98 protein-coding genes, 1 tRNA gene and 6 pseudogenes (1 of these 105 cut by a window edge) are annotated in these 114,177 nt (G+C 70.9%); 61 read left to right on the top strand and 44 right to left on the bottom strand.

The features are described from left to right. Positions 1-485 carry the final stretch of a transposase gene (locus ACIPXC_RS12140; protein ID WP_401616066.1) on the top strand. It extends 1,822 nt beyond the left edge of the window, so only the last 485 of its 2,307 coding nucleotides appear in the window; the start codon falls outside the window, past its left edge; it ends in the stop codon at positions 483-485. After that, positions 482-1,612: an ATP-binding protein gene (locus tag ACIPXC_RS12135; protein WP_401616064.1), complete on the top strand. Its 1,131-nt coding sequence runs from the start codon at positions 482-484 to the stop codon at positions 1,610-1,612. The genes ACIPXC_RS12140 and ACIPXC_RS12135 overlap by 4 nt, the downstream gene beginning before the upstream one ends. A gap of 220 nt (positions 1,613-1,832) precedes the next feature. Here the strand turns inward: ACIPXC_RS12135 and ACIPXC_RS12130 are convergent, their stop codons facing one another. Both ACIPXC_RS12130 and ACIPXC_RS12125 read right to left on the bottom strand, forming a co-directional pair. Next, positions 1,833-3,737, bottom strand: a complete 1,905-nt coding sequence (locus tag ACIPXC_RS12130) for a UvrD-helicase domain-containing protein (RefSeq protein ID WP_401616062.1) — start codon at positions 3,735-3,737, stop codon at positions 1,833-1,835. Beyond that, positions 3,734-5,614 carry an ATP-dependent nuclease gene (locus ACIPXC_RS12125; RefSeq protein ID WP_401616061.1) on the bottom strand — a complete coding sequence of 627 codons (1,881 nt, stop codon included), beginning with the start codon at positions 5,612-5,614 and terminating at the stop codon, positions 3,734-3,736. The genes ACIPXC_RS12130 and ACIPXC_RS12125 overlap by 4 nt, the downstream gene beginning before the upstream one ends. Before the next feature lie 796 nt (positions 5,615-6,410). On the opposite strand from ACIPXC_RS12125, the gene ACIPXC_RS12120 reads away from it, so the two are divergent. Continuing rightward, on the top strand, positions 6,411-9,188 hold the full coding sequence (locus ACIPXC_RS12120) for a protein kinase (protein WP_401616059.1): 2,778 nt from the start codon (positions 6,411-6,413) through the stop codon (positions 9,186-9,188). 167 nt (positions 9,189-9,355) lie between these two features. Here ACIPXC_RS12120 and ACIPXC_RS12115 read toward each other — a convergent pair whose 3' ends face one another. Next, positions 9,356-10,702, bottom strand: coding sequence for a hypothetical protein (locus ACIPXC_RS12115; protein ID WP_401616057.1), 1,347 nt, complete (start codon positions 10,700-10,702; stop codon positions 9,356-9,358). 490 nt (positions 10,703-11,192) lie between these two features. Between ACIPXC_RS12115 and ACIPXC_RS12110 the strand changes: the two genes are divergently transcribed. From ACIPXC_RS12110 to ACIPXC_RS12075, 8 genes are all read left to right on the top strand, one after another. After that, positions 11,193-12,038 carry a hypothetical protein gene (locus ACIPXC_RS12110; RefSeq protein ID WP_401616055.1) on the top strand — a complete coding sequence of 282 codons (846 nt, stop codon included), beginning with the start codon at positions 11,193-11,195 and terminating at the stop codon, positions 12,036-12,038. A 49-nt stretch (positions 12,039-12,087) separates the two neighbouring features. Next, positions 12,088-13,227: a hypothetical protein gene (locus ACIPXC_RS12105; protein ID WP_401616054.1), complete on the top strand. Its 1,140-nt coding sequence runs from the start codon at positions 12,088-12,090 to the stop codon at positions 13,225-13,227. Continuing rightward, positions 13,224-14,732 (top strand): hypothetical protein, encoded by a 1,509-nt coding sequence (locus tag ACIPXC_RS12100; protein ID WP_401616052.1) that lies wholly within the window; start codon positions 13,224-13,226, stop codon positions 14,730-14,732. The genes ACIPXC_RS12105 and ACIPXC_RS12100 overlap by 4 nt, the downstream gene beginning before the upstream one ends. Next, positions 14,722-16,083 carry an AAA domain-containing protein gene (locus tag ACIPXC_RS12095; RefSeq protein ID WP_401616051.1) on the top strand — a complete coding sequence of 454 codons (1,362 nt, stop codon included), beginning with the start codon at positions 14,722-14,724 and terminating at the stop codon, positions 16,081-16,083. Before ACIPXC_RS12100 ends, ACIPXC_RS12095 begins: the two co-directional genes overlap by 11 nt. A gap of 200 nt (positions 16,084-16,283) precedes the next feature. Beyond that, entirely contained in the window at positions 16,284-17,819 is a 1,536-nt protein-coding gene (locus ACIPXC_RS12090; RefSeq protein ID WP_401616049.1) for a DUF2397 family protein, read from the top strand. Then, positions 17,816-19,111: a DUF2398 family protein gene (locus ACIPXC_RS12085; RefSeq protein ID WP_401616047.1), complete on the top strand. Its 1,296-nt coding sequence runs from the start codon at positions 17,816-17,818 to the stop codon at positions 19,109-19,111. Before ACIPXC_RS12090 ends, ACIPXC_RS12085 begins: the two co-directional genes overlap by 4 nt. Next, on the top strand, positions 19,108-24,117 hold the full coding sequence (locus ACIPXC_RS12080) for an SbcC/MukB-like Walker B domain-containing protein (protein WP_401616046.1): 5,010 nt from the start codon (positions 19,108-19,110) through the stop codon (positions 24,115-24,117). The genes ACIPXC_RS12085 and ACIPXC_RS12080 overlap by 4 nt, the downstream gene beginning before the upstream one ends. After that, complete coding sequence (locus tag ACIPXC_RS12075; protein ID WP_401616044.1) at positions 24,117-25,349, top strand: TIGR02679 domain-containing protein; 1,233 nt, start codon at positions 24,117-24,119, stop codon at positions 25,347-25,349. The genes ACIPXC_RS12080 and ACIPXC_RS12075 overlap by 1 nt, the downstream gene beginning before the upstream one ends. 188 nt (positions 25,350-25,537) lie before the next feature. Here ACIPXC_RS12075 and ACIPXC_RS12070 read toward each other — a convergent pair whose 3' ends face one another. The 3 genes from ACIPXC_RS12070 to ACIPXC_RS12060 are packed head-to-tail and all read right to left on the bottom strand — an operon-like array spanning position 25,538 to position 27,877. Further along, positions 25,538-26,110 (bottom strand): transcriptional regulator, encoded by a 573-nt coding sequence (locus tag ACIPXC_RS12070; RefSeq protein ID WP_401616042.1) that lies wholly within the window; start codon positions 26,108-26,110, stop codon positions 25,538-25,540. Continuing rightward, on the bottom strand, positions 26,110-27,615 hold the full coding sequence (locus tag ACIPXC_RS12065; protein WP_401616040.1) for a helix-turn-helix domain-containing protein: 1,506 nt from the start codon (positions 27,613-27,615) through the stop codon (positions 26,110-26,112). The genes ACIPXC_RS12070 and ACIPXC_RS12065 overlap by 1 nt, the downstream gene beginning before the upstream one ends. Positions 27,616-27,628: 13 nt before the next feature. Beyond that, positions 27,629-27,877 (bottom strand): hypothetical protein, encoded by a 249-nt coding sequence (locus tag ACIPXC_RS12060; protein WP_401616038.1) that lies wholly within the window; start codon positions 27,875-27,877, stop codon positions 27,629-27,631. A gap of 158 nt (positions 27,878-28,035) precedes the next feature. On the opposite strand from ACIPXC_RS12060, the gene ACIPXC_RS12055 reads away from it, so the two are divergent. The 4 genes from ACIPXC_RS12055 (at position 28,036) to ACIPXC_RS12040 (ending at position 32,902) form a co-directional block, all read left to right on the top strand. Then, positions 28,036-28,575 (top strand): hypothetical protein, encoded by a 540-nt coding sequence (locus tag ACIPXC_RS12055; protein ID WP_401616036.1) that lies wholly within the window; start codon positions 28,036-28,038, stop codon positions 28,573-28,575. Between the two features lie 314 nt (positions 28,576-28,889). Beyond that, a complete protein-coding gene (locus ACIPXC_RS12050; protein ID WP_401616035.1) occupies positions 28,890-29,492 on the top strand; it encodes a hypothetical protein in 603 nt (200 codons plus the stop codon). Further along, complete coding sequence (locus ACIPXC_RS12045; protein ID WP_401616033.1) at positions 29,489-31,768, top strand: integrase; 2,280 nt, start codon at positions 29,489-29,491, stop codon at positions 31,766-31,768. The genes ACIPXC_RS12050 and ACIPXC_RS12045 overlap by 4 nt, the downstream gene beginning before the upstream one ends. Before the next feature lie 12 nt (positions 31,769-31,780). Beyond that, a complete protein-coding gene (locus tag ACIPXC_RS12040; protein ID WP_401616031.1) occupies positions 31,781-32,902 on the top strand; it encodes a hypothetical protein in 1,122 nt (373 codons plus the stop codon). A 105-nt stretch (positions 32,903-33,007) separates the two neighbouring features. Here ACIPXC_RS12040 and ACIPXC_RS12035 read toward each other — a convergent pair whose 3' ends face one another. Beyond that, complete coding sequence (locus tag ACIPXC_RS12035; protein ID WP_401616175.1) at positions 33,008-33,535, bottom strand: TatD family hydrolase; 528 nt, start codon at positions 33,533-33,535, stop codon at positions 33,008-33,010. A gap of 156 nt (positions 33,536-33,691) precedes the next feature. Here ACIPXC_RS12035 and ACIPXC_RS12030 point away from each other — a divergent pair, with 156 nt between their 5' ends. Next, positions 33,692-34,195, top strand: coding sequence for a hypothetical protein (locus tag ACIPXC_RS12030; protein WP_401616173.1), 504 nt, complete (start codon positions 33,692-33,694; stop codon positions 34,193-34,195). Here ACIPXC_RS12030 and ACIPXC_RS12025 read toward each other — a convergent pair. From ACIPXC_RS12025 to ACIPXC_RS12005, 5 genes are all read right to left on the bottom strand, one after another. Further along, positions 34,143-34,937, bottom strand: a complete 795-nt coding sequence (locus ACIPXC_RS12025; protein ID WP_401616171.1) for an IS5 family transposase — start codon at positions 34,935-34,937, stop codon at positions 34,143-34,145. The genes ACIPXC_RS12030 and ACIPXC_RS12025 overlap by 53 nt on opposite strands. A 168-nt stretch (positions 34,938-35,105) precedes the next feature. Beyond that, the gene (locus tag ACIPXC_RS12020) at positions 35,106-36,161 is read right to left on the bottom strand and encodes a hypothetical protein (RefSeq protein ID WP_401616030.1); all 1,056 of its coding nucleotides are present in this window, start codon (positions 36,159-36,161) and stop codon (positions 35,106-35,108) included. A 952-nt stretch (positions 36,162-37,113) separates the two neighbouring features. Continuing rightward, positions 37,114-38,154 carry a 3-oxoacyl-ACP synthase III family protein gene (locus ACIPXC_RS12015; RefSeq protein WP_401616028.1) on the bottom strand — a complete coding sequence of 347 codons (1,041 nt, stop codon included), beginning with the start codon at positions 38,152-38,154 and terminating at the stop codon, positions 37,114-37,116. Positions 38,155-38,211: 57 nt separating this feature from the next. After that, on the bottom strand, positions 38,212-38,880 hold the full coding sequence (locus tag ACIPXC_RS12010; RefSeq protein WP_401616026.1) for an HAD family hydrolase: 669 nt from the start codon (positions 38,878-38,880) through the stop codon (positions 38,212-38,214). Positions 38,881-38,925: 45 nt separating this feature from the next. After that, entirely contained in the window at positions 38,926-40,014 is a 1,089-nt protein-coding gene (locus ACIPXC_RS12005) for a ScbA/BarX family gamma-butyrolactone biosynthesis protein (protein ID WP_401616024.1), read from the bottom strand. Positions 40,015-40,287: 273 nt separating this feature from the next. Here ACIPXC_RS12005 and ACIPXC_RS12000 point away from each other — a divergent pair, with 273 nt between their 5' ends. From ACIPXC_RS12000 to ACIPXC_RS11975, 6 genes are all read left to right on the top strand, one after another. Beyond that, positions 40,288-40,908, top strand: coding sequence for a hypothetical protein (locus ACIPXC_RS12000; protein WP_401616022.1), 621 nt, complete (start codon positions 40,288-40,290; stop codon positions 40,906-40,908). A gap of 16 nt (positions 40,909-40,924) precedes the next feature. Next, positions 40,925-42,175 carry an MFS transporter gene (locus ACIPXC_RS11995; RefSeq protein WP_401616020.1) on the top strand — a complete coding sequence of 417 codons (1,251 nt, stop codon included), beginning with the start codon at positions 40,925-40,927 and terminating at the stop codon, positions 42,173-42,175. Then, the gene (locus tag ACIPXC_RS11990) at positions 42,172-43,038 is read left to right on the top strand and encodes a hypothetical protein (RefSeq protein ID WP_401616018.1); all 867 of its coding nucleotides are present in this window, start codon (positions 42,172-42,174) and stop codon (positions 43,036-43,038) included. The genes ACIPXC_RS11995 and ACIPXC_RS11990 overlap by 4 nt, the downstream gene beginning before the upstream one ends. Positions 43,039-43,064: 26 nt before the next feature. Beyond that, positions 43,065-44,042 (top strand): DMT family transporter, encoded by a 978-nt coding sequence (locus tag ACIPXC_RS11985; RefSeq protein ID WP_401616016.1) that lies wholly within the window; start codon positions 43,065-43,067, stop codon positions 44,040-44,042. Between the two features lie 12 nt (positions 44,043-44,054). Beyond that, on the top strand, positions 44,055-44,627 hold the full coding sequence (locus ACIPXC_RS11980; RefSeq protein ID WP_401616014.1) for a DoxX family membrane protein: 573 nt from the start codon (positions 44,055-44,057) through the stop codon (positions 44,625-44,627). A gap of 142 nt (positions 44,628-44,769) precedes the next feature. Then, on the top strand, positions 44,770-45,315 hold the full coding sequence (locus ACIPXC_RS11975; RefSeq protein WP_401616012.1) for a carboxymuconolactone decarboxylase family protein: 546 nt from the start codon (positions 44,770-44,772) through the stop codon (positions 45,313-45,315). Positions 45,316-45,382: 67 nt separating this feature from the next. Here the strand turns inward: ACIPXC_RS11975 and ACIPXC_RS11970 are convergent, their stop codons facing one another. Beyond that, entirely contained in the window at positions 45,383-45,640 is a 258-nt protein-coding gene (locus ACIPXC_RS11970) for a superoxide dismutase (protein WP_401616011.1), read from the bottom strand. A 451-nt stretch (positions 45,641-46,091) separates the two neighbouring features. On the opposite strand from ACIPXC_RS11970, the gene ACIPXC_RS11965 reads away from it, so the two are divergent. Together ACIPXC_RS11965 and ACIPXC_RS11960 are read left to right on the top strand one after the other, a co-directional pair. Beyond that, positions 46,092-47,291, top strand: coding sequence for an IS701 family transposase (locus ACIPXC_RS11965; protein WP_401616009.1), 1,200 nt, complete (start codon positions 46,092-46,094; stop codon positions 47,289-47,291). A gap of 387 nt (positions 47,292-47,678) precedes the next feature. Then, the gene (locus ACIPXC_RS11960; protein WP_401616007.1) at positions 47,679-49,193 is read left to right on the top strand and encodes a vanadium-dependent haloperoxidase; all 1,515 of its coding nucleotides are present in this window, start codon (positions 47,679-47,681) and stop codon (positions 49,191-49,193) included. A gap of 219 nt (positions 49,194-49,412) precedes the next feature. Here ACIPXC_RS11960 and ACIPXC_RS11955 read toward each other — a convergent pair whose 3' ends face one another. Continuing rightward, a complete protein-coding gene (locus ACIPXC_RS11955; protein WP_401616006.1) occupies positions 49,413-49,871 on the bottom strand; it encodes a MarR family winged helix-turn-helix transcriptional regulator in 459 nt (152 codons plus the stop codon). A gap of 453 nt (positions 49,872-50,324) precedes the next feature. Next, the gene (locus tag ACIPXC_RS11950; protein ID WP_401616005.1) at positions 50,325-51,308 is read right to left on the bottom strand and encodes an aldo/keto reductase; all 984 of its coding nucleotides are present in this window, start codon (positions 51,306-51,308) and stop codon (positions 50,325-50,327) included. 457 nt (positions 51,309-51,765) lie between these two features. Here ACIPXC_RS11950 and ACIPXC_RS11945 point away from each other — a divergent pair, with 457 nt between their 5' ends. Beyond that, positions 51,766-52,971: a hypothetical protein gene (locus tag ACIPXC_RS11945; RefSeq protein ID WP_401616003.1), complete on the top strand. Its 1,206-nt coding sequence runs from the start codon at positions 51,766-51,768 to the stop codon at positions 52,969-52,971. A 291-nt stretch (positions 52,972-53,262) separates the two neighbouring features. Here ACIPXC_RS11945 and ACIPXC_RS11940 read toward each other — a convergent pair whose 3' ends face one another. After that, positions 53,263-53,838 (bottom strand): hypothetical protein, encoded by a 576-nt coding sequence (locus tag ACIPXC_RS11940; RefSeq protein ID WP_401616001.1) that lies wholly within the window; start codon positions 53,836-53,838, stop codon positions 53,263-53,265. Between the two features lie 264 nt (positions 53,839-54,102). Between ACIPXC_RS11940 and ACIPXC_RS11935 the strand changes: the two genes are divergently transcribed. Further along, positions 54,103-54,642, top strand: a complete 540-nt coding sequence (locus tag ACIPXC_RS11935; RefSeq protein ID WP_401615999.1) for a hypothetical protein — start codon at positions 54,103-54,105, stop codon at positions 54,640-54,642. A gap of 287 nt (positions 54,643-54,929) precedes the next feature. Here the strand turns inward: ACIPXC_RS11935 and tpg are convergent. Both tpg and ACIPXC_RS11925 read right to left on the bottom strand, forming a co-directional pair. Continuing rightward, positions 54,930-55,250 (bottom strand): annotated as a pseudogene (tpg, locus tag ACIPXC_RS11930) (telomere-protecting terminal protein Tpg); the annotation flags it as partial. Positions 55,251-55,534: 284 nt separating this feature from the next. Next, positions 55,535-56,353, bottom strand: a complete 819-nt coding sequence (locus ACIPXC_RS11925; protein WP_401615997.1) for an alpha/beta fold hydrolase — start codon at positions 56,351-56,353, stop codon at positions 55,535-55,537. A gap of 109 nt (positions 56,354-56,462) precedes the next feature. Between ACIPXC_RS11925 and ACIPXC_RS11920 the strand changes: the two genes are divergently transcribed. Then, positions 56,463-57,002 (top strand): PadR family transcriptional regulator, encoded by a 540-nt coding sequence (locus ACIPXC_RS11920; RefSeq protein ID WP_401615995.1) that lies wholly within the window; start codon positions 56,463-56,465, stop codon positions 57,000-57,002. A gap of 68 nt (positions 57,003-57,070) precedes the next feature. Then, the gene (locus ACIPXC_RS11915) at positions 57,071-57,277 is read left to right on the top strand and encodes a hypothetical protein (RefSeq protein WP_401615994.1); all 207 of its coding nucleotides are present in this window, start codon (positions 57,071-57,073) and stop codon (positions 57,275-57,277) included. Between the two features lie 155 nt (positions 57,278-57,432). On the opposite strand, the gene ACIPXC_RS11910 is transcribed toward ACIPXC_RS11915, so the two are convergent. Next, the gene (locus ACIPXC_RS11910; RefSeq protein ID WP_401615992.1) at positions 57,433-57,624 is read right to left on the bottom strand and encodes a hypothetical protein; all 192 of its coding nucleotides are present in this window, start codon (positions 57,622-57,624) and stop codon (positions 57,433-57,435) included. Positions 57,625-57,953: 329 nt separating this feature from the next. On the opposite strand from ACIPXC_RS11910, the gene pip reads away from it, so the two are divergent. Then, the gene (pip, locus tag ACIPXC_RS11905; RefSeq protein ID WP_401615990.1) at positions 57,954-58,916 is read left to right on the top strand and encodes a prolyl aminopeptidase; all 963 of its coding nucleotides are present in this window, start codon (positions 57,954-57,956) and stop codon (positions 58,914-58,916) included. A gap of 261 nt (positions 58,917-59,177) precedes the next feature. Here the strand turns inward: pip and ACIPXC_RS11900 are convergent, their stop codons facing one another. Beyond that, positions 59,178-60,266 (bottom strand): lytic polysaccharide monooxygenase auxiliary activity family 9 protein, encoded by a 1,089-nt coding sequence (locus ACIPXC_RS11900; protein WP_401615988.1) that lies wholly within the window; start codon positions 60,264-60,266, stop codon positions 59,178-59,180. Positions 60,267-61,116: 850 nt separating this feature from the next. On the opposite strand from ACIPXC_RS11900, the gene ACIPXC_RS11895 reads away from it, so the two are divergent. The 3 genes from ACIPXC_RS11895 (at position 61,117) to ACIPXC_RS11885 (ending at position 63,749) form a co-directional block, all read left to right on the top strand. Then, positions 61,117-61,524, top strand: a complete 408-nt coding sequence (locus tag ACIPXC_RS11895; RefSeq protein ID WP_401615986.1) for a hypothetical protein — start codon at positions 61,117-61,119, stop codon at positions 61,522-61,524. Positions 61,525-62,073: 549 nt separating this feature from the next. Continuing rightward, a complete protein-coding gene (locus tag ACIPXC_RS11890) occupies positions 62,074-62,559 on the top strand; it encodes a cation:proton antiporter regulatory subunit (RefSeq protein ID WP_401615984.1) in 486 nt (161 codons plus the stop codon). After that, positions 62,556-63,749, top strand: coding sequence for a cation:proton antiporter (locus tag ACIPXC_RS11885; RefSeq protein WP_401615982.1), 1,194 nt, complete (start codon positions 62,556-62,558; stop codon positions 63,747-63,749). Before ACIPXC_RS11890 ends, ACIPXC_RS11885 begins: the two co-directional genes overlap by 4 nt. 55 nt (positions 63,750-63,804) lie before the next feature. On the opposite strand, the gene ACIPXC_RS11880 is transcribed toward ACIPXC_RS11885, so the two are convergent. The 3 genes from ACIPXC_RS11880 to ACIPXC_RS11870 all read right to left on the bottom strand — a co-directional run bounded on the left by ACIPXC_RS11880 (position 63,805) and on the right by ACIPXC_RS11870 (position 67,995). Further along, positions 63,805-64,692 carry a universal stress protein gene (locus ACIPXC_RS11880; protein WP_401615980.1) on the bottom strand — a complete coding sequence of 296 codons (888 nt, stop codon included), beginning with the start codon at positions 64,690-64,692 and terminating at the stop codon, positions 63,805-63,807. A gap of 238 nt (positions 64,693-64,930) precedes the next feature. Continuing rightward, positions 64,931-66,016, bottom strand: coding sequence for a DNA/RNA non-specific endonuclease (locus tag ACIPXC_RS11875; RefSeq protein ID WP_401615978.1), 1,086 nt, complete (start codon positions 66,014-66,016; stop codon positions 64,931-64,933). 746 nt (positions 66,017-66,762) lie between these two features. After that, the gene (locus ACIPXC_RS11870; RefSeq protein WP_401615976.1) at positions 66,763-67,995 is read right to left on the bottom strand and encodes an RICIN domain-containing protein; all 1,233 of its coding nucleotides are present in this window, start codon (positions 67,993-67,995) and stop codon (positions 66,763-66,765) included. 719 nt (positions 67,996-68,714) lie between these two features. On the opposite strand from ACIPXC_RS11870, the gene ACIPXC_RS11865 reads away from it, so the two are divergent. From ACIPXC_RS11865 to ACIPXC_RS11850, 4 genes are all read left to right on the top strand, one after another. Then, positions 68,715-69,590 carry a hypothetical protein gene (locus ACIPXC_RS11865; protein WP_401615975.1) on the top strand — a complete coding sequence of 292 codons (876 nt, stop codon included), beginning with the start codon at positions 68,715-68,717 and terminating at the stop codon, positions 69,588-69,590. A gap of 693 nt (positions 69,591-70,283) precedes the next feature. After that, complete coding sequence (locus ACIPXC_RS11860) at positions 70,284-70,730, top strand: hypothetical protein (protein ID WP_401615973.1); 447 nt, start codon at positions 70,284-70,286, stop codon at positions 70,728-70,730. Between the two features lie 73 nt (positions 70,731-70,803). Next, entirely contained in the window at positions 70,804-71,268 is a 465-nt protein-coding gene (locus ACIPXC_RS11855; RefSeq protein ID WP_401615971.1) for a peptidase M23, read from the top strand. Positions 71,269-71,526: 258 nt separating this feature from the next. After that, positions 71,527-71,910 (top strand): hypothetical protein, encoded by a 384-nt coding sequence (locus tag ACIPXC_RS11850; protein ID WP_401615969.1) that lies wholly within the window; start codon positions 71,527-71,529, stop codon positions 71,908-71,910. Between the two features lie 68 nt (positions 71,911-71,978). On the opposite strand, the pseudogene ACIPXC_RS11845 reads toward ACIPXC_RS11850, so the two are convergent. Further along, positions 71,979-72,065: pseudogene (locus ACIPXC_RS11845) on the bottom strand (glyoxalase); the annotation flags it as partial. A gap of 48 nt (positions 72,066-72,113) precedes the next feature. Between ACIPXC_RS11845 and ACIPXC_RS11840 the strand changes: the two are divergent. From ACIPXC_RS11840 to ACIPXC_RS11825, 4 genes are all read left to right on the top strand, one after another. Then, complete coding sequence (locus ACIPXC_RS11840) at positions 72,114-72,698, top strand: IS607 family transposase (RefSeq protein WP_401616169.1); 585 nt, start codon at positions 72,114-72,116, stop codon at positions 72,696-72,698. Continuing rightward, positions 72,695-72,877: a helix-turn-helix domain-containing protein gene (locus tag ACIPXC_RS11835; protein WP_401615967.1), complete on the top strand. Its 183-nt coding sequence runs from the start codon at positions 72,695-72,697 to the stop codon at positions 72,875-72,877. The genes ACIPXC_RS11840 and ACIPXC_RS11835 overlap by 4 nt, the downstream gene beginning before the upstream one ends. Before the next feature lie 215 nt (positions 72,878-73,092). Next, entirely contained in the window at positions 73,093-73,467 is a 375-nt protein-coding gene (locus tag ACIPXC_RS11830) for a hypothetical protein (protein ID WP_401615965.1), read from the top strand. Next, the gene (locus tag ACIPXC_RS11825; protein WP_401615963.1) at positions 73,467-74,570 is read left to right on the top strand and encodes a GNAT family N-acetyltransferase; all 1,104 of its coding nucleotides are present in this window, start codon (positions 73,467-73,469) and stop codon (positions 74,568-74,570) included. Before ACIPXC_RS11830 ends, ACIPXC_RS11825 begins: the two co-directional genes overlap by 1 nt. Before the next feature lie 323 nt (positions 74,571-74,893). Here the strand turns inward: ACIPXC_RS11825 and ACIPXC_RS11820 are convergent, their stop codons facing one another. Then, a complete protein-coding gene (locus tag ACIPXC_RS11820) occupies positions 74,894-75,043 on the bottom strand; it encodes a hypothetical protein (protein WP_401615962.1) in 150 nt (49 codons plus the stop codon). Between the two features lie 109 nt (positions 75,044-75,152). Next, positions 75,153-75,911, bottom strand: coding sequence for a hypothetical protein (locus ACIPXC_RS11815; protein ID WP_401615960.1), 759 nt, complete (start codon positions 75,909-75,911; stop codon positions 75,153-75,155). A 1,144-nt stretch (positions 75,912-77,055) separates the two neighbouring features. Here ACIPXC_RS11815 and ACIPXC_RS11810 point away from each other — a divergent pair. The 5 genes from ACIPXC_RS11810 (at position 77,056) to ACIPXC_RS11790 (ending at position 83,069) form a co-directional block, all read left to right on the top strand. After that, the gene (locus tag ACIPXC_RS11810; protein WP_401615958.1) at positions 77,056-77,232 is read left to right on the top strand and encodes a hypothetical protein; all 177 of its coding nucleotides are present in this window, start codon (positions 77,056-77,058) and stop codon (positions 77,230-77,232) included. Beyond that, the gene (locus ACIPXC_RS11805; RefSeq protein ID WP_401615956.1) at positions 77,225-78,121 is read left to right on the top strand and encodes a hypothetical protein; all 897 of its coding nucleotides are present in this window, start codon (positions 77,225-77,227) and stop codon (positions 78,119-78,121) included. Before ACIPXC_RS11810 ends, ACIPXC_RS11805 begins: the two co-directional genes overlap by 8 nt. A 558-nt stretch (positions 78,122-78,679) precedes the next feature. Continuing rightward, positions 78,680-78,949 (top strand): hypothetical protein, encoded by a 270-nt coding sequence (locus tag ACIPXC_RS11800; protein ID WP_401615955.1) that lies wholly within the window; start codon positions 78,680-78,682, stop codon positions 78,947-78,949. A gap of 398 nt (positions 78,950-79,347) precedes the next feature. Beyond that, positions 79,348-81,000, top strand: coding sequence for a PKD domain-containing protein (locus tag ACIPXC_RS11795; RefSeq protein ID WP_401615953.1), 1,653 nt, complete (start codon positions 79,348-79,350; stop codon positions 80,998-81,000). A gap of 443 nt (positions 81,001-81,443) precedes the next feature. Beyond that, the gene (locus ACIPXC_RS11790) at positions 81,444-83,069 is read left to right on the top strand and encodes a sigma-70 family RNA polymerase sigma factor (protein WP_401615951.1); all 1,626 of its coding nucleotides are present in this window, start codon (positions 81,444-81,446) and stop codon (positions 83,067-83,069) included. A gap of 20 nt (positions 83,070-83,089) precedes the next feature. On the opposite strand, the gene ACIPXC_RS11785 is transcribed toward ACIPXC_RS11790, so the two are convergent. Next, a complete protein-coding gene (locus ACIPXC_RS11785) occupies positions 83,090-83,989 on the bottom strand; it encodes a hypothetical protein (RefSeq protein WP_401615949.1) in 900 nt (299 codons plus the stop codon). Beyond that, entirely contained in the window at positions 83,986-84,999 is a 1,014-nt protein-coding gene (locus ACIPXC_RS11780; protein ID WP_401615947.1) for an SPFH domain-containing protein, read from the bottom strand. The genes ACIPXC_RS11785 and ACIPXC_RS11780 overlap by 4 nt, the downstream gene beginning before the upstream one ends. 418 nt (positions 85,000-85,417) lie before the next feature. On the opposite strand from ACIPXC_RS11780, the gene ACIPXC_RS11775 reads away from it, so the two are divergent. Continuing rightward, positions 85,418-86,755 (top strand): fibronectin type III domain-containing protein, encoded by a 1,338-nt coding sequence (locus ACIPXC_RS11775; protein ID WP_401615945.1) that lies wholly within the window; start codon positions 85,418-85,420, stop codon positions 86,753-86,755. Between the two features lie 129 nt (positions 86,756-86,884). Beyond that, positions 86,885-87,631 (top strand): lytic polysaccharide monooxygenase, encoded by a 747-nt coding sequence (locus tag ACIPXC_RS11770; RefSeq protein WP_401615943.1) that lies wholly within the window; start codon positions 86,885-86,887, stop codon positions 87,629-87,631. An 83-nt stretch (positions 87,632-87,714) separates the two neighbouring features. Here the strand turns inward: ACIPXC_RS11770 and ligA are convergent, their stop codons facing one another. After that, positions 87,715-89,793 (bottom strand): NAD-dependent DNA ligase LigA, encoded by a 2,079-nt coding sequence (gene ligA, locus ACIPXC_RS11765; protein WP_401615941.1) that lies wholly within the window; start codon positions 89,791-89,793, stop codon positions 87,715-87,717. A gap of 212 nt (positions 89,794-90,005) precedes the next feature. On the opposite strand from ligA, the gene ACIPXC_RS11760 reads away from it, so the two are divergent. Continuing rightward, positions 90,006-90,347: a HopJ type III effector protein gene (locus ACIPXC_RS11760; RefSeq protein WP_401615940.1), complete on the top strand. Its 342-nt coding sequence runs from the start codon at positions 90,006-90,008 to the stop codon at positions 90,345-90,347. Between the two features lie 228 nt (positions 90,348-90,575). Here ACIPXC_RS11760 and ACIPXC_RS11755 read toward each other — a convergent pair. The 5 genes and pseudogenes from ACIPXC_RS11755 to ACIPXC_RS11735 form a co-directional block, all read right to left on the bottom strand. Then, positions 90,576-91,035: pseudogene (locus ACIPXC_RS11755) on the bottom strand (VOC family protein). A gap of 124 nt (positions 91,036-91,159) precedes the next feature. Further along, complete coding sequence (locus ACIPXC_RS11750) at positions 91,160-91,555, bottom strand: nuclear transport factor 2 family protein (protein ID WP_401615938.1); 396 nt, start codon at positions 91,553-91,555, stop codon at positions 91,160-91,162. Between the two features lie 418 nt (positions 91,556-91,973). Then, entirely contained in the window at positions 91,974-93,287 is a 1,314-nt protein-coding gene (locus tag ACIPXC_RS11745) for a hypothetical protein (protein WP_401615937.1), read from the bottom strand. Positions 93,288-93,349: 62 nt separating this feature from the next. After that, positions 93,350-93,904 carry a hypothetical protein gene (locus ACIPXC_RS11740; protein ID WP_401615935.1) on the bottom strand — a complete coding sequence of 185 codons (555 nt, stop codon included), beginning with the start codon at positions 93,902-93,904 and terminating at the stop codon, positions 93,350-93,352. A gap of 226 nt (positions 93,905-94,130) precedes the next feature. After that, the gene (locus ACIPXC_RS11735; protein WP_401615933.1) at positions 94,131-94,430 is read right to left on the bottom strand and encodes an antibiotic biosynthesis monooxygenase; all 300 of its coding nucleotides are present in this window, start codon (positions 94,428-94,430) and stop codon (positions 94,131-94,133) included. Positions 94,431-94,574: 144 nt separating this feature from the next. On the opposite strand from ACIPXC_RS11735, the gene ACIPXC_RS11730 reads away from it, so the two are divergent. The 4 genes and pseudogenes from ACIPXC_RS11730 to ACIPXC_RS11715 all read left to right on the top strand — a co-directional run bounded on the left by ACIPXC_RS11730 (position 94,575) and on the right by ACIPXC_RS11715 (position 96,866). Continuing rightward, the gene (locus tag ACIPXC_RS11730) at positions 94,575-95,159 is read left to right on the top strand and encodes an IS607 family transposase (protein WP_401616167.1); all 585 of its coding nucleotides are present in this window, start codon (positions 94,575-94,577) and stop codon (positions 95,157-95,159) included. Then, positions 95,156-95,365, top strand: coding sequence for a helix-turn-helix domain-containing protein (locus ACIPXC_RS11725; RefSeq protein WP_401615931.1), 210 nt, complete (start codon positions 95,156-95,158; stop codon positions 95,363-95,365). The genes ACIPXC_RS11730 and ACIPXC_RS11725 overlap by 4 nt, the downstream gene beginning before the upstream one ends. Before the next feature lie 15 nt (positions 95,366-95,380). Beyond that, positions 95,381-96,613: pseudogene (gene tnpB / locus ACIPXC_RS11720) on the top strand (IS607 family element RNA-guided endonuclease TnpB); the annotation flags it as partial. A gap of 91 nt (positions 96,614-96,704) precedes the next feature. After that, entirely contained in the window at positions 96,705-96,866 is a 162-nt protein-coding gene (locus tag ACIPXC_RS11715; RefSeq protein WP_401615929.1) for a hypothetical protein, read from the top strand. A 60-nt stretch (positions 96,867-96,926) separates the two neighbouring features. Here ACIPXC_RS11715 and ACIPXC_RS11710 read toward each other — a convergent pair whose 3' ends face one another. Beyond that, positions 96,927-97,310, bottom strand: coding sequence for a hypothetical protein (locus ACIPXC_RS11710; RefSeq protein WP_401615927.1), 384 nt, complete (start codon positions 97,308-97,310; stop codon positions 96,927-96,929). A 72-nt stretch (positions 97,311-97,382) separates the two neighbouring features. Further along, a complete protein-coding gene (locus tag ACIPXC_RS11705) occupies positions 97,383-98,264 on the bottom strand; it encodes a C40 family peptidase (RefSeq protein ID WP_401615926.1) in 882 nt (293 codons plus the stop codon). A gap of 363 nt (positions 98,265-98,627) precedes the next feature. Here ACIPXC_RS11705 and ACIPXC_RS11700 point away from each other — a divergent pair, with 363 nt between their 5' ends. From ACIPXC_RS11700 to ACIPXC_RS11680, 5 genes are all read left to right on the top strand, one after another. Then, positions 98,628-99,338, top strand: a complete 711-nt coding sequence (locus ACIPXC_RS11700; RefSeq protein WP_401615924.1) for a rhomboid-like protein — start codon at positions 98,628-98,630, stop codon at positions 99,336-99,338. Between the two features lie 788 nt (positions 99,339-100,126). After that, a complete protein-coding gene (locus tag ACIPXC_RS11695; RefSeq protein ID WP_401615922.1) occupies positions 100,127-100,801 on the top strand; it encodes a deoxynucleoside kinase in 675 nt (224 codons plus the stop codon). A gap of 177 nt (positions 100,802-100,978) precedes the next feature. Next, on the top strand, positions 100,979-101,281 hold the full coding sequence (locus tag ACIPXC_RS11690) for a hypothetical protein (RefSeq protein WP_401615920.1): 303 nt from the start codon (positions 100,979-100,981) through the stop codon (positions 101,279-101,281). Between the two features lie 234 nt (positions 101,282-101,515). After that, the gene (locus tag ACIPXC_RS11685; RefSeq protein ID WP_401615919.1) at positions 101,516-101,722 is read left to right on the top strand and encodes a hypothetical protein; all 207 of its coding nucleotides are present in this window, start codon (positions 101,516-101,518) and stop codon (positions 101,720-101,722) included. 150 nt (positions 101,723-101,872) lie between these two features. Beyond that, on the top strand, positions 101,873-102,613 hold the full coding sequence (locus ACIPXC_RS11680) for a DUF998 domain-containing protein (RefSeq protein ID WP_401615917.1): 741 nt from the start codon (positions 101,873-101,875) through the stop codon (positions 102,611-102,613). 188 nt (positions 102,614-102,801) lie between these two features. Here the strand turns inward: ACIPXC_RS11680 and ACIPXC_RS11675 are convergent, their stop codons facing one another. Together ACIPXC_RS11675 and ACIPXC_RS11670 are read right to left on the bottom strand one after the other, a co-directional pair. Next, complete coding sequence (locus tag ACIPXC_RS11675) at positions 102,802-103,917, bottom strand: hypothetical protein (protein ID WP_401615915.1); 1,116 nt, start codon at positions 103,915-103,917, stop codon at positions 102,802-102,804. A gap of 786 nt (positions 103,918-104,703) precedes the next feature. Then, positions 104,704-105,147: a transglycosylase SLT domain-containing protein gene (locus tag ACIPXC_RS11670; protein WP_386527871.1), complete on the bottom strand. Its 444-nt coding sequence runs from the start codon at positions 105,145-105,147 to the stop codon at positions 104,704-104,706. 542 nt (positions 105,148-105,689) lie between these two features. Here ACIPXC_RS11670 and puuE point away from each other — a divergent pair. Together puuE and ACIPXC_RS11660 are read left to right on the top strand one after the other, a co-directional pair. After that, entirely contained in the window at positions 105,690-106,598 is a 909-nt protein-coding gene (gene puuE, locus ACIPXC_RS11665) for an allantoinase PuuE (RefSeq protein ID WP_401615913.1), read from the top strand. Positions 106,599-106,633: 35 nt separating this feature from the next. Next, positions 106,634-106,708 (top strand) — tRNA-Trp (locus ACIPXC_RS11660). A gap of 504 nt (positions 106,709-107,212) precedes the next feature. Here the strand turns inward: ACIPXC_RS11660 and ACIPXC_RS11655 are convergent. Together ACIPXC_RS11655 and ACIPXC_RS11650 are read right to left on the bottom strand one after the other, a co-directional pair. Further along, positions 107,213-107,806, bottom strand: coding sequence for a hypothetical protein (locus ACIPXC_RS11655; RefSeq protein ID WP_401615911.1), 594 nt, complete (start codon positions 107,804-107,806; stop codon positions 107,213-107,215). A 249-nt stretch (positions 107,807-108,055) separates the two neighbouring features. Beyond that, positions 108,056-108,406, bottom strand: a pseudogene (locus tag ACIPXC_RS11650) (DUF2071 domain-containing protein); the annotation flags it as partial. 703 nt (positions 108,407-109,109) lie between these two features. Here ACIPXC_RS11650 and ACIPXC_RS11645 point away from each other — a divergent pair. Next, positions 109,110-110,819: an alpha/beta fold hydrolase gene (locus ACIPXC_RS11645; RefSeq protein WP_401615909.1), complete on the top strand. Its 1,710-nt coding sequence runs from the start codon at positions 109,110-109,112 to the stop codon at positions 110,817-110,819. Between the two features lie 98 nt (positions 110,820-110,917). Here the strand turns inward: ACIPXC_RS11645 and ACIPXC_RS11640 are convergent, their stop codons facing one another. Together ACIPXC_RS11640 and tnpA are read right to left on the bottom strand one after the other, a co-directional pair. Continuing rightward, positions 110,918-111,172, bottom strand: a complete 255-nt coding sequence (locus ACIPXC_RS11640) for a zinc ribbon domain-containing protein (protein WP_401616165.1) — start codon at positions 111,170-111,172, stop codon at positions 110,918-110,920. Between the two features lie 144 nt (positions 111,173-111,316). Continuing rightward, positions 111,317-111,734, bottom strand: a pseudogene (tnpA, locus tag ACIPXC_RS11635) (IS200/IS605 family transposase). A gap of 26 nt (positions 111,735-111,760) precedes the next feature. Here tnpA and ACIPXC_RS11630 point away from each other — a divergent pair. Next, complete coding sequence (locus tag ACIPXC_RS11630) at positions 111,761-112,978, top strand: RNA-guided endonuclease InsQ/TnpB family protein (protein WP_401615907.1); 1,218 nt, start codon at positions 111,761-111,763, stop codon at positions 112,976-112,978. Here ACIPXC_RS11630 and ACIPXC_RS11625 read toward each other — a convergent pair. Beyond that, entirely contained in the window at positions 112,912-113,475 is a 564-nt protein-coding gene (locus ACIPXC_RS11625) for a hypothetical protein (RefSeq protein WP_401615905.1), read from the bottom strand. The genes ACIPXC_RS11630 and ACIPXC_RS11625 overlap by 67 nt on opposite strands. A gap of 204 nt (positions 113,476-113,679) precedes the next feature. After that, complete coding sequence (locus tag ACIPXC_RS11620) at positions 113,680-113,955, bottom strand: hypothetical protein (protein WP_401615903.1); 276 nt, start codon at positions 113,953-113,955, stop codon at positions 113,680-113,682. Between the last annotated feature and the right edge of the window lie 222 nt (positions 113,956-114,177).

Genomic DNA, 114,177 nt, shown 5'->3' with positions numbered 1-114,177 from the left:
AGTGGATCAAGGCGCACTTCGTCCACCAGCGGCTGCTCACCGACACCCACTGGACGGTTGATCACTGGGAGGAGGCCACCGCCGTGGTCCTGGCCGACGGCGGCCGCAAGGAGCACCAGGCCGCGATCGCCCTCGCCGTGAAGGAACGGCGCCGCCGCACCCGCACCGCTCCCCCGCGCCACACCCGTACCGGGCCGTGGATCCCGTTCCAGGGCCCCGAGCTGGACGTCGAGGAGCCTGCGGCCAACCCGTACGCCGGCATCGGCGAGATCGACCTGGACTCCATCACTCCCTACGAATCCCTGCCGATCCCGGCGCGACCGACCGCCCAGCCGGCCGACGCCGCCTCCCTGCCGTCTGACAGGGACGGGCTGGCTTCCCTGTTCGGGGACACCGCGCCTGACGACAACGTCGACGAAGCCCCGGACCCCGCATGCGGCCTGGGCCTGCCCGAAAGCACCGAAAGCGTTGAAGGAGAGATGTGAAGGCGACCACGGCGCTCCAGAAGCAGCAGGAGGAACGGGCCCTGCAGCGGGCGCAGCTGGCGCCGATGCGCCCGGAATGGATCTACCGCCGGCAGGGGTGGAACAGCTTCACGCGCGAAGACATCGCTCAGCCCGCCCTGGCCGAGCATCCCCCGCTGCCGACGGAGGACGCGCGCCTCAGCGACCCCCGCCTGGCCTACCACGCCCACCTGAAGCTGGTGTCCCACCAGGGCTACGACGAGGTCTTGCTGGCATCGTTCCGGGCCGTGATGGTCAACAGTGAGCGGCGGGAGGGGATCCTGGACCGGGTGATCGACGGAATGAGCGGCACGGGCAAGTCCCTGCTGCTGCGCGCCATCGGCCGCACAGTCCAGCGCGACATCGAAGACCGCACCAAAGGTGCCCTGGGCGCGCAGACTCCAGTCGTCCACATCCTGGCGCCGGCCGACACCGACAGCAAGGTCAACTGGGTGTGGGAGATCGCCTGCTTCCTCGGCCTCAACCCAGAGCCCCTCAACGAGAACGACCTCCTGCGCATGCGCAGCTATCCCGACCTGACACCGTCGGTCAACTACGTCCTGGAAAACGCCCTCACCCGTCTGCTGCTCGTCGACGACATACAGCGCGTCCAGCCCCACCAGCTCGCCCCGGTCCTGCACTACTTCGACTACCTGCGCAACCGGCTCGGCATCACCACGATCTTCTGCGGCACCGGCGCCAGCGACATCGTCCAAGAGGCCCGCGCGATCGCCGACCGCCACCAGGTCACCGTGCAGAGGCACCTCACACGCCGCGCAACTCACAGCCCCGGCCAGCAGGACACCTCACCGAAGGACCCGGCGCACTCCGTCCTGCCCATCACCTGGCTCGACCCGATCCCGTTCAACGCCCAGGACAAAGAAACATGGCTGCAAGTGTTGGCCGGTTATGAGAAGCACCTCAGCCTGCACAACCTGACCAAGCACGCCCTGACCGAGCACCACGAGTACCTCCACAACCGCACCGGCGGATACTTCCTCGCCCTGTCCCAGTTGATCTGCCAGGCAGCCACCCTCGCAATCCTGACCGGAAGCGAGAACATCACCCGCACCGAGCTCGACGCCATCCACATCGGCCGCGGGCACTGACGCACGTAGCCCTCGCAGTGCATGAGTGTTGCGTGCCGGGGCGAAGTTGGTTGGTGGGGCCGGGAACTGTTAGCCCCTGAGCGCCCTGGAGCTTCACCAAGCCGGCCTACCGCGCCTCCCCTCCCAGTCAGCGGCCGCGAAGTTGCTTGTCTCCTGCACAGTCAGCCCGGGCCGTGCAGGACTTCGGCGCCTGAGCCGAGATCCGGGACTGATTGTGGGGTCAGTGCTTGGTGAGGTCCCGGATGTCCCAGCCTGCGTGCGTCATCGCTTCCGCGTACTGCTTGCTACGGTCGCGGTGGGCGGCGAATACCAGCAGGTGGGTGGGGCGCGTGGCCCCGACGAAGACGAGCTGCACAGCGGCCTGGACGGTCTTCAGCTCACGCTGGGGGTCGCTCTTCTCAGCGACCATGCGGAGCGCCTCGGCGACGTCGAACTTCCTGCCGCTCTTCTCCAGACACTCCAGAACCAAGGTCGCCGCATGAGTCTCGCCCTTCGCGCTCTGGATTGTCCCGGGTACGGCCCGCACCGCTGGAAACCCGGCGGGCACCGTGGGGACGTCAGCCGCAGACATGGCAGTCTGGGCTGCAGGGGTGAACTCCAGGCCGACGGTCTTCAGCGGACGGTCGGCCAGCAGGCTCATCTGGACGTTCAGCTGCTCGGTGATCATGCTCCAGCTCGCCTCGCCGAACGTGGTTCCGTGGACCAGGAGTTCGCGCAGCAGAATCCGTATCCTGCCTCCGGGGGTCGTCGCAGACCGCTCCAGGCGTCCGAGTGCCGGCAGCGGTTCGCCGGTCAGTGGTGTGAAGGACGCGCGCAGGGCGTTCCACAACTCGGTGGTCGCTTCGTGGCTGTTCTGGCCTGATCTCCACTGGGTCCCTGCCGTGCGGACCGCGTCGATCAGCGCGCGGTGGGCTGTCGGACGGCCGGGTGCGGTGTAGCCGGGAACGTAGCAGGAGATCGACTGTGGGTATGCCTTGGATGTACCTGGGGCCTGTCGTGCGCCCAGTACGCGCGGCGGCCGTCTGAGGAGGACGTCTTCGGGGATGGTCGCGGCGGCCATGCGTTCGAAGGTCGGCACGACGTCGGCCGCCGTGGCCTCGTCATACAGCAGTACCGCGACCTGGCCGTCGGGGCCGGCTCCGTGGACTTGTTGGGGGCGCCGGACGGCCAGACGGCTGGCCACCGCTGCGATCTGCGGTCCGAAGCGGCGGCTGACGGGAAGTTCCGGGGCACCAGTCAGCGGGAACGCCGCGACGGCTCCGTCGGCTGCGCCGGCGTCGCTGTAGATGCCCTGGTTGGTGTCGCCTACCCGCTGCACCACGGTTGCCGAGGCGGCGAAAACGAGGTCCAGCAGTTCGTGCTGGATGGCGCTGGTGTCCTGCATCTCGTCGAGGAGAACGAAGGGGAAGCGCGCGGAGACGGCCGGGGCGATGCCGGGGTGCTCGGTGAGGTACTGCTGGGCGATGGCGTACATGTCCTGATAGCGGAAGACTCCTCGGCGGGCCAGAGTCCACTTGAGGCTGGTTAGTTGTTTGCCGCTTGCCGATTCGGCACTGAAGCGAGGTTCCCTGGCCGCGCCGGTGACCACGAGTGCGCCGTTCTTGTAGGCGAACGTCGCCCCGGTGACGACGCTGGTGCCGTCGCGCTGGCGTTCCACAAAGCTGCGGAGGGTGGAGTAGTCAGGGCGCTGCAGAAGCCGGATCGCTGCGGTCTCGAAGGCGGCGTCGTCGACGGACCGGACTTCGACACCCTTGGCCCGCACGGCCGGCAGGGCGAGGAAGGTGTGCACGAAGGACTGGATGGTGCCGATGAAGTGCGGGTACCGCAGCAGGTTCCGCCCCGCGGCGACGGATGTCACCCTGTCGGCGATCTCGTTCTTGGCCGTGTTGGTGTAGGACAGCACGCATATCCCGCTCGTCCTGGAGGTCCAGGCGTCCGCCATGAGCGCGAGCTTGAGCCCGATCAAGGTGGTCTTGCCCGATCCCGGGGCGGCCTGGAGGTCCTGTGTGGTCTCGCTCTGCAGGAAGTCCCACTGCTCGGTGCCGAGCGGGTCGAGCCCGAGGAGTTTCACCATGGCCTCCACCTTGTGCGTGGCGAAGCCATCAGACAGGTAGGTGTTGGTCATGGAGCCACCTCGCCACACAGGTGCTTGAAGGCGTTCAGCAGATAAGGCGGAACGTCGCCCCGCGTTACCGGGGTGGAGAGGAGGAGCTGGGCGGCGAACTGCGCAGTGATCGACTTGCTGGCGTTGTTGAGCTTGAGCGGTCTGTAGATCGTCAGAGCAGCCTGCTCAAGAGGGACCCTCTGGCGCAGCCAGCGGTCGACGACTTTGTCAGCTCGTTCGATGATTTGCTTCGTCTTGGCGGCGTCCGGCCAGGACCGTTCCGCCACGGACGCGAGCTTGACGGCGCGGTGCATCAGCCTTGCCATGGTCCACGAGGTGGCAGCAAGGTCGTACTCCAGCGTCCACCAGTTAGACACGAACGTCTTGACCGGCCCGCTGTCGTCGATAGCGAGGTTCGCGACGTGCGCGGCAATCTCTTCGTCCTTCATCTCGGCCCAGCACTTCAGGCTGCCGCGCATCTTCTCCGAAGTGCCGGCGGGCACAAGGTCGCGGTCGCGGATGCAGGCGATGGGGACGGGGATCTGCTCGCCGGAGCGCTGGAAGACGCGGCTGTACCTGAAGAGGCCGACGTGCCCGACGTTGACCACGCTGATGCCGTGCTCGTGGAACGGCATGCCCAGGGCTGCGGCGAGGGCGGGCAAGAAGATCGCCTCGGCATCACCCTCGACCATCGCCAAACCTCGGGCGAAGAACATGTTGGCCTTGGTGACGTCCAGAAACCGGGTCAGGAATGCGTAGTCCTCGTCTGTCAGGTGCGTGATACCGCGCCGCAGCGGGAAGGTGCGGCCTCGGGCGACGAGGGTCAGACACTCGACCTGCGTCGACGACGCGAGGTTGGGGCTGTGCGTGGTGAGGATGACTTGGACCGGGGCTGTTCCGCCATCCTGAGGCACCTGGGCCTTGTCGCGGATCAGGTCCATGATCCGGGCCTGGAGCTGGGGGTGAAGGTGCGCCTCGGGCTCCTCGATCAGCAGCAGGGGCGCCAGTTCACTCTTGCCGAGCAGGAGGAGCTCTGCAGCCATGAACAGAGCGTTGTTGTAGCCCAGCCCGCGGCGCGTCCACTCATCGGACTCAGCGAAGAGGTTCAGTTCGAGCCGTTCCAGCGCTCTAGCCAGCGTCGCATCGGTGGCAACGCTGATCTTGGCGCGCAGGACGTCCTCGCCGATGGCGAACCGTTGCAGGTATGCCGAGTTGATGTCCTGACTCACGGCGGAGACGGCACCGTTGCCTCGAATGTCGTGCTCGGCGCGGCGCAAGATGCCCACCAGCGTGGCCGGAGGGGTCTCTCCCTCCGGGTCGTAGTCATCGATGCCCTGGTCCTTCATAGCCGGGTAGCCGGCAAGGATCTGGGACAGCCGTGACCCTCGGCCCGAGCGCAGTTCCGCCTCCGCATCGCGAAGGGGACGCAGGTAGGTGGCACGCAGGAGTTCGCGTGCGGCACCATCCAGGGTGGGGCCGTTGCCGTCTGCTCCGGTCCGGGTGGTGACCGAGACCCGGTTTCGAACCGAATCCATTCGCTGGGCCCTGAACGTCACGAAGAGCCAGGCAGCGCCGTCGCTGTCATGGGTGAGCAGTTCCAGGAACACCGCCTGCTCGTCAGTCGACAGGGCAGTGAACCCACATACGATGGTGAAGGTTTCCGCTCTCCCGTCCTTCCCAAGGTGGAAGTCGTCCTGCGAGACCCGGTAGTAGTCCGTCGCCGCGGTCTGCAGGCACAGCCGGATAGCGTCGATGATCGCTGTCTTCCCGCTGTCGTTCTCGCCGACGAGCACGTTCGTCCCCGCCGTGAACGACAGGTCCAGCGACGTATCCCTCTCGCCTTCACTCTGAGCCGCAACTCCGAAGACCCTGAAGTTCTCGACCTGAAGGCGCGCCAAGTACACAGATCCCCCCGTCGACAAGCTGCGGCGCCCCTCTCCAGGAAGGAGTCCCCGGGCTGCGCAGCACATGATCGATATTTCCGGAATCCTAGGCTCTGCGAGGCTGCCGTTCAGGAGAATCCGGCAGATTGCCAGAGCGGCATCCGGGGCGCCCCGACGACCGCATGGCCGTGCACTTACACATCGCGGCGATCGACGCGCCCCGCGCATGCAGCAGAGCTGCCACTCCCCCGCCGGACCACACCCTCAACGAGCGATCCAAGTGCCACCGCGAGACGAGTCACCCTGCCACGAACCAGGCCGTGCCAAGAGGCCGGACACTCGCCATAGCCTTCGGCACCGTGGCCGGCCTCAAGATCCTTCAACACTCGCTGGGCTGCCGCGTTGACCGACTCGAAGCCGTGCATCAGGGACGGGCTCAGGCAGCGTGCAGCTAGTCAGACCTCGCCAATGGCACACAACAGGCTGAAGCACCCCCCTACTGCGCCTCTGACCTACACAAACGGAAGGCAGCCCTATTGGATTCCCTCGATGCTTAGAACTCGTAACACGATCTTGTTGAACAGTCCTGGTCGGCCGTGACGGTGTGACGATTCGGCCGTTCGGGACGGTGTGACTACCCGACCGTGGATCGTGGGCGACGACTTGTGGGCTCTGATCGAGCCGCTTCTGCCGCCCTGGCCCGAGCGGTCGCCTGGGCCACCGCCGGTGCCGGACCGTCTGTGCCTGCGACACAATCGTGTCCAGTCGGCGCTGGTTTGTCGCAGCCGGGCCGAGAGCGGGAGGGCATAGCGTGGACGAGGTACAGGAGCTGCTGGCCGAGTACGGTCAGCTGGCCAAAGACGATACGGACTCCTCCCTGGGGCGCGCACGGCGGCTCGCTGAGCTTGTCGCAGGGGTGCTGCGGCACACCCTGCCCCCTGCAGCCGTGCAGGTGATGAATATCGGCGGGGATCCACAGGTGTCGTTCGACTTTGAGGGCCGGGACTACCTCATCAGCCTCGCTGTGGGGGACATGATGGGCCTGACATCGTACCCCTACCCCCTGAGGGATGCTGGCCTGAGCCCGGCGGACGTGCGATGGGCACTTCTGCACTGGACCCGTAAGCCGGTCAACGAGGATCTCGTCCACGACGTACGGAAGTACGGAGTGATGCTCGATCGCACACACCTGGACGCCGCGTTCGCTGGCCTACTGCCACTGGCCGACCTCATCCGTGACCTCTTCCGTCGACAGCGCGCCTACCTGCCGCTCGCCGAGCTGGTCGCCCCACCCATGCCGCAGGACCTGCCGCTGGTGATGACCGCAACCGATCGGCTGACCTCTGCAACGGAGGTACCGACGCAGACGTGGACCAGTGCAGACTCGGAGACTCTTCTCGTCGGTGAGGCAACGCAGGTGCAGCCGACGGGTATGGCCTGGCGCGCTGCAAACTCGCTGCTTGTCACGTACGAAGACGGTCTGGTGGACCTCGATCCGACAAGTGGCCGGACTCGGTGGTTCGCGGAAGTACCCGGCTGCCACGGCGCCGCGATTCTCGGGCCCGCTGGGGAGGTGCTGGTCATGGCCGGCCCAGCAGTGATCCGTTGGCATGAGGGCTCGCTGACGGCCATTGCAGGAGGCTTCGAGGCGGGCGCACAGATGCTGGCCGGGCCTGACGGCGAACCGTGGGTGCTCTCGGGTCCCGGAGTCACCTACGGGACCGGAGGAGGGACCTTGGGGTTGACCCGGGTCGGTGAGGCGGTCGGCGATCAGCTGCGGTACCCCCTCTCGTTTGAGGCGGCCGTGCGCTCGGCCGCCTGGTTGAGCGGGCGCCGGTTCTTCCTGGCCGCCAGCGGGCACAGTGCCGTCGCCGACCTGAGCCGCACCGTGGGTCTCGGTCGGCAGGAAGACTGGATCCGTACCGCCGGTCACTACCCGGGGCACCTGCTCGTCTCGGATTCGGACACGGTGCTGAGTGCCTCGCCCGACGGCTCGGGAAACAGGATCACCCTGCACCGCACCACGGTGGGCGACGGAGCAAGTGAGCCGATCGTCGAGTACCGGCTCGATCGCGTCCTCGGCCTGACGCAGTCCCCGGAATCCGGACCGGCCTACCTCCTGGCATCGCTTCCGGACAACGACCACACACTCTTGCGGCCGGTCCTTACCCGCATCACTGGGCACCGCCCGGCCCTCGCACTCGGCGAAGCCATCGCTGGCGCCGGACCGGAGTCCATCGGCTACCACCTGGTAAGCGAGTCGGCCCAGGGCGTGAAGAGCGACTACCGCATGGACCGGCTGCCGATGGCCAGCGCGGGCCAGGCGGACGTCTTCCGCGCCGAACACAAGACTTCGGGAACGGAGGTGGCCTACAAGCGCCGGCGCCGGAAGGACTCCGGGGCCCGGCGCCGGATGGTGCGGGAAGTGACCATTGCCCAACTCCTGGGGGGCCACCCCCACGTGATGCCCGTGCTCGACTTCAGCCCCGCCTACGACTGGTTCGTCATGCCGATGGCGCAGGCGACCGTCGAGGACAAGCGCGCCGAGCTGCAGGCTGATGAGGCACTACGAGAACTCGTGGACGCCGTGGCCTCCGCGCTCACCGATGCACACCGACATGGTTGGGTCCATCGGGACATCAAACCGTCCAACCTCCTGCTCCTCGATAACCGTTGGACCGTGGCTGACTGGGGCATCGCGCGACGCCCGCGCGGTGAAACGAGTGTCGACAAGTCATTGACGAACGCATCGATCGGCTCGGAAGGCTGGGCCGCTCCGGAGCTGTCCACCGATCCGCACGACGGTGCCTGCGCGGCGAGCGACATCTACAGCCTCGGACAGGTCATCGGGTGGATCCTTACCGGGACGTGGCCCCAGCCGAACGTCCCGTTGCTGCCTCCGCGGGGACCGTGGCGCAGGGTGGTGCGCCAGGCTACCTATGCGGATCGGTCCGCCCGCCCCCAGGACATGGAGGCCTTCGTCGCTCTGGTCGAGAGGGAGACCAGTCCGCAGACCGAGCTGCCCATCACGCGGGCACAGCGCCTGCTTCAGGCCGCTGCGGACGGGAGTGAGGACGCCGCCGGACAGCTGATCGGCCTCGCTGTCGACCAGCCCGACAACTATGAGCTGTACCTCGATGCCGTTGCCCTTCTGAACCTGGAAGCCGCCGAACCCGCCCTCCTGGCCAATCCGGCGCAGGCGATTGCTCTGATGGGCGCCATGGCGGTGCAAGTCGACGGCGACCGCGGGCAGTGGCCGACCTTCCCCGAGGCGGACCGCGCCATCTGGTGGTTGCTGAAGGTAAGCAGGATGGCCGCTCGTGCAGAAGAGTGGGATCTGCTGGAGGCAGCAGTCCAGGCGATGTGCATCTGGGACGGCCGCTTTGACCAGTGGAAGCCACAGGACTCCATCAAGAGCTGGCTGCGTTCCTTGTCCGGCGACGAAGCGGACGTGGTCGCATCCGTCCTGCGGGAGTACCCCGGCAGCGCCCGGCATTTCTGGGAGCTCAAGGACGAGCGGGGCACTGACACGAGAATCCGCGGCGCCGTTCAGGCGGCAGTCGCTGACGACCGGTCCGACGCTGGCTGAAGCGAACTGTCGGCGGGACGCGCGGACGAGCCTGGCTGGTGAACCAGGAATCTAGCCGCCGAGGATGCCTCGATCCATCGCCGCTCCCACCCGCCGACGGCCCGGCGCCGCTGTCCTCGTCGACAGCGCCCGCCTGGCGGTCAACAGCCCCGGCTGGTCCGCTCTTATCATCGCTCTCTGATCGCGTACAGGTGCTGGTCGATCTGGCGTAGAAGGGCCTGCACGATCAGAAGCGAGGACAGGGCGAACTCGATCCGATACGCAGCGGTCGAGGCTTCGTGCGCGGCAAGGTGCCGGTTGAACGTCTGTTCTCGATCCGTCTTGGCGAACGCCTTCATCATGCCGCTCACCATCAAGGCGGGGACGAACATCAGCGCTTGCAGTTCGCCCCATGCCGGCAGCGCGTCACGTGCTTCCGCGAGGACCGTGTTGCTGCCAGGGTTTCTCCTTCGGCTTGTGAATCGAGCCAAGGGAAAAGTAGCCCGCAGCCAGGTGTGGCCATGCCTGCCCATCGTGGTGTCGAGGATGTTCCCGAGCAGAGCTTGAGCTGGTCGGTAATGCCCGTCCCGCACGGAGTTAGCGGCGTCGCGGGCAAGCTCCACGAGGTCGAGCAGTTCGGGGTGATCGACCGCGGCAAGACTCCCCAAAACATCGTCCACGATGTCCAAATGATGTTCCACGAGGTACTGCTGTCGCTCGGTTCGACCGGGCAGTGCGAGGAGACCTTCGATGTGTTCCGTGCGCGGCGCCCAGATCAGGCAGACACCATCCTCCTCACAGATGGCGAAGAGCTTCGCCCAATCCTCAATACGCAGTGCCTCCAGGTTCTCCGGCAGTAGGTCCTTGATGCCGACGGCGAACTTGCTGAAGGTGTCGAGGAGTCCGGAGGTCAGCAGGAGACGGTTCCGCTCACCAACCTGCGCTAGCACGGACCGCCACGGGGCTGAATCGAAGAGGCCTGTCAGGGCGAGTGGCACCGGCTGGAACTGGACGGGGTTCGCCCGCAGCTGTTCGGAGAGTATCGGACGTGCCAGCGAGGGGCCGAGGGCCTTGGCCGCTATGTCGGCAAAGGTGCGATTCCGCTCTACCTGGCTTCGGGTAATGCTGTACAGGACGCTCTTGGGCAGCTCGAACGGGAGCGGTGCGGGCTTCGCGAGCGCAGCGATACTACTCTGCAAGCTGGCGACCGTCCCGGGCATGCTGCCTGAGTCGACCAGTCGGCGAATCGCGTCCTGCGCGCTGGCCAGGCCCCCGACGGCGCCCAGGCTGCGCTCCATCTGCGGAAGGATGCTCACAGCGCCGACAGCATCAGCGAACAGGCGCCCTAGGCTCTTCTGCGGCACCAAGGACACGCTCAGCTCGGCGATCTGGGCGCGGACCTGCGCAAAGGGGTCAAGGTCGCGAAGGACGTCCCCCAGCAGCGGGTTAACCGCGACACTACGAGGCGGACACGAGCCTGCCGCGGTCACCTCCGACTGATCGGGCGTTCCGCCCGGTTCGCTCGCCTCATTCATGTACTCAGAATGACGTGCCGCGCTGACACTCGGCTCGCGGTTTTCCCCGTCGCCCCCCGACGCCGCATCGGCCCCATGACCCTTCACTACCCACCGGGCTGCCGCGTTGGCTGACTCGGAGCAGCACATCAGGGACGGGCGCAGGTAGCTTGAAGCCAAGCGGACCCTTACCACCCGAGCAGTAGACTCAAGCATCCCCTGCTATGCCCCTGACCTGCGCAAACAAGAAGACGACACCATGGGATTCTCGCGACGCTTACGAGAATCTCAATTATTCAACGGGGTCGCAGGTCACAGCCTTCAGCTGTAGACACCACTCAAGACTTCCCTGCTCAGACGAGGCTCCTCGTCCCGTGCAGCCGTCCAACTCAATTCACGAAGCAGCAGATCGCAGCTACTCCGACTATCAGGGAAGAGTCGAGAACTCACACTGTACCCCGAATCACAGGAAGAGTCTGGAAAACTCTGGAACTCTGGTACCGTCTGGTGCATGAGTGATCCGCTGGACGCCCTGGAGAAGAGCATTGGCACCCTGCGCCGCGCGATCCGCGACGCAGCCGCCGCCGGTGATACCGAACGGGCCGGCGAGCTGCGAATGCAGCTGCGCCGCGCCGAGCGGGCCTGGGACGCCCTCGTCGACGCCGGTGAGCCGGCCACCGCCCCGTCCCGCCCAGCGCCGCAAGCTGCTCCGGTCGCCCGGGGATCGCAACTCCCGGCACGCGAACACGTCCACCGCGCCCTGATGCTCCTCGGGGTCCCGGCCGCGCCCAAGCTGATCGTCGACGTGCACGAGGCGTTCTTCCCGGGAGAGCTCTCCGCGTCCAAGCTCTCCAGCCTGCGCCGGGACGAGGAACGTTCCTACCGCTCCAGTCCGGGAGCCCGGCCGTACTACCTGTGCCCGGCGCTGGCGCACGACCTGCTGACCCCGGTGCGGGCACTGATCACGATCAGCACCTGGACGCTGGAGCAGCGCGTCATCGGCCCGCTGTCTCCGCGTGTGGACTTCCTCAGCGGCGCGATCCACATCGCCGAAGCGGTGCGCACCTCCGCCGAGTCCGCTGCGGACGGGGCCAGTCCGGAGGCCCTGCGGCTGCTGTGGCGCTTCGCCGTCAACATCCCTGACGCCATGCCGAAGAACGCCTCCGGTCACGAGGGCGCGCTGGATGCGCAGCAGGTGATCGGCGCCGCCCAGGCCGAGCTGGACGTGCATACGGAAACCGACCGTGCCAACCGGGCGGTGGCCGCGCGGCGGGCCCGCAAGTCCCTCAGTGACGATGAGAAGTTGTTCGGCGCGCCCCTGCGGGGCGTGACGCATCTGCGGTCCGCCCGCGCCTGATTTTCATCTCCCCGCATCCTTATCATCCTCCGCAAGGATCTATGAGACCGTGAGAGAACCAGTCGACGACCGCCTCGCCGCGCTTCGCGGATCCGCGAAGCGTCTGGACTACAACGCCCGGTCGCTGGCAGCCCTGGAGAACAATCCGCGTTGCACGCTGCGGGCTTTGCTGGACGCCTCTGGCTCCGACAAGGCCGCGATCGCCACACATGTCGGCCATCCCCCGGCCTTCGGCCAGTCCTCCTTCGCCATCACCCGCGGCAACGCCTTCGAGGCGATGGTGAAGGCCAACGGCTGCGCGGAGCTCCTGCGCGTCCTGCGCGAGACCCTGGAGCTGACGCTGCCGGAGGTGGGGTACGAGGACCTGAACGACGTCGGCGGTGACGGCCGTTCCAAGGAGCGCCATGAGCGCACCGAGGAAGTGCTGCTGCGGGCCGCCCGGGGTGAGGGCGACGGCACCTTGTTCGACCACCCGATGCTGTGCCTGCAGATCGGCGGACACAAGGCGTACCTGGAACCGGACCTGGTGGCCTTCCGCATCGACGGACGCTTCCACGTCGTGGAGATCAAGAGCTTCCCGATCATCGACGAGCAGGCCGCCCCCGCCCAGGTACGGGCGGCAACCACGCAGGCGAGCGCGTACATCATCGCGCTGCGTGACCTGCTCGGGCGGGCCGGCATCGGTGAGGAGGCTGTCTCCGACACGATCGTGCTGGTCGCGCCGAAGGACTTCACCAACCGGCCGACCGGGGCGTTCGTCGACGCCCGCAAGCAGGTGGCCGCCCTGACGCGTCAGCTGTCCCGCATCGAGCGCGTCGGGGACCTGGTGGATCTGCTGCCCGAGGACCTCACCTTCGACCTCGCCCGGGACTCGGAGGACCGGCCCCGGCGCCCGGCCGAGGAGCTGACCGAGGCACTGGACCAGGTCCTCGTGACGTACCGCCCGGACTGCCTGAACCACTGCGAGATGGCGTTCTACTGCCGATCCCGCGCCCGTGCTGAGGCCTCACTGGATGTCCTCGGGCCGGTGGTGCGCGATCAGTTCGGCGGCATCGACACCACGACCATGGTCATGGGGCTGGCTCGCGGAGAGCTGACGCCGAGCGAGGACCAGGTGGAGATGGCCGCGGCCCTGCGGCACGCCGCACGGCTGCGTGCAGAACTGGAAGAGCTCGGGGGTGTGGCATGAGCACGCTGTCGGCGCTGGCGCACGTGCAGGCGATGGAGTCGATGCAAGCCGTGCCCCTGACCGAGTTCCGCCACCGGCACCTGTCCGCCCGGCCGCTGGTGATCATCCCGCTGGCCATGGCCGGCGAGGCCGGGGCGCCCCTGGCCGCGATGGTCGGCTCCGCCAAGAGGAACGGGACCCTGCTGGTTGTGGCCCAGCCCCGCAACCGGGACCAGCGGTTCGCGTTCGCCGCCGGCCTCGGCCGGATCGTGATGGACTACATCGACTCTTTCCGCCAAGACCGCCGCGGGGAAGGCGAGCGCTCCCGGTACACCGACGCGCCTCAGATCCTGGTGCCCAACCCCGGCGGCCTCAAAGCCCTGGCTGACCTGGGACGCATGTGCCGCTTCCGTTCGACGTCCGGTCCCTACGCGGTACCGGACGTAGTACCGGAGTTCGGCATGTGGCTGACGTTCCTGGTCGACAAGGCCGAACAGGCAGGCACCTCCATGCTGCTGCCTGTCACCGGGATGCTCACCGAGCACTGGGCGACTGGCCAGAGCACGCTCGAGGACCAGAACCTCGCCTCCCTGATGGCCTGGATCGCTCCCCCGTCGGGCTTGAGCGTCGATCAGGCCATGGCCGACGCGGAGAACCCGGACGTGTGCCCGCCGGCGGGCCCGTCAACCTCCCCCGAGTTCGACAACCGCGACCTGGCCCCGGCGATCAGAAAGTTCGACACGGCCCACACACTCGGCGACCCGCACGCGCTGGCCGCCGCCGAGGGCGAACTGCGGGACCTGATCGCGGGACAGATCCAGCCCACCTGGCGCATGGTGTGGCAAGCCATATCACTGCTGCGCTCCGTGCCCGAGGCACCGCGGTCCGCCAAGCGCTTCGAAGGCGACTGCAAGGCCTTCACCGACTACTCCGACTACCGGGACTCCGGCGGGCTTCCGCAGCGCAAGCGGGACACCGCGATCGGCGCGGCCCGGCGGCTGAGCTTTCTGGAGCGCGCGCTGGCCGAATTCGAGTCCGACATGGCGTTCGACGATCGTTTCGTGCTGGCCGACCGGCGCAGCGCAGGTGAGGCGTTCGCCGGGGCGGTCGTGGAGGCCGAACCCGGCCGGACGGTCACCACGGACAAGAACAGGCGGGTGCCGCGGCCGCGTGTCACCGTCCGCACCGAGGATCCCGTGCGGCTGGCCGCCGATACCAAGCTGATCAGCCCGTCCATGCCGACCGGCCACAAAGCCGTGATCGTCTCGGTCCTTCCCGACGGCGACACCGCACGGGTCACGGTGGAGATCACCGGCGGCATGGGGCGCGGCCGCGTCCCGAAGCAGGGCACCGTGCCGGAGCCGGGCCAATACGTCGCCTACCTGCCCGATCCGGGGTGGCGCCCGGCACCGCAGTTCCCGGCCTCCGACACCGCCCCGTGGACACACAGTGCAGCCGACGAGGTCGGCACCGATTCAGCCGTTCCCGAGGACGCCGCAGCAGAGGAGTGGGGCAATGAGGAATGACACCGGCACGACGCCCGAACCGGCCGTGCCCGACCCTGCGACGGCCGCTGCCGCTGCCACCGAGGCGATCCTCGCGAACATGGCCGACGGGCGTCACAGGGCCGTGGTCGTCGACTCCCCGCCGGGCGCCGGCAAGAGCACCCTGGTGGTCCACGCCGCCCAGGAACTCACCGAAGGCGGCGAACGCCCGATCATCGTCGCCCAGACCAACAACCAGGTCGACGACCTGGTCGTGCGTCTGGCCAGGGAGCATCCCGACATCGCCGTCGCACGGCTGAGCGCCACCGGCTACAACCCGCCCCCGGCCCTGGGCGCCCTGACGAACACCACCGTCGGCCGCACCCTGGCCGACCTGTCCGGCTGCCGGATCATGGTCGCAACCGCCGCCAAGTGGGCCACCGTCCGCGACGCCACCTTCGGCTGGGCGATCCTGGACGAGGCCTACCAGATGCGTTCGGACATGCTGCTGCAGATCGTCGAACGCTTCGAGCGGGGACTGTTCGTCGGCGACCCCGGCCAGCTGGACCCGTTCACGATCGTCGGCACCGAGCGCTGGATCGGGCTGTCGCACGACCCCACGCAGAACGGTGTCAGCGTGATGCTGGAACACAACCAGAACATTCCTGTGCACCGGCTGCCGGTGTCCTGGCGACTGCCGTCCTCGGCCGCACCCACCATCTCCCGAGCGTTCTACCCGTTCGCCCACTTCACCGCCGGAACCGGTGAAGACACGCGCGCCCTGGAGTTCCGCACCGCCGGGCTCGCCCGCGCCGATCTCGACGAGACCCTCGCGCAGGCGTTCACCACCGGCTGGGCCCTGCACGAGCTGCCCCGTCGTCATGTCCCGCGTACCGACACCCAGACTCTCCAGACCGCCGCCGACCTCGCCTGCCGGCTGCTGGACCGTGGAGCGGTCGCCACCTGCGAGCGCCACCCAGGCGGCCGCCCCCTGGACGCCGGCGACATCGCCATCGGTGTCGCGCACCGCGACCAGGCCGACCTGGTCCGGGCTGCACTCGCCCGGACAGGCAGCCCCGGCGCGCCGGGCGTGGCGGTGGATACCGCGAACCGGCTGCAGGGACGCGAGTTCGAAGTCGTCATCGTCGTGCACCCGTTGTCCGGCCGTCGGGACGCCACGGCCTTCCACCTCGAGGCCGGGCGGCTGTGCGTGCTCGCCTCCCGTCACCGGCAGGCGTGCATCGTCGTCGCCCGCGAGGGCATCGCCGACCTCCTGGACAGCCACCCCTCGACCGACCCGGTGCATCTGTCCGTGCGCGCCAAGTTCCCGGACGGCTGGGAAGCCAACCAGATCATGCTGGACAAGCTCGCCCAGCATCGCGTCGCCGCGTGAGTCCCGTACGGCACCCCATACCCGGGCGCGCGGCTTTCCCATCTGTTTCCTTGACGGACGGCCGGGACGGGGAAGTTCCGGTGAGTGGCACTTTGCGTCCTGGTGGAAACGGCCGTTGTTCCCGGTTCGCGGGAGATCTGTCAGTTGTGGCCTTCAGACTAGGAAGCCCTGCACACGCAGGGAGCGCACGAGGGGGCGGTATGGATCAATCGCGACAGTGGTGGCGGAGCGTCCTGTCCAGCGACTGGACTGTGTTCGCCCTGCCCGAGGACCTCGTGCGGGAACGCTATACGGCCCTGCTGGCTGCGTTGGAGGAATTGTCTACCCGCGGCCCGATGTGGACACCGGCTCAGATCCTCGAGCAACTGCGCACCGTGGGTTACCACGATGGGCTGGCCGAGGAGCAGTTGCTGTCGTCGCTTGAGCAACTGGCCAAGTGGGAGCTCGCCAAGCCGTTCAGGGACTACGCGGCACCGGTGCGCAACTATCGCGGGGTGATCTCGCGGCAGGAGGCCTGGGCATTGACGCTGCGGGGCCGGGCGCTGGTAGCCGCCGTACGGGCAGCGGTGCTGGACTCCCGTCGTGCACTGCAACTGCCGAGCCGGCTGCTGGACGGTGTGGAGCAGACGGTCCGCCGGATGCTGGAGCATTTCAAGAGTGATCCTGGGCTGCTGACGGGTGATCTCGATGATGTGCGGACCCGGATCGACGAACTCCAACGCGTGACGGCCGACTTCTACGGTGCGCTGGCGCAGATGGTCCAGTCCGATGTCACTGACGACGACGTGTTCGGCAGGAACCGGGACCGGGTGCTGGAGGCGCTGCGGCAGTTCCCGCGGGAGTACGGGCGGGCGCTGCGGCGGGTGGGGGACGCGCTGGCGGCGTTGCGGGAGGTGGGCCACGGTCCGGTCGTGGAAACCGCGGCCGCGCACGCGGGGCTGGTGGATCCGGCCGAGCAGCAGCACTGGGTGGACGAGCGGATGCGTCGCTTGGCCGACTTGGAGGCGTGGTTCACGCCTGACGGGACGGTTTACCGGTTGATCGCTTCGGCGACTGGTGCTGTGCACACGCTCCTGATCGCGATCGACCGGCGGTATGCGGCCAGGAGGCGGGGGGCGGATCTGGGGGCTGACTTCCGCTCTGTGGCGCGTAGCTTGCACCGGCAGGGCGGCGAGGATCAGGCGCGGCGTGTGTACGGGGCGGCGTTCGGGGACTGGCCGGCGTGGCACGCGCAGATCGGGCCGGCCGAGGAGGACGTGGCGCATGCGACGGTGGCTGCAGCCGGGCTCACGGTGCACCGCGTAGAGGTGACGCTGCGTGAGCATGAGCGGGTGGGAAGGACTGGGGGAAGGCCCCGGAAGCTGGCGGACACCACCGTGGACCGGGAGGGTGCGCTGGCGCGGGCACGCGAGGAGGCGCAGCTGCGCCGCCGGTTTGCCCGGATGCTGGTGACGCCTGGAGAGGTGGGGCTGGAGCATTTCGCGGGGTTGGCGGCGGATGCTTCGGTGATCTTGCTGCGGGCGGTGGAGACGGCGCTGCAGGAGTTCGACCCTGTGCTGGGGTTCGGGTCTGCGGTGGCCGAAGGAGCCAACGTCGTGGTGCGGGTACGGCCGGGGGTGGCGGACCGGCAGGTCCGGGTGGAGTTGGCCGAAGGGGTGCTGACCGGCCCGGATCTGCGTATCCGTGTCGATGCGAGCGAGCGGACCGGCGAAGCGGTCGCGCGGGGGGCGGCATGAGCGGCGGGGTGCTGGAGGCCGATCTGCGGGATGCGGCCCGGGTGCTGGTGGATCGAGGACGGCTTCGGGCCGAGGCTGAGCCGGAGCTGTACCGGGCGGCTGTGAAGGGGCAGGCCGCGCTGGCGGGGCTGTTCCGGTCGGAGCTGGGCTGGACGTTCGAGGTGCTGGAGGTGGCACAGCTGGTCCGGCTGCACAAGCGGCGTGTGGATGTTCCCGGTGACCGGGGGCCTTCGGTGGCCCGCGGCGGGGGTCGTCCGGTGCTGCTGTCGCAGGAGGCGCTGGTGCTGGTGTGTCTGGTGTGTGAGCAGTTGTGGCGGCGTCCGCGGTTGAGCGTGCGGGAGTTGATGCAGGCGCTCGCGCAGGTGTGCGCGGAGGAGGCCGCCTCGGGTGGGCTGCCGCGGGTGCAGTGGGTGGCCGGGGAGGGGACGTCGAAGCAGGAGGCCCGCTGGCACCGGCAGAATCTGGTGGATGCGTTGCAGGTGCTGGAGGCCGAGGGGTCGGTGGAGGCGGACTCCGACCTGGAGCGGGTCGTGGTGGACGAGGACGCTGACCTTGTGGTGACGGCTTCAAGGGACCGGTTGGCGGCGCGGTTCTCGTCGCTGTCCCCCGCGCTGCTCGGCTTGGACGCGCTGCCCCCGCAGGAGCACGCGGCGGCGTTGTCGACCGCTTCGTTGCTCGACCCGGCGGCACCGGAGCCGGACCAGGCGGCGTCGGTGGAGGAACGGCGGCTGCAGGCGCTGCGGCGGCTGGTGGACGACCCGGGCGTGGATCCCTTCGACGAGCAGACACCGGGGACGGCGTATCTGCACACGCTGGCCGGCAGGGAGCGGGGGCTGACGCTGCTGGCCGGCTTGGGGCTCGGGGTGACAGTGCGCCGGGACTGGTGGGAGGTCACCGATCCCAGTGGGCTCGGAACCGCGATGGATTTCCCCAACGGGCGGCGGATGGAGCGGCAGGCCGCGCTGGCTCTGCTGGCTCATCTGTTCGAACGGGACCGGGCCGGTTCGGTTGTGCAGGTAGGCGACGTGGTGGGGCTGCTGGAGGAGGTACGGGCGGTGATGCCGAACTGGGCGGCGGGTCACAAGGCGCAGCTTCCCGCGCTGGCGCGGGCGGCGATCGGTGAGCTGGCGGCCGCGCGGCTGCTGGTGCCGGTGGTGGGTGAGACGGAGCAGTGGCAGGCGACGCCGGGAGTGCACCTGTGGCGGGTGCGGGTGGCGCACGCCGCCCGCGGCGCGGCGGGGCCGGAGCCCGGTGGGGCGTTTGGTGCCGAGACGGGTGAGGGGGACGTGTGAGGATCGCCGGAGACGGGCCTGTCGGGGCCGGTGACGTCGGGCTGGGGGTGCCGGTCGCGGAGGGCCGGTGGCAGCCCACGCGGGCCGGGGTGGTGAACTCCTGGGCCTGGGCAGAGGAGGAGCTGCTGTTCGGCAACGGGTGGCTGACACTCGCGGGGCCGAACGGGTCGGGGAAGTCCTTGTCGGCGTCGATGCTGGTCACGGTGCTGCTGGACGCGGATGTGTCGCAGACCGCCTTGTCGGTGTCGGGGAAGGCGGCGGGGACGCTGCTGAGCCGGCACACCGACCGGGACGAGCAGCAGGACCGCACGGGGGTGTGGTGGCTGGAGTACGGTCGGCGCGCCGATGGCGGGGCTGTGGAGTATGTGACGACCGGGTTGTGGCTGAGGGCAGTGGGCAAGGCGGTGCACCGGGTGTTCTTCCTGGCGCGGGGGCGGGTCGGGGAGCAGCTGCGGCTGCAAGTGGACCGGGAGCCGGTGCGGATCGGTGACCTTGCAGCGCAGTTGGCTGCCTGTCAGGGGCAGGCCTTCACCTCCAGCGCTTCGTCTGCGCAGTCGAACCGGGCCCGGTTGTCGGAGCATCTGCGGGTGGTCGGGGACGAGCACGACTACAGGCGGGTGGTGCGCGAGGAGTTGTTCGCGCCGCTGGACGAGGTGCAGTTCGACGCGCTGGTGGGGGTGCTGCGCAGCCTGCGCAGTGTGCGTACGGCGGAGGCGATCTCCGCGGCGGAGATGGGCCGGTTGCTGTCCAGTGCGTTGCCTGCGCTGGACGGTGAGCGGCTGACGGTGATCGCTCAGGCGATGGAGCGGATCTCTGAGCTCGAGGACCAGCTGGAGCGTGCCCGGGCGGAAGAGAAGCTGCTGCAGGGCGCGGAACGGGCGTATCGCCGGTATGTGGAGGCGGTGGCGGTGGTCGAGGCCGCCTCGCTGATCGCGGCGAACACCGGGTTCGACGCTCAGACCAGGCGGGAGCGCCAGGCGAGTGAGGGGGCGCAGCAGGCCGGGGTGCGGGAAGCCGAGGCCGTGGAGCTGCTGGCCGGGACGCGGGCCGAGATCGGAGAGTTGGAGGGGCGGAAGAACGCGGCGGAGGAGGAGCTGCGCGGGCACGCGGGCGCGGTCCTTCCGCAGCGTGAGCAGCGGGCGGTCGAACTGGCCGTTGCCGCCCGCACGGCGGCCAAGCGGTCGGATCAGGTCGGTGGCGAGGCTTCCCGGGCTGAGGGCGCCGCCCGGGAATCGGCGGATGGCGTCCGGTCGGCGCGGGGCGCCGTGTCGGCGGTGTCCGGGCCCTTGCGGGTGGTGGGGGGCCGGCTGGGCGCGGATGCGGCCTTGGAGGGACTGCTCACCCTCGACGAGCGGCTGGTGGCGGCCGAGGCCGTGGCAGTGGCCGCAGGCGTGGTCGACGAGGCGTGCGCGGCACCGCTGGCGTGGGTGGACACCCGGATCTCCCAGATGCGGAAGGTAGAAGCCGCGCTCGGAGACCATGCGACGGCGCAGGGAATGGAAGTCGCGGCGGCGGCCGATCTGCGCGAGGCCGAAGCGGTCGAGGAAACGGACCGGGCCACGGCCGACCAGACGGGCAGGACGCGGGCGCGGGCCGAGGACGCGCTGCTGGAGGAGATGCGGCAGTGGGCAGACACGGCAGTGGAGTTGCGCGGTCCCGCCCTCGAGCTGCTCGTGCGGGACGGTCGCGGCGACGGGGAGCGGTTGCTCGTCGGGAAGCTGACAGCCGGACTCGCTCAGGTCGCGGGCGAGGCGCGGGCGAGGATCGACGCGGCAGGGCACCACCGGCAGGCAGCTGCGGACCGTGCGGTGGCCGAGCAGGCGGCCGAGGCATGCGAGCAGGCACGCACGCTGTGGGAGCAGGAGCGCGGCGCGGCCGAGCACGCCTCGCAGGCGTTGCACGGGGCGCAGGAGGAGGCTCGGGAGCAGGACGCGGCCGGGAAGGAGGCCCGGGAGCAGCACCAGGAGACGCACCTGCGGCTGGTCGCACAGGCGGAGGCCGCCGTCGCGCAGGCTCAGAAGGCAGCGGACGGGGCCGGATCGGCGGCCGTGGCGGCCTGGGAGCAGTGGCAGGGCCTGGTCGGCATGTGGCGGCGTGACGCGGAACTGATCGATGTCGGCATGGTGCCGGAGTCGGCCGGGGATGGGGCCACGGGCGACGCCGCGCAGACAGTCGCGCAGATCCAGGTGTCTCTGGAGCGGGCGCACGCAGCGGCCGCCGGGCGGCTCCAGCGTGTGGTGGACGCCGCCGACCAGGCGGCGGGATTCGTGCAGGAAACGGTCCGTGACCTGGGGCAGCAGCTGGAGCGGGCCCAGCAGGCGGCGCCGGTGCCACCTGCACCGCTGTGGCGCAGCCGGCAGCCCGTGGACGGCACCCCGTTGTGGGCGCTGGTGGACTTCGCCGGACACCTGACGGACGAGGCCAGAGATCGCCTCGAGGGTGCTCTGCTGGTCAGTGGCCTGCTGGACGCACTGGTGCGTGCCGACGGGCAGACAGTGGCAGGGGATGTGACCCTGCGACCTGGAGCTGCGGCGGCGTCGGGGGCGAGTCTGGCGGACGTGCTTCGGCCCGACGCGCAGGGCCGGATCGCCCACGAGCGGGTCCACCAGCTGCTGCGGTCGATTCCCCTGGACCCGTCGGCGGACGATCAGGTCACGATCGCGGTGGCGACCGCGGTCGCACCGGCCGGCTACCAGGCGCGGTTCATCGGGCGAAGTGCCCGCGAACGCGCCCGGCTCCAGCACGTAGCCGACCTGGAGCAGCAACTCGACCAGGCGCAGGGGGCATTGCACCGGGCACGCGAGGAAGCCGCGCGTGCCCGCGCCCGGGTGAACGCCGCCGCGATGGAGCGGGACCGGTTCCCCTCCCCCGCCGGGTGGAAGCAGGCCCGCGAGGGGTGGCAGGTCCTTCTCCGGGCGCTGCAGGAAACCCGCAACCGGTCCGCTCAGGACATCCACCTGGCCGAACGCGGGCTGGCGCAGGCACTGCACGCCCTGGACGCGGCTGCCGCGCAGCGCAGCAGCGCGCTGGAGCTGCTGGCCCAGGAGGCACGGCACACCGAACAGGTGGCGGCCACGGCACTGGCCGCAGCCCGGACGGCTGAAGGTGTTGCCCAGGAGACGGCCGGGACCGCGGCCGCCAGCCACGCCGGGTGGGTGCAGGCGAAGGAAGCCCAGGCCCACGCCGATGCCGAGCAGGCCGGTTTCCCGTCGCCGGATCAGGTCCTCTCGACCCAGCAGCAGGAGGACGACGCGACCGAGCAGCTGCAGCACTCCATCAGGCACACGGCCGACGCACGCGAGCGGCACCGCCGGGCCGGCGAGGCCGTGCGCCAAGCGCTGCGGGCGCTGAACCGGACAGCCGACGCGGGCGGCGGCACCGTGCTGCCCACGGATCCGAAGGCGGCCGACGCCCACCGCGAGGACACCACCTTGATGTTCCGGCAGGTCGAGGCCTGGCGGGGCGCCGCAGGGCGAGTGATCGACCTCGCGGGACGGGCACGCCAGGACGCGGCAACCGCCCAACGCTGGCGGACCCTGGCGGACGACGCCGCCCGGGAGGCAGAGCAAACCGCCGTGGACGCGGGGCGCGAGAAGGCGGCTGTCGAGGAGATGCGGCGCCTGCACGGCGCAGAGTACGAGGAACTTCGCGCCTCGCTGCAGGAGGTCACCGGTACGCTCGACCGCGCCCGGGCACGGGTGGAGGAGCTGCAGCGCGCCAAGGAAGAGGCTGCTGCTGACGCGGCGTCGGCCCGGGCGCGGCTGGATGAGGTCGCACCGCTGCGCCAGGCGGCCGAGGAGCACCGCGATACCTGCCTTACCCAGTTGGGCCGGCTCGTCGACGAGGGCCTGGCCCTGGTCGGCGAGGACATCTCCACCGGGCCGGAGGGCCGGCCCGCGAACCTGACCGCGGGACTGGCCTGGGCCAGGCATCTGCTGGCCGACCGTCCCACCGGGCCAGGCGCGGGAGTGGGGGCGGACCGGCTCGCCGCAGCGTCCCGGGCCCGGGACGCTGCGCTGAAGACTCTCGAGGGCGCCGCCCGAACCGCCAACAGCGCACTGGCCCGGTTCAACCGCCAGGTCATCCTCACCAACGTATCGGGCACCGGTTGGCAGCGTGCCGAGGTCGCCGACCCGGCCGCCGCTCGCGGCCAGGACCTGCGCGCAGCGGTGGAGGCACTGCGCGCGGCAGTCGCCCAGCTGGAGCAGGACCTGCGCGCCGACATCAAGAAGGCCATCAAGACCAGCATGTTCGCCCAGCTGCAGCGCGACGTTCAGGTCCGCCAGGATCTCGCGCAGCAGCTGGTGCGGCAGATCGGCCAGACCCTGGCGGACGTGCGTACCGGGGTGGCCCGGGTGGGCGTGAAGGTCGAGTGGGCGGTGCGCAAGGACGCGGACGCGAAGGCCATGGTGGAGCTGGTGAACAGCCCCCCCTCGGACGAGATGTTCGAGCGGATGTATGACGTGCTGCGGCAGCGGATGGACGAGTCCGTCGGGGACACGTGGGCGGACCGGGTCGCGCACACCTTCGACTACCGGGCCTGGCACGAGTGGACGATCTCGGTGACACACTCCTCGTTCAGCGACGGGGACGGTGACCGCTTCAAGGAAGTCAAGCCGCGTGGCATGAACCCGCTGGAGACGCTGTCGACCGGGGAACGGCGCCTGGCCACGATGCTGCCCCTGCTGGCGGCCGCGTGGTCGATGTACAGCGGGGAGTACCGCGGGCCGCGGCTGCTGTCGATCGACGAACTGGACGCGGCGTTCGACGACGTAAACCTTCGGCAGATGCTGGGACTGCTGCGCCGGTGGGAGTTCGACGTGCTGGCGACCGCGCCCTCAATGACCCCGGTGATCAAGAAAGAGGCCGGGCAGGTCGTCATCCACCAGGTCATCACCAGCGGGAAGCACCGTGTGACAGTGCCGTGGCTGTGGCAGGGCCACGGGGAGGCGCAGCCGCTGACGCTGGACCTCGGCCTGGGCTTCGACGGCGGGACGGCCGGCTGATGGGCACGACATGGGAATGGGTCGCGGGCGATGAGGCGCTGTCCCCACTGTGGGCCGCCGTACACGACCGGCTGTGTGCCGGGACGGATCCGGCGGCCCTGGCGAGTGTCCGGGTGACCGGGCTGCCACCGGCGGGGGTAGCGGCGTTGCGGGCGTGGCTGGACGACGCGGGCCGACTGCGTCGTGGCACGTCCGCGGTGGTCATGGACGCCCGCGGGGCGCGAGTACCGGTGCGAGCGCTATGCCAGGTGCTGCGGCTGGAACCGCAGGACTTGGTGGCGCTGGTGGAACAGGCTGTGGGACGGCCGGTGGTCAACCGTGCGCGGAAGCGCGTGAACGACGCGGCGCTGCGCCAGGATGTGTGGCAGTACGCGGCCGCACAGCTGCCGGCGTGTCCGGGGCTGGTCGCGCGGATGCGCGCCACCGGGATCGGCGTCGACGAAGGTACAGGGGTGCGCAGGCTGGTCGACGCCCTCGCCGCCGTGGTGACACGGCTGCCGATCGACCCGCCTGTCTCACTGCCCAAGCTCGCCCACGACACTGCTGGCGACCCCCACTTCTTCGACCTCGACACCCTCGCCGGCAGCCGGCTTGTCACGCTGGTCGCCGAACTGACCGGACAGGTGGAGCCGACACGGCCGGACCGGATCCGAGCCCTGCTCGAGCAGAGCGGAGTCGTCCCTGACCGGCTCACCGCCACCGTGCTGCTCCACCGTGTGCAGGCAGTCGGCGACGGACCGGTCGACCGGCGCCTACGCGACGCCGTCGCCCCGGTCGCGCTGCACCTGTTCGACCTGACCCGCACTCCCCCGCGTCTGGACCCGACCCAGATACTCACCGTGGTGGAGAACCCCTCCGTCCTCGAAGCCGCTCTCGCCCGCGGCCACACTGCGCCGATGGCGTGCACCAGCGGACAGTTGCGTGCCGTCGACCACGCCCTGCTGCAACTCGCCGTCGACCAGGGCGTGGCGCTGCGGTACGCGGGTGACCTGGACGGCCCGGGGCTCGGCATCGCGCACACCGTCGTCCGCCTGTACGGCTCCGGACTCGTCGCCATGGATCTGGCCACGCTCCGCGACGCGGGAGCCCACCCGTCGGCGGTGCCTGTGGGCCGGCTGACGGCCGAGGACATTGACGTGCAGCTCGCCCACGAACTGCGGGGCGTGGGGCGGGTGGTGTTCCAGGAACACGACACCGTTTTGGACCGTCTCCTGCCGCCCGCCTCTGCCTAGGCCGGGTTGGGGTCGAGAGATCGCTGTCCGGCGCCCATGTCGCCCGCAGAATGGTTGCATGCCCTGCGCCGGTCTGGAGCGGGTTGCCCATACGGCGCAGCCGAGCCGACCATGCCGGCGGCGCCCCGTGATGATCGGCGCGCAGCAAGCGCGGGAAGGTGATCCGAGCCTGTTCGGGCACAGTGCCCTCAGGCAGCGAAGCCGATGTTCGTCACGTACTCGTACTGGCCCCACTGGCTGCCCAGGTCCGGCAGGACACCGGTGGTCCAGGCGTCGTCGAGGGCGTGGCTGTCACTGGTGGTCCAGGCGGTCACGATGTGGTCCCAACGGCGGACGTTGATGTGCCGGTACTCGAGGGTGCGCCGGTGGGGTGCGGAGACCTGGGACTGGTCGAGGGGGTGGATCTCCACCCGGGTGCCGCCGGAGGAGTTGAGACGCTTCAGGAGGTGACGGGCGACGTTGTGGCGGCGCACCGTGCGGTAGGCCTGTTCGACGCGTTCCAGGTTGGCCTTCGACGGGTTCTGTGTGCCGGCGAGCCATGCCTTCAGTGTGCGGTCGGTGACGGTCAGCCCAGCCGCGCGAGCGGCCTTCATCGCCTTGGGTGACGTCGTCAGGTAGTGGAGGCGTGCGAGCAGACCACGCGAGGTGGTGACGGGAGTGACGATGAAGTCGACCAGTGCGTCCAGGCGGCGGGCGACGAGCTCGCTTCCCCTGGTGCCGCGGGCGCCGAACTTCCCGAACTCGTGATTCCGGTCCGGCATCAGGCTTCTCCTCCCGCCTCGTTTACGCCACAGGCAGCGTATTCGTCTTTCACCTTCACTTCGGCAACGCCGCGGCCCTCGGGGAAGACCTTGCGCCAGTCACCGATGACGTGGAGCTCGTCGGTGCCCATGGCCCGGACGACGGTCAGGCCTTCGTCGTGGGCCTTGAGGGCCTTCATCCACAGGTTGGCGAACGCCTGGGAGCGGATCAGATGCATCCAGTCCGGACGGTAGAGTTCCCGGTTGTAGTTCGAGGCTCCCATCGTGGAGACGAACTTGGAGTACATCGCCTTCACATACTCCAGCGTCACCTCGTCATCCGTGGCGATCGCAGCGTCGCGGGCGTCCTTGAGCGCGATGCGGAATTTCTCCAACAGTCCCTCGGTGGCTCCGGAGGTGAACGACTCGTGGATCTCGGGCGGCTCGCACAGCCCGTACTTCGGGCCTGACAGGCGCAGCAGGAGGCGCAGTGTGGGCTCGGTGACCCACAGTGGGCCCGGTTCGTCGCGCTGTCCGATCGGGTTCGGCAGCACGTCGTCATGGTCCCAGCGCGGCGGGGTGATCAGGTGGACGCCTGCCCGGCGGTGGTCGTGGTCGAATCCTGTGGAGTGCTCCAGCTGGCCCAGTGGGAGGTGTGTCTTGAGGGCGGACAGGTAGGCGCCGTTGATGTCGAGGGCGGTCACCTTGTGCTCGCCTGGCGGCAGCTCGGTCCGCGTCCACTTCGGCCGGGCTTCCCACACCTGGTCGGGGCCGCGCGCGGACTGCTTCTTGAGAATGTCCGGCATCCACGGATGGGCGATCACGTCGTACCTGCCGCCCTTGCGTGTCTCGTCGAGCAGGGTCATCGCGTCCGGGATCGCCTTCTTCACCAGCGCTGCCGTCGCCGCTTCCGTATCGCCGCCGTGTGCTTCGAGCGCGGCCCGTACCGATCGGCCGATCAGGTCGGCTGACTCGCTGGGGAGCTGCACAGCGCGCCGGGTTGCAGAACGGTGGCGGTCGGCGGCGGGCCGCTGCGGCGCCGGGGCGGAAGGCTCCGGCTGGCGCGGGGCAGGTTCCACCGCGCCGTCGGCTGCGGGCGCGGCGGCGTGGCATTCGGCGGCGTCCAGGTGCTGGGCGAACCCAGCCATCCGCTGGGCCGCCGGGTGACCGCACAGCACACATGGCTCGCTGTCGGCCAGCTGGATCACGCCCTCGTCAGGCTCGACGTTGTCCGCGCCGCCGGACGCGGGCTTTGGCGGGGGCGGCGTCTTTGCGGGCGCGGGTGTATCGAGCTTGGCGGCCAGGCCGTCGAGGAAGTAGCCGTATTTCGCCCGGGTCTCACCTGACGGGTCCCGGCCCGCTTCCCACGCACTCAGCGTGGAGGCACTGATTCCGAGCGCGCGGGCCACCTGTGCCTTCGACAGACCGGCCTGCTCACGCAGGCCCCGGCGCACCTCAGCCTCCGGAAGTTTTGCCTCGGGGCCCACTGAGGCGAGCAGCGAGTCGATCGCGTCGAAGTCGCTCATCACACCGCGGCTTTCAGATGTAGGTGACGGGGTTGCGGGACAGGTGCGGGCTCGGGGTGGGCCGGCCCACGCGCGGGTCACCGCGCAGCAGGTCACCCTCGAGGGCATAGCGGTCGCCGTGCTTGGAGATCCCGGTGATCCTCGCGACGGCGAGCACGATGCCGTCGGTGTTGATGATCTGCACTTCGTCCTGAGACAGAGCCCGGTCGGCGTTGAACTTCCACACCCCGCGCCCCGCCTGCCAGGCCTCGTCCTCAGGCATCCCTGGATGCCATCCGACCGTGGCACGCCCCAGGCGGTCGTCCGCGCCGGCCGGCCGCTCGGCTCCCAGCTGAATCTGCAGCACCCCGTCCACCCTCCCGTCATTCAACTCTTTAACTTGTTGCCAAGTTACCAGCGACTGGGAGACTTCGCAACAAGTTGAAGAGTTATCGGACTGATCAACGGACCGCGCGGGCGCACCGGCAGCATCAGCGGTTCGAACGCCGGTACGGCCTCGTCGGGGCGTACCTGGTTGCGGACGCGTTCGCGATCACCGGCTGGTGGTGGCGCACGGCGGTCATGGAGTGCTGGGCACGGCGGGCCCAGCGTGCCGGGCGGCCGGAGAGCGACATGGAGTCGGCCTGGCTGTGGATGTACCCGGAGGCCGTCGCGGTGGCACGTGTGCTGCTGGATTACGATCGGCAGCGTGCGATGCGACCCTGCGGGCCGTGGACAGCGGCCGAGGCGCAGCTGCTGGAGCGCCTGGCGCAGCTGGCCGCTGCGCTCGAGCTGCCGTCCGGGACGTGGCAGATCCCGGTGGCACAGTGGCTGCACCAGCATCACCGGTGCATGCCGCCGATGGCCGGGGCGGGCCGGCCGGTGACGGCGCTCATCCACGCCGACGACACACAGCAGCAGTCCCTGGTCGAGCGGTGCTGTCTGCCCTGGGACTGGAGCGACCCGTCCGTGCCCGTGTGACGCCGGCGCGGAAGTGCCCGTTGCCGCCCGCAGACCACAACTGCGCTGGTTCGGGCTGGCGTTCGCTATGTCCTTCATCTGGGTGTTCGGCTGCTCGGTGGCTGCGGGCACCACCCTGCTCGGCGGATCATGGAACGGGTCTGCCTGAGGCGGGCCGCTGTGCAGCGAGCTGTTGGAGGGGGACGCGCGTGCCGGATGCTCCCCTCAACCAGCAGACGATCACCGTCTGCTATCTCGACCGGTTCGGGCGTCGGCGTGAACTGCCGGTGGAGCAGGCCGCTCCGGTGCCGTTCGAGTAACTGGCGCCCCTGCAGATGCCGGTGCCCTATCCGGGCCGGCAGTCCTTCGTCACCAAGGCCTGGGCCTCGGCCACCGGCCAGTCACTGGCGTGCGGTTCACTGCGCCAGCAGCGCTGCGCAATGCTGCTGGACCGGGATCCGGAGGTGGCCGCGCGCAGCGCCGGGCCGATGGAACTGCACTGGACGCGGGACGGCGGCGTACAGAGCTTGCGGCCGGACTTCGTCGCCTTGCGGGCGGGGCGGCGGGAGGTCATCTGTGTGCAGCCGGAGGAGAGCACCGACGGTTGGCGCGCTGGGCAGGAACTGCTGGCCCGGGCCGCCTCGGTGGCCGGCTGGCGGGTGCGGGTCATGCGGCCGCCGGATGGTGTGGAGCTGGACAACCTGATGCTGCTGTACGCCGTCCGCAGCCCGCAGTGGCTGTCCCCGGACGATGCCGAGGCGCTAGCCCGCCACTTCACCTCGGCGCGCACCATCCGCTCCGGGGTGCGCGCGGCGGGCCTGCCCACGTGTGCGGGCGTGGACCTGGCCTATCACCTGATCTGGAAACGGCGGCTGCACACCGACATGACCAGGCTCCTGACGCCGTCGTCGACGGCATGGCTTGGTGAGGACGGATGACCGCACCGGACGGCACCGACACCCTGGCCCTCGGCGACACCATCACCTTCAGCGGAGCACGCTGGCTGGTGACCGCCTTTCACGGTCCGCGGGTCTTCCTCACCGTGCCCGGGGACACCACAGCCGAGCCTTTGATCATCCTCCAGCCGGTGCTGACGTCTGCGAAGGACTTCGCAGTCCTGAGCCGTGAGGCTCCCCGCACGGTGATCTCCCACCGCGGGCACGAGCTGAGGGCCCTGCCCGCCGCGGTGCGCCGCGAGGTGACTCGGTGGGAGCGCATCGTGAAGGAGGTGCTGCACCAGCAGGCCCCAAACGTGCCGGCGACCAGCCGGCCCAAACCCGCCTTCGACCCGGAGCTGCATCCCCTCAAGCAGCGCTACCGCACCAAGGCCGACCAGTTGACCGCGGCCGGCTGGCCGACCTCACCCGCCACCGTCGAGCGCAAGTGCCTCGCCTGGCGCAAGGAGGGCCTGCTGGGGCTGATCGACCGGCGTGGCCAGCGCGCCGCCTCCGCGCACGGACGCATCGATGAGCGGGTGATCGACCTGGTGTGGGAGACCCTGGACGGTGAACGCGAAGCGGGGCTGTCGCCGGGCACCCTGTCGCGGTTGATCGGCCGTGTGCAGCAGACGGTTCGGGTCCGCTATGCACGTGAACTCGCTGACGCCGATGCGGCCACCCTGGCTGCGCTGCTGCCCAGCCAGGCCACGTATTATCGGCTGCTGCAGCGTCTGGGGATCACCGCGCACAATGCGCATGTGGTCGCGGCCCGGCGTGCGGCCGGCCCGCCGGTGTCGGTGACCCGGCCCGGCAGCCGACGGGCGACCACGGCACGGTGGCCCGGGGAACTGGTGCAGATCGACACCACTGGGCTGGATGTCCTGGCTATGGGTGACGACGGGCAGGTCATCTCGGTGGAACTGACGATCGCGATCGATGTGGCCACCCGCAGCATCGTCGGTGCGCTGATCGTGCCCAAGCGGTTTCGCCGCACTGCCGGTGCGGGCAGGTGGCTGGGCGGGCGGGCCACCCGCAGCTTCGACACGGTGCAGGTCGTGGCGCAGAGCACCGCGCCGCTGCCTGTACGGCCGTGGTGGGCCCCGGAAACCTTTATGGACGGCTCGGATCTTCCCTTCGCGGAGCTGCTGGCCGCCGATGAGCGGTTCGCTGGTGCGGCCGCCAGGCCGGTCATCAAGCCCGAGACGCTCGTCGTCGACCACGGCTCACCGTTCGTCTCCGCGGACTTCACCCGCTCCTGCAACTCCCTGGGTATCGAGGTGCGCGAGGCCCGGCTGCGCACCCCCGTCGACAAGGCGATCGTCGAGCGCGCCATGCTGGCGGTCAAGACCGGCTTCAGCCAGCACCTGGCCTCCTACACCCATCAGCGTCTGGACCTGCGCGGCAAGCACGTCCGCAAGCAGCCGCTGTGGACGATCTCTCGGTTGCAGGAGCTGTTCGAGCAGTGGGTGGCGCTGCACTGGCAGCAGACCCCGCACGGTGCGCTGCGCAGCCCGTTCACCCCGGGGCTGAAGCTCACCCCGAACCAAATGTATGCGGCGCTGATCTCGCTGCGCGGCTACCGTGCCACGGCGCTGACTGAGGGCGAGAACCGCAAGCTGCTGCCGACCGTGTGGGTGCGCATCGACCGCAAGGGCTTCCAGATCAACAACCGCACCTACAACCTGGACAAGGGGGCCCTGGATCCCTTCCGCGGCTCCTCCGGGCTCGCGGCCTTTCAGGGGCGCTGGGAGGTGCACTACTCCCCCAATCAGCCCGAGGTCGCCTGGCTGTTCGACCACCGGGCCGACCCGGATGGCGACCCGTGGGTGGAGGTGCCCTTCATCCACCGGCACCTCCTGCGCGACCGGTGGACCGAAGAGAGCTGGGAGCAAGGACTGCAGGTCCACTTCGCTGCCGGCGGGCACCGCCGGGACGAGGCGGCCATCGCCCGGGCCACACAGCGTCTGCTGTCCAAAGCCGCCGATGGGCCGGGGCCCGACGACGAGCCCGCTGTCTCTGCTCGTTTCCTGCCTGCGCCCCGTCACCGAACGGTGGCGCCCAAAGAGCCCTATGCCGCCGGGATGCCACCGCTTGATCCACAATCGGTGCGGCCTTTCCGCCGCCTCGATCGCCCCGCTGCACAACTGTTCACCACCGGCGAGCCCGCACAGGACAGCGGGCAAAGCATCGATGCCTTCCTCGCCTCGCTGCCCGAACTCAACCCGCCCGCCGACGGCGACACCGGACCAAGTGGCCAGCAAGGAGAGGACCGTTGAAAGTCCCGGTACGTGATCCGCAGTCCCCGCCCGCTCCCCCAGCCGCGTCGGCCCCCGACACCGCCCGCCCAGCCCCCGCCCCTGGTTCCGCTGCCGCCACAAGACCCCTCCTGCGCCGACAGCGAGGAGGAAAGGGAGAACGACCCCCGCGTCCGCTACCACGCCGACCTCGGCCTGATCGAGACCACCGACATCCAGCGCGGACTGCACCTGGCACGGCGGATGCTGCGGCGAAACGGCGAATCCCGACAGATCGGCCCGCACATCGCCATCGACAGCGACTACCGCGGCACCGGCAAACGCACCCTGCTGCACCACATCGGCATGGGCCACCAAGGGCGCCGCGAGAAGCTGCATGGCATCGACGACACCCGCATCCCGGTCGTCTGTATCAACGCCCCGCCCACCCCCGGCACCCCGGCCGACTGGTCCGCCGCCCTGGCCACGTTCCTGGGCTGGGACCTCTACCGCCCCGACACCGACAACCGGCCCGTGCAGCGCATGAAGGACTTCACCGGGCCCGCCGTGCACGTGATGCGCACCCGCCACGTGGAAGTGTGCCTGGTCGACGGGATCGACCGACTGCGCACCGAGGACCTGCAGCCCACCTTCGACTTCTTCGACTACCTCGCGGACGAACTGAGCCTGACCATCTTCTGGAGCGGCATCGGCTCCAGCGACATCCTCCGCGAAGCACGCACCGCCCGCTTCCCCGCCCTGCGCCGCACAAGCGACGCCGCACCGCTGCGCCAGCGGGCCGTACCCACCTTGTGGGTCAACCGGCTGCCGCCCCGCTGCCCCGAACACCCCGACGAGTGGCCCCGCGCCCTCGCCAGCTTCGACGTGCCGGCTCCACCTGCACCACCACCGGCCCGGCAGCCTCCTGAAACTCGACGAAGAGCTCTACGAGATCACCGACGGGCTCATGGAGAACCTCACCCCGCTGCTCAGCATGGCCGCGCAGATCGCCATCCTGGATGCCACCGAAGCGATCACACCCGAGGTCCTGTACGACGCCGCCCGCTACCTCGACCTGCCCGGGGCAGACAAGAACGACAAGACATACTGACGAGCCGCATCCACCAATTCACCGCTGATGACCCAATATGCTCGTCATTAGTAGATTTCCGATAACTCGCCAACCCCAGACTCACTTGCGCACAGCGTCCGTGATGCTGTCCGACCGGCGTCATCGTGTGGCCACCCCCGGGCAAGGGGCCGTTCATGGTGATCCGCTCATTAGCTTGGAAGCGAGGCGAGATGGGATCGCACCCGTCGGCTGAGCTGAGCTGCGCATCGAGTGTCGCGCACAAGCGTGGCCAGGTTGCGCCACACGATCCGGCGGATGTCCTCGGGTGTCATCTGGTGGTGGCGCGCGAGCGCCTGCTCTATCAGGGCGACGTTGCCGGGGAGCGGTGGTCTGGAGCTGCGGTCTCCGAAGGGGTGGTCGGTCTCGGTCAGGACACGGTCGAGAGGGATGGCTTCCAGCAGCGTGGTTTTGCGTATGGCGGAGGCGTTGAGGGAGAAGTAGCAGCCGAGGCCGACGGCGCGGGCGGTCAGAGCGGGTTCGCCGAGCCACCAGTGGAGGACCATGCCGGGTGCCGGGGACCGTTCGAGTTCGTCCAGCACCTGCGCGCAGGCGGCGTAGCTGTGGATGCTGGCGATGCGCGGGGTGCGGGCGAGCACGGCGAGGACGCGGCGGAGGGTGGCCTGCTGGCGGTCCATCGGGACACGGCTCTTGCCGTCGAGTCCGATCTCGCTGACCAGTGGGGTGCGGTCGATCAGCTGAGAAGCCGTATCTCAACCGAACATGATCCCTTGATTTCTGCTGGTCAGGCATGGTTTTGCTCGGGGTGAGGGAGGCATGCGGCGTCTTGTGTCCGCTTCGTGGTCGAGGGGTGCGCGGTGGTGTCGGTGCTGGGAATGCTGGAGGAGCGGGAGTCGGCTGCCCGGGTGCGGGTGGAGGGTCTGCGGGAGGAAGCCGCGCGGTTGGCTGAGGTGTTGGAGGCCGCGGAGATCGAGCTGGACCGGCGGGTGATCGCGCGGGAGGAGCTGGTCGAGGCCCTGGCGGCTTCTGCCGCCGAGTCAACTGCCGTGACCGGGGCGGAGCAGGAAACGGTGCCCTCACCGGTGCCGGGGTCGGTGGTGCCGCCCTGGCGGGATGGGCTGCCGGTGAGTGTGCTCGCGCCGGACTACCAGCGGATTCTGGGCGTGCTGGAGGAGCGGCGGTCCGCGGGCAAGGGACCGGTGAAGGCCAAGGAGATCGCAGTGGAGCTGGGCCTTCAGGCGACGCCGGGGAAAGTCGAGGGGGTGCGCTCGAAGGCCAGGCGTCTGGCAGAACGTGGGTGGCTGCTGCTGGAGGCGTCGGGGATGTTCAGTGCCGGCCGGCGGCCCGTGGCCGTGCCAGACGCCGGCTCATCCGCGTGACCATCGACCACCGGATCATCGCCTCGCTGCTGGCGGGCAGGGTCTCGTAGTCCCGGGCCAGACGGCGGGAGTTCATCAGCCACGCGAATGTGCGCTCTGCCACCCACCGCCTCGGCAGCACCACGAACCCCTCCATGTCGTCGGTCCGCTTGACGATCTCCAAGGTCAGAGCGAGTTTGTCCCGGCACCAGCCGATGAGGCCGCCGGTGTAGCCGCCGTCGGCCCAGACGAGGGTGATGTCGCGGTGCAGGCGGCGCAGCCGGGTCAGCAGGCCCGTCGCGGCGTCCCGGTCGCCGATGTTCGCGGCCGTGACGCAGACGACCAGGAGCAGACCGAGGGTGTCGGTCACGATGTGCCGTTTGCGGCCTGGCACCTTCTTCCCGCCGTCGTAGCCGCGTGAGGCGGCCGGCACTGTCGCGGCGGCCCGCACCGACTGGGCGTCGATGATCCCCGCCGTGGGCTCGGCCTCGCGGCCCTCGCGTTCACGGACCTTCCCGCGCAGCCGGTCGTGGAACTCGGCGATCAGCCCGTGCTCGCGCCAGCGGCGGAAGAAGGCGTAGACCCGGCCCCATGCGGGGAAGTCCGCGGGCATCGCCCGCCAGGAGATCCCGCCCGCGACCAGGTAGCGGATCGCGTCGAGCATCTGGCGGTGGCAGTAGCCCTTGGGGCGTCCGCCCCGTCCGTTCAGCCAGGCCGGCACCGGCAGCAACGGCCGGATGGCCGCCCACTCCTCGTCCGTCATGTCCGACGGATACCGCCGCACCCGGTCGGGATGGTCGGCCGCGTTGCCGTACACGTGCGCGAGGCAATCACACGATGGTGCAGCCGAGTTGAACCGGACGGGCTCGGACGCGTACAACAAGGACACCAGGGCCTCCCGGTACTGCTCGGTCAGATTCGCATCCCCGAGCTACCGAGAGGCCCTGCCTTCATGCGCGCACAACGGGAAGATCGCCCAGATGGGAAGCCTGTTCGAGCCGCATGTTCCATGATCGGTTGAGATACGGCTTCTGAGGCCAATGCAGAACAGGCGGGTGGCAGAGATCCAGTTTCCGGCCTGTCGGTCGTAGCGGGCGGCGTGGATGATGCCGCGGGGGATGAAGCGGCTGAGTTCGGGGTTGGGCGCGGACTTTGCGCCGGTGGCGGCTGCGAGCGCGTACTGCTTGGCGGCGATGGGCAGGCCGAGTTCGCTGTAGAGGCGTGCGCACAGCAGCAGCATGATCAGGCCGCCCTCGAGGGTGTCGCCGCGCAGCCAGTTGACCTTGGCTTGGTGGATCTCCTGGAGTGCTTGCGGGAGGCGGCCGCCCTCGATCAGGGCGTGGCCCCGGGACTGGGCGCGTTCGCCTCGTGCACTCTGGCCGGTGACTCGGTCGGTGGCCTGATCGAGCAGGTCACGGACATCCCGGTAGAGCGGATGGTCCACCAGTACGGGGGTGAGGTAGTCGAAGAGGTCAGCGGTGTGCTCGATGGGGAACAGCGGTGCGTTGTCCAGGTGGTGGCCTAGCCGGAGCAGAATGTTCATGGCGGTGTCGAGGTCCGTGAGCGGCGACCGCGTCTGGAGAGCAGGTACCGGTTCACCGGCTTCCACCGCTTCGAGGACGGATGCGGTGACTTCCGCGACGGTCGGCAGATCCTCGGGCACGGATTCGAGGCTGGCGGTCATGTCGGTGTGCAGGGCCAGGCGGGCCCGCATGGCCAGCAGATGGGCCATGGCATTGGCTGGCGGGCTCGCGTCCAGCAGGCCGTCGATCTTGTCTGCCAGCAGGCGCTGCCAGCCGCACAGGTCGTCCGCGTTCAGGGCGGTGAGATTGCGAATCAGTGCCCCGAATCCGTATCCGAGCAGCACGACAGCGTCCTCGAGGATTCCCAGGTCGGTGAGGGTGTCGTCGCCGGTGATCATGTCGAAGAACTCGCGGGCCAGCCGGTCCGCCGAGTACATGTCGCCAAGGCCGCGCAGGGTGGCCACGACGATCTCGTAGCGGGCCCGCAGAGCGGTGCGCTCCCCCTCTGCGGCGGCCTGAGCCGCAGCAGTGGAGCTCCGTCGTGCAGCATTCCACCGCAGCGTTCCTGACGTGCCGAGTGCTGGGGCACTGCGGCGAACTCCGCTGTGCAGGGCGGTCGCTGACTTGGTGGCGGTGGGCGATTCCGATGGTGGTGCCACAGTCGTGAGCCAGATCACTCCAGCGCCTGCACGAACTCACCGCTTCGGGCGACGCTGCCCGCACCGCCTGGAACAAGGCTCGCAACTCCCACCAGCGCAACCACTGGGACCGGTACACGTTCACTGTCCACCGCGCCGACCGGGGCGACGGAACCGAGGCGGACCACCGCGTGATCCGGGCCAGAGGGCACGTGCTGGTCCAGGAGCGCGGGCAGCTCCCGGCGGCGAGAAGGACGGCGACCTGCTCGGGGTGCACCGCGGGGAACTCCACCTCACCACCGGGGTAGACCAACAGGCCCGCGCGGACGAGATGGCTGACGGCCGCCGCGCGGTCACCCGAGGCCTCATCGGTGGCAGCGGGACCCCCAGGGCCTCCGTCAGCCGGTCCGCAGCCGCCCCCGCCCCGTATCGGACCGCGCAGCGCGGCCCGGACCGTCTCGGGGTCGACGGCCTCGGGCCTCAGAGCGTCAGGCCGCAGAGGGCGGGAGAGGTCCCGCGGGGTCTGTCTCCCCGTGGCCGTTGACCGGGACTTCGAGGCCCCACCGGGCGTGGTCTCGCACGAGCGATGCGCGGGCGACGGATGCATGGATGCTCTCCCTTGCGACGACTGCCCAGGCCGCTGCGGGCTCACCGGTGAAGTGCGGTCCGTCGAGGGGAGCGTGACGGGGCCGGGCGGCTCCTTCGTCCCCGCGGGCGTGCGTCTGGTGTTCCACAGGTCCTCCAGAAGGGGTGGGTGAGGGTTGGCTCGCTCCGGCATTCATCCCGTGAGCAGCAGAGGCTCCGGCTTCTGCGAAACGGTTGAGTAGGCGGTTGCTGCCCAGCGGAGAAGGACGGATCCGACATTCATGCCGCCGCCGAAGCCGGAAAGGAGGACGACGTCGCCTTGGCCGAGCAGGCCCTGGCGGTGGACGAGGTCGAGGGTGATCGGCACGGACCCGGAGCCGGTGTTTCCGTATCGCTTCAGGGCGAGATGGAGTCCGGCGTTGTGCAGACCGAGGTCGGGCCAGACTTCGGTGAGCATGACGCCGTTCGCCTGGTGGGGAATGAAGTGGTCCACCTCGCTGGTGGATATACCTGCTTTGGCCAGCAACTGGTGGAGGGCAGTCGGCAGGTTCTCGTGCACGAAGCCGCGTACGCCGCGGCCGTCCATCCGGAAGAAGTGCTGTCCTGCTTCCACCGATTCGGCTGTAGCGGGTATGCGGCTGCCGCCGGCGGGGACGCTGATGAGCCGGTGCTGGTCTCCCCGTGTGATCAGGCCCGTCTCGAGTACTCCGAATCCCTTGTCCACGGGACCGAGGACCACGGCCCCCGCCCCGTCCCCGAAGAGGATGCAGGTCTTGCGGTCGGTGTAGTCGAGGATGCGCGAGTAGATGTCCACGCCGATGACGAGGCCGTATTCGCCCTCTGGCTGTCCGCTGAGCATCCGGTCGGCCACGGTGAGTGCGTAGACGAAGCCGCTGCATACGGCGTTGACGTCGAACGCGGCCGCGTTCGTGGCGCCTATCAGGCCTTGGACGATGCTGGCGGTGGCCGGCTGTGGGTGATCGGGCGTCGACGTGGCGAGGACGATGAAGGACAGTTGCTCGGGGCGCAGGCCCGCCTGGGCCAGTGCGTTGCGCGCGGCGTGGGCCGCGAGATCGGAGGTTGCCTCATGGGCGGCGGCTCGTCTGCGCTCGTGGATGCCGGTCTTGCGGACGATCCATTCCGGGGTCACTCCGGCGCTCGCGCCGATCTCCTCGTTGGTCACCACGGTGGTCGGGACGTAGGAGCCGGTGCTCACGATTCCGGTGGAACTCATGGTTACTCCTCGATCCGTGACGTGCTCGTCCTGGGCGGGCCGTCACAACGGGTTGGACTACTGGGCTACGGCAGGGGCGAGCCGGCGCCACCCTGAGCGGTCGGCGTGGCCGGCGAGGATCGAGTCGTCGCCTACCACCACGGGGCGTCCCACGGCGCGGAGCATCGCCAGGTCGCTGATGTGGTCGCCGTACGCTGTCGAAGACGGGAGGTCGAGCCCCAGTACGGAGCCGGCGGCCTGCACGACGCGGCCCTTGGCAGTGCCGATCATGGGCGTCAGCACTTCACCGGTGAACTGTCCGCGGTGGATCAGCGGGCGGGTGCCGTATGCCCGGTCCGCACCGAGCCAGGTGCTGATGGGGTTCAGGCACGCGGAGAACGACCCGGAGATGAGCAGGATGCGCTCGTGCGCTTCCTGGTGCCTGTGAAGTTCGGCGACCGTCTCGGGGAGGAAGAGGCCCTGCTCCAACTCGTGCTCGAACCACAGCATGCCTGCGGTGGTCACGTGTCGCACGTTCTCGCCGGCGTAGAACCGGTAGTAGGCGCGGTTGATGGACTCGCGTGGGATGCCGAGCTTGGCAGCCGACTGCAGTTCCCCGTTCAGGCGCTGGTATGTGCTGTCCGGCTCGCCCCTCAGCCTGAGGTAGAACTCGAGGAACCGGAACATGCTCTTGACCCTGATGAGGGTCTCGTCGACATCGAAGAACGCGGCAGTGCGTGGTGTCATGACGCTCTCGTTCCTGTCAGGTGGGGGGCCGGTGGTGGTCACTGGTCACCGGCCCTGCAGGCGGCCGAGCGAGAGGCTGAACCTGCTGATCGGCTCGCCGCCCTGAAGGGCGGTGAGGTTGACGACGAGTTGTTCGGCGAGGTCGCGCGAGGCGAGGGAATCGGACTGCAGTGTGCCGCCCTGGGTGTAGTAGACCTCCGGCTCTCCGCGCCGGCTCTCGATGAAAGCGCTCATCGTGGTCTTCTCGTCGAGCTCGCCGAAGCGGGTGAAGACGACGCTCATGTCCGTCATGAGCGTCCTTGCCGCAGAGATCCCGCACCGGTCCAGGGCGGTGAACAAGGCGAGCTGTCGGGCGGCCTCCGCGAGGACCATGCCCGGGATGTGGTCCTGCGGGTGGTCGAACATGCTCGGGTGGCCGCCGGGGAGGTGCATCGTTGCCGTCGCGACCTCTCCCGCTGTGTCCGCGTCGAGCAGGACGACGTTTTCCCGGGCGGCCCGACCGACGAGGGAAGGGGCCACGAGGGTTCCCGTGACCTGGGCCAGGGGGGAGGCGGAGGAAGGCAGAGCGCGGCCGTTGCGGTTGCTCGTACGGAGCCGGAGGTAGCTCTCGGGGCTCTTGAACCGGAGGCCCACGGAAGCCTGCCCGATCATCACGCCGTTTACGGACAGGCGGATCTCGTAGTCGAGGCCTGTCGTGCGCCCCTCGCGGAGTTTGACGTTCCCGGTCTGTATGTCCATCCGGACGGCGAAGACGGAGTCACCGACCGTGGTGAGCTCGGGGTGCGCGAGGTGGATCCGCAGGTGCGTGAGGATGAATTTGTGGTCCTGCGGCACGCCGAAGAACTCGTGCGCTCCGGCCAGCGCGGCCTGGCGGGCGGCCTCGAGCAGCAGGATCGGGTCGTAGGTGTTGGGGCGCAGCAGGTGGTCCCCGTAGTAGGCGTGTGAGCGGGGGAGCTGCGCGGCGGCGACGTAACCCCCTGGTGCGAGGGCCGGCTGGAGGTCGGTCACGAAGACCTCGCCGAGAGAGTCCCGGTGTACCAGTCGGCGGTCAACGGTGCGCTCGTAGGACAGCGCACGGTCCGGCTGCGGTGTTGATTTGCCCGCGCGGATCGAATCGATCGAAACGGTCGTCATGGATGGCCACTCCCGGTGAAGTCAGCGCTCGGTGAAGGTTCGACGGCGTCCAGGCCGGCGGCGTGCTCCATGGAGCAGCGAGGCACGTCACCCCTGTATAGATCAGATCTCTTACATCTGTCAAAGGTCAGATGGTCTAGGCAAGTTGGGCTGCCATAGGTGATCGCATGATGTGGCGAGATGTGCTTGTTCTCAGCTCTCAGATGTTGTTATGGTCCCTGCCGGACCTAAGATCTCTTATAGTCTTGAGACGTCGAACCGAAGGAGCTGTTCATGCCTGCCAACGCCCTCGTGGTGACCGAGGTCCTCGTCGAAGAGTCCGCCGCTGACGCAGCCGTCGAGGTGTGGCGCAAGCACAACGCCGCCCACCCTCAGGAGGGCCGCACCCTCTACCGAGGACTGGAGGACAACTCGCTCCTGGAACTGCTGCCCGTCACGGGCCCGGACGCCGTGTCGGCGCTCCAGGCGGATTGGCGGACGCTGTGGACCGAGCTGACCCCGATGCTCGTCACCGACTTCCGCCGCCAGCTGCTCGAATTCGTCGAAGCGCCGAAGTCCACCGATGACCTCCTGCCCGACACGAAGTACCTGCAGATGCGTCACGTCGAAGTGAAGCCCACGGTGTTCGAGGCGTACCGGGAGTGGCGGGACCAGACGATCTTCGACGTCGTCCGCGGTGCCGACGAGGTCGAGGTGTTCCTCGCTTACCACTCCGTGCTGAGCACCGAGCCCGGAGTCATGTTCGTGTCGGGATTCAACGTCGAGCCCTCGCAGTACACGGCCGTGTTCACCGACGAGCGTTACCAGGAGATCGTCCGCCAGGCCGGCGACCGCTACATCACCGGCGGCGAGCGGGGCCTCTACACCAAGATCTACGCCCGCATCGAGGGCTGATCCGCGCCGGCGGACCGTGGAGGGGAGAGACGTGCAGGCACACAACCGGTCTGAAGGCAGAACGCATCTGAGAGCACCGGCCATCGGTGCCGTCTCCACGTGCCTGGTCGTCGCCACGGTCTACATGACCCAGCCGATCTTCCCGCAGATCGCACGGTCACTCGACGTGGAGGCGGTGGACGCACGGCTTGCGTTCTTCTTCGTGAGCCTGGCGTATGCGCTTTCCTTCTTCGTCTTCGGCCCCCTGTCCGACCGGATCCAGGCGAAGTCGTTGGCGATGTGGGGAACGGCGGTACTCGTCGTACTGCTTGCGGGAGCCTCACAGGCGGGCAGTTTCGCCGTGCTCGTCGTGGCTCTCGCCGCGGCCGGGGTCGCCGCGGCGGCCGTACCGGCGGCCACGCTGGCCCTGGTGCCCCGCATCGCACCACCAGGGACGGCAGGCACCTACTTCGGGATCGTGATCGCGGCTTCGGTCGCCGGCATCACCGTGGGGCGCTCGGCCACCGGCCTGGTGGCAGGCTGGCTGGGATGGCGCCAGGCCATCCTGCTCCTCGCGCTGCTCAACGCCGTGTGCCTGGTGGCTCTGGCATTCCTGCCGCGCACCGACCTGCCTTCTTCCGGTGGCCGGGCCGTGCGGCAGGCCTACGGTCAGGCGCTGGGGATGTTCGGGCAGCCGAAGGTGGCCCGCCTGCTCGGGGTCGGCGCCCTGCTGTTCTTCGGCTACCTCGGCGCCGTCACCTTCCTCACCTTCCGGCTGGCCGCCGAACCGTTCGGCCTCGGAGCTTCCGCCATCGGCCTGGTGAGCGCGATCGGCCTGGCGGCCCTGTTCGGTGCCCCCTTGTCCGGGGCGATGATTCCTCGGTTCGGCGCCCGGCGGGTGGTCCTCCTCGGTCTGCCCACGGCACTCGCGGGAATCCTCGTCCTGGCCATCGCCCCGACCACGCCCGGCGTGGCGGCCGGTCTGCTCCTGGTCTTCCTCGGCGTCTTCTCCTGCCAGCCCGCGGTCCTGGTGCTGCTCGCCGCCGTAGTACCGGAGCGCAACCGTGGAAGTGCCTCCTCCAGCTACATGCTCAGCTGCCTCTGCTCGGGGAGCCTCTCGACGATGGCGATGGGGCCGGTGTGGACGGCCTACGGCTGGCCCGGCGTGGTGACGGCGGCGTGCGTGGCGATCGTCGCGGCCGTGCTCCTCGCCTCGTGGGCCACGCGCCGGGATGCCCCCGCCACTTCCGCTCCGCTCGACCAATCAGTACAGACAAGCAACAAGTGAGGGTCACGATGGGCCAGGTCCGCAACTACGAACTCAGCCTTACCACTCAAGGGCCGACCTATCCGCCCAGCGAGGTGATGGACGAAGACGGCAACTTCATCGTCATCGGCCGCGTGAACCGCACCGGCCCCGACGGGCGGACCCGCTCCGACTGGGGCGCGGCGATCGTGGCCGCGGACAGCCCCGTGCCACCGTTCGGCGAGAACCACCCGTACATGGTCCTCAAGGAACTCCCGCTGGACCCGGATGAGCTGTCGGCGCAGGACCGCGGCCGGGTACTGCACACCCTTCCGCTGCCTCTTCCCTGTGCGAACTACCCCATGGTCTTCGCCCCCGAGCAGTGCCCGGACGCGGACGAGGTACGCCGGCCCAGCCACCCCTTCCACGCCGTACCCATTCCCGACCTGCGTCCGGAGGACGGACCGAAGGTGACCGCGCCGATCACCCTCGGCCAGTGGGTGCGGGCCCGCGGGCAGCTCGAGGTCAGCGTGACCGATGACGAACGTGCGGCCCGGTTCTCCTTCGAGTTCAGCGACCTGATCCCCCACAGCGTTTACACGATCATGTCGCTGCGCGAGCACGACCTCGACCCGGCCGGCCCCACACGGCCCGGGCCCCTGGGAGTGCCGAACGTGTTCGTGACCGATGAGACCGGCCACTCCACCTACAGCGCGGTGATGCCCCATCCGTTCCCGGCCCCCGGGACGCCTGGCGCCAACCGCATCGTCAACATCGTCGTCCTCTGGATGAGCTACCAGCAGAGCTACGGCGGGGCCATCGGCTGGTTCGGGCTCGGCGGTGACATCCACGCCCAGCTGAAGCTGCCGACGGCCAGCTTCCAGGAATTCATCACCGTTCCGTAGTCACGATTCCCGAGAGAGGAAATGACGTGGCCAGGTCCAAGACAGCTGGAGGCGTCGCCGGCGGCGTCATCAACGCGCTCGCCGGCGGCGGAATGTTCGCGGTGGCCAAATCCGGGTTCGACCACCTGGATCCCTTCCATCTGGTGTCCGCCCGGTTCGCCGTGGCCGCGATCGTCTTCGTGGCGCTGCTTGCCGTGAAGGAAGGCATCGGCGCCCTCAGGTTCGATGGGAGGATCCTGAAGCTCTGGTGGCTTGGGACGATCGGCTTCGCGGGGTTCAACCTGTTCGTGTACGTCGGACTCCAGACCATCCCGTCGCAGAGTTCCGCACTCGTGATCGCGACCATGCCGGCCCTCACCGTGCTGGCGATCTGGGCACGGAGCAGGAAGCGCCCGCATGCAGCCACCCTCGGATTCGTCGCGATCGCCCTGTTCGGCGTCGCTCTGGTGCTGGGCAATGGAAACCCTCTGAGTGTGGTGACGGGTGGCGTCGGCTTCGGTGGACTGCTCACTCTGGTCGGCGCGGCAGGATGGGTGATCTACAGCACCGGCGCCGCGGCCAACTTCCCGGAGTGGTCCCCGCTGCGCTACACGACGCTGACCTGTCTGCTGGGCACGGTCAGCATCCTGGTGATCACCGCCCTCTCCTCCCTGGCCGGCTGGATACCCAGCACAAAGTTCGAGGACTACACCGCCTCCTGGTGGCAGATCCTGTACATGGCCATCCCCGCCAGCGTCATCGCGATGCTCGGCTGGTTCACGGCGATCCGAGACCTCGGGCCTGCCAACGGAGCACTGTTCGTCAACCTCGTCCCGGTGACCGCGTTCGTGGTGCAGGCCTTCCTCGGCCACGTGCCCACCGGCCCCGAGATCGCCGGCATCTGCCTGGTCCTGGGCGCCCTGATCGCATCGAACTTCTATTCCCGTCACCGCGCTGCCAAGGAGGCAGCCGCAGTCCTGCAGCCGCGGGCAGCGGAGCCCGTCCCCGTGCCCACCGGCAAATAGGAGGAGAGACCGATGACACGCACCACTCGACTCCGCGAACGAATACGGCGCACGTCGGAGGCGTTCGCAGGCACCTACCAGCGTCGCAGCCCGGCTGTGCTGAGGATCAGCGTGGGCGTGCTCTTCCTGTGGTTCGGAATGCTGAAGTTCTCCCCGGCGATGAGCCCGGCCGAGGACATCGCCATCCATGCCATGAGTGTCATGACCTTCGACACCGTTCCTCCCGAGGCCTCCCGGCCGTTGCTCGCGGTGATGGAGGTCGGGATCGGGCTGGGACTGGTGACGGGGGTGCTGCTCCGGCTGGCCCTCACGGTGTTCTTCGTCCACATGACGGGGGTCTTCGCCACCCTCGTACTGCTGCCGGACGAGGTGTGGTCCACGACCCCCTTCGTCCCCACGATGGACGGTCAGTACATCATCAAGAACATCGTCCTCATCGCCGCCTGCCTCACGGTTGCCACAGCGCATGTGCAGGTTCGCACCTCACCGGACGACGCACCGGCCGAAGCCCCGGTGATCCCGGCCCAGTCCGGTGACCGCTCCGCTCCCCCACGGCCCGTGGGCGCCGGCACGAGCGTCCGATAACCCCTGATCTTCGGCAGACACCCCCTGGTGCGCCGACCCCATGACCTCCCCTGCCCCCGTGGCGCGGCTTCGTGCTGCCTTCACGCGGCGCAGGGCGGGATTTCACACATCCACAAGTGCACGACAACGAAAGGCACCCATCATGAGCAGGGTTCAGATGATCCAGCCGTCCGAGGCCCAGGGCGAGTTCAAGGACGCGCTCGACACCGTCCAGAAGGGAATGGGAGCCGTCCCCAACCTGGCGAAGGCTCTGGCCAACTCGCCTGCGGTCCTCAAGGCCTACCTCGCGCTGTCGGGTGCGGTCGGCGCCGGGCTCGCGGCCCCCATCCGCGAGCGAATCGCTCTTGCCACCGCCGAGCACAACGGGTGCGACTACTGCCTGTCGGCTCACACCTACATCGCGGCCAACGCGGCCAAGCTTCCCGAGGCCGAGATCGAGGCCGCGCGTGAGGCGAAGTCCGAGTCCGCCGAGGCGCAGGCCGTCCTGACGTTCGCCCAGTCCGTACTGAAGAACCGCGGCGCCGTGACGGACGAGGAGCTCCAGGCCGTCCGTGACGCGGGATTCGGTGACAAGGCGATCGTCGACATCGTCTTCTCCATCTCCCTGAACATCCTCACGAACTACTTCAACCACGTCGCGGAGCTGGACATCGACTTCCCCGTCGTCCACGCGCACCCGCACAGCTGATACTCCAGCACTGAGGGCCCGCGCCTCCCGAAGGAGGTGCGGGCCCTCAGTCATGTGTGGCGCCGGCTCACATGCCGCGAACCTCGGCCACCGTGAAGGGGCTGTTCGCAACACCCGGACTCATGGGCCCGCCCTTGTCGCACCGGGACCGGACCACATACAGCCGTCCTTGCCGGCGGACCAGCGTGGTGGGCATCTGCAGGCTGGGGTCGGTGAGCTGCTTCTCCATCGTGGCCGTCATGCCGCCGTCGTCGGCCACCCGCGAGCGGCTGAGCATGTTGTGCGCGCAGTGGGCGACCCAGAGGGACCCGCCTTCCATGTGCATGCCGTCCCCGTGGCGCGGGGTCGCCCCGTGCAGTTCGGCCTTGTGAACCGCGCCCGTGGCGACGTCGAGGCGGTAGAGATCACCCGGCCGCCCAGTCCACGGTGAGGAGGAAGCGGCCGGCAGGGTCCGCCTCGATGCCGTTGAGGGCTGCAATCCCCTCCCGGTGGACACGGTCGCCGGGAAGGGGGAAAGCCGTCACGACCGGCCGCGCCACTGCCTCAACCGTCTCCCCGGCGTCGACAGTGTCGGCGGCGGCCGGTAGGACTGCAGTCCGGCCAGGGCGAGCCCAGTAGTGGCCAAGGGGCGGGGTGTCTGCGTGAACTGCACGTTTTCCTCGCCTCTCCCCAGAGTCATCGCGATACAGATGAATGTAAGAAATCTTACATAGATCCGACTCTTGATATAGGTTGGCGGCGACCGTACAGCCACCTCGGAGGGGGATGTGAAGGGGATGGACGCACGACGCCTGCGATCTGTGACCCGGGAGCCGTGGGCGGAGTTCGCCGCCGGGTTCTCCCGGCGGATGCTCGCCTCGCTGCCGCGAAGCGATCAGCGTCTGAAGGGGGAGAGATACATCTCGGGGCTGCTGTCCGTGCCCGGCCGCAAGACGATGCGCTCCATCGCCGCTTCCGGCGGCGGAGGGGCGGCGGAGCAGAGCGTGCACCACTTCATCAGCAAGTCCTCATGGGACTGGCTGCAGGTACGAAAGGCACTCGGCCGGAACCTCGACCGGACCGTCCGCCCCCGGGCATGGGTGGTTCACCCCATGACCATTCCCAAGTGGGGCCGGCAAAGCGTCGGCGTCCAGGAGTCCTACGTCGCCCAGCTGGGACGCGTCGTGAACAGCCAGCAGGCGTACGGCCTCTGGCTCGCCAAGGAGGAGGTGAGCGCTCCGGTCAACTGGCGACTGGTGCTGCCCCCCGGCTGGCTGAGCGACGAGCAGCGACGCAGGCGCGCCGAGATACCGGACGGTCTCGTGGCCGCCAGCGCCGAGCAGACGATCGTCAATGCGGTCCGCGAGGTGGCCGAGGGCTGGGGGATGGAGCGGCGCCCGGTGGTGCTCGACGGCCGCCAGATGGCGGACGCCGCGGCGCTCGCCGATGAACTGTGCCGCCTCGGCATCCCGTTCGTCATGCGGATCAAGGATTCCGCGCCACTGGCCTCCGGAGATCTCACCGCCGCGGGGGATCGCCGTATCGAGGCACGCCACCTCATGCAACGCGTCCGCAGATCGGCGCTCCCCGTCCGGTGGCTGGAGCCCGAATCCGACCAGGCCGAGGACTGCGTCCTGGCGGCCCGGACGGGTGTGGCCTTGCCCCGGTCGGCCGCGTCCGCCGAGGCCGGCCCCAGGCGCTGGCCCCTCGCGCTGGTCGGTACGTGGAGCGCAGGAGGCGGCAGGCCCGCTGAGCTCTGGCTTTCGAACCTGCTCGCCCCGCGCGCCGGCGACCTGCTGCGTCTGGGGCGGCTGATCGGCCGAGTGGAGGCAGACTCAAGGATCATCGCCGAGAAGGTGGGCATCAAGGACTTCGAAGGCAGGTGCTTCGGCGGCTGGCACCGTCACGTCACCTTGTGCTCGGTCGCCCACGCCATCGTCGCACTGTCATCCGGCTCCACCGACAGGGCTGTCGACGGGGGCCTGCTGAGCGCCTGACGGGGACTTGCCAATCAGCGGAGGGGGCGGCACCGACAGATGCCGCCCCCCTTCGGCATGCGCGCAGGCCGTTCTCGCGCACACCTGACAAAGAACAAGCCGTTCCCGTGGAGGCCTTGAGCAGGACCATCCTGATTCGGATGCCCATCAGAGGCTTTATTGTTTGGTTAATTAATCATACCAATAACCGATTTGGCCATATTTCAGCGCCGCCCTTGAGGCGGCTGCGGTCTCAAATGCTGGGATTTACAAGCGTGTTGGCCACGCTCCGTCACCGATCAGGTGCGCCCGTTCTTGCCTATGTTGATCTCACCGAACACGACAGCGACCAGTAGCCGATAGCCAGCGGGCCAGGCCAATCGTCGCGAATTCCTCCCGGGAGACACCATGAGTCCTGCCATGAAGTCGATCCGCCGCGGACGGCGCGCCGGTATCTCCGTCGCCGTGGCCGCCGCACTTCTGGGCACGGTCGCCATCACCGGCAGTGGCACCGCCGCCGCGGCGACCTCCGTCGATGCCGCCTCGGCGGCCTCGGAGCAGTCCGAGGCCGCACAGGACGGCGACAACCTCGTCATCCAGTGGAACAAGATGGCCTACGACGCCTCGGTGAAGACGGCCGCGAAGACCAACGGCCTCAAGCGCCCGCCCCTCGGCAGCCGCGTGTACGCCACCGTCCACTCCTGCATATACGACGCCTGGGCCGCCTACGACTACAAGGCGGTCGGGACGCAGCTGGGCGACGACCTGCGTCAGCCCTACTACAAGCGGACCCCGGCCAACCGGAAGGCTGCGATCAGCTACGCGGCCTACGACGCGCTGACCTACCTCTTCCCCGACTTCAAGGCCGACTTCGACGCCAAGATGACGGCGCTCGGCTACGACCCGGCAAACACGGTGCGGAACACCAGGACCCCGGCCGGCGTGGCGCACACGGCCTGCGACGCCGTGATCAAGGTCCGCACGGCGGACGGCTCCAACCAGGACAACAACTACGCCGACACCACCGGCTACACGCCGGTCAATCCGCCGCAGAACCTCGCCGCGTTCGACAAGTCGACGATCGTGGACCCGAACCGGTGGACCCCGCTCACCAACAACGGTGTCACCCCCACGTTCGCCACCCCGCAGTGGGGCGACATCACGCCGTTCGCCATCAACAACGCGGCCGACTTCCTGCCGCCCGCACCGCCGGCCTACGGCAGCGAGGCCTCGCAGGCCGACATCAAGAAGCTGATGGAGGTCAACGCCAACCTGACGGACCGCGAGAAGGTCATCGCCGAGTACTGGCTGGAGCGCTCCGAGACGCCGACCGGTCACCAGAACCAGTGGGCCCAGTTCATCTCGAACCGCGACAAGCACACCCTCAGCGAAGACGTGAAGATGTTCTTCACGCTCAACCTGGCGATGGGCGACGCCGGTATCGTCGCCTGGAAGACCAAGGCGCACTTCGACTACTCCCGGCCGATCACGATGATCCGCTACGACCAGTCGGGCAAGTCGGTGCAGGGCTACGGCGGCCCGGGGCAGGGCACGCAGACGATCGACGGTTCCGCGTGGAAGCCGTACGTCACGACCCCCGCCTTCGCCTCCTACGTCTCCGGCCACGCGGTGTGGGGCGCGGCGGCAGCCGAGTCGCTGAAGCTGTGGACCGGCAGCGACAAGTTCGGTGACTCCTTCACCTTCAAGGCCGGCACGTCCACCTTCGAGCCCGGCCAGACGCCGGCCGCCGACGTGACGCTGAAGTGGAACACGCTGAGCGAGGCGGCTGCCGAGGACGGCATGTCCCGGATCTACGGCGGCGTGCACTGGACCTTCGACAACCTCGAGGGCCAGAACGTCGGACGGAACGTGGCCAAGGCCACCTACGACAAGGCGATGCAGTACATCAACGGCACTGCCTGACCCGAACGTGAGCCCGCCTCCCGGTGGGGCGGGCCCGCGCGGTCCGGGCCGGACTCCCGGCCCTGGGCAATCCCCCGTCCCCGTGGCCGGGAGCGCCCGGCCCTGACGTGAAAAAGAGTGAAGACCTCGCCCTGAAGGGCGAGGTCTTCACTGCGTTGTGGACCATCGACGAGCAGTTGACGCACTGTCCGAACCGGCGGAGCGGGACATGCCCACCCGTCAACGGGTGGGCGTCTTGCGAGTGTCGCCGGCCTTCGCGAGGGCCGCCGAACATCGCTGGAGGCGGCCGATGAGCTCCTGTGCCTCCTCGGCGCTGAACTCTTCCGTCAGGAGGAGTTCAACCTCGACCACCGCCTCATCGGCCTTGGCCAGCAGGGTCTGGCCCGTCCGGGTCAGGCGAGCCTCCAGGATGTGGCTGTGCACAGGGTGAGGCTTGCGTTCCACCAGACTTCTGCCCTCCAGGGTCGCCAGCACGGACGACATCGTCTGGGGGGTCACCATGCACCGCCTCGCCAGAACGGCGCCGGACAGGCCTGGCTCCTGCGAAAGGGCCAGTAGCACGCTGTATTGAGGGACATTGAGCTTGAACGGCCGCAAGCTGCTGTGCTTGGCGGCGATCAGTTCTTGCTCCACCCGCTTTAGGTGGTGTCCGAGTCGCTGGTCGATGGGGAGCCGCATGGACACACCTTAATGTCAGGCGTCTTATCTGTATACGAGGCCGAGCGTTTGTGGCTTGATCGGAATCTCCGATGCCGCATCACCCGAAGTCACCCTCTGTAAGTGCCGTGAGACCATGGGTTCGAGGCGGTCGGAGGCTCTGCCTTCCAGGCTGTCCGGCGGGCTTCTGCCCACCTGCAGCGTCTTCCCGGACGAAGGCGCTGGCCAGGCCTGAGGGCAGGAGGCTGCGCACGCGCCCGCCCGGACCAGGCGGCCCCGAGGGCGGGCGGCGGTGGCCCGGGCCGCCGGTGTCGCGCCACCGGGCACATCATTTCCGTACGGTGACGGGAGCCTTAAAGGCCGCGCCCGCAGGCGGCGGGAAATTGACCCTCGACTTCAGGTGCACTTCATGAGGTCTTGCACGAAAGGGCGGGTGCCCTTCGAGCACCCGCCCTTCGTCACAGCATTAGCGGGTTATCCGTTGGACAGCTTGAGCGACGCTTCGCCGTACCGGGGTCCGGCCGTCACGCCCAGCGAGAATATGCCCGACAGCTCATTTGCCATATCCTCGGTCAGCTCAATGGCAGCAGCGGCAGAATTCTCCTCCAGGTAGGAGATCCGCTTGGTTCCCGGGATCGGCACCACATCCCGGCCCTGATGCAGCAGCCAGGCCAGCGCGACCTGGACGGGCGAGTGGCCGAGTCGCTCGGCGACGGAGGTGAGGCGGCGCACGAGTTCGAGATTCTGCCGGAGGTTCTCCCCCTGATACCGCGGGTCGTGGTGCCGGTAGTCGTCGGCGGGAAGCTCGTCCAGGGAGCTGATCGAGCCCGAAAGGAAGCCCCGGCCGGCGGGCGACCAGGGAACCAGGCCGATGCCGAGTTCCCGGGCGGCAGGCAGGACGTCCTTCTCGATGCCGCGCTCCCAGAGGGACCACTCGCTCTGGAGCGCCGCCACGGGGTGTACTGCATGGGCACGGCGAAGCGTCTGCGCGCTGACCTCGGACAGTCCGATGTACCGCACCTTCCCGGCCTGGACCAGCTCGGCCATGGCTCCCACGGTCTCCTCGACGGGTACGTTCCGGTCGCGGCGGTGCATGTAGTACAGGTCGATGTAGTCCGTGTTGAGGCGCCGGAGTGATGCCTCGCAGGCTTGGGTGACGTACTCGGGTGTGCCGTTCAGGCCGCCGGGGATGCCGCTGTCGCGCATGGTGAAGCCGAACTTCGTGGCCAGCACGGCTTCGCCGCGCCGGCCGGCCAGGGCCCGACCGACGAGCTCTTCGTTGTGGCCCCCACCGTAGATGTCCGCAGTGTCAAGAAACGTCGTACCCATGTCGAGCGCGCGCCTGATCGTCGCGATGGACGACTCCTCTTCGGCGCTGCCGTAGACATGGGACATCCCCATGCAGCCGAGGCCGACGGCGGACACCAGAAGGTCGCTTCCCAGGGAGCGGGTCTGCATGCATGCCTCCATCATCTGAGATCGTATACATGTACGATCTCTTATCGTACGCCCTCCTCGGGTCGGGCCGTAGCGGTGGCGCGCCGTCCGCATCTCAGAATTTGAGATATTCGTAGACTTTCCGGCTTCTTTCGCAGGCTCCGAGATGGTTCGGAATTCAGCTTTCCGCTTGAGGTGGCCGAAAATCCTACATTCTTGGCGGGTTGGCGAGGTCTTCTCGCGCACTGTTCAGCCGGCGGAACCCGAATCACCTGCAGTTGAGGCTCATTGACACGAGCCTGCCTGCAGATTTAAATGAAGCCTGTAGCCGGGGGGCGGATGGGATGAATCCATCTGATTTGGAGTGACCTCGGTCACGTCCTGCTGGTTACCCCCCGAGAGGTCCGCCGCTATGACAAAGGCCGTGGGGCCAACCCCCTCGATCGGTCGAAGTCCCGCCCCGCGTGAACTCGAGGACATGCTGCGCACGGCAGCCGCCATTTCCTCGCTCCGCGGGAAGTACGCAGACCTTCTCGAGGTCGCGCGCCCGCTGGACCTCGCAGATGTACCAGTCCTGACCCAGGCCGAGTACCACGAAACGGTCCGTCAGCTGCTTGAAGACCCGCGGCATCGCCAAGGCGCCATCCTCTCGGCCGGCGGCGGTACGCTCGCTCACCCCGAGCTCAGCATGCTGCCGGACGACATGTTCGCACCCCAGCTGCTGGAGCAGTGGAGGCCGCTGGACGGCGGCGACGTCGTGGCGAACCTCTTCCCGGCCGGCCGTTTGCAGTCGGCCTTCCACTTCTTCAACGTGTACGCGGCCCTCAGTGGTGCTACGACGGTGCCCATCGGCCACCTCAACGACGACGAGCTCGGTCAGTGGCTCGACTTCCTCGAGAACAGGGGTGTCACCGCGCTCGCGGCGCCGTCGGCCGTCATCGCCCGGGTGGTGCGGATGGCCATGGCGTCGGGGCGCTCCCTGCCATGGCTGCGCAAGCTGCTGCTGAGCAGCGTCGGCGATGTGACCGCCACAGCCGAGCTCGTCGCCCGGCACCTGCCGAAGGCCGAAATCTGGGGCCTGTACTGCTCGCCCGCCTCCGGCCCGATCGGTCACAACACCCCCGCGTGTTCACCGGACACTTTCCACGTCCTGCCGCATCAGTACGTGGAACTGGATGAGGAGAGCTTCCTCGTCACCAACACGCACCGCGAGTCGACGTTCCCGCTCATCCGCTTCCAGACCGGCGGGCTGGGCGAGATGACGGCGTGTGCGTGCGGCATCGCCGAGCCGGCCATCCGGGTACAGGGACACTCCGGTGCGAGTCTTACCTTCCGCGGTCGCACCCTCGCCGCCGAGGAACTCGTCTCGCTGGCCTGCGCGGAAGCGGAAGTAGCGGAAGCCCAGGCCACTCTGGTCAACCAGGGCACGGCCGACGAACAGCTCTGCCTGTCCGTACGGCTGCACCCTGACGTACCGGCTGACCAGTACACCTGCGGCTGGATCCGGAGTCAGATACTCGGCAGCCACATGACCTTGCGTGGTGCCGTGGACGAAGCGCCCGAGTCCTTCGAGGTCGTCGCGGTGGAGCGGTTGTCCGGAGCGACGATGGTCGGCGGTGCTCCCCTCCTGGTCATCGCCGAGCAGGTCCCCGAGGCCTTGTTCGACTTTGAAGAGGCCAGCTGAAGGGCTCCTGAATCCGGCGGTCGACCGGCGTCGGCGGATCGGCTGTGCTCTGAGGCAGGCGGGTCCTGGCGGACCCGCCTGCCTCACCGGTTCCAGGATTGGTGTCCTGAGCTGCACGAAGACAAGTGCGCCTCGGGAGACAGCAGGTGACCGGAGAGCGTGGCCGGCTCGTCGGAGGCGTCGGCGGAACCACTGCGGACCCCTGCACGAAGGCCGTTGTTGCGTCCGGGCGGTCCGCATCCCGAATGGCAACCGCTCCGCCATCGCCATGCCCTGCCCAACGCGACCGGGTCACTCCGGACACCAGCAGCACGAGCGGCAGTGGGTTGGGGCGGCCCGGGGTACCGCAGCCCCCAGACCGCTCTGGGCCCCGGGCCTCACCCGGCACGCCGTATCGGCACCCACCCCGGCGATCAGGTACCCCAGGTCCGCGAGGGCCTTCAGCGCCACGAGCGGTTCCTTCGCCGCCGCGGTCTCCAGGTTCTCCGTCAGGGCGGTCAGCAGGGCGGTGAGAGGTTCGGGGAGCGGGACGGCGGCGTCGCGGACCACGGTGAGGTGGGCCTGGTAGTCCGCGATCGGCCCGGCCAGATCGACGTCCGCCTCGTACAGGGGCGTCTGGTCGTCGAGCACGGTCCAGTCGAGCGGGTACTCGGCCGCGCCCCGCCATCCGCACGCGCAGGCACCGCGCAGGAGGGCGGCCTTCGGGCGGCCGAACCGGCCGTCGTAGGCGTGCCACTCCGTCGACGACGGCACGTACGATCCGCTGCCGACGTCGAAGTACGCCGACCCCGGCTCGCTGCCGTCCTCCAGCAACACTCCCACCGAGCCGGCGTGCGCCGCACCCAGGTCCCTCAGCGTCTGATCCACCGTGCCCCTCCCCTCCCCCACGCCACGACGGCCTGTGCCCGCCGGATCGGTGTCGGCGCCCGGCCGGTTGCAGCGTGCCGCACCCACCCGGCCGCGCGCCCCGTATCCGTTGAAGCGCCACCCCAAGGGGCTGTGTGGCGCGGGCTGACCGGGCTCTCCCGCGTGGCAGCCGCCAGAGCGGGGATTCCTGGGCACGGGCAAGGGTGAACAGCTGTGGTCGATGCCGGTGCGCGGCCGGCGTCGGCGGGCGTAGCGTGGTGGGGTATGAGCGAGGTTGTGGAAGCCAGGGGTCCGAAGGTTCCGCCGAGTTACCCTCCGAAGTCGCCGCCGCCGCAGAAGAAGCCGGTGGAGCCGCCCCGGCCGCAGCCGGCGACGAAGCCGAAGTCCCTCACCGGGGTCCCGCCCCGACTGGTCGTCACCAGCCGGCGGGCCAGGGTGCTGGCATTCCGCGCGGACCAGTGGGCGGCGAAGAAGGCCGCCGCGCAGGCAGCGCTGGCCATCGCCGAGTGGGACTACCCGCTGCTGGACGAGCACGACTTCCTCAAGACCGTCCACGGCCTCGTGGACACAGCCGTGACGGCCGGCGGGAAAAGGGTTAGCGTCCACCTCGCCGACCAGGACGACAAGATCCTCGTCATGGCCCTCAACCACCAGACCAGTGAGCAGGACGCGGCGGGAGCCGTGCCGGCGGAGGTCGCGGTACTGCGCACCGTGGACGCGTGCGGCGCCCATACCGACCACGACGGTCACGCCTGGTGGGCACTCCTCGACGCCCGGCCCCGACCGAAGAAGCGTCTGGCGTAGCAAGGGAAGCGGAGTGCACCCGGGGCCGTGGATACGGTCGTTGGCCCGGGGCCGGGCTCGGGTGATGCTGTCGACCGGGGCGGTGACCGGCTACGTGTGACGGCGGCCGGGATCCTGCCCGCGGTCGACAGCGCCACGGGGGCCGGGAGCGGCCCGTCCGAGGGCGGCTCCCAGCAGTGGCTATTGCTCCCTTCTGCCGGTTCAGGCCCGGCGTTGACGCGCGGATGTGGGCGTGCGCCGCACCCGGACAGGTGCTCGTGGTCCGGGTGCGGCTCTGCCGGGGGGCAGAAGGAGACGTCGACGTAGTCGATGTCGGTGAACTCGACCCGGAGCTGGTCGGCGCGGGTGCCGCCGTCCTTGAAGTAGATCTCCTGGAGTCCCTCGGCGACGATCGCGCGCAGGTCGCGGTCGGCGGCGCCGCGGGCGCGGGCGTCGAAGAGGCGCTGGGCGTAGGCGGGCGGGAGGTGGACGGTGAGGCGGCGCACGCGGCCGTCGTCGGTGGTGCCGACGGGTGCGGTGTATCCGAAGCGGGCGCGGGTCTCGACGGTGATGCCGGTGCTGGTGGCGGCTTCCTTGCGTTCGTTCAACCGTGACGAAGGGTGTGTTCTACCGCTGGGGGCAACCTGAGGCGATCCGCCGGAAGTTGGCGTAGTGGTCACCGCTGTACCAGACAGTGCCGGTGTCTTCGTCACGGATAAGGCGTTCGGCGTTGCGGTGTTGTCCGGGGCTGCGGGGGCTCCGGTCGGCGGGGGCCGCTTTGTGTACTCAGGAGCGCACGTCGATGCCGAGCAGAGGTCACGTCCGGCGATGGCGGAGGCCAGGAGTTCGGTGACCTCAGCGCCGTACGGGGCGGCGTAGCTGTCGTGGTCGCCGACGGCGAACGATGCGCCCCCTACGCACCGCCGGTGATGTCGTGCGGGCCGGCACCCGCCGGCCGGGCCGCGCGCAGGGCATGGGCGGTCGCCTCGGCGAACGCGTCCGGGTTGTCCAGCATGATGTTGTGCCCGCAGTCCGGGATCGCCACCACCTCGACGCCCGCCGCGACGAGTTCCCCCGCACCGGCGAGTGGCCCGTCGGCGGCGGGCAGCAGGCAGGTGCGGGGGATCGGCAGGGCCTTCAGCAGGTCGCGGACCGCCGGTTCCGTGCCGCGGGCCCGGTGCGTCGCGCTGCGGTGCAGCGCCTCGCGGCCGGCCAGGCGCATGGTGGACCACCAGTGCGGTCCGGCGTTCTCACGGACCTGCCGCCACCCGTCGGTGAGGAACTCCTCCTCGGTGTACGCGGCGATGCCGCTCGCACCCGGCGCGCCGTGCACCGCCGGTGCCGGGTCGAGGGTGGCGTCGACCAGGACGAGCCGGCCGACCAGATGCGGGTGCCGGGCGGCCAGCAGCACGGCCACCGCGCCGCCCATGCTGTGCCCCACCACGTCGGCCTTCCGGACCGCGGCCGCCTCCAGGACCGTCGCCACGGCGTCGGCGTGGTCCTCCATGGTGTAACCGAAGTCGGTGGGGCGGTCGCTGATGCCGAAGCCCAGCAGGTCGACCAGCAGCGAGCGGTGGCCCACCAGGGCGGGGTGCGCGGCCGAGGCCGCGAAGTACGGAGCCGCTGAGGCGCCGAGCCCGTGCAGGTAGACCCGGGTGGCACGGCCGGGGTCTCCGGGCATCTCCACCCAGCGGATCCGCGCTCCCTGGGCGGTCACCTGGACGTCGCGCATGGCTTCTCCTCCTTGATCACATGGCCCGGCCGGTGCACCGGCCGCCGAAAACATCGGCAAGACTATATATCGGCGCCGATGTATACAGGTGGTGAGGGATGATGGAGCGGTGTTGGAACTGGCAATCCTGGGTTTCCTCTATGAGCAGCCGCTGCACGGCTACGAACTCAAACGGCGCGTCGCGCATCTCACCGGCCACGTCCGGCCGATCGCCGACGGCACGCTCTACCCCGCCATCAAACGGCTGGAGAAGTCCGGGCTCCTGAGCCGGCAGACCGAGCCCGGTGCCCGGGCGGCGCCCCGGCACGTCCTCACCCTGACCGGCGAGGGCCGGGAAGAACTGCGCCGCCGCCTGCGCGAGGCCGACGGCGTCGAGATCAGCGACGAGAACCACTGGTTCACCGTGCTGGCCTTCCTGCGCCACCTCGAAGACCCCGGCCAGCAGGGCGCGGTCCTCCGCCGCCGCCTGGCCTTCCTCCAGCAGCCGAGCAGCTTCTTCTACGACGGCGAACGTCCCCTGCGCGCAGGCGAGCTCGACGATCCCTTCCGCCGCGGCCTGTTGACCATCGCCCGCGCCACCAGCCGTACCGAGCTGGACTGGCTGGACACCACCCTGAAGGCGCTCGCCCCCGTCGCCGACGCGGACTGACGCTCCGGAGGCCGGGGGAACGGCCACGGCTACGGCCGGCGGTCGGACAGGGCGCGGAGAAGGGCGCAGTGACCAAGACCGACGGACAGGAGGCGGTCACGATCAACACACCCGAAGGGGTCTTCCTCGTGGCCACCAAGGGAGAACCGTTTCTCCTCAAGATGACCACCAGCGGCCCGAACCCGCTCGATCTCACCTTCACCGGCATCAACCAGCCCGTACAGGTGGACGTCCCGGCCGACAAGGACGTCTACGCCCCGGACGCCATCGGCTGACCTCCGCCCCTGCGCGCCCGTGACCGAACGGACGATCCCTGCGGGCGCGGGCGCCGGGGCGGCAGCACGGTCGCCCCGGAGATCCGCCGGGGTGCGGACGGAAGCCGACATCGGGCAGTTGCAGTCGGCGGGCCGCCGGGTGGACACCTGGGTGGTCAGCTCGCGGGGCGGTCGGCGATGTGGCGCTCGCAGACCGCCCGGTACTCCGGGAAGCGCAGAGCGACCTCAGACAGCTTGGCAACCATCTCCGCGCGCGTGGGCAGGGGGTAGCACTCGTGGTGCAGTGCGATGCCCAGGCGAACGGCATCGTCCGCCTGACGCACCCACCCGTCCAGCGTGGTTTGCATGGAGGCGCCGTTGTCCGTCCCCGATCGCTGAGCGGCGCTGGCGGACGGTCCGGCTGAACGCCGCGATCGGCCGGCTCTGCCCCCCTGTTCCACGGGCACCGGCCGTCCGGCCAGTCGTGCCCACCGAAGCGATCACCCTGTGCGGCAGAACCGACAGCGTCCCGAACAGCGCGAGTGATGCGGCAGTAGGCGCAGAACACGGCGGCCTGCGGCCGGTTCAGCCCGTCGGCGCGTCCGCGTCCTCACACACGCTGCCGGCGGCCGCTCAGCCATGAGGTCTACTGCAAAGCCTTGTTCACGTTGCATTCGGCAGCCAGGAGGTCTTGAGGATGAGCGAGCTGTACCCGCCGGCCGAGCCGTACGGGAAGGGGATGCTCGACGTCGGCGACGGCAACCTCGTGTACTGGGAGGTCTGCGGGAACCCGGACGGCAAGCCGGCACTCGTCGTCCACGGCGGACCGGGATCAGGATGCGGGACCGGGGTGCGCCAGTACTTCGACCCGGACCGCTACCGGGTCGTCCTGTTCGACCAGCGCGGGTGTGGCCGCAGCACCCCCCACGCAAGCGAACCCACGACCGACATGCGGCACAACACCACCGGGCACCTGATCGCCGACATGGAGCAGCTTCGGGAGCACCTGGGCATCGACCGCTGGCTGCTCTACGGGGGTTCGTGGGGATCCACGCTGATCCTGGCCTACGCCGAGACCCACCCGGAGCGGGTGTCGGAGATCGTCATCGCCGCCGTCACCACCACCCGGCGCTCGGAGATCGACTGGCTCTACCGAGGCGCGGGCCGGTTCTTTCCCGAGCAGTGGGAACGCTTCGTCGAAGGGGCCGGCGGCACGCCGTGGGACGGTGACATCGTCACGGCCTACGCCCGCCTGATGGAACACCCGGACCCCGCGGTGCGGGAGAAGGCCACGGCCGACTGGTGCGCCTGGGAGGACGCGGTGCTGTCCGGCGAAACGAAGGGCGCTTCCAGCCCGTACGGTGACCGCCCGCCGGCCGCGCAACTGGCTCTGGTCCGCATCTGCTCGCGCTACTTCTCCCACGGCGCCTGGCTGGAGGAAGGCGCGCTCCTGCGCGATGCGCACCGCCTGGCAGGCATCCCGGGCGTGCTGGTCCACGGCAGGCTGGACCTGGCCGGCCCTCTCGACACCGCATGGGAGCTCGCCCGCGCCTGGCCCGATGCCGAGCTCACCGTCGTCGACGACGCAGGGCACATGGGCACCGGCACGACCCGCGCCCATGTGCTCAACGCCCTCGACCGTTTCGCTCGCGAGGGATGAGAGCGGGCCGCTGGGCAATCAGGGCCCCCGCCTGCTCGTGACCGCCCGCCGCGGTCCCGGGCCGACGAGGTGGCCATCGGCCCGGGCGGAGCGAGTGCGGGTGCGGGTGCTGTGAAGTGTGGTTTCCTGACCCGCTCGGCCCCGGCTGCCGTGCCTGCCGGATGCGGCCGGGGTGGCGGTGGGGCGGGGAGCGGCACGGACTGCGGGCCGTCGGGGCCCGGGACCGCCCGGCGTGACGGTCTCCACCGCCCTCCGCGGTCGCTATCGCAGCATCACGTCGCACGTGGACAGGAAGAACTCGCCCGTCTTGCCGCCGTTCTCACCGTGTGGGGTGTCCGGGCCTCCGTGGCCGCCCCAGATGTTCACGATGGCCGCCCGCCCGGTCCGGCGCGGGAGGGATGCGAACTCCCAGCTGGTGGACTCCTCCTCGATGGGAGCGCCGTGCACCTCGACGAGGAACGGGGTCGGGTCCAGGTCGTGCCAGCTCAGGCCTTCGGTAGGGACCCAGTCGGGTCGGGTGATGAACCACCGGTGGGACCAGGTCTCGCCCCAGTGGTAGGCCATGTAGTCGTAGGTGAAGGTCTGGGTGGGGGCCGAGGTGTCCAGCTCCGTCAGGGGCCAGTCCCCGAGGGTGCCGTCCGGTGCCAGGTCCAGACCGCGGAAGGCCGGGTTTCCGGTGGACGCGAGCGCGCCGTCCTCGAAGAACTTGCGGTACTCCAGGTACTTCTGGGCGTTGTTCCACGGGTAGTCGGCCAGCATCCGGGCAGCGCCCGGCAGCACTTCCTGCCAGTCGGTGCTGGTGTTGAGACGGCGTGCCTCGACGCAGATCGGTGAGGCGTCCTGGTCCCGGATCGCGGCGCCGGACCGGCTGAGCGGGTGGTTGGCCGTGCCGTGCCGCGCATCCGCCTTGGCGGCGGGCCGGGGAGCCCCGCGCCGGCGGGGCTGGCGCACCACCCACTTGGGGATGAAACTCTGCTGCGAGCCGATGGTGACCGTGTTGGTGAACGGCGTGAACTGATCGCCGGCCTTGGCGCGGATCTTCACGTGGAACGGGCCTTGCGGCTCTTCGTCGCCCAGGTCCACCCAGTGGGAGTTGGACTGCATCCAGTTCCACGACGACCAGTGCAGGAAGACCGTCTGGCGTAGCTCGTCGTTGAGCCACACCTCGTACATGCGCGGATAGGGTGCGTTGCCCTCGTCCCAGTCCGCCGGTGGGGGCCACGCCCCGTGGTCGGGGGCGTTCTGTCCGATCTGCCATCGCAGGCTGATCCCGTACATCGTGTACTTGCCGTCATCGCGGTACCTGACCTCGGCACGAAGGTCAGACGGCGCCGTCGCGTTCCTGCCCACCACGTCTCCTCTTCTTGGTCGAACCCGTCCCGCAGGCCGCCACCACGAAGCAACACACACAACCCATAGTGACGAGACTGCTACAGATAGTGACTGTAGATCATGCGGGGCTGTGACGGACGAACATCGGCCGCCCCACACACCCCAGCCACAGACGGACCCCGTGATCACCGTCCGGGCCCGCCTCGGCGGCCGGGACCAGAACCCGGGCCGACCACCGGCACCGGGCATCTGCCGGGCGTGTCCTGCTGTCCTGGCCGCGGTCTGTCGCCGGTGGGCGGGGACCGCGGCCTCGGCCGGGGCCGAATGCCCGGGCGCAGGGCCGGTGGGGGTGGTGGCCGAGCGGGAGCGGGCGGCGGCCGCAGCGCTGGTGAGCGGCTTCGTCATGGCGGCCTTTCCGGTCGGGCCGCCGAGGCTGCGCAGGAGCCGGGTGGGGCAGGGGCGGAAGGCCGTGCGGTCCGCCTGCGATCGGTACGGCTCCTCGACCGCCTCGGCGGGAGGGCCGGGGCGGTCGGTGTCCGGCGAGTGCAGCGCGTACGGGGCAGTCCACGGGTCGTCGGCGCACAGAGCGGCGCGGAGACGTATCCGGACGGTGTCGTGATCCCCCGTGCGAAGAGGTGTCGGCCACGAACGACAGGCCGCGGACGCGGCCGGCGAAGCGGTGCCTGGGCGCGGACAGCTCGATGCACATGCCGCGGTTCTCCGGGACGTCGGTCCACGTCGGATGCGACGAAGCGGCTCGGGTGTGGAAGGGCACACCGCTCGGTGCGCATCCCCGACCGGGCCGGCCTGCGGGTGTGGCGAGCCTCGCGTAGGGTCGGCGGATCCTTACGGAACAGGGGAGTTGGCGATGGGGCACACACTGCGGCGGGGCGCCGGTGCGGCACTGACGGCGGTGGCGGCAGCCGCTGTGCTGGTGGGCTGTACGGAGGAACCCCGGGAGCAGGCCGTGCCCGGTCCGACGGCCACGGCCACGGCGGCTCCCCAGGAGGCTCTGGCCCTGGCCGGGCGTTACCGGGCGGCCGGCGGGGACCCGGACGTGTACGGGATCCAGGTCGGGGACGGGCCGGAAGGCGTGCCCCGGGTGGTCATCCGGACCCGCAACGCGGATCAGGCGGACGCGATCTTCCGCCGGCAGAACACCTCGGTCGCCACCCACCTGACGACGAAGGAGGGGGTGTCCTTGGAGAAGGGCTACGTCATCGACGTCCTCGGCCCCGACGGCCGGGTCATCCACCGCATGGACGCCCGCCCCTGACTTGCTCTCCGACCTGTTCGGCGGGGTCGCGACGTGGTCGATCCCGCAGCGGGGGCGGGCCGCCATCGGGGAGACCCACAGCCGGGCCGCAGGCGCGGGCGGCGGAGGCCACATGCCGTCATCGACCGCGTGGCACGCCTACGACGGCCGGTACGGGCGGCCGGGGGGCCGCACTCCTGCGGGGCAGCTGCGCGTGCGGGTGGCGGCCGCGGCGAGGCAGTCACCGGCCCACACCTTCACGCCCGTGATCGGCCCCACAGCTTCTTCAGGTCGGCCTTGCCGACGCCGGTCGGGGCATCGGGGCATCGGGGTACTGGGCGGCGTCCGGCCACATCACCGACGAGGCGGCGTTCCTGCCGCTGCCCGACCGCCTCTGGGCGGTGCGGCCGGATCGCGGGGGCGGCGGCGCTGCGAGCGGGCCCCGTACGACCGGCGGTGCGCTCCGGGTGCCCAGGTGGGTTCGGGCAGTCCGTCGCCGGCGACGAAACCCCCATATGCCCTCTTGCTGTATGGCTGTGCCGGTTTGCGCGTGACGTGATGATGGGCGGTATGGACGTCAACGAAGTGCTGCTGCCGGGGGTGGGGATGCGCTATGAGTTCGCCACCCACGAGGGGGACCAGATGTGCGTCATCGCGCTCCGGTCCGGCGATTTCGAGCTGATGACGTATGAGGGCGCGGATCCGGACGAGGCGCGGGGCGCGTTCCGTCTGACCCGCGAGGAGGCCGACACCCTCGCCGAGATCCTGGGGGCCCCGCGCATCGCAGAGCGGTTCGCGGATCTGACCAAGGAGGTGCCGGGGCTGAGTGCCGGGCAGGTCGAGGTACGTGCGGGCGGGCCTTTCGTGGACCATCCGCTGGGGGAGACCAGGGCCCGGACGCGGACCGGTGCGTCGATCGTGGCGATCGTACGCGGCGAGGAGGTGATCCCCTCCCCCGGGCCGGAGCAGGTGCTGCGCGCGGGGGATGTGCTGGTGGTGATCGGAACCCATGAGGGGATCGCCCGGGTGGAACAGATCATCCAGGCTGACCGGTGAATGTATCGGTCGCCCTGCTGCTGGAGCTGGGGATCATCCTGGCGGCGCTGAGTCTGCTCGGGACGCTGGCCCGGCGCTTCGCGCTCTCGCCGATCCCGCTCTATCTCCTGGCGGGTCTGGCCCTGGGCGAGGGAGGCATCGCCCCCGTTCCGGCCGCCGGCCCGTTCGTGGAGACCGGAGCGGGCATCGGCGTGGTCCTCCTGCTCCTGGTGCTCGGCCTGGAGTTCACGGTGCCGGAGTTCACCGCCAGCCTCCGCCGCCATCTGCCGACCGGGGCGGTCGATCTCGTGCTGAACGCGACACCCGGAGCGGTGGCGGGATGGCTGCTGGGCTTGAACGCCACCGGGATCCTGACCCTGGCGGGCGTGACCTACATCTCCTCTTCGGGCATCATCGCCCGGCTTCTGAGTGACCTCAGGCGCCTGGGCAACCGGGAGACCCCGGCCGTGCTGTCCGTGCTGGTCCTGGAGGACTTCGCGATGGCCGCGTTCCTCCCGCTGCTCGCGGTCGTCGCCGCCGGCGGCACCTGGCGGCAGGCACTCCTGGGCATCCTGCTGGCCCTCGGCGCGGTCCTGGCCGCGCTCGCCGTGTCGTACTGGTGGGGGCACCATCTCGGGCGGCTGCTGCTGCATCTGCGTCCGGACGACGAGCAACTGCTGCTGCGGGTTCTCGGCGTGACACTGATCGTCGCTGCGCTCGCCGAGGCGGTGCACATCTCCGCCGCGGTCGGCGCTTTCATCGTGGGGCTGTCCCTCACCGGCGAGGTGGCCGACCGGGCACGGCAGGTGCTGAGCCCGCTGCGGGACCTGTTCGCCGCGGTCTTCTTCCTCTCCATCGGCCTGTCGGTCAGGCCGGAGACACTGCTGCCGGTACTTCCCGCCGCCCTGCTGCTGGGGGTGGTCACGGCGCTGACGAAAATGGCGGCCGGCTGGTACGCCGCACGACGGGAGGGCGCAGGGTCCCGGGGGCGCCTGCGGGCCGGCACCGCGCTCATCGCCCGTGGAGAGTTCTCCCTCGTCATGATCGGTCTGGCCGGGGTCCGGCAGGACCGGCTCGGTGCCCTGGTGGCCGCCTACGTCCTGCTGCTCGCCGTGACAGGTCCGGTCCTCACCCGTTTCGCCGGGACCCGCCCGGCGCCGGGCGGGGGGACAGGCGTGCAGGTGCGCACCGGCGGTGCCGCAGCGGGGTAACGGCAGGCTCGGCCGGCCCGGCCGGCGGCGCAGCCGTCCGGGCGCTGCGGACTTCTCACCCTGAGGCATCGGATCCGCGTACGACGACGACCGGGCAGTGCGAGTGGTGGAGGAGAGCCTGGCTGACCGATCCGAGGAGCAGACCGGTGAACCCGCCGCGGCCCCGGGCGCCGACCACGATCAATCCCGCGGTCCTGCTCGCGTCGATGAGCGCCTCCCGGGCGCCGCCGCGTACCAGGGTGTGCTCGACCGCAACGTCCGGGTAGCGCTCCCGCCGGCCGCTGACGGCCTCGGCCAGGAGGCGCTCCTCTCCGGCCGCGAGCATGCCCGGCTCCAGTGCGTAGGGCATCGACGGATCCTGCGGCGGGGTGGCGGCCACGCTCCATGGCGTCCATGCGTGCAGGGCCGTCATGCCCGTTCCGCGGAGGCTGGCTGCCTCGAAGGCGTACCCGACCGCCCCCTCGCCCGCCGGTGAGCCGTCCGCCCCCAGCAGGACGGGGCCGGTCCGGTCGGACTCGCCCCGCACCACCATGACCGGACAGCTGCCATGCGCGGCCAGGTGCACAGCCGTCGAACCCACCAGGAGACCGACGAACCCGCCCATGCCCCGGCTTCCGACCACGACAAGGGATGCCGTGCGCGACTGGGCCTCCATCACCGTCAACGCCTCACCGGTCACCACCGCATTGCCGACCTCCACCTCGGGCGCCACGGAACGCGCACGCTCCACCGCCTGCGCCACCAGCCGTCCCGCCGTGTTCCGCAGCCCGCCCTCGGCGGGCCCGAGCGGAGACGGACCGAGCGGCGCGTGCATGGCCGGCCAGATGAACGCGTGCACCACCTTCAGCCCGCAGCCGCGCAACCGCGCTTCACCGGCGGCCACCGCGACCGCATCCAGACTCGACTGCGAGCCGTCCACCCCGACCACAACCGGCCCGCTCACCGTGGGCCTCCCGCACAGACGACGCTCATCATGCACATGCATCCCATTTACCACATTTGCCCTGGTGGTCGCGTGACGTCACGTCAGGCCGGCCTCGCCGCCCACCGGCACCGGGTCGTGGATGCAGCGGGTCGCTGTGCGCGTCAGGGGAGCCGGTCGAGGGAAACCCCGGTGGCATCGAGTGGTCGCGGCGCAGTGGTACGGCTCGCGCCGGCTTCCTGTGGCGCGTCAGGCCCGATCAGTTTCCGAGGTTGAGCAGGCCGGTATTGCCCTTGGTGTTGGAGATGCCGACGGTGAAGAGCAGGGTCTGTGTTCCGTTCGGCTTCTGCAGTGAAGCGCTCATGGTGACGCCCGTGGGGATCGTGCTGTCGCTGTCCTTGTAAAGGGGCGTCACCACGTAGAAGACCGCATCGTCCGGCCCCGTGGTGGGCGCCGCGAGTGTGTCCTGCACCTGCTTCTCGTAGGTCCGCATGCTGGGTGTTCCGGTGTTCAACCCGACCTGCCAGCAGGGGACGAGATTGGCCTGTCCGCCGTCGAGTATCTGCCCCTTCCCGCCGAGGACGTTGGCGATCAAGTGGCACCGGGCGAGCGTAGTGCCGGGCGAGTGGGCGGCGACGAACAACTGTGCGTCCCGCCACCCGGTGATGTCCCCCGATGCCGGGCTGCCCGGGCCGAGCGTCTTGCGCAGGCAGGCCTGCGCCCCGGCCGCCCGGACACCGGCCGGGCCGGTGGGGTCGGTCCGGTTCCGGTGCGGCACCGGGGTGGTGCTGTTGAGGATCCACCCGTCGCCGGAATTGGGCTGAGCCACGTCCATGCACGCCGCCTGGGGCACGGTGAGGCGACGCGTGTCCTTGGCGTCGGCAAGGCAGATTTCACCGTTCCAGAACTGGACGTGGGATACGCCGGGGTCGACGACCGCTGTGTAGAGACCCGCCGCCTGGTCCTTGTCGTGCTCATAGCCGCCCCGCCAGCTGGTGCGCAGGGCAAGGTTGCCGCGACTTGTGTATGTGTCGGTGTAGCCGTTCGGTCCCTTGAGGGTGGCGAGCCAGTCGTAACCGATGGCCTTCGTCTCCACGTTGAACCCGGTCTCGATGGCGACCGGACGGTGGTTGGACTTCTCCTTGAGCTTGATCCAGGCGACGCCGCAGGGCCTGGGCGCCGCGTCCTTGAGCTGGGCCCTGGGCTGCTGCGCGGCGCGGCGCATCACGAGGTCCTTGTGGACCGCCGGGATGGGGATGGTGCTGCCGCCGGCCAGGCGCACGGTGACGTTGCCCGCGCGGTCCGGTGTTGTGGTGACCAGCTCCGTAACCCGCGCCGTGGTCATCGGGTATGTGATGGTGTGTTCCGCCGGGCTCGTCGTGACGGCGCTTGCGCTTTCGGCAGGAGGCTCGGGCGCGGCTGCGGCTGTCGCGGTGCCACTCAGTGCGACGGTGGCCACCATCGCGGCTATCGTCATGCCGGCCAGGACACGGCGCGGCCTGTTCGGCTTTCGGCCCCGTCCTCCACGGCGGCGACGTATACCCGATATGGACATGCTTGTCCCCTCTTGTTTGTCTGGTTGATTCGGCCTGCTCGTACGGCAGTTACTCGGCCCGGCGCTGCCGGATCTGCCACCGGGCCTGATGAGGCATCGGAGCGGACAGCTCGCCAGGGCGGCCCGGGCCGGTCGCCCGGGCCGTTGCACGCCCAGGCCGTTGCGCGCCGGGGCCGCAACGGCCGCCGGCCCGGCGTTCGAGCTCGCGGACGGTCCGGCGAGCGCGCCTGATCGCGGCTCGCGTGGGGCTCCCCCGCGCCGAGTGGAGGAGGCCGTCGACGGGTCTGCCCCTGCCTGCTGCAGGCATCGTTGCCGAGCGCGAGGCGCAGTGATGTCTGCGGGTGGGTCAGGTTCCTGGCGCAGACTCCCGGATCACGCCGCGTACTCCGGCAGGCAGTTCCGCCCCCGTGCCATGCCATCACGCTGCTGAGCCCCTCCGCGGGCGCGGCGTCGCGCGCGTGGGCCCCGGGGACTCCAAGCCCCCGGGGCCCACGCGGGTGTCAGTGATGCTCCCGGATCCGGCCTGGGGTCACAGGTCAGGCTTTGACCAGGACGTAGGTGCCGCTGCCGTCCGCCTTGCCCATGCTGTACTGGCGCAGGGGCTGGCCATCGGCGTAGCGGTCGTGGCTGATCATGGAGCCGGTGTATTTGTTCTGGACGCCGATCTTGCCGGTGCCGGGGACGTCTCGGTAGATGTAGAACCGTTGGAGGTCGTCGGCCCTGCAGTCGGCCTGGATCAGGGGTGCCTGCTCAACGCCTGCGTTCTGCTCCGCGATGGCCAGGCACTTGCCGGTGCGGTGGTTGACGAGGATCTGTTCGGCGACGCCCTTCGTCTCTGGTCCGCGGCACAGCTGCCACTGGTCCAGGTTTCCGCTGAAGATCGTGGAGGGCCTGAGCCGGACGCTGTCGTTCTGCAGCAGGGGTGCCGTCCAGAACAGGACCCGGTCGGGTGTGCCGATCTTGTAGTAACCCGCCTCGCAGGTAAAGCCCGAGAGCCCGGCGGCGGGAGCCATGCCGGCCGTCTTCTTCGGCGCCGCATTCGCAGGCGTTGCCGCCTCGCCGATGGAGAGGGTGCGGTCGGCGTGGGCCAGGGCGACGCCGCAGCCGAGGATGTCCTGGGCCTTGCGCATGATGCTGCTGGCGGGGACGGTGTCCTCACAGCGCACCGCGCCCTCTTCGAGGGTCGTGTAGGTGGTGTACGAACCGCTCTCGGGGCCTTCGACCCACTTGGTGGCGTAGCCGCCGTTGCCCAGGTCGACTCGGTTGCAGTTCAGGCTGCCGTACTGGCCGGTGACCTTGCGGGTGCCTTCGTACAGGGCGTAGTAGCCGGGCATCCGGAAGTCCCAGGTGATCGACTTCGACTCGCTGCTGGTGTGGCTGTAGGACGACTGGACGCTCAGGCCCAGGCTTGCCCCCACCTGGCCGAGGGTCTCGACCTGGAAGCTGCCCTGGACGGAGGCGTTCAGTCCGACCGAGACCGTGATCACGGTCTGGGTGCTGGTCTCCACCGTCTGCGAACCCATCGTTCCCTCGGATACGTACCAGCCCTTGAAGTGCGTGATCGTCGGAACGATCTGGGTGGACTTGATGAACGGGTACCTCTTGCCGAGGTCGGCGGCGTCACAGGCGTCGCCGAGCCCGGGCTGACTGATTGGAGCCGCGGCGGCCGATGAGGCCATCACCGTCACGCCGCTGAGCACGGAGCTCGCGGCCACGGTGAGGGCAACGATCCCCCTTCGCCAGCGCCCGGACGTTTGTGAGTGACGCATCGTGCTTATCTCCCTTGGACCGGCCCGTGTGAGGACAGGCGGAAGTCCCGACCAGTGTGTGGCCGGTGTGACGGAGTGGATCGCTGTCGAACGTAGCCTCAACAGGAACAGCGCGACGACGGCGTAACCGGTCAGAACGATCAGGCCGTCCCGCCGAAACGGGGTGGCCTGTTCTGCATCGGCGTGAAGAGGTTCTGCCCCGGTTCACGGGGAGTTGTCCAGAGCGGAGCCGCGGGGGTTTCTGGCTGGTAGCCAGTCACTGGAACCGGGCTATGGGTGGCTGCAAGACGCTGAACGTGACAGGTTGGGGGCCCTCGACCAGCTCGCCCTCACCCTGCGCCGCCGCATCGGCCGTCCGGTCGGCACGTCCGAGCTCCTGCGCGCCCTGATCCGCCTCGGCTTCATGGGCCGGACTGGTCGCAGGCGCGCTGTGGTGACCCGAGCCGGGCAGCCGTACGAGAAGAAGGGCCGACCGGAAGGCGACCGCGAGGGTCCCGCCGGCAGCGGCATCCACTGGGACAGCCGCAGTCGCAGCCGCAGCCGCAGCCGCAGCCGCAGCCGCAGCGGCGGCCGTGACCGGGGCGCCGTGAGTGTTCCGACCAGGAACGCCGCCGTGCGGGCGGAGTACTCGGCCGCGATGAACAGGACGAGGGGGGTGGGGGGTTCAGCACGGAAGCTCGCCGCAACGAGCGCCGGAGGCTGCTGGCAGGATCGTCGCTGTGAACGTCATCCGTACCACCCCACCACGGCCGGTCGACGTAGCTGCGGTCTTCCCGCGACTGGCCCCGCTGGCGCGCTCGGCGACCCGGCTGCATCCGCGCCCCGGTTCCCCCTCGCCGTACCAGAGTTCGGTCGGCGGACCACTGCTGTGGCCTGCCCGTCAGCCGTGGCTGTACTGCGACAAGTGGCACGAGGGTCCGCTCTCCCCCCTCGTGCCGGTGGCCCAACTGTACGTACGCGACGTGCCTGGGCTGCGGCCGCCCGGACGGAGCGACGTGCTCCAGGTGCTGTGGTGTCCCTCGGAACACCCGCCGGAGTACAAGCCTTCAACCGAGCTGTTCTGGCGAACGGCCTCCGACGTCGCCACCGTCCTCGGCTCGCCGCCCATGCCGGCCGAGGCTGACGACAACTACATCCCTGAGCCGTGTGTACTCGCTCCGGAGCAAGTCACCGAGTACCCGAACTTTCTGGAGCTGGACGAGGAGCTGCAGCAGCAGCTGAGCGACTGGAGTGTGTGGCAGGCGTCCGGCGTCGCGATCGATGATTCCTACGAGACCGCCCCGCAGGAGTTCTACATGAACGAGGTGTCCGAGGCCCCCGGATGGAAGGTCGGCGGATGGGCACCGTGGGGCCTCACCGATCCCGTCGCCCGGTTCTGCGTCAACTGCGGCGCCGCGATGCACCCGCTGCTGACCATCGCCTCGAACGAATGCCGGGACTACAGAAGAAGCTGGATCCCGCACGAGGACCAACACATCGCCGTGGTCGACGACGACAAGGTGTCGAACCCGCCGGGGATCCAGGTCTCCGGCGGGAACCATCTGCAGCTCTACGCCTGCTCAACGTGCTACACGCATACCAGCCTGATCCAATAGCCGCCGCGCGGCGGAAGCCCCGGGCGCGGCGGCGGAACTCTTCCGCCGCGTCCCGCCGGTGGGGGCGCGGCAACCGGGGCCGGCTCACCGGTGCCCCGCGAGCCGCGGTCCACCGGGTACGGAGCTGCCGAGTTGGACGGGGGGCGAACGGCGGGGGCATCACGGCGGCACATCGGGCACGCCGCCGGAAGGCCGCGGCGCCGCCGTCGCCTGCTTCCGGCTCGCCGGTCAGGGGGCGTCGATGAGTACCCGGCCGTTGGTGGGCACGGGTGCCGTGAGCCCGTTCGCGTAGGCGAACTGCTCCCGTCGCGGTCTCCTCCCTCCTCGGCCGGCTCACGGGCGGCAGGGAGCAGTGGTGCGGCGGTCCGGCGGTCCGGCGGTGGGCGCGGCTCACGGCGTGGCGGGGACCGCGGTTCGCCCGGTCCGGTCGGCAAGGACGCCGGCCACGGGAGGGCGGCGCCTTCGTGTTCGGCGGGCCGGGCGGCCACGGGGCCCTGCAGTGCTGCGGATGCGGATGCGGATGCGGGTGCGGGGATCGGCGGGCCGGCGGGCCGTGAACGGCGCGCGACGGTCGTGCGGGGCGGGGCGGTTCCGCGGGCGCGACGGTCATACGGGACGTGACCGGTTCCCGTCAGGAGGTCGAAGCGTGCGGCACCCGCCGCTCGCGGCACACTTCGGGAAAGGGAACGCACGATGACGCACTCGTCACCGACAACGCGCCGGCGCGGACGCTTCGGCGCCGCCGGCCTGCGGACACTCGCGGGGCTGCTCCTGGCCGTCGCGTCGATCCTGATGACGGGTGCGCAGCCGGCGGCCGCGCACCCGCCGAGCGGATCCGTGCACGTGTGGGCCTCCGACGTACGGGTGCGCACCTGCCAGAGCACCTCCTGCTCCCTGGCGACCACGGAGCGGCTGACCAACGTCCGGGTCCAGGCGTACTGCCAGATGGACGGGGGCGCGGCCGGGCGCGTGACGGACGGCGCGTACACCAACACGTACTGGGTCCAGATCATCACTCCGGGCCGGACGCTGGGCTGGATCTCCGCGGTGTACGCCAGCGGTGGTTCGAACAACTCCCCGGTCCCCGGCGCGCCGGTCTACCGCCCCGGTGACGCCACCGTGGACTGCGAGTTCATCTAGGTCCGCCCCCGGCGGCGTCCGTCACCGCCGTCGTCCCGATCACCGTTGACACCTGATGACACCCGAGGAACCCGTGAACACTCGACGTCTTCTCAAGGCGGCCACCGCCGCGGCCGCCGCTGTGGCGGCTCTGACCCTGGGGTCGCCCGCGGCCGTCGCGTCGCCCGCGGCCGCCCAGGCCGGTCCCCCGACGACCACCTCCTCGCCCGCCTCGGCCGCCTCGCCCGCCTCGGCCATGTCCGCCGCGGCGACGTCGGTCTACATCTGGGCGACCCAGGTGAACGTCCGCTACGACGGGGCCGACGCGGACTGCGTCCACTACCCCTCCCGCGGCTCGTGCGTGAAGATCGTCGCCACGGTGTCGCGGACGACGGCCGAGGGCATGTGCCAGCACCCCGGCGAGGAGATCGCCGACAGCGGGTACCGCAACCGCTGGTGGACGCTGCTCAAGCTGCCCAACGGCACGATCGGCTGGGTGAACAATATCTACATCCAGGGCGGCGAGAAGATCGCGGGAGTGCCGGACTGCGGCTGGTAGGCAGCGTGCCGGGTGCGCACCGGGTGCCGGGGCCGTCGGTGGCGGCGTCCCCGGCGTCGGGGTGCCGCCGGTGTCGGAGGAGGACTTCGCCGGCTGCCGTTCCCGGCCGGTCCCGCGCTCGTGGGCCGCACGGGTAGCTTTCGGCCCCGTTGGGCCGATACGGCTCGGCGCGGCGAACACATCGCCGTGCGTACCGGCCGAGTATGGGGCGATCACCCGAACCTCGCTGCAGTACGCCACAGTCCGGAGCGCACTCATATGATCCGTTTCTTCACCGTCCTGCCGGCCGCCGTCCTCATGACAGGGGCACTCGCCGCCCCCGCGAACGCCGCGGCGGCGGACCCGAGGCCGATCACCTCCCCCTACGTCCAGGCCGCGGCGGACGTCTCCGGCTCCGGGGCGTTGCTGCGGGCGAAGAACATCGACTGGGTACGGCACGTCAACACCGGCCGGTACTGCGTGAACGTCAGCGAGCAGGTGAACCTCGCGTTCAGCGTGGTCCACGTGGAGCTGCCCAATTCCAACCGTCGCAGCTTCAGCACCACGCCCAACGCCGTCTGCGGCCCGGACTCGGTCACCGTCTACACGTACGACCTCAGGGGCAACTACGTGGACAACCCCTTCACGGTCACCGTCTTCTGACCTCGTGCCGGCCGGTCCGGCCGGTCCGGCCGGTCCGGCCGGCACGAGGTGACCGCCGAGGAGGCCCGTCAGAGGTGGCCCAGTACGTTGACCACCCTGCCGTTGGGGTCGCGGACGAAGAACCGGCGCACTCCCCATTCCTCGTCCTGCAGGGGGGTGAATGTTGACAGTCACCTCTGGTCGGCTGTCGCGCGCACGTTGGTCTGAAGCTTTCGGAGTGGGCCCGTCAGCAGGGCGTGAGCCACCAGACCGCGTGGCGGTGGGTGAAGGACGGGAAGATGCCCGTCCCGGTCCGCCAGGCGCCGTCCGGGACGTGGCTGGTCGATGAGCCTGCTCCGGCCGCCGTCATGGAGGCGGGGCGGGTGGTCGCGTACTGCCGCGTCCCGTCCGCCGACCAGAAGGCCGATCTTGACCGGCAGACGGCCCGGGTCGTGGCCGGCGCGAACGGGCTGGGCCTGGCCGTGGCCGAGGTCGTCACCGAGGTCGGCTCGGGGCTGAACGGCCGGCGCCGCAAGCTGCACCGGGTGCTGTCCGACCCGCAGGCCGCGGTGATCGTGGTCGAGCACCGCGACCGGCTGGCCCGGTTCGGCGTCGAGCACCTCGAAGCGGTGCTGTCGGCGTCCGGACGGCGCCTGGTCGTCCTCGACCCCACCGAAACCGCCGACGACCTCGTAGGGGACATCACCGAGGTGCTCACCGCGATGTGCGCCCCCCGGTACGGGCGGCGGGCGGCGAAGAACCGGGCCGCCCGCGCGGTGGCCGTGGCGACCGGCAAGGACGCCGGGTGAAGAAGTTCCGCCCGCAGCCCGGCTTCCGGGTGCAGGCGTTCCGGTTCGCCCTGGACCCGGGCGCCTCCCAGGAGACAGCGCTGCGCTCGCACTGCGGCGCCGCGCGCGCCGCCTACAACTGGGCCGTCGGCCGGGTGACGGCCTCCTGGCGGCAGCGCAGGGCCGAGGCGATGCGCTGACCGAGTGGCGGCCATGGTCGCTGCCCTCGCTGCGGAAGGCGTTCAACGAGGCCAAGCACACCGACCCCCGGTTCGCCGGGTGGTGGGAGGAGAACTCCAAGGAGGCGTACTCCCGGACCGTCTCCCGCCGCCAGGGCCCCGACCGCCGCACCGGACGCAAGCCGTCGAAGCGGTGGGAGAAAGCCAACGCCGCCCGCAACCGCGTACATCACCGGGTGGCGAACCTCCGCGCCGACGCCCTCCACAAGCTCACCACGGCCGTGGCCGCCGAGTACGGCACGATCGCGGCCGAGGACCTCAATGTCGCCGGGATGCTCCGCAACCGGCCCCTGGCCCGCCACATCGCCGACGCCGGATTCCGGAAGCCGCCGGGCCGCGTTGCCGCCGCTCGCGGCCGCCCGTGTCGCGCACCGGCGATCGAGGCGGAGCGCCCGCCGGCGCTGCCTGATACTCCGACAGTCGTTGAACCGGGACGAGGCGTGCCCTCGCACATGCTCTGCGGCCGCTGTCACAGCCGGAGGCCGGCAGGGGAGGCCCGGCTCGAGGAGACGCTCGGGCCGGGTGAGTTTCCGACGAATCAGGAGCCGTAGTGACCGTTCAACGCATCGACGTGATCCGCCCTGCCGAGCTGAGCCCGACGGACCTGGAGTTGTGGGGCGATCTTCGGGCCAGTACGGCGCCGGAGGCCAACCCCTTCATGAGCCCCGAGTTCTGCCAGGCGGTCGGCCGTGTCCGGCCGGGTGCCAGGGTCGCGGTGGTGCGCCAGGACGGCGAGCCCGTCGGCTTCTTCCCCTTCGAGCGGGGCCGGTGGGGCCGTGGCCGTGCCATCGGCCTGGGTGTGTCCGACAGCCAGGGGGCCGTGCTGCGCCCCGGGGTGTCGGTCGACCCGCACGAGCTGCTGCGGGCCAGTTCCCTGTCCGTCTGGGAGTTCAACCATCTCGAAAGCGGCCAGGACCTGTTCCTGCCGTTCGCCACGGGGCGGTTCGCCTCGCCCGTCATCGACATCGACATCACCGGCGGATACGCCGGCTACGAGACCCTGCTCCGGGCCGGTTCCCGCACGTTCCTGAAGGCGACGCGGGCGCAGGAACGCCGCCTGGCCCGGCAGGCCGGGCCGCTGCGGTTCGTGTTCGACGAGCGCAGTCCGGCGGTTCTGCGGACGCTGATGGCGTGGAAGTCCGCCCAGTACCGCCGGACCGGCCGGCGCGACCGGTTCGCCCAGGACTGGATCAGCGGCCTGGTGCGGATGCTCGCGACCACGCAGGCACCGTCCTGCTCGGGCCTGCTGTCGGTCCTCTACGCGGGCGGTCGGCCCGTCGCCGCGCACTTCGGTCTGCGCTCGCGCACCGTGCTGTCGTGCTGGTTCCCCGCCTACGACCGGGACTTCGCCACCTTCAGTCCCGGACGTGTCCTCTACCTCCGCATGATCGAGGCGGCCGCCGCCGCCGGGATCGGCATGCTCGATCTCGGCAGGGGTGACGCCGCCTACAAGGACTCCCTCAAGACACGGGAGTTGACCGTGCACGAGGGTGCGGTGCTCCGGGCCGGGGCCGGGGCGGCCCTGCACTGGCTCAGCCACGAGCCGCCACGCGCCGTCCGGGGGTTCGTCCGTGAGCGGCCGCAGCTCAGGGCCGCAGCGCTGCGCACCCTGGCCATGGCCGGCAGGTTGCGCGACCGGACACCCGGCCGGTGACAGCGGAGCCGGGGCCCGGGCGGTGCCCGGCCGCCGTTCCGTGCCCGGGTTCCGTGTCCGGGTTCCGGGGCAGGTGACGTCCTGCGGCCGGGCCGGGGCGGGGCGCGGCTCTCGTCGAGCGGGTGATCGGTGTCGTACGTCGCGCGCTGCCGGCCGAAGCCCGTGGCGGGCGGATCCCCTTCGCAGAAGTGGTGGCCGTGGACGCGGGGCCCCGGCCATCGACCGGCTCGTGGCCCGGGCCGGACGCCGGCTTTGAGGGATCCGGCGGAGGCAGCCGACCGGGTCGGCCGGAAGGGGGACCGCCGGAAGGGGACCGCCGGGGGTCAGGATGCGTCGGGGGCGTAGTGGCCGGCGTACGCCCGGAGGCGGGGAGCGAGCGGGCTCGCGGCGCTGGCGGAGTGCGCCTGCATCCACAGCTCGTTCGCCACGACGAAGCGGTACGCGAACTCCTCGAAGGTGTCGGCGCACGGCATCAGCGAGGAGGCCGCCGCGGCCCGGACCTCCTCGGCCGGCTCCCCCTGCGCCCACCGGCCGGCGGACTCCGGTTCCGGGTGCGAGAAGGCAACGGCACGGGCCCGGCGCTCAGGCGCGGGCCCTGGGCGCCGGGCCCTGTCTCAGGGGCCTCGGATGTTTCCTCGCAGGGCTCGGGCGCGCGCTTCCATGGCCGGAGCGGCACCGGGCTTCATGGAGTCCCTGCGGGCAGCACGGGGGTGAGAGTGCCAGGGAGGGAGTCCGGGTCGTCTCCAGGTAACGGAGGTAGACCCGGTGCCAACTGCCCGCGTCGTAGGGGTGGATGATGACGGGTTCTGCGGCGGCCATGCCCCGGTCGGCCGTGGTGATGAAGGGGAAGCGGTGCCGTGCGGCAGCCACTCTCGGGTCCGTCCACGGCAGGAATGTGACCGAGGGGTTCACCCACAACCGTGCCACGCCGTCGTCGGCAGCGGTGTCGGCGTCGGCATCCCGGGCCAGGAACTCGTGTGCGGCCAGCCAGGCGGCCTCGCCGCGCACCTCGTCGACGGAGCGCTGCAGTCTTGTGGCGCAGTCGACGAAGTCGAGGTGGGCGGGGCCGTCGTCCTGCAGGGAGCGGGCGATGAACATCAGCACGTCCGTCGTGACGGAGCCGTCGGCGGGGCCTCCCCTCGCGCCGAGGCCGTCGGCCTGGAGGCGGCGCAGGAAGGGGGCTGCCAGAGTCGCCGGGCCGGTGAGGATGTCCCAGTCGCAGGTGCAGGGGCAGGCGCAGGGGCAGGGGCGCGTGGTCGTGCCCGCGCGACCGTCCGGCCCGGGATCGCTGTGCGGCAGCCGGCCGCGGGGCGGTGGCGTGGACATGGTCGGCGTGGACATGGTCCTTGGGCAGGGTGAGCCCTGTCGTGCGCTGTCGGACATCTCGTCTCGTTTCGCAGGGCGGCCGAACCGCCGGCCTGCTGGCCGCGGGCGGCGGTGAGAATCTTTAGCGACACCGCTTGCGGTGGCGGTTCCGGAGGCAATCTGCGGCGGATCCGGCGCGGAACGTGATCCACAATTCAACATTTCCGGATTCGCGGCCGACTCCGCGGGAATTCAGAAATCAGACCGGCGCCTGACACCCGTCGGCACGATCCGGCAATGTACGGATTGCCGGGGTTTTTGCCACCTGCTTTCATGCGCAGATTGCCGGGGTTTTAATGGGTTCGGCAGCGACTGTTCGTTCGGTAGCGCATTCCGCCGTCCGGCACCCGGGCAGGCGTCACGCTGCGGCGTCCGGGAGGTGCGGCCGGGGGGCTCCGAGCGGTTCTGCGTTCAGGGATGCCGGTACGCCGGCGCCTCCGGCGGCGCCGCGGCCGGAGCGCCCGATGGCGTCCACGTGACCGGACAGAACCTGCTCGAAGCGCTGCTGGCGTCTCAGCTCAAGGGCGTCCACGCGCCACAGACCTGCGGTCCCGGATGACATCCAGGCAGTGCAACCTGTGCCCAGAACGGTGGAAATGAGCACGATCCACAGGAAGAGGTCTCCCACGGCCGACCTTTCGAAGGCTGGAGGCGTACGGGGCGCACACGTCGGCGCCCTCGGCAGTCGGTGGGCATAACGCAGGGGCATATGCGCGGTTGCGCCTTGTCCTCCGGTTGCAGTCATGCGCACATTCCACCCCCTTATCGTTTCGGCCGTTTTCCCGATATACGTGAGGGGGCGGGGCGGCGGAGCTGTCGCGGCGGCGGCCGGGACGGGTGCCGTACGCCGAGAAAAGGATTCACCTGCAGCGGGACTTGTGCCGGAACAGACAGGGGCGGCCGGCCGACGCCCACGCATTCACACCATCACCCGGATGGCGCATACCCTCACCAAGATCGGCAGCGTTTACGGAATATGACAACAGCAAAGCCCTTCTCCTTCTCCCCCGGGACTTCGGAAGAAGGAGGGCGAGGAGGCGGCTTTCACACCGGGACCACTCGGATCGGAAAGTGGACTTTCACTCCGCGCCCAGCAGAATCCAGCGGATCCGAGAACGCAATGCTGGAACACGAAAACCAGGAAGTCGAGCTGAGATTCTCCTCCGCGGCCTTCGAGGACTTCCTCCATACGATGAGGAGGATCCAGGCCGAGTTCGAACGGGGGCTGGGGCCGGAGGGCCTCGGGCCTGCCGCGGCTGCCGCCGTCGATCGCTCGGACGGCCTCTCCCGTGTATGAGCCGCACGAGCACCCCGACCCGCACGGCCCTCAGCCCCAGCAGGACACCGCCGTGCTCTGGCGCCGGTCGGACCCGGCACAGCAGCGCCCTGCGGCGGAGCAGCCCGGGTGGTCCCATGAAGTCGATGGGGGGTGGGATCCGGCGGAGGAGCTCGCCGGCCTACTGCAGGAGAGCTCCGCGCCCGGACCGTTCGGCCCCTCCCCCTACGGCGACGCGGTGGGACCGGCGAGCAGCATGGGCCACGGCACGGGGGTGAAGCACGCCACCGCCGAGGGCCGGCCCAGACAGACCTCCGGCGGGCACCGCCGGGGTGTGCCGCGGTCGCTGGCGGCGACGCTGCTGCGCACGGGCAGCACGTGCACCGCTGTGCTGGTCGCCGTCATCGCCACCCTGGTGAGCATCCTCAGCGGGCTGGCCATCTGCGACACGCTGCGCCACAGCGCCGGACTGCACACGGCCCGCGGCGTGGTGGGCTGGTGGCCCCTGCTGGTCTACGGCCCCTGGATGGCCGCTTCCCTGTCCATCCTCAGATCTGCGCTGCACCAGCGCCGCGCGCTTCACTCCTGGTCGATGGTTCTGCTGTTCTCCACTCTGGCCACTCTCCTGTGCGTGGCCCAGGCACCCAGGACTCTCGCCGCCGGAATGTCCTCCGCGCTCCCTGCCGTCGCGACGCTGGCCTGCTTCCAGCAGCTGGTACGGCAGATCACCCTCACACGGCCTCCCCGCCAGGCCGCTCCGAGACACCGGAACCCGCAGAACCATACGCTCAGGTCCGGGCATGCCTCCGCGGACTGGACCGGTCCGGCCGGCGGCCGTCCCGGGTACTCCGGGGCCGGCCGGAGCGGCCGGCCCTCGTCCGGCAGTCGGGGGCTGGGGTACGGCGCCTGACGGCCGTGCCGGTGAGGCGGTCCCGCGGGCGCAGGCCGGCGCCGCCGGCCCCGAACCGGCGAGACGGAAGGGGCCCCGGCGCACTGCGGCCGTCCGCCGGGCACGGGGCTGCGCGGTCCCGCCGTGCACGGGCCGGACGCTCAAGGCCGTACTGCCGGTGGTGCCGGTGGTGCCGGTGGTGCCGGTGGGACGGGGTGCCCGACGCAGCGCAGGGGCGTTCACCACGGCCGGCCATCGGGGGTGGGCTGCGCCTCCTGGCGGGCTGTCGCGGAGGAGGAAGCCCGGGGCAGCCGCTGACTTCCTGGACAAATCCGCTCCTTCCCACGCGTAAAAGGGTGCCTGCCTGCACCTTTGAAACGAAGATCGAAAGCGATAGTCACGGGCCTTGCGCACATCGGGCACGTCTGCGCCGCGGCCCCTCGGGCTCCGCGTCACAGCCCGGGGCCGGTGCCGGTCCCGCAGCCGGGGCGCCTGCGGGCGGCCGGACCGAACGGATCCGGGAGCCGGGCAAGCGCCTTCCCTCCACCGCCGCATCCACTACGAAAGGAGCCACACAGCATGGCTTACGAACTGACCCGTACCGAACGGATCCACTACAAGCGGCTCCAGGATGCCGCCTTCCAGGCCGGTGAAGAAGCTGTCACCAACCTCAAGACCGCGCTCGCGCTCGCCGGCCTGACCCTTCCTTCGCTGTGCAACGACGGCCCGGTGGCCGGCCACGGCTTCGTCCGGCTCGGAGGGTGCAACGCGGCCTTCGCCAATCAGCTCGCCGAGGTCATCACCGCCGGGGCCGGGGCCCGGGCCCGTTCCCTGCAGAGCCGGCCCTGACCTTGGGGAGCACAGGCCCACGTGCCCCGCCTGCCCAGCAGGGGTGGGCTTCGTGCGGCCCTCTGCCGTCGGGGAGGGGGAGGGCCGCCGCGTGGACGTGGTGCTCCCCCGGCGCAGTGGTCCGCGGGTCAGCCGTCCGCGGTCTGGGCCAGGGGATACGGGGCGGTGTCCGCGGGCGGGGCGGCGGACGGGACGCGCGGGGCCGCCTCGATGCGGTCCGCGACCGGCTGGGGCGGGGTCTTGCGGTCGTGCCGCCGTGCGAAACACCGCCGCGTGAAACCCCGCCGTGCGGGGCGGCACGACTCTGTAGTGTGAACGCTTCTTCGAGATCAACTCGAATGTTCGACCAATACTTTGGGGGGCCGGTGCGCAGTCGCCGACTTGTTGTTTCCGCTGCCGTGATCGCGGCAGGCGTCGGGTTCGTGCCGGGAGGCGCGGCCCAGGCCGCGGGACCGTCCGCCGACGGAGCCCACGGCGTCACCTCGTCCAGGGACCTGCTCAGGAGCGCCGCGAACGCGTTCACCTTCAGCAGCCCGGCCGACCGGTCGGTGCTGATGCTCGCGCAGGCCGCCGGGAGCAAGGCCGCGGCCGCTCCGCAGGGGACGGGTGCCGCGGCGGGCGCCGACCTCACGGTCGGCCTCGGCGGCACGGCCACCAGCGCCCGGACGATCGACCTGAAGTCGGAGATCACCAGCAGCCTGGGCACGCCGCTCACGGTCGTGATCGACTGGGGCGACGGCACGTCCGGCAGCGAAGTCACCGGCGGCAGCGGGAGCATGACCTCCCACCACACCTACGCCGAGGTGGGCAGCTACACGGTCAAGGTCACCGTGTACGGTCCCGACGGCGCGAACGGCCCCTCGGCGACCAACGAGATGCCGTTCGTCACCCCGGGCTCGGAGTTCACCCCGCACAGCCCCACCCGTCTGCTCGACACCCGGGACGGCACGGGCGCCGCGCAGGCCGCCCGGGTGCCGGCGTGGGGCGAGGCCCGCGTGAAGGTCGCCGGGAACCACGGCATCCCGGCCGGCGTCGCCGCCGTGGTCCTCAACGTCACCGTCACCAACACCAGGGCCGCCGGTCACGTCCGCGCGTACGCCGACGGCACCGAGCGTCCGACCACGTCGAACGTGAACTACGCGGCCGGTGACTCGGTACCGAACCTGGTCATCGTGCCGGTCGGCGAGAACGGCCACGTGAACCTGTACAACAGCGGCGAGCAGGACGTCGACCTGATCGCCGACGTGACCGGCTACTTCACCCGGACGTCCGCCAACGGCTACACTCCGATGGCCCCGACGCGTTTCGTCGACACCCGCGAGGGCCTCGGCACCGTCCGGGGGCCGGTCCCCGGACAGAGCCGGTTCGGCGTCCAGATCACCGGCACCCGCGGCGTCCCGGCCGGCGCGAAGGCCGTGGCGCTCAACGTGACCGTCACCAACCCGCGGGCCGCCGGCCACCTGACCGTCTTCCCCAGCGGCCAGGCCACGCCGAACACCTCCAACCTGAACTTCAGCGGCGGCCAGACCATCGCCAACGCGGTCATCGTCCCCGTCGGACCGGACGGGAAGATCAACATACGCAACGGCGGCTGGGACCCGGCCGACGTCATCGTCGACGTCGTCGGCTACTACAGCCCCGACAGCGCGAGCGCCTACATCCCGGTCCGCCCCAAGAGGGACCTCGACACCCGCGACCCCGCACAGTGGCCCTCCGGGCCCCTGAAGCCCTACCGCTACATCTACTCGACCTACGGCGAGGAGAACACCACCGCCACCGCCATGGTGCTGAACACCACGGTCACCAACACCGGCGGCGCCGGGCACCTCACGGTCGCCCCCGACCCCAACGCCCTGTGGCAGTACGAGAACAAGACGCACACCCCGCCGGTCGCACCGAACTCCTCGGCCCTGAACTGGACGGCCGGCAAGACCGTGCCGAACCTGGTCCAGGCAAGCCTCGGCGCCCACGGCATCGTCGACTTCTTCAACCGCAGCGGCAACAACACCGACCTCGTCATCGACATCTTCGGCGTCTACGACCGGCACTGAGCGAGCTGCGACGGCCGCCCCGCCACCCCTCCTGCGAGGTCCCGGAAGGGGTGGCGGGGCGCCGCGGTGCGGCGCTGCCCGGCGCGGGTGCGGGCGCGGGTGCGGGTGCGGTGCGGGTCAGGGTGCAAAGGGCAGGGGCGAGCCGGGGTGTACACACGGTTCCGTGCGGGCGCCCGGCCGGTTCGCCGGCGTGAGTGCGCGGGTGCGCCCGGCGCCCGTACCCAAGGCCGTGGCGGGCGGATCCTAGCCCCTCTGACCAGCAGTTGCCGTCACGTTAGCGGATCCGGAGCGACGGGCTCAACATTCCTTCCTGCCGTTTGCCTGCCGCCCTGCGAGCGTGCACACTTGCGCGAAATTCCGGTCGGGCGCAGCGCCGCACCCCCCATGACGGATGTGCCCGGGACCGGCGCCCGGGTCGTCAGCAAGCCACACAGGAGCACGTGTTGAGTAGACCTGGTACCGCCCGTCAGCAGGATCTGCGAGCGCTCAGCGACGGCGAGCTGTGTGCCCTGTTGCGGGGGCACACCTCGGACTCCGGCACGGCGGTCAGCGATGTGATGGACGAGGTGTTCGCCCGTCACCATCCGTCGGTGCTCGCGTACGCCCGTACGTGCTGCCGGGACCTCTCCACCGCCCAGGACCTCGCCGCCGAGGCTTTCGCCCGTACCTACCGGGCCATCGCCTGGGGTGCCGGGCCCGAGTACGCCTGGCGGCCGTACCTGCTGACCTGTGTGCGCCGCCTGGCGGCCGTGTGGGCGCGCGAGGCCTCCCGTACGCGGCTGTCGGACGATTTCGAGGAATGGGTCGGCCGGCTCTCCGACGGTGCGGACGCCGAGGACGCCGTCTTCTCGGCGGAGGAGGAATCGCTGGTCCTGCACGCCTACCGGTCGCTGCCGGAGCGCTGGCAGGCGGTGCTGTGGCACTCCGTCGTCGAGCACGAGCCGGCGGCCGAGACCGCGGCACGCCTGGGGATATCGGCGGGGGGTGTCGGTTCCCTGGCCGCGCGGGCCCGGGAGGGTCTGCGGGAGGCGTACCTGCGCGCTCACCTGGACCGGAGTGCGAGCGATGAGTGCAAGCACTACGGGGGGCAGATCGCCGCCAGGCTGCGCCGGCCGGGCACGCGCCTGACCCGGGACCTCGGCCGCCACCTTCAGGGGTGCGCCGGCTGTGCGCAAGCCGAGCGGGACCTGCGCGCCGTCAACGGCCGTCTGGGGGTGCTGCTGCTGGGTGGCATCCTGCTGTGGAACCCCGCCTCGTTCCTGCCGGCCCTGGGAGGGGGCGGTGCGCAGCTGGCCGCCGCGGGCACGCTGAGCGGGACGCAGCTCGCCGGGGCCAAGGCCGGCGCGGTGAAGTGGGCCGCCGCGGCAGCGGTGGCGGGGACGGCGGCCACCGTGGCCGTCCTGCTGCCGGCCGACTCCGAGGGCAGGGGGTCCGGGCAGGTCGCGGCTCCCGTCAGTACGTTCGCGGTACCGCGCGGCCCGCTTGCGCAGGCCACACCGATCGCGGCCATCGGGTCGGCGGCCTTCGCCTCCGCCCCCGCCGTGCGGCTCCCTTCGCCCTCGGCTTCCGTCACCGCCTCGGCCTCCCCGGTGCCGCCTTCTGCGTCGCCCTCGACGGATCGCGCCGGTGCCGGCAGCGCCCTGGTCAATGTGGCCTCGGGGCTGTGCGTCGGCGGCGGCGGCGGCCGGGTGCAGCTGGAGCCGTGCACCGGGAAGGCGGGGCAGAGGTGGGAGCGGCTGCCCGAGCGTCGCGGCACCTACCAGTTGCGCAACGCGGCAACCGGCAGCTGCCTGGACGGGACCGCCGGCGGCGGGAACACCGTCGGGGTCACCCTGCGCGGCTGCCGGGCCGACGGGGAGCGGGGGACGCAGCTCTGGCGGTTCGAGCAGGACATGTACCCCGGCACGTACCGCGTCTGGTTCGTGCCGAAGGTCCCCGCCAGCGACTACGCCGACCATCTGCTGGGCCCGCGGAACTGGCCGAAGGCCGATCCGCCGCGTCCGGGGTCGGAGATGGTGCACCTGCCGAACTACTACAACTCGGTCAACCTGCTCTTCGCCCTGCGGTGAGCGTGCGGTCGGGGCGGGGGTCAGGTCACCAGGTGCAGGGAGGTCTGCGCGATGCCCAGCCGGATGCTCTGGCCCCAGGTCAGTTGCAGGGCGTCGGACTCCATTCCGTCGCCGAAGACCACGATCCGGTCCGATTCCACGGTCAGCCGCAGTCCTTGTCCGCGCCCGAGCTCACCGGTGACCCTGGTCGTTCCGGTCGTGGGTGAGGGCCAGGCTTCGCGGACGAACCACAGGAGCCGTTCCTCGCAGGGTGCGGGCAGTTCCGCGGTGCTGCCGCGTTCCAGCCAGAGGGAGCGCAGCCAGCCGGTGGCGCCCGTGCCGGTGCCCACCAGGACCCCGGAGGAGGCCTGGGCCTCGCCCTGGCCCCTCTCGCCGTCGGGGCCCAGGCGGTAGCGGGCCGTCTGGTGGCCGGGCGGGCCCAGGTAGATCTCGTTCAGGGCGAGGAGGCGCTGGGCGTCGTCGGCGACGGCCTCGACCATGGTGAGTTCGTCCGTCCGGCCGCCGGCGGTGGTGGCGGCTCGCAGCAGGGCGGCCGTGTCGGTGCAGCGGTGGCGGACCAGGACCCCGGGGTTGCGTCCGGGGTCGGTGTCGATGCCCACCACCGGCTGTCCGTGGAGGTATTTGGCGGTGTTGGCGACCAGGCCGTCCTGGCCGACCACGACGACCACGTCCTGCGGGGCGAAGAGGAAGCGGTCGAGGTCGGCGCGTTCCACCCGGGAGTTCCGCCAGGTCAGCGGCACCGCCGCCGCCACGTCGCGCAGTGCCTGGCGGGTGCGGTCGTGGCGGCGGGCCACCTCCTCGATCGAGCGGCCGCGGCTGGAGAGGAAGAAGGCGGCCTGTCCGTGCGTGCCGTGCCGGGCGAGGAGTTCCTCGTACTCGGTCCTGCGGTGCACGATCACCGCGCGCGGGGCCAGGCTCACGCGTCCGCTCCCCCGTCCGGGCGGCCGAGCCGGGTGAGGAGGGAGGTGAGGACGTCGGGGGAAAGGGTGAGGCTCTCGATCCGCGGCAGGTTCTCCGCCAGGCGGGTCGCGGCCAGGGCGTGCAGGGTGTCCGGGTGGGTTTCGCCGTGCACGCGCAGCCAGGCGGCCTGGGCCTCGGCGCGTGCCGCGCCGGTCTCGCGTGCCGCTTCGGCGTCCGCGCGGGCGAGGCGGACCTTGCGGGCCGCTTCGGCCTCGGTCCGTACGCTGTCCGCGGCCGCCTGCTCCTCGGCTTCGCGGCGGGTGTTGATGCCGCGCTGGTCGACCAGTTGCTCCTCGCGCCGGGCCAGTTCGATCTGGCTGGCCAGCTCGTTCTCGGCGATGGCGCGTTCGCGTTCGACGGCGACGGCCCTGCGTTCGTAGGTGGCCCGGTCCGCCTCCTGCTGGATCTGCTCGCGGGCGGGGGTGCGCAGGGCGCGTTCCACCTCGGCCTCGGGGCGGATCGCGACGACCCGTACGGCCACCACCTCGATGCCGGTGGCCGGGAGTCTGGGTTCGGCGGCGAGGCCGTCGGCGACGCGCTGCCGTACGGAGGCGACGCCGTCGACCAGGGCGTCGGCCAGCGGGATGCGGGCCAGTACGTCCAGGGTGTGCTGCTGTGCGGTCTCGGTGAGGAGAGTGGCGATCTGCTCCAGGGGGGATCCGCGCCAGCTTCCGGTGTCCGGGTCGACGGAGAAGTCGAGCCGTTCGGCGGCCTGGGCCGGGTCGCTGATCCGGTGGGTGACGGTGGCCTGCACGGTGACGTCCTGGAAGTCGGCCGTGCGGGCGTGGAACGCCATGGCCAGTTCCCGGTCGTCGACGGGCACTTCGGACAGTGCCGCCGACAGGGACCGGTACCAGAAGCTGAGGCCCCGGCCGTCGTGGACGAGCCGGCCGCGCTTGTGGTGGCGGATGTGGGCGGTGGGCGCGGAGCGCAGATGGCGCCAGCCCAGGCGCCGGGTGACGTCGGCCATGGCGAACCCCCTTCATTTCGTCAGAACGACGATAACCGGAGGCCCTCATATCGTCAAGATGACGAGAAAAGCTGCCGGGGGTTGCGGACGGCCGCACCCCCGGCAGCAACGCCCGGAGGGCGGCCCGGAGGGCGGCCCGGCGACGAGGGCTCCGGCTGATCGTTTGCGAACCGGACCGGACCCCCGCGCACGGCTCGGGGCGGGAACGGAGCGTGATCTTCGGTTTCCGTAGGGTCGAAGGGCGCGGGCAGGGGATCAAGGGCGCCCTATCCGCACCTTAAGGGACGGATAACAGCGGCTGCGGCAGCCCCCGGAGGGCCGTGCGAGGTGTGAACCGCGCTTAGGGTCACGGGTGTTGACCGAGGCACTTCCGATGCCGCCGCTGCACCGGCGGATCGGCTTTACCAAGAGGTTTCTGATGTCCCGAAAGCGAATTGCCCTGGCCTGTGCGGCCGTGGTCGTCGGGGTCGGCTCCGTCGTCGTCCCCGTGACCGCCAATGCGGGAGAGGAGCAGGACGGCCTCGCCGCCGCCTGCCGCGTCGCGGACCGGGCCACCGTGTGGTGGGCGTCCGGCGAGGTCTCCCTGACCAACAAGGGGGACCGGCCCGTACGGGACTGGACCGCCGAGTTCGACGTGTCGCAGGGGCAGGTCACCCTCGACAACCCCTGGGCGTACGAGCTGCGCCAGGACGGCGCGCACGTCACCGTCAAGCCGGTCGCCGACCGCGCCGACGTGGCCGCCAAGGGCAGCCGGACGCTCAAGGTCGGCATCAACCCCGCCGGCAAGGGCCTGCCCCGGATCACCGGATGCCGCGTGAACGGACCGTCGGGCAACGGGGGTGACAGCGGCACGAACACGGCCGTGCCCGCCGACAGCGGTTCCTTCGTCAAGGACGACACCGCCGTCCACCTGATGTGGAAACCGCCCGCGGGCGGTTCCGAGGTCGTGCGCTACGAGGTCTTCCAGGACGGCAAGCAGGTCAAGACCGTCAAAGACACGATGACGGACATCGAGCGGCTGGCGCCCGCCACCCGCTACGCGTTCAAGGTCCGCGCCGTCCGCGCCGACGGCCGCACCACCGGCTTCAGCAAGGACATCGTGCTCACCACGCTCGCGGCGCCCGGCCAGGACAAGGCGAAGCCGGTCGTTCCCGCGGACCTGGAGGCAACGGCCTCCGGCCCGTACCAGGCCGCGCTGCGCTGGCGTGCGGCAACCGACGACGTCGCGGTCACCGGCTACCGGATCTACCGCGACGGGGTGAAGGTCCAGGACGCGGACGCCAAGGCCACCTCGGCCACCGTCTCCGGCCTGACCCCGCGCACCGCCTACCGTTTCAGGGTGACCGCCGTCGACGCCTCCGGCAAGGAGTCCGAGCCGACCCGCGAGGCGCAGGTGACGACGGCCGCGGCCCCCGACGGGAACGGCGGCACCGCCTCTCCCGGCGACTTCGCCGCCACCACCGCCACCAAGCAGGACGGCGGTGTCACCCAGCACTACCTGAACCTCACCTGGTCCGTGCCGCAGGGCGTCGGCCAGATCACCACCTACCAGGTCCACCTGAACGGCAAGCCCGCCCAGACCTTCATGTGGGGCACCGGCGACCCCGTCCTGCCGGTGCCGACGACGAAGGGTTCGCGCGAGGTGCTCGTCGGCGCCCACCCCGGCTCGACGTACACCGTGAAGATCCGGGCGCGGCTCGGCGACGGCACGTGGGGGGCGTTCTCCCGCGAGGTGACCGTGAGGACGGGCGGCTGACCCGGCGGCCGACCCGCCCGCCTGTCCGCCCGCCCGCCCGCCTGTCTGCTGCCTGTCCGCCCGCCCGCCTGTCTGCCTGTCTGCCGTCCCGTGTGCAGGACCGACCCCATGACCAGGAGCGTCCCCCTCATGAGTACGACCCGCCCCGCCGCCGCGGCTTCCCCCGACGCGGTACGGCCCCCGGCCCGCCGCGCCGCCCTGCTGCGCCTGACCGCGCTCGTGGCCCTCCCCCTCGCCGTGACCACGCTCGGCTCGGCGCCGGCCTCCGCACACGGCTCCACCGCCGACCCGGTGAGCCGCAGCGTGGCCTGCACCAAGAACCCGAAGGCGAGTGAGGCCTGCCGGCTGGCCCTCTCCCAGAGCCCCGGTATCCCCGGCGACTGGAAGTCGATCGTGCAGGGCCGTGCCATCGACCACAGCACCCCGACCTCCTCCCCGCAGCACCGCGCCCGCATACCCGACGGCAAGCTGTGCAGCGCCGGCAACGCGCAGTTCTCCGGCCTGGACCTGGCGCGGGACGACTTCCCCTCGACGACACTGCCCGGCGGCGCCGAGTACGACCTGCGCTACGACATCAGCGCGCTGCACAACCCGTACCGCATGGAGATGTACGTCACCAAGGACGGCTACGACCCGAAGAAGCCGCTGAAGTGGTCCGACCTGGAGGACACCCCGTTCCTCAGTGCCGACAACACCGCGGCCACGGCGGCCCCTTCGGGCTTCCTCGGTGCGAAGGCGTTCACGTTCAAGGCGGTGCTCCCCGAGAAGAAGGGCAAGCACCTGATCTACACGATCTGGCACGGGCTGAAGCGGCCCGACGGCTCCTTCCAGAGCGAGGAGGCCTTCTACTCCTGCTCGGACGTCACCTTCAAGTAGGCGGACGCACCCCGGCAGTTCCCCTCCCTCGCGTCTCCCCCTCCTCTCCCCCGGGCCGGGCCCCCCTTCCCCGGCTCGGGGGCTCACCCCTGGGAGGTGGGGAGGAGGTCGGCGACGAGGACGGCGAACTCCTCGGGGCCGAGGACGCGGACGCCCAGTTCCTCGGCCTTGGCGCGCTTGGAGCCTGCCTTCTCGCCCGCCACCAGCAGGGTGGTGCGCCGGGACACCGACGAGGATGCCTTGCCGCCGGCCCGTTCGATCAGCTCGTTCATCTCGTTGCGGGACAGCACCGCGAGGGGGCCGGTCATGGAGCCGGTCACCACGACGGCCTGTCCGGCCAGCGGGCCGGCCGCCGGGTCCGCGCCGTCGCCCCCGGCGTCCCCGGCGTCGCTGTCGGTCCCGGCGGCGGGCTTCTGCGGTTCGGTGACCTGCGTGCCGACCTGCTGGTCCTGCAGCTTGTCCAGGAGCGGGCCGAGCTCGACGAGCTCGGCCGCGATGACGCGGGCCTTCTCGGTGCCGATGCCGTCGACCCCGGCGAGCGTGTCGGCGTCGGCGGCCCGGATCGCTGCCATCGAGCCGAAGTGCGCGGCGATCCGGCGGGACATCGTGCGTCCGGTGCCACGGACGCCGAGGGCGCAGAACACCCGGTTCAGTGCGGCCCCGCGGGCGGTCTCGATCGCGGCCAGGAGGTTGGCGGCGCTGGTCTGGCCCATCCGCTCCAGGCCGAGGAGCTGCTCGCGGGTCAGTGTGAACAGGTCGGCGATGTCCTTGACCAGACCGGCCTCCACCAGCTGGATCGCGCGGGTGCCGCCGAGGCCTTCGATGTCGAGCTGGTCGCGGCCGGCCGCGTAGACCACCGAGGCCACGGCCTGACAGCTCCGGCCGCGCACGCACCGCCAGCGCTGCTCGGAGGTGTCGATGGCGTCGCCGCAGCGGGGGCACGCCTCGGGGAAGACGACCGGGCTCTCGGCGCCGGTGCGCCGGTCGGCCAGGGGTGCCTCGACCCGGGGGATCACGTCGCCGGCCCGGTAGACGAAGACCTGGTCGCCGACCATGAGCCCGCGGCGGGTGATGTCGGACGGATTGTGCAGTGTGGCGTAGGTGACCGTCACCCCGTCGATGACCACGGGTTCCAGGACGGCGCGCGGGGCGATGATGCCGGTCCGTCCGACGTTCCACTCCACCGCGAGCAGGCGCGTCACCTTGTGCTCGGCCGCCAGTTTCCGGGCGACCGCCCATCTCGGGGCGCGCGAGCCGTTGCCGGCCTGCCGCTGGTCCTCGGCCGTGTCGGCCTTGACGACGACGCCGTCGATGCCGAACGGCAGGCCGGCGCGCAGGCCGGCGATCACGTCGATGCGTTCCTGCACCTGCTGCACGGTCTCGCACCGCATCGGGGCGGCGGCCGTGCCGGCGGCCGTGTTCGCGCCGAGCGCGGCCAGTTCGTCCAGGAGGGCGGCGTGGCCGAGGTCCTCCAGACCGATCGCGCCGTAGGCGAAGAAGGTCAACTCGATGCGGTAGGGGCGGTCCTTGGCCCGCAGGGTGCCGGACGCTCCGCTGCGCGGGTGCGCGAAGGGCGTGGCCTCGTGGGCGAGCCGGATCCGGTTGGCCTCCTCGAACTGTGCTGTCGTCAGCAGCACCTCGCCGCGCAGCTCGGCGTCGATCGGCTCGGCGAGGACCGGCGGCAGACCGACGACGGCGTCGGCGGCGTGGGTGATGTCCTCGCCGGCCAGGCCGTCGCCGCGGGTGAGGAGCTGGACGAGCCGGCCGTCCCGGTAGCGGGCGGCCACCGCGAGGCCGTCGAGCTTCGGCTCCACGCACCAGCCGGCCACGGGGTGCCCGAGGCGCCGTTCCAGCCCGGCGGCCCACTCGGCGAGCTCGTCGGCGTCGAAGACGTTGTCGAGGGAGAGCATCGGCACCGAGTGCGGCACATCGCCCTGCACGGCCCCGCCCGCCACCTTCCCGGTCGGCGACTGGGCGAGCACCTCGTCCGGGTGGGCCTCCTCGTAGGCCGCGATGGCGCGCAGCAGCCCGTCGTACTCGTCGTCGCCGAGCGGGGTGGTCCCGTCGCCGTAGTACGCGGCCGAGGCCGCCACGGCGGTGGTCACGGCCTCCGTGTAGGCGGCAGGGGAGAGCAGGGCACTGTTTTCCGTCATGAAGGTCATGATCCTGTCTCCCACTGACAACGCCCCGTCGCCCGGCGGGTGGTGCCTGCCGGGTGGTGCCTCGCGCATCGTGGCCTGCCGGCCTGCCTGCCTGCACGGACGGTGCTCGTTCCGGCATGTGGCCCGGTTCGTGCCGGGTGGCCCCGCGGGGGGTATGGTCGCCCGGTCACGGACGGCAGCCGGATCGTCCGTCCAGCCCGAGGGAAGCCGACATGACCGATCTGAACTCGCTGCGGGTGAGTCTTGCGTCGGGTGAGCACGAGTTCGCCGACACCCTGGCCTTCGTCGCCGCGCACTACGCGTACCGGCCGCAGGCGTTCCGCAACGGGGAGCTGGAGAACGCCGCTGGTGAGAACGAGGGTTCCTGCAAGACGCTGGGGCTGGCCCTGCTGGAGGGGCTGAGCGACCAGGAGGCCCTGCAGGCGTTCGGTGAGCACTACCGCAGCGTGCTGGCGACGCCGGACGGCACCGATCACGCCAACATCCGCAACCTCCTGGCCCACGGCCTGGCAGGGGTGTCCTTCGCCGGCCGGCCGCTGGCCCGCGCGAGCTGAACCCCGGCGGCAGCGGGTCGGACGGTACGGCGGTCGCCCCGGTCCTGCGTACGGGAGCTCGGTGGCCCTGTGGTGGGCGAGGAAGTCGCGGGTGGCCTGCCGCTCCGCCTCCGTGATCGGGGGCTGCGCACCGGCGCCGCGAAGACGGGGGTGATGACGAACCGGCCCCTGCGCGCCGTGGCCGGTGGCTGCGATGGTGGTCCTCCTGCGGGAAGGCCGCCCCGGGTCTCAGGCCAGTTGCTCGGCCGGTCCGACGATGACGCCGTCCGGGCCGCGGAGGTGGCAGAGCAGATGGCTGTCCTCGAACCGGGCGATCTCACCGGCGAGTTCACCGCCGTGGGGGTGCAGGCGGGCGACGGTGTCCTCGATGTCGTCGGCGGCGGACATGACGCGGTGGGTGCCCACGGTGTTGTGCGGCCGGTTGTACGGCCCGGCGCCGATCGCTGCGGAGCTGCGGGGCTGCGGTACTTCGCCGGTTCGGGCCGGCTCTGGCCGCCCGGGGGGCCGGAGCATCGCGATGTCGCAGCGGACGCCGTCGAGTCCGGTGCACCGGTCGGCGAAGAGGCCCTCGGCCTCTGCCCTGCCCTGCCCTGCCCTCCAGTTCCATGCCGAGTTCCACGAAGAGCGCGACGGCGGCGTCGATGTCCTCGACCATGATGCCGACGTTGTCCGTCCGCCGGAGCGCCATGCCGGTCTCTCCTTCTTCCTCGTGTTTCCTTCCTCGTGCGGCCGGAGCGCACCGGAGCCGCGTCCTCGGCCTCCCCGGCGTCCTCAGGCCCCCGAACCACGCGACCCGTGCGGCTGTTGCCCGGTCACGGCGCGGGTTCCGTCTCCATGGGTTCGACGAGAGCGGCCCGCCACTCGGGGCGCGGGTCGGCGCCGGGGCTCGTCCAGTACTCCCGCCCGCGGACGATCCGCCCGTCGCGGACGGTCCAGAACGACGCTGCGCGGAACACCCCGACGCCTTCGTGCGGGACCTCGACCTCGGAGACGACCTCGTCGCCGTCGGCGACGATCCGCAGCACACGGATCGTCCAGCCCTCCGGGTACTCGGAGTTCACCGCGACGTAGTTCCTGCCGCCCACGATGCGTTCGCCGCTGACCGGCCACTCCACGACGGCGTCCTCCGCGACCAGCCCGGCGACACCGTCCCAGTCCCGCGCCTGGATCCGGCCCCACAGCGCTTCCACCACTCTCCACGACTCCATACGCCACACCCTGCCAGACACTCGCCCGCCGGGCGCCCGGTACGGTCCCCGCCGCATTCGGGCCGGCTTCCGGCCGCCGTGCGGGGACCCTCGGGGCAGACATCCCGAGGAGACGGGCGACCACCGACTGCCGGCAGATGCTGTGCGAGCGCCGCATCGCCGCCCCGTCATGCCGGCGCCGCCGCGGTGGCCCGCACCGCACCGGACGGCCGGACCCCGGACGCCGTCAGCCCTGTGGGCCCGGCCGGAGCTTTCGCTCCCACGACCGAGCGGAGGGCGGTGTCCGGAAAGGGGCGTGACTCCTGGGCGGCGGGGTCGTTGGACGGGGAGGTCAGCGAAGTACAGGAGGGCCCCGGGGCGACCCGGGGCCCTCCTGCTGTCTGCCGCAGGTGCGCGGCCGGGCCCCCGCCCGTGCCTGTCACCTGTCCTGGGCGGTCAGGAGGAGTACCAGGGCCTTGGACCGGGTGGTTCCGAGCCCGGTGGCCACCGCCTCGGCGGACACCCCGTCGTCGCGCAGCGCACCGGCCGCCTCCCGCCCGACGCCGGCGGCGATCCGCTCCAGCACACCGACGGCGCGCAGCGCCGCCATCGGTGCGTCCGCGGCCGTGGCGGCCAGCTGCTCGGCCACCGCGACCAGGAGGGCGGCCAGCGGCTCGGGCAGCGGGGCCGCCCTGTCGCGGACGAGGGACAGGTGGGCGTTCCAGTCCGCGAGCGGTCCGGTGAGGTCGACGTCCGCCTCGTACAGAGGCCGGTCGCCGATCGCGGACCAGTCCAGCAGGTACTCGGCGGCGCCCCGCCATCCGCACGCGCACACCGCCCGGAGCGCCTCGGCGCGCGGGCCGCGGTGGTGGCGGCCGTCGTAGGCCGACCAGTGCGTGGTCGACGGCATGGTGGGGCCGCTGCCGACATCGAAGTACACCGGTCCCGGCTCACCACCGTCGACGAGGACACCCACCGCTCCCGCGTGCGCGTCCCCGAACTCCGCCGTCCACCAGTCCCATTCCACCGGCGTACCTCCCTCCGACCGTTCCCGCCGGACACCCTGCCCCGCCCCCACGCCCGGACGGCACCCCCGGCCGTCCAACAACGCGCACAGTTGCCCCGCCCGGTGCCGGCGGCCGGACGCTTCCGGGCGGGCGGCGTGGTCCGGATCGCGGGCCGGCGCGCGTGCCGTCAGCTCCTCGAACGTGGCGCGGATGCCGAGGAGTTCCTTCAGGTCCGTGAGGATCGCGCCGTGGCCGTCGCGTACGGTCGTCGTGCCGAGGGTGAGTTCGCCGGCCGTGTGGTAGGTGTCGTCCTGGACCCGGGTCCGGACGGTCTCCGCCTGTGAGCCGGTGCGGCGCCGCAGTTCGGCTTCGGCCCCCGCCTCGCACTGGCTTCGCGCGAGGTCCCGCATCTCCCGCAGTTCGGATACGGGGTACCGGTCGCGGATGCTGCGGTCCAGGAGGGCCTCCACCAGCGCGGGCGAGCCGAAGTCCACGGCCTCGCGCAGGGACGGCAGTTCGTGCGGGGCGCGCTGCCCGGCATCGGCGCCGCGCATGAGCAGCAGTTCGGTGATGTCCCCGCGGAAGGCCCGGACGGCGACGCCGAACGCCCGGGACACCTCGTCGTCGTTCCTGTCCGCCTCCAGCAGGCACTTCACCAGGAGGACGTCCCCCGCCCGGACGGCGGCGACCAGGGGAGGCTCCGCCCCGTCGTCCGCACGCCCGCTCGCATCCCTCACATCCCTCATATCCACAACGTCACTCCCCCGGCGCTGCCTGCGCTCCCGGCTCTCCGCCGTGTTCCCTGCGGTCAGTCCAGGTCCGTGCCGGTCTTCGCCTCGGCCGCCGGGTCAGGCGGGGTGACCTTGAGGTGGTAGGTGGTGTCGACCCAGAAACCGTCATGGGCCTTCGCCTTGATCTCCAGCACGTACTCGCCCGGTTGCAGGGGTGCGATGCCGGCCCAGAGGCCCCAGGTGAGGCGGCGGGTGAGCCACGGGGTGCGGAACTGCGCGGAGTATTCCCGCAGGGGCAGGTCGACGCCGTTGAGGGCGGCCGTGGCCTTGAGCACGTACATACTCTGCGGGGTCTTCGCGTAGAAGCGGTTGTGCTGCGTGTTGAGCACGGGGAAGAAGAGGGGGCGTCCCGCGGGGAGGGCGCAGCGGCGCACGACGCGCCCGCCGTAGGTGCCGGCGAGGAACCAGAGGTCGTCCGGCTGCTTCCAGCCGGCGTGTTCGCCGGTCGTGTCGCTGACCGGGCTGCGGCGTCCCGGTGCGGACAGGGCCCATCGCCACCACCGGCCCGAGAGCGCCCGGCCCTCCGCGTCCGTCAGCTTCCACTCGCTGTCGATTGATCCCCAACCGCCCATATCTCCCTCCCCTGTAGCCCTGACCTGGGCATACTCAAGCAGGCGGACCCTACAGCACCGGTCCGGAGCCCCGGGCGGGGGCCGGGGCCAGCCTTCCTGCGGGGGTGGTGGGCCCGGCGTTGCCGGCGCCGCCGAAGCGGCGGGCCGGCTTGGGTTCCCGGGCCGGGCGGCGCAGGGCCGGGGCGCGCCGCGGCCGGCCCGGGCCACCGGTCCGGCCGAGGTGGGCTCACGGGGTGAGGGACGCGAGTGTGAAGTGCCGGACGCGAAGCGGCGCGAGGAGGTAGTCGTCCTCGCCCGGCAGAACCACGGGGCGGCTGCGCCAGTGCTCTCCGGCGTAGCCGGCCAGGTCCTGCTCGCTGCGCCAGCGGCTGACGTACACCAGCGCGTCGGGCGGCGCGAGCAGGACCTCGTGGTCCACGAGCCCCGGGTAGCGGCCGGGGAACTCGCGCACCGCGGAGACGATCATGTCGTGGAACGCCTGGAACCGGTCAGGACGTACGCGTGCCTCGCTCACCCTGATGATCACGGTCCCCAGGGTGTCAGGCATCCGGGCGCGGCGCCATGGCCGCGGCGGAGGTTCCGCAGCCGGTGCGCAGGGGGGGGTGAAAGCTGCTACATGTTTCCTAGTCATTCATAGTCACCTCTGGTCGGCTGTCGCGCGCACGTTGGTCTGAAGCTTTCGGAGTGGGCCCGGCAGCAGGGCGTGAGCCACCAGACCGCGTGGCGGTGGGTGAAGGACGGGAAGATGCCCGTCCCGGTCCGCCAGGCGCCGTCCGGGACGTGGCTGGTCGATGAGCCTGCTCCGGCCGCCGTCATGGAGGCGGGGCGGGTGGTCGCGTACTGCCGCGTCCCGTCCGCCGACCAGAAAGCGGATCTTGACCGGCAGACGGCCCGGGTCGTGGCCGGAGCGAACGGGCTGGGCCTGGCCGTGGCCGAGGTCGTCACCGAGGTCGGCTCGGGGCTGAACGGCCGGCGCCGCAAGCTGCACCGGGTGCTGTCCGACCCGCAGGCCGCGGTGATCGTGGTCGAGCACCGCGACCGGCTGGCCCGGTTCGGCGTCGAGCACCTCGAAGCGGTCCTGTCGGCGTCCGGACGGCGCCTGGTCGTCCTCGACCCCACCGAGACCGCCCACGACCTCGTAGGGGACATCACCGAGGTGCTCACCTCGATGTGCGCCCCCCGGTACGGGCGGCGGGCGGCGAAGAACCGGGCCGCCCGCGCGGTGGCCGTGGCGACCGGCGAGGACGCCGGGTGAAGAAGTTCCGCCCGCAGCCCGGCTTCCGGGTGCAGGCGTTCCGGTTCGCCCTGGACCCGGGCGCCTCCCAGGAGACAGCGCTGCGCTCGCACTGCGGCGCCGCGCGCGCCGCCTACAACTGGGCCCTCGGCTGGGTGACCGCCTCCTGGCGGCAGCGCAAGGCGGAGGAGACCTACGGGATCGCCGAGGCCGAGCTGACCGGGTGACGGCCATGGTCGCTTCCGTCGCTGCGGAAGGCGTTCAACGAGGCCAAGCACACCGACTCCCGGTTCGCCGGGTGGTGGGAGGAGAACTCCAAGGAGGCGTACAACACCGGTCTCGCGAACGCGTCGGCCGCGTTCGACAACTACGCGAAGTCCAAGCAGGGCAAGCGACGCGGCAAACGGGTGGGCGCGCCGCGGTTCAAGCCGAAGCGGAAAGCACGTCTGTCCTGCCGGTTCACCACCGGCACCATCCGCGTGGACACCGACGGCCGGCATGTGACGCTGCCGAGGCTGGGCACGCTCCGCACCCATGAGCCGACGGTGAAGCTCCTCGGCCGTGTCCAGGCCGGGACGGCCCGGGTCCTGTCCGCGACCGTGCGGCATGAGCGAGGACGCTGGTTCGTCTCCTTCCAAGTCGAGGTGAAGCGCGACATCGTGCGCGTGGCCCGCCCTGATGCGGCGGTCGGCATCGACCTCGGGATCAAGACTCTCGCGGTCATGGCCGACAGCACGGGCGAGATCCGCACCGTCGCGAATCCCGGCCACTACGACGCCGCCCGCGAGCAGCTGCGCCGCGCATCCCGGACCGTCTCCCGCCGCCAGGGCCCCGACCGCCGCACCGGACGCAAGCCGTCGAAGCGGTGGGAGAAAGCCAACGCCGCCCGCAACCGCGTACATCACCGGGTGGCGAACCTCCGCGCCGACGCCCTCCACAAGCTCACCACGGCCGTGGCCGCCGAGTACGGCACGATCGTGGTCGAAGACCTCAATGTCGCCGGCATGATGAAGAACCGGCGCCTGGCCCGACGCATCGCCGACGCCGGATTCGGCGAGATCCGCCGCCAGCTCGCGTACAAGACCCGCCAGCGCCACGCCACCCGCCTCGTGGCAGCCGACCGCTGGTACCCCTCCTCCAAGACCTGTTCCGGGTGCGGCGCGGTGAAAGCCAAACTGCCGCTGCACATCCGGACGTACGAATGCGACGCCTGCGGCCTGGTCACCGGCCGGGACGACAACGCCGCACTCAACCTCGCCGCCCTCGCGGCGGCCCGCACCACTGGTACCGGAGTGGCCGGAGACCAGGACACCGCCCCGGCGGCGTCGAAGCCTCGTGGAGCCGACCGTAAGACCCGCGCCACCCGCCTCCGCCGCACGGCGGAAGCGGGGCGGGCAGGTGGCGCAACCCTGCCGCACCAGCGGCAGCCGGAAACGAGAGACCGTACTCAAGCCGAAGCCCTCACGCTTTGGTGATGTGACGGACCTTCCGGGCCGGAATGCCCGGAATGCTGAGACCTGACTACGGTCTCCGCAACGGCACACCGTGTGGAGCCGGCTGAGGCCGGTGGTCGAGGCCCACCCGGAGACCCTCTTCGTCCTCACCCACTTCAGCCTGCGTCATTCGGACCGGGACGTGCTCGACTTCTTCCGCGGTGAGGGGCTCGGCAACGTGCTGTTGTGGGCGCATCCGGAGAGCCGGCTGCCCGAGCAGCACCAGCACGGCTGACGGGCGGACGGCCCCCGCCGGTGCCTGCCGGCGGGGGCCGTGCCGTCGTTCAGGACCTGCTCAGCACTCGCGCAGGCCCGGTGCGGGGTCGACGGAGGTGTGGACGTCGACGGCGGCGACGTTGCCCCACTGGCCGTTGTCCAGCTGGGTCCAGTACCAGACGTTGTTGCCGCCGGCGTGCTGGTCGCCGCGGCCCCAGCACTGGAACCAGCTGGGGCTGGTGTTCAGCGGCCCGCGCACCGCGGAGTTGTAGCGGCGGTGTTCGTAGCCCTTGGCACCGACCCGGTTGCCGCACCACAGCCTGCCGTCGGCGCGGACGCCGCATTCGGCGGCCGCGTTCCGCCCGGTGGCGGGCGTGGCCGCGGCGGGGCCGGTCACGGTGGCCGTGCCGCCCGCGAGTGCGGCGGCGGCGAGACCCAGGGCGATCTTGTGGCGTGCGGACATGGTTCCTCCTCGGAAAGCGGCTCCTTCCGGAGCCGGGTGTGATGGATGCGGCGGATGTGAGGGGTGTGGTGCTCAGGGGCAGGTGCGTACGCCGTCCAGCCAGGCCGGGCCCTTGATGTAGATGTTGGTGATCCAGGCCCCGTACTCGGGCAGGTAGGACCAGGCGTCGTTGGTGTAGCCCTCGGCGGTCACGGGTTCGGCGTGCTTCTGGCATGCGATGCGCACCGTGGTCGGGCCGGGGAACTTGTGCACCCGCTCGCTGGTGGTGGACGGCTCCTTGTGGGTCCACACGTCGGTGCCCCAGGTGCTGAACGTGCCGGGGGCCGTCGCCGTCGGCGCGATGCGGACCGCTCCGGCGTAGTCGCCGCCCGGCCGTACGTCGCTGACGGTGATCCGGGTGCCCGATTCGCGGGCCTCGACCATCTTCCCCGCGCCCAGGTAGATGGCGATGTGGTGGACGGAGCCCCCCGAGCCCCAGGCCAGCAGGTCGCCCGGGAGCAGTGGCGCGGTTCCCTGGGCGGCGGTGAACCGCTGTTGTGCCTGCGGTGCGTGGAACTGGTGGTGGGCGTTGCCGCGCAGCGGGTCGCCGCCGGCCGCGCGGTGGTAGGCGTAGCGGACCAGTCCCGAGCAGTCGAAGCCCAGCCGTTCCGGGTCGTGTGCGCTGTCGGGGTCGCTGGGGTCGACCTGGCCGTACGTCGGGCCGGGCTGGGGTCCGTGGCCGCCGCCCCAGGTGTACCAGACGCCGATCTGCTCGCACGCGGCCGCCACGGCCTTCGCGGCCACCGCGGAGGCGCCGGGGGCGAGGGGGCGGCACTCCCCCGCCGCTGCCGCCGTCCTCGCCGTCCCCGGTGCGGCGGCCGGTGCGGCGGCGGCGCGGGCGCCTCCCCAGGCGGCCAGGAGGGTGAGTGCCGTCGCCGCCGTCACCGCTGCGGCCGCCGTTGTGCGCATCGTCATGTTCCGGTCCCCCGTCTCGTCGGTGCCCGTCGTGCCCCGTCGTGCCCGCTGCGGTCGTCGTGCCCCGTCGTGCCCGCTGCGGTCGTCGTGCCCGTCGGGTCGTGGTGCCCGTTGCGGTCGTGGTGCCCGTCGGCTCCGAGACTGTTCCCCGCCGCCGCCGTGTGTCGAGCAGGCGCGGGTCGCCCCTTGCGAACGGGAAACGGGAAACTTCCGGGAAACCTGCTCCCACCAGGGGTTTTGAGGATCCGTCAGCGGGGGTCCGGTGGGGGCTGGAACCCGGGCCCGGTCAACCGCATCCCCCTTGAGGGGCCGGTCCGGGGACCGGCCCGGCCGTCCTCGACCCGATCCGGAGAATGCCGCGGTATGAACCCTCTGTCGCCGTCCGGTCCCGCGGGCAGTGCGCTCCGCGCCCTGCGGGAGTACCCGCGCCGTGCGCCGCTGACCCTCGCCTATGTCTGTGTGCTGCTGGCGGGCCACGCCTGGCTGGGCCACGGGCTGTCCGCGGAGCGGGCGGCCGCTGTGCTGGGGTACGTCAGCACCAACCTGGACAACCTGCGGGACCATCCGCTGTCCGCGCTGGCCGGCAGTGCGCTGTTCTTCGACGGGACGCTCACGGACGCCGCCTCGCCCGGCTTCGTGGGCACCTTCATCACCCTGGGGCTCGGGGTGTGCTGCTTCCTGGCCCGGGCGGAGTGCCGGTGGGGGAAGCGGCGCGCGGTGGCGGTGTTCCTCGGCGGGCACGTCGCGGCCACCCTGCTGACCGCTGGCGTCATCGTCGTCGCGCTGCGGTACGGCTGGTATCCGGCGGCCGTGCGGGAGTCCTTGGACTTCGGGATCAGTTACGGTGCGCAGACCGTGCTGGCGGCCGGCACGGCGGCGCTGCCGCGCCGGGGCCGTCTGCCCTGGGCGGCGTTCGTGCTGGCGTGGCCCCTCGGGGGTGCCGAATGGTCCGGTCCGCTGCCGGACTTCACCACCGTCGGCCATCTCACCGCGGCGGTCATCGGCTTCGCCCTGCAGGCCGACCCCGCCCCGCGGGCCAGGCGGGACCTTGACGACAGGGCCCAGGCGGGGTGAAGGACGCAGTCGATACGGGCCAGGCCCTCGTGGAGCCCGCGCGCTCCCCGGACGACGCGCTTGTCGGCGACGACGGACGACGCGCTCGCCGGGGTCGCGGGCCGGTTCCTCGCCGTTCCGCATCGCTTTGTCGCGGCCGGCCGCGTAGACGTAGACGGTGACCGCGTCGCGGAGCGCGGTGTGGATGCAGTCGGCGTGGTGGGGGTCGGCGACGGCGAGCGCGGAGGCGGCCGGCGGCGGCCCGGCCCGGTCCTGCCGCTGGAGCAGGGCGTGTGCGGTCACCCGGGCGCGGGGCTGCCCGGCTCCCTGGAGCGGGCGCGGCCGGCGGCGAGGAGCCCGTCCGGTTCGCCGCGGGTCACGGGCACGGGGACGTGCTGTTCCGGCTCGCCGCGCAGCTGGAGCGGGCCGCGCCGTGGGCCGGGCGCAGGCCGGCGGTGCGGGCGGGCGCGGCCCGGTCCGCCGGGGCCCGGCCGCCCCGCGGCCGCGGCGTGGCGGGCGGGGTGCGCAGCGCGGCGAAGCGCTGGTCGGCGCGGGTGAAACGTCATCTAAGATTCAAGCTGGCCGCGGGGCCGGGGCTCGTCGCAGTGCGCGGCGACCGCGGAAGGGCCAGGCCGGCCGGTCGATGAGAGCGGCCCGCGTCAGGGGTTCCGGTTCCGGTCCGGACGGGGACCGTCTGACGCTGATCATGAAGCTCCCGGGGAATCGCGTGCCGTCGGCGTGCGTCTCAGTGGTGTGAGATGCCCAGCCCGCACGCCCACGCACATATGACCGCCGGGGAGAAGTGAGGTATGGCAGTGATCTGCGTCGGAGGCATGATCGGGATCGGCAAGACGAGCGTCGCCGAACTGCTCGCGAAGGAACTGGGCAGCGAGGTCTTTTACGAGAGCGTCGACGACAATCCGATCCTTCCGCTCTTCTACACGGCGAGCCCCGAGGAGATCCAGGCGAGGCGCTACCCCTTCCTGCTCCAGCTGTACTTCCTGCAGACGCGGTTCGCCTCGATCAAGGAGGCGTACAAGCAGGGCGACAACGTCCTGGACCGGTCCATCTACGAGGACTGGTACTTCGCCAAGGTCAACCACGACCTGGGCCGGATCAGCTCCCTGGAGATGCAGGTGTACGAGGGGCTGCTGGGCGAGATGATGCGCGAGATCGACGGCCTGCCGTACCGCAAGGCTCCCGACCTCATGGTCTACCTCAAGGCGGACTTCGAGACGGTGCTGCACCGGATCGGCCTGCGGGGCCGGGACTTCGAACAGGACGAGGGCCTCATCGACTACTACCGGACGCTGTGGTCCGGCTACGACGACTGGGTGCACAAGCACTACTCGGCCAGCGAGGTCCTCGTCGTCGACATGAACAGCACCGATGTCGTGCACAGCCCCGACGACGCGGCCCGCGTGGTGCGGGAGGTCAAGGACGCCCTGGTCGCGGTCAGGCGGAACGCCCCGGCCGGTCTCTGAGCGCAGTGGCCGCCGTGGACGTCCGTGCCGGGTGTCCGGAAGGGCTGCGCCGAGGGCACAGCGCGGCCGGCGCCCCCGGCCCGGGCTCGGTGGGCGTCGGACGTCGGACGTCGCACGGCAATCACATCGCGTGCGAGAGGACTCCTGTGTGCTGGGGCGGCCGGCCGGCCGGCCCGGGTGAGCAGGTCTCTCGTCCTCCCGCACGACATGGTCGTGAAGGTCACCGCCGATGTGCCGCCCGGTGTCACCGGCGCCGTCACCCGGCCCGACGGCAGGGCGATCCACATCCCGCCGTCGTTCCTGGCGCAGATCGGGAAGGCCCTCGCCGATGGGGTGAGGACCGTGGAACGGCCCGCCCCGTTCCCGGCGTCGGAGTACGACACCGACGGCCTGACGGTGCTGTCGACGCTGTTCGTCCTCGGCCACGAGATGGGCGACGCCCCGCAGACGCCGGCTCCTGCCGGCCAGCCTCCGCCTTGAGGAGGACGCGGCCGGCGGCCATGCGGCGTTCTGCACCGTCAACGGGGTCGGGCCGGGTCCCTCGCCGGCCGCCGCGATCCTCTTCGACGAGATCCGCCCGCGAGGAGGGCCGGCCGGCCCCCGGAGGGCCTGGCGAGCGACCACCCCCGTCACCCGGCAGCGGGTCTTCAACTTCCTGTGCTGCCTGGAGGACAGCGACCCGGCGGAGTACAACGAGCCCCTCGCCGAGGGCGGTTGCCTCCCCCGGACCCGCGCGCCCCGCTGTGCTCGCAGGCGTGGGCGGTTCCGGACTTCGGCTGGTGGACCCGGCTTTGGCCCCACTTCGGTACGGCGTTCGAGTCCCGGAGGGGGGCGGAGCAGCAGGAGAAGGCGTACGCGCAGCTGATCGCGGCGGCCAGGGCCTTCGCGAAGCAGCCCGACGGGCTCCGCCGGGCGCAGTGAGTCCGTCCGGCAGGAGCCGGGAGCGCCGCTCCCCCGGTCTGCCGGGCACGGGGCGCAAGTCGTTTGCCCGGGAGCGATGACTTCTGTGTCCGGGGCCGGTCATAGGTGTGTCGAGTTCCTGTGTCGAGTTCCCTTTGAGGAAGGCCCGCCATGACCGTGTCCCGGACGCTCAGCGCCCGTTCCCGCGCCGCCCGTACGGCCGCCGGCCCGCACGTCCCCCGCGTCCCGCGCGTCCCGCGCCCGGCGGGGGCCGCGGCGGCGTTCTGCGCCGTGGCCGCGGGGCCGCTGTTCCTGGTCACGGGCATCGTGCAGGGGGTGGTGCGGGACGGCTTCGACTTCACCCGGAACGCGATCAGTCAGCTCGCGCTCGGGCAGGCGGGCTGGGTCCAGACGGTGAACTTCCTCGTCACCGGTGCGCTGTTGGTCGCCGGGGCGGCGGGGCTGCGGCGGGTGCTGGGGCGGGGTGCCGGGGGTGTGCGGGGGCCGGTTCTGGTCGGGGTGTTCGGTGTGTCGTTCTGGGCGGCCGCCGCTTTCCCGGCGGACGCCGGGGCGGGCTTTCCCGCCGGTGCTCCGGACACGGCCGTGATGAGCGCGCACGGTGCCGCCCACATGGCCGCCGGAATGGTCGGCCACCTCGCCCTGTGCGGCGCCTTCCTCGTCCTGGCCCGCCCGCTGGCCGCGCGCGGCCACCGCGGGTGGGCCGTGGCCTCCCGTCTCGTACCGGTGGCCGTGCTCTGCGGGTTCGCGGCCTCCGCCGTCTCCGTCCTGGCCTTCACCGTCGGCGCGGGCCTCGGCCTGGTGTGGCTGGCCGCCCTGGCCCTGCGCCTGGGCACCGGCCCGGCGGCAGCCCGCCGGGGCGCCCCCGGCGGGCTGCGGGAGGCAGGGGTCTAGCTGGGTTCTGTCGTCGAAGCAGCGCCGGCAGGGCCCTGCGGCGTCCGGTGCCCCGGCCGGGCCCGCAGGGCCGGGGGAAGCATCGCGAGGCGGAGGGGCGCCCGTGACCGGACGTACCCGGGCGCCCCGGCAACGCGGCGAGGTGCGGTGCCGGCGCCGCGGGCCGGGCGGGACTTCGACGACGGGACCTACCGGCGGAAGCCCCTTCGGGGGTTCCTGGCCCTGTGGGAGTCGAAGGGGGTGAACCAGGCGGCGCGGCCGAGGGCGGCCGGGTCCGTGAGGTCGGTGTGGAAGAGCGTGAGGACGTCTTCGTTGCGGAACAGCGGGTGGGAGAGGTCGTAGTCGTCCCGGTGCTGCGGGAGGGTGTGGTGGTCGTCGTCCTCGCGGAGGTCGTCCAGGTGGACGGGAACGTCCTGGACGGCGAGATGGAGGGCCATCTCCTCGGCGGTGCAGGAGGGGGCGGGCCAGTGCCCGTCCACGAGGTCGCCGGCCAGGTCATCGAAGGCGCGCGCCATCCGCCGCCGCCAGCGGTGGTCGGCGGTCCGGGTGAGCGGGGGCAACCGGTCGAAGACCTCCAGCGACGCGGGGCCGGCGTCGGGCAGGAGACGGTCCGCGAGGTACTGCGCGTCGTCGTAGGCCTGGTCGGCGAGGACGACCAGTGCCGTGTGGAGGAGGTCTGCGGTACGGGGGGTGAGCCGCCACCGGTGTTTCCCGGTGTGCCGGCCGGCGTCCGCGCCCGGCTGGTTACGGGGGTCGAAGAGGGCCGCGAAGTCCGGTGTCCGGACGGCGGGGGCGGGTCCGGTCCACCGGTCCGGCGGACGTGCGGCACCGTGGTGGACCGGTCCGGCCGCGTCGTCGGAACCGGCACCGGGTGCGGGTGCGGGTACGGAACCGGGTACGGGTGCGGGTGCGAAACCGGGTGCGGGTGCGGGTACGGGGGTGAGGGTGTGGAGTTCTGCGGTGCTGCGGTGTTCCAGGGTCCGGGTTCCGGCGACGTCGCCCTGCGCGGTGAGGGCGGTCATGGCCCCGGTCAGGTCGCGCGGGTCGTCCCCGCCGCGTTCGGACGCCGGCAGCGGCTGCCATCCGCGTTCCGCGGCGGCGTGCAGGAGCGCGTCCTCGTCGGTGACTCGGTACTCGTAGGTGTGTGTGATCCGTATGACCGCGCCCCGCCGGCTCCGGGACCGTGAGCGGGGCGGGCCGGCGAGCGGCAGGGCCAGCAGGAGCGCCCGGCGTCGGGTGTCGTGGGACTGCGGGAGGTGGACGACCGGGGCCGGGGCGGGGTGCGCGGAGGGGTGCTGGTGCATGCTCGGGCTGTTCCTCACGGGGCGGGTCGGCGGGGGCGGCTGGGGTCGTCGCGGGGCGGCGGGGTGCCGGTCGCGGGGGCGCGCCGTCGGCGTGCTCCCGTAGTCATGGACGGGGAACTGCCCCCGGTCAGTTTCACCGGCTTTCCGGATCCGCCCGCCCGGTACCGCGCAGACCTGCGCGGCGCGGTACCGGGCGGGCGGATCCGGAGCGTCCGGGCGGGCCGGTGGGGGCTCCGGGCGTTCCGTTGCGCGGCCATGACACCCCCACGCTTCTGAAGATGCTCAACATTCGCCAGATTCTTGAACATGATCAAAACTGGGTGCGGTCGTGGGTGCGGGAGTTCGAGGCCGAGCGGGAGCGCCGGGCGGCGCTGGGCGACCCCGACCGGGGCAGGGGCGCGCAGCTGCCGGCGGAGATCGTCCGCAGCATGCAGAAGTTCCAGGGCGGTGAGAACGGCGACGGCTCCGCACTGTGCGGCAAGGCCGATCTCGCGGGCGATCCGGTCTGCTCCGAGGCGGTGCGGCTCTTCATCGCCGAGGAGCAGAAGCCGGCGTCGCCGCCCGGCTGGGGCGGCGGCCGGCCGTGGAAGGCCTCCCCCGCCGCACCCGCAACCTCCGCGACGGTGTCGCGGCGCTCGCCATCGCCCCTCACGGTGCCGTCCGGGCCCCCGCGGCTCCCGCCGGTCCGCGCGCACCCGGCCCCGGGTACGCGAAGACGCTCCGGCCGGGAGGTCGTCCCGGCCGGAGCGTCTTCGTGGTGCGCGTCGGCTGCCCGCTGGTGGCGGCTCAGTACCAGTGGTGGGTCTGCCAGAAGTTCCAGGCGCCGACGGGGCTGCCGTAGCGCTCGTTCATGTAGTCCAGGCCCCACTTGATCTGGGTGGCCGGGTTGGTCTTCCAGTCCGCGCCCGCGGAGGCCATCTTCGAGGCCGGCAGGGCCTGGACCAGGCCGTACGCGCCGGAGGAGGCGTTCGTGGCGGTGTGGTTCCAGCCGCTCTCGCGGGAAACGATGTTGTTGAAGGCCGCGAACTGCGCCGGGTCCTTGATCATCTGCTGGGCGATCGCCTTGGCGCTCATCGGGGCCGCCTGGGCGGGAACCGTGGCGAGCATGGAGCCGGCGACGCCGAGGGCGACGACGGTACCTGCGAGGGTCTTCTTGGAAGCGGCGATGCGGCGGATGACGGCGTTGGACACGGAGGTTCCTTCCACAGGGGACTGGGGCGGTCGCGGCATGCCGGGGGCATGCGTGAGCCACTCACGCGGTGGAGAGGGGTTCGTCGGCGGCGGGTGAGGAACCCGTGCCGCCCGGCGACTCATCCAGTTCTACCGACGCCCCACCGCCCTGGCAACGACCGCCGTTACTAGGGGGCTTCGCAGTCGGGGCCCCACGGCCCCGCACGGGGCGGGGCGGGGTTCACGCAGGTGGGAGCGGGCCGGGAGGGGCCCGGGGCGGGCCTTCGGGGTCTACTATCCCGGTTCGTGTGTGACGTGAGTCCTATGGGGCGGCCCACCCCCCGGGCGCCCGGATCTCACCGAGCGTGACCGCTCGCACCCCTTCGAGAGACCGAGCCGCATGTCCGAATTGCACCAGAATCCAAGGAGATGAGTGGTTCGAGGAGCATGTACTCAGGGGGCGGCGCCTACGGACCGGGCAGGCAAGCTGTACTAAGCCGTCCCGGCTGTACGGCCGTACTCGGCCTCGGACGTACCGGAGGGGCGGCGGCGCGGGCGTGTGTTCCGCGGCGGGGCGGGTGGGCGGCGATAGGGTGCGGGCCGTGACCGAGCAGCAGCGCGATCTCGTCGGCTACGGCGCCGAGCCCCCGCACGCCGCGTGGCCCGGGGGTGCCCGTGTCGCCGTCAGCCTCGTGCTGAACTACGAGGAGGGCGGGGAGCAGAACATCCTGGAGGGCGACCGCACCTCGGAGGGGTACCTCCACGAGATCGTCGGTGCGCCGCCCGTGACGGGCGGGCGCGACCTGAACGTGGAGTCGATGTTCGCCTACGGGGCGCGTGCCGGTTTCTGGCGCATCCACCGCACGCTCGCCGCGCACGGTGCGCCGCTGACCGTGTACGCCGTGGGGCAGGCCCTGGAGCGCAACCCGGACGCGGCGCGCGCGATGGGGGCGGCCGGCTGGGAGGTGGCGGGCCACGGCCGGCGCTGGATCGACTACCGGCACGTGCCCGAGGAGGCCGAGCGTGCCGACATCGCGCGCACGGTCGAGACGGTCGGGCGGCTCGTCGGGCGGCGTCCCGTGGGCTGGTACACCGGTCGGACCAGTGCGAACACGCGGCGTCTGGTCGCCGGGGAGGGCGGGTTCCTCTACGACAGCGACGACTACTCCGACGACCTGCCGTTCTACGTCGAGGCGGGCGGGCGCCCGCACCTGGTGGTGCCGTACAGCCTGGACGCGAACGACTTCAAGTTCCTGATCGTGCACGGGTTCACGACCGCGGACGACATGCTGGCCTATCTCGTGGACACCTTCGAGACGCTCCGCGCCGAGGGCGCCGACCGGCCGCGGATGATGAGTGTCGGCATGCACTGCCGGATCATCGGGCGGCCGGGGCGGATCCGCGCGCTCGAGGGGTTCCTGAAGCACGTCGCGGGGCGGGGCGGGGCGTGGGTCGCCACGCGGGAGGAGATCGCACGGCACTGGCTGGCCACGCACCCGCCCGTGGGGTGAACGCGTGCGGACACGCTCTAGGATGCCGGGCGGGCGGGGCCGTAGCGCAGAGGTCGTCGCGCGCGGTCTCCAAAACCGTGAGGACGCCGGTTCGAATCCGGCCGGCTCCGTCCGCCCCGTCCTCCCCCGCATTGCGCCCGCTTCCGTACCGCGGCTGCCGCGGAGCCCCCGCCGGACCCCGGTTGAGGGGGTCTCGCGGGGGCCGGGGCGGGCCGGTCGGCCGCGGCCTTCGGGGTGTCGGGCTTCCGGGGGCGTGGGCTAGGAGGCGGAGGCCTGGACCTTGTCGGGGTTCTCCTTGTCCACGACCACCGGGTCCGGCTTCGGGGCGTCGGGCTTCGGGGCCGGGTTGGGGGCCGGGGCGGGCTTGTCGGGCTTGTGCTCGCAGTGGATCGATCGGCTACCGGAAGGCGGCCGGGCTACCGGTCTTCCCGCCCATCGGTGCCGCGCTCGCCGCGCTGCCCGACCTCCGGGCGGCTACGGCCGACGCCGCCCTGGAGGCCGTCACCGGCGGCAACTGCACGTGGGTGTGAGGGTCTGACGGTGTGATGGTCCGACGGGGCCTGCGCGGGTCCGGGGGCGGGCTCGGGGCGGCGGCCCGGCTGCCGTCCGCGGGGTCAGGAGGCCCGGCGGGGGCGGGCGGGGCGGCGCGGGCGGCGGCGGGCGGCGGGTGCCTCCGGGGCGGCCTGCGGTGAGGAGAACCCGCCCGCGACGGGCAGGGGAGCCGCCGCCGGGGCGGTGGCGGGCGCGGGGACCACGGCACCGGCCGGGGCCCGGCGGGCCTGCCCCTGCACCTGAACCTGGGGCTGCGCCTGCCCCTGCGCCTGCGTCTGCGCCTGGGAGCGGCCGAGGACGGCGGTGTGCGGGATGAGCGGCGCGCAGGACTGGCAGATCTCGGCGAGCGTCCAGACCTGTCCCACGGCCGGGTTGTGGACCAGGACCAGGAGGGTGGAGCCGGTGCACTGGGTGCGGGTCTCGTGCCAGGCGCACTGTGCGGCGGCCCGGCAGGCGCAGGCGGCGTTGGGGCGGACGGTGGCCAGCCGTGCGTGGGCCCGGGCGTGTTCGGCGGCGAACCGTTTCAGGGCCGCGGTGTCCTTCGAACGGGGCGGCATCCTGCAGGCTTCGGTGCTGCAGGTGACGGAGGCGCTGTGATCGGCGTGGCCGGTGAGCCGGACCGTCCAGGTCCGGCCGGGCACACGCGATCCGGGCATGAGGGTCAAGTCGGGTCCGATCGTCGTGTTTCAGGTGGGTCGGTCGCGGTCGGTCGCACCGACGCGGTGCTGATCGCGGCGGGGTGGATCCCGCGGGGCTGTCGGTCCCGGGCGGCGTCTCGCGGTTGGCGGCGCCGGGCCGCGGAGAAACGGACATCGCGCGGCCTCGGACGTGGGGTCTTTGTCGCACGTCCCGCGGCCTCTGTCAATGCCCCGCGCCTGGTCGGACGGGTGGAGGGCCGGGGCGGGTCAGCCGGCGGGACGGGTGAACCGTACGGGGACTCCCGGGGAGCAGAGCACGCTGACGGGCGGGCCGGCGGGCGCGGGCAGACCGGCCGCCGTCACCAGGTCCTCGTCGCAGCCGAGGAGTTCGGCGCGGTGCAGCGGCCAGCGCGGGTGGCTGTTGGGCAGGTACAGCAGCCGGCCGCGGAAGCCGCTGTGCATGCCCCGGCGGGCCGTCAGGAAGTGTTCGAGGGCGGTCGGCTCCGCGATGCGTTCACCGGTCCGCACGGTGAGGGTGCTGTGCGCGCCGCGCGGTCCGGGCCATCTGCGGCTGCTGGTGTAGGTCAGGGTCGGGCCGTCGCGGCGGGCCGACGGCCTGCGGCAGCCGGTGGCCGGTGGCCCGCCCTCGGCGCGGAACACCCGTACGGCTCAGGCCGGAGGTGCGGTGCAGGAGCCGCCGTACGGTGATCCTGCGGCCGTCGCTGCCGTTGCCCTCGCCGGGTCCGGCAGACGGCGCTCCACGGTGTCGTCGAGCCGGCGCCCTGCCCTCCGCCTCCGTCCGGAGCAGGACCGTGGCACGGAGGTCTCGGGGATGCCGCCGGTCCGGAACCGGTCCTCGGTGCCGCGCGGGGCACCGCGGGCCCGGGCCGTGATGCCGGGGATGGCGGGGACGGCGGGGACGGCGGGGACGGCGGGGACGGCGGGGACGGCAGCCTCGGCCCTGGTGGACATCGCGCGGGGCCGGGCCGGGGACGGCGGTGGCGGCCGCCACCGGACCCACCGGACCGACCGGGCTCACCGGGCTCACCGGGGCGACCTGTGTGGCCGTATCGGTCGTGCGTAACGTCATGTCGTGCTCCTCGGCGGCCGGCATGCTCGCGGGAACCCGTGCGGCCTGCCCCGGGAACCGGGCGGGGGGCTGCCCCTCGGCAGGGCCGTGCCGGACGGGGGACGGTCGAGCGCGGCCCCGGTCCGTCACCTCCCGGGTGCAGCGGGGGCCCGGCTCCCGACGGGACGACGGGGGCGGGGCGGGCGGCTACGTTGGCGCCCGTTCGCGACGCCCATCACGGAGGTGCGCAGCATGCAGTCCCGTTCCGCCGTCGTCCCGCGCGGGCTCGTGGCCGGGGCGACGGCCCTCGCCCTGACCGCGGTCACCGCCCTCCTGGTGGCCGCTCCCCGGCCCGCCACCACCACGGCAACCATGGCCGGGGCCACCGCCGCCACCGCCGTCACGGCCGGGGCCACCGCCGTCACGGCCGGGGCCTCCGGGGCCGGGGCCGCAGCTGGTGCCGGGGTGGTCGGCTCGTCCGTGCCGGTCCTGGCCTGGGGCCCCTGCACCGGTCCGCAGGACGGCTTCGAGTGCGCGACCGTCCGCGTACCGCTGGACCATCGCCGGCCCGCCGGGCCCACGATCGCTCTCGCCGTGACCCGGCGGCCCGCGGCCGACCCCGCCCGCCGCACCGGTGTCCTGCTGCTGCACCCGGGCGGGCCGGGCAACTCCGGTGTGGACTTCGCCCGTAACAGCCACGCCGCCCTGCCCGCCGCCCTCCGCGACTCCTTCGACGTCGTCGGCTACGACATGCGCGGTGTGGCGCGCGGCGCCCGGGTGGAGTGCTGGGACGACGAGGAGTACGCGGCCGCCGTCGACGCCGCGCGCGGCGTGCCCGGCCCGGGAGCCCTGCAGCGCGCCGTCCGGCAGGGCGCCGGCTTCGCCGCCGCCTGCCGACAGCGCTCCGGCGGTCTCGTGCCGTTCGTCGGCACCGGCTTCAACGCCCGGGACATCGACCTGCTGCGGCGGGCCCTGGGCGAGGAGACGCTCTCCTTCTACGGGCGTTCCTTCGGCAGCTACGTCGGCACCGTCTATGCCGCGCAGTTCCCGCGGCGGGTGCGGGCCATGGTCCTGGACGGGGCCTACGACCCGCACCTGTACGCGGACGTGCCCTACGCCTACGACGCCGCGCAGTTCGCCGCCCTGGACGCGGCGGCCGGCCGGTTCCTCGACTGGTGCGCGCAGGAGGCAGCCGTCTGCGGGTTCGGTGACGGCCGGCCGCGGCAGGCCTTCGAAGACCTCGAACGGGCGCTGGACGCCGACCCGGTCATCACCGCGGGCGGACGCCCGGCCACCGGCTACACCCTCGCCTACCGCCTGATGTTCGCCATCAACGCGGGCAAGGAGATCTGGCCCTACCTGGGTGAGGCGCTGCGGGCGGCGCAGGACCGGCGGGCGTCGTTCCTGCTGTCCCCGCCCTCACCGGCGTCCTTCGGTTTCCTGACCGTGAACACGGCCGTCGAGTGCGCCGACCGCCGCTATCCGCCCGGCCGTGCGCTCCTGGGCGCGCTGGTCGGCGCGCACGCCGCCTCGGCTCCGCTGCTGGGCCCCCCGGTCGGCCTCGGGCCGCCCGCCTACGACCACAACCACGCGCCGGCGTGCGTCCCGTGGCCGGCGGACCGGCCCGGCCGCTTCGAGGGCTCCTACCGTGCGGCCGGTTCCGCCCCGATCCTGGTCCTCGGTACGACCGGGGACCCCGACACCCCCTACCAGGACGCCGTGGCCCTCGCCGGGACGCTGGAGAACGGCCGGCTGCTGACGTTCGCCGCGGAGGGACACACCGCCTACAACCGCAGCGCGTGCATCAGCGCCCTGGTCAACGGCTACCTCGCCACGGGGGCGCTGCCCGCGCGGGGCACCGTCTGCGCGGACGAGGCGCCGCCGGAACCGGCCGGCCGCCGCACCGCGGGCCTCGAGGCCGACGAGACGCGCGAGGTGATCCCCGTACTGCGGTCGACTTGACCCGGCCCTGAGGGACCGGGCTTGGAGGCAGCGCCCGACTGGCTGCTGGGTGGGCTCCTCCGTCCGGGCACCCCTATGGGGTGGCAGGGACGCGTGACTCACGCCCCGTGGTCCGCACGGTCTCGCCCTTGCGGCCGGTGTTGTGGGACGCGTTGACGCTCCGCGTGCATGAGGGCCCCGCAGGACCGGCAGGCGAACGTCGCTTGTGACGGGCGGTTGCCCCGGTCGGTGTGACCGCACTCGGAGCACTGCTGGCTGGTGTACGCCGGATCGGCGTACACCAGCGGCACCCCGGCCCGCCTGGCCCTGTACTCGATGTACTGGCCGAGCTGGTGGAAGCTCCACGAATGCAGAGAGGTCCGCTGGTCCTTGCGGAGCCGTACCCGGCTACCGGGAACTTGGCCAGTGCTCCGTCCTTTAGGGCGGAGGTGAAGGCCATCTTTGGCTCGGAGGCGCGGAGCGCCGGAGTGCCCTGCGCCTCCGTCTGATCGGTTGGGTCAGGCCGGGCGGTTCTGCTGCTCGATGTACTGACGGATGACCGACAGCGGTGCCCCGCCGACCGACCCTGCGAAGTAAGACCCCGACCACAGCTTGTTGGCCCGGTAGTAGTGCCGCACCAGGTCGGGGAACTCCTGCCGGAGCCGGCGCGATGACACGCCCTTGAGGCTGTTGACCAGCTTGGAGACGGCGACCTTCGGCGGGTAGTTGACGAGCAGGTGCACGTGGTTCGCCTCGCCGTTGAACTCGACCAGCTCGGTCTCGAAGTCGGCGCACACGTCCCGCATGATCTCCTCCATGCGCTTGAGGTGCCGGTCCCCGAAGACGCTGTGACGGAACTTCGTCACGAAAACCAAGTGCGCGTGCATGACGAACCGCGCAGTGCCTACCAGTGCAGATGTTCTGATACTCAGCCATAAACCAACGGTAGTACGGTGATCCGCATGCAGCTCAGGTACTCTTTCCGGGTTCAGCCGACCGTCGGTCAGCGCAAGCGCGCAGCCCGCGTGTTCGGTCATGCCCGGTGGGTGTGGAACGCGGGTCTCGCGCTCCAGGCCCCGGTCAAGGAGGCCAACAAGCTGCTCGGCAACCCGCGCAAGCGGCTGGCCGAGGAGCCGTACCAGCGGATACCGAAGAACCAGGACCTCTCGAAGCTGCTCATCACCGAGGCCAAGAAAGGCGAACAGTCCTGGCTTTCCCAGGCTCCGGCCCCGGTGTTGCAGCAGTCCCTCCGTGACCTGGACAAGGCGTGGACGGCGCACGAGGACTCCAAGTCCGGCAAGCGCCCCGGCACGAAGGTCGAGCCGCCGCGCTTCAAGTCCAAGCACGACCGGCGCCAGTCCGCCCGGTTCACCGTGAACGCCCGCTTCAAGATCACACCGGAAGGGCGTCTGCGCCTGCCGAACATCGGTGACCTCAAGGTCAACTGGACCCGTGATCTGCCGTCCGCACCGTCGTCGGTGACGCTGATCAAGGACCAGTCCGGCCGGTACTGGGCGTCCTTCGTCGTGGAGACCGACCCCGCCGACGACGCCGACACCATGCCGCAGACCACCGCCGAGACCGGCATCGACCTCGGTCTCACGCACTACGCGATCCTCTCCGATGGCACGAAGATCAAAAACCCGCGCTGGCTCCGGCGCGCGGAGAAGAAGCTGAAGAAGGCGCAGCGCGAGCTGTCGAGGAAAGTCAAGGGCAGCAGCAACCGGAGCAAGGCCCGCGTCAAGGTCGCCCGCGCGCACGCGCACGTGGCGAACGCCCGCAAGGACTGGCAGCACAAGCTCTCCACCAAGTTGATCAGCGAAAACCAAGCGATCACCGTGGAGACCCTGGGCGTGCTCGGCCTCGCACGAGGGCGCAACGCCAAATCCGTCAACGACGCCGCATGGGGCCAGTTCGTCATGCTGCTGGAGTACAAGGCCCTGCGGTACGGGCGCGAGGTGACCAAGGTCGCCCGCGACTTCCCGTCCACGCAGGTGTGCTCCGCGTGCGGACACCGGCCCCCCGAGAAGCTCGCCCTGCACGTCCGCGAGTGGACCTGCCTCAACTGCGAAACCCACCACGACCGCGACCACAACGCGGCCAAGAACCTGCACTACGAAGGACGGCGCATCCGTGCAGCCGCCCACACACCGGAGGACGTTCCGGCCCTCACCGGGTGACCGAGTGAGGTAAACGCCTGTGGATCGCTGTGAGACCCTATCCGGTCGGAAATCGGAGGGCGAGCGAGCAACCCCCACCCCGGTGGGAAGGAACCAGGAACCGACCGCCACACCCCGCGAAGCGTTGCCGCGCGGAGCGTGGCAGGGAATCTCTCCCGTTTGCGGGGGAGAGCTCGGGAGTCAAGGATGCCCGTGAGGTCTTCCAGGGCGATACCGGAGCCGGTGCGTTCAGCGGTGGTGACGATGTACTTGGAGATGATGTGGCTGACGTTGGCGGTATGCCGGGCTTCCTTGCACGAGCGCTTCTTCAGGAGGCGCCCCGCGGACTTGGTGCCCTTGGACTGGAGCTTCTTCTCTAGCGCGAGCTGCCGCTCGCGGTGCCGGTTCAGACCGCGCCCGGCAGCCCGGTAGCCGGTGGAGGCAGTGGCGATGTTCACGATCTGGAGATCGACGCCGACGAACCCGGCCGGGTTCTCGTCGACCGGCTTCTCGGGCACGTCGCAGACGGAGAGCAGGCAGAACACGCCGTCCCGTTCGATCAGGTCGGATTCGCCCTTGCGGTGCTCGTGTCCCCGGCCGGGCAGGCCGGGCGGGACGGGCGGAGGGGTGTGGAGGGGGTGGGGGTGGGGGCCGGGTATGGCGGGCGGGATGCGGCCCCCGTCGCAGCCATGAGGGCCAGGACCGCACCCCGCACCGGACGCCTACCCAGGACCGTCCGGCCGACACCAGCCGGCTGCGGGGGCGCTCCCCCGGCCCGTCAGGGGTTCGTCGTCCGTGGTGGGCCCGGCGGACCTCCTGCCCCGCTGGTCGCAGGCCCCGTAGGCCCCGTAGGCCCCGTAGGCGCGGAAGTCGCGCTGGGCCTCGACGAGCGACAGCCGGTTCGAGCCGCCCGGCACGAACGGCCGGCGCAGCAGACCGGGCAGATGCCGTACGAAACCGAGATGTCCACAGCAGGGGCAGGGGCGACGGGTGTCCACCGGGGTGGTCTGCCCTGCTGGCACCGGCGCCGGACATGCGGCGGCACCTCGCAGAGTTGCCTCCGCGAGGTGCCGCCCTCGACCGCTGATGACTGATCAGCCCTGCGTACCGCCCTGGGTGTTCCCGGTCCCGCCACCCTGGGTGCCGCCCTGGGTGTTGCCGGTCCCGCCACCCTGGGTGCCGCCCTGGGTGTTGCCCGTCCCGCCACCCTGGGTGCCGCC

It is taken from the genome of Streptomyces sp. NPDC090021 (genome assembly GCF_044748225.1).
GTDB lineage: Bacteria > Actinomycetota > Actinomycetes > Streptomycetales > Streptomycetaceae > Streptomyces.
The sequence above is the reverse complement of the archived record's forward strand: the minus strand, read 5'-3'. Positions and strand labels throughout refer to the sequence as shown.

Excerpts from the sequence above, each read along its gene's own strand:
- ACIPXC_RS12130 (WP_401616062.1), bottom strand. The coding sequence starts at position 3,737 with ATGACCAACACCTACCTGTCTGATGGCTTCGCCACGCACAAGGTGGAG.
- ACIPXC_RS12115 (WP_401616057.1), bottom strand. The coding sequence starts at position 10,702 with ATGAATGAGGCGAGCGAACCGGGCGGAACGCCCGATCAGTCGGAGGTG.
- ACIPXC_RS12110 (WP_401616055.1), top strand. The coding sequence starts at position 11,193 with ATGAGTGATCCGCTGGACGCCCTGGAGAAGAGCATTGGCACCCTGCGC.
- ACIPXC_RS12100 (WP_401616052.1), top strand. The coding sequence starts at position 13,224 with ATGAGCACGCTGTCGGCGCTGGCGCACGTGCAGGCGATGGAGTCGATG.
- ACIPXC_RS12095 (WP_401616051.1), top strand. The coding sequence starts at position 14,722 with ATGAGGAATGACACCGGCACGACGCCCGAACCGGCCGTGCCCGACCCT.
- ACIPXC_RS12090 (WP_401616049.1), top strand. The coding sequence starts at position 16,284 with ATGGATCAATCGCGACAGTGGTGGCGGAGCGTCCTGTCCAGCGACTGG.
- ACIPXC_RS12085 (WP_401616047.1), top strand. The coding sequence starts at position 17,816 with ATGAGCGGCGGGGTGCTGGAGGCCGATCTGCGGGATGCGGCCCGGGTG.
- ACIPXC_RS12075 (WP_401616044.1), top strand. The coding sequence starts at position 24,117 with ATGGGCACGACATGGGAATGGGTCGCGGGCGATGAGGCGCTGTCCCCA.
- ACIPXC_RS12070 (WP_401616042.1), bottom strand. The coding sequence starts at position 26,110 with ATGCCGGACCGGAATCACGAGTTCGGGAAGTTCGGCGCCCGCGGCACC.
- ACIPXC_RS12065 (WP_401616040.1), bottom strand. The coding sequence starts at position 27,615 with ATGAGCGACTTCGACGCGATCGACTCGCTGCTCGCCTCAGTGGGCCCC.
- ACIPXC_RS12060 (WP_401616038.1), bottom strand. The coding sequence starts at position 27,877 with ATGCCTGAGGACGAGGCCTGGCAGGCGGGGCGCGGGGTGTGGAAGTTC.
- ACIPXC_RS12050 (WP_401616035.1), top strand. The coding sequence starts at position 28,890 with ATGCCGGTGCCCTATCCGGGCCGGCAGTCCTTCGTCACCAAGGCCTGG.
- ACIPXC_RS12045 (WP_401616033.1), top strand. The coding sequence starts at position 29,489 with ATGACCGCACCGGACGGCACCGACACCCTGGCCCTCGGCGACACCATC.
- ACIPXC_RS12030 (WP_401616173.1), top strand. The coding sequence starts at position 33,692 with ATGCTGGAGGAGCGGGAGTCGGCTGCCCGGGTGCGGGTGGAGGGTCTG.
- ACIPXC_RS12025 (WP_401616171.1), bottom strand. The coding sequence starts at position 34,937 with ATGACGGACGAGGAGTGGGCGGCCATCCGGCCGTTGCTGCCGGTGCCG.
- ACIPXC_RS12015 (WP_401616028.1), bottom strand. The coding sequence starts at position 38,154 with ATGAGTTCCACCGGAATCGTGAGCACCGGCTCCTACGTCCCGACCACC.
- ACIPXC_RS12010 (WP_401616026.1), bottom strand. The coding sequence starts at position 38,880 with ATGACACCACGCACTGCCGCGTTCTTCGATGTCGACGAGACCCTCATC.
- ACIPXC_RS12005 (WP_401616024.1), bottom strand. The coding sequence starts at position 40,014 with ATGACGACCGTTTCGATCGATTCGATCCGCGCGGGCAAATCAACACCG.
- ACIPXC_RS12000 (WP_401616022.1), top strand. The coding sequence starts at position 40,288 with ATGCCTGCCAACGCCCTCGTGGTGACCGAGGTCCTCGTCGAAGAGTCC.
- ACIPXC_RS11980 (WP_401616014.1), top strand. The coding sequence starts at position 44,055 with ATGACACGCACCACTCGACTCCGCGAACGAATACGGCGCACGTCGGAG.
- ACIPXC_RS11975 (WP_401616012.1), top strand. The coding sequence starts at position 44,770 with ATGAGCAGGGTTCAGATGATCCAGCCGTCCGAGGCCCAGGGCGAGTTC.
- ACIPXC_RS11970 (WP_401616011.1), bottom strand. The coding sequence starts at position 45,640 with ATGCACATGGAAGGCGGGTCCCTCTGGGTCGCCCACTGCGCGCACAAC.
- ACIPXC_RS11965 (WP_401616009.1), top strand. The coding sequence starts at position 46,092 with ATGGACGCACGACGCCTGCGATCTGTGACCCGGGAGCCGTGGGCGGAG.
- ACIPXC_RS11960 (WP_401616007.1), top strand. The coding sequence starts at position 47,679 with ATGAGTCCTGCCATGAAGTCGATCCGCCGCGGACGGCGCGCCGGTATC.
- ACIPXC_RS11955 (WP_401616006.1), bottom strand. The coding sequence starts at position 49,871 with ATGCGGCTCCCCATCGACCAGCGACTCGGACACCACCTAAAGCGGGTG.
- ACIPXC_RS11950 (WP_401616005.1), bottom strand. The coding sequence starts at position 51,308 with ATGCAGACCCGCTCCCTGGGAAGCGACCTTCTGGTGTCCGCCGTCGGC.
- ACIPXC_RS11945 (WP_401616003.1), top strand. The coding sequence starts at position 51,766 with ATGCTGCGCACGGCAGCCGCCATTTCCTCGCTCCGCGGGAAGTACGCA.
- ACIPXC_RS11935 (WP_401615999.1), top strand. The coding sequence starts at position 54,103 with ATGAGCGAGGTTGTGGAAGCCAGGGGTCCGAAGGTTCCGCCGAGTTAC.
- ACIPXC_RS11925 (WP_401615997.1), bottom strand. The coding sequence starts at position 56,353 with ATGCGCGACGTCCAGGTGACCGCCCAGGGAGCGCGGATCCGCTGGGTG.
- ACIPXC_RS11910 (WP_401615992.1), bottom strand. The coding sequence starts at position 57,624 with ATGCAAACCACGCTGGACGGGTGGGTGCGTCAGGCGGACGATGCCGTT.
- pip (WP_401615990.1), top strand. The coding sequence starts at position 57,954 with ATGAGCGAGCTGTACCCGCCGGCCGAGCCGTACGGGAAGGGGATGCTC.
- ACIPXC_RS11895 (WP_401615986.1), top strand. The coding sequence starts at position 61,117 with ATGGGGCACACACTGCGGCGGGGCGCCGGTGCGGCACTGACGGCGGTG.
- ACIPXC_RS11890 (WP_401615984.1), top strand. The coding sequence starts at position 62,074 with ATGGACGTCAACGAAGTGCTGCTGCCGGGGGTGGGGATGCGCTATGAG.
- ACIPXC_RS11875 (WP_401615978.1), bottom strand. The coding sequence starts at position 66,016 with ATGACCACGGCGCGGGTTACGGAGCTGGTCACCACAACACCGGACCGC.
- ACIPXC_RS11870 (WP_401615976.1), bottom strand. The coding sequence starts at position 67,995 with ATGCGTCACTCACAAACGTCCGGGCGCTGGCGAAGGGGGATCGTTGCC.
- ACIPXC_RS11860 (WP_401615973.1), top strand. The coding sequence starts at position 70,284 with ATGACGCACTCGTCACCGACAACGCGCCGGCGCGGACGCTTCGGCGCC.
- ACIPXC_RS11850 (WP_401615969.1), top strand. The coding sequence starts at position 71,527 with ATGATCCGTTTCTTCACCGTCCTGCCGGCCGCCGTCCTCATGACAGGG.
- ACIPXC_RS11820 (WP_401615962.1), bottom strand. The coding sequence starts at position 75,043 with ATGCCGTGCGCCGACACCTTCGAGGAGTTCGCGTACCGCTTCGTCGTG.
- ACIPXC_RS11815 (WP_401615960.1), bottom strand. The coding sequence starts at position 75,911 with ATGTCCACGCCGACCATGTCCACGCCACCGCCCCGCGGCCGGCTGCCG.
- ACIPXC_RS11810 (WP_401615958.1), top strand. The coding sequence starts at position 77,056 with ATGCTGGAACACGAAAACCAGGAAGTCGAGCTGAGATTCTCCTCCGCG.
- ACIPXC_RS11800 (WP_401615955.1), top strand. The coding sequence starts at position 78,680 with ATGGCTTACGAACTGACCCGTACCGAACGGATCCACTACAAGCGGCTC.
- ACIPXC_RS11780 (WP_401615947.1), bottom strand. The coding sequence starts at position 84,999 with ATGGCCGACGTCACCCGGCGCCTGGGCTGGCGCCATCTGCGCTCCGCG.
- ACIPXC_RS11775 (WP_401615945.1), top strand. The coding sequence starts at position 85,418 with ATGTCCCGAAAGCGAATTGCCCTGGCCTGTGCGGCCGTGGTCGTCGGG.
- ACIPXC_RS11770 (WP_401615943.1), top strand. The coding sequence starts at position 86,885 with ATGAGTACGACCCGCCCCGCCGCCGCGGCTTCCCCCGACGCGGTACGG.
- ligA (WP_401615941.1), bottom strand. The coding sequence starts at position 89,793 with ATGACCTTCATGACGGAAAACAGTGCCCTGCTCTCCCCTGCCGCCTAC.
- ACIPXC_RS11760 (WP_401615940.1), top strand. The coding sequence starts at position 90,006 with ATGACCGATCTGAACTCGCTGCGGGTGAGTCTTGCGTCGGGTGAGCAC.
- ACIPXC_RS11750 (WP_401615938.1), bottom strand. The coding sequence starts at position 91,555 with ATGGAGTCGTGGAGAGTGGTGGAAGCGCTGTGGGGCCGGATCCAGGCG.
- ACIPXC_RS11745 (WP_401615937.1), bottom strand. The coding sequence starts at position 93,287 with ATGAGGGATGTGAGGGATGCGAGCGGGCGTGCGGACGACGGGGCGGAG.
- ACIPXC_RS11740 (WP_401615935.1), bottom strand. The coding sequence starts at position 93,904 with ATGGGCGGTTGGGGATCAATCGACAGCGAGTGGAAGCTGACGGACGCG.
- ACIPXC_RS11710 (WP_401615927.1), bottom strand. The coding sequence starts at position 97,310 with ATGTCCGCACGCCACAAGATCGCCCTGGGTCTCGCCGCCGCCGCACTC.
- ACIPXC_RS11705 (WP_401615926.1), bottom strand. The coding sequence starts at position 98,264 with ATGACGATGCGCACAACGGCGGCCGCAGCGGTGACGGCGGCGACGGCA.
- ACIPXC_RS11700 (WP_401615924.1), top strand. The coding sequence starts at position 98,628 with ATGAACCCTCTGTCGCCGTCCGGTCCCGCGGGCAGTGCGCTCCGCGCC.
- ACIPXC_RS11695 (WP_401615922.1), top strand. The coding sequence starts at position 100,127 with ATGGCAGTGATCTGCGTCGGAGGCATGATCGGGATCGGCAAGACGAGC.
- ACIPXC_RS11680 (WP_401615917.1), top strand. The coding sequence starts at position 101,873 with ATGACCGTGTCCCGGACGCTCAGCGCCCGTTCCCGCGCCGCCCGTACG.
- ACIPXC_RS11675 (WP_401615915.1), bottom strand. The coding sequence starts at position 103,917 with ATGCACCAGCACCCCTCCGCGCACCCCGCCCCGGCCCCGGTCGTCCAC.
- ACIPXC_RS11670 (WP_386527871.1), bottom strand. The coding sequence starts at position 105,147 with ATGCCGCGACCGCCCCAGTCCCCTGTGGAAGGAACCTCCGTGTCCAAC.
- ACIPXC_RS11655 (WP_401615911.1), bottom strand. The coding sequence starts at position 107,806 with ATGCCCGGATCGCGTGTGCCCGGCCGGACCTGGACGGTCCGGCTCACC.
- ACIPXC_RS11645 (WP_401615909.1), top strand. The coding sequence starts at position 109,110 with ATGCAGTCCCGTTCCGCCGTCGTCCCGCGCGGGCTCGTGGCCGGGGCG.
- ACIPXC_RS11630 (WP_401615907.1), top strand. The coding sequence starts at position 111,761 with ATGCAGCTCAGGTACTCTTTCCGGGTTCAGCCGACCGTCGGTCAGCGC.